The organism is Pradoshia eiseniae (assembly GCF_002946355.1).
Classification (GTDB): Bacteria; Bacillota; Bacilli; order Bacillales; family Pradoshiaceae; genus Pradoshia; species Pradoshia eiseniae.
The window spans coordinates 894,287-1,002,129 of sequence record NZ_PKOZ01000001.1 but is presented as its reverse complement, the minus strand read 5'-3'; the positions used below and the strand labels follow the sequence as shown (position 1 = coordinate 1,002,129).

The following is a 107,843-nucleotide window of genomic DNA, read 5'->3' as shown; positions in this document are numbered from 1 at the left end:
TTAGCTAATTCTGCTATCCTTAGTAGTTTTGTTTCCATTTATTATCCCTACCTCTGTGTGTAGTAAATGTGTCCCTAGTAAGGGCAATAACTGGTAGCTAGCCTTTCCTCCATTGGCATTACCCAACTTCATTGGTACTACGCTGCTATCCGACTCCCTACCCGGCATTTGGCTTCCTTACTTGTTATCGCTTGTACACCATACTCTTCTAATAGACAGAAAAGACCGGTAGGGTCTCCCGAGTTGCCGTATCATATCCATGTATGACGTGCCAAGGTCTCTGACTCCAGAGAGATTTTATCTTTCTCGCCTTTAACAAAAGATAAAATATTGCTTTCTGCACGCAGGTAAGGCATCAGCCCTCTCAGTTTACTAACGTTTATGGAGCTCAATCCCTTCAACCATTTGGCTTTCGGCCCGCCACCTAACTGTCTACGCTTAAAGACCAAAGTTACCTTTGGCCCTCCAAGACTCGCTACGAGCGAATGGCTAGTTCTTACTCGGCGGGAATCCCACCCGCTATATGATACGACCTAGGCTCGGCCGCACACCCGCCAATTAATTCAATTAGACCAACCATCATCGCCATGAAAAAACCTGGTTTAACATCGATTGATTCTAACCACCCTGCCGTCCCGCTTAAGCCTGCTCCGCCAAACCAGCCAAACAGCTTTTGCGCTCCATGCGCCAGGAACAACCCGCCGACAATCAGCCTCACAATAAGGAGCCCTAAGTCTTCCATCCATCATTTCCTCCCCTGCTTCTTTAGCAGATAGGAGCTGTGCCGCAATGAAAACAAGAGATAGCCCTATCGTTTATTCCTATCCTAATTGTCCAAATGAACGGATGTCAATAAGTGCCTGTCCTTGAGAACAACCATGATCAGCGGCAAACATAGTACGCAAGCAATTGCTGTACCTCAGAAATGCTTGCTCCTTTTTTAAAGGTCTTTTCAATCGGGAGGTCTGCTCCAGATAACCAAATTTTCAATTCGGAATCCAGGTCAAACGTTCCCGCTGTCTCTGTGCTGAAATGAGTGATGCTTTTATATGGAATGGAATGGTATTCTACCTTCTTGCCGGTCATTCCTTGGACATCCACGAGAATCAAGCGATGCTCCGTGAACACCATCATATCCCGGATTAATTTATAGGCCTGATTGACTTTCTCCTCCGGAAAAAGAATGTCCTTTAACTTCTCTTCTGCTTCTTCTGTCTTCATATTGGAGGAATTGCCTAAAAACGCATCTAAATAACCCATATCTCTTCACTCCTTTTTCTTTTATTTTACCTCAAGCCATACAAAACTTGTACCAAACCGGCGTCCTCTCATCTTTTTATCCTCATCCTTTACCTTAGCTGTATATGAGCGCAATTGTTGTATAAAATTTCACAAAAGATTAATCTAAACATACTAGTGTATAGGGAGCTGAATATATGGACAACTATTATTTGGCAGTAACATATGATGTATGTGAGCATAATGACTTATGTATCGATATGAACCAATATCGAATAGATCCATCTAAGGATATGGATGAACAAATAAAGCAATGGGCCAAGGTGGATGTTGCTCCCTTAGTGAAAGTTTTCTCATCCGAAACAAGTACTTTTAAAGAGTATACATTGTATAAAGAATACATCTTTAAGGAATTTGAGTGCGGGTGTAATGATAATGACTAGCCAAAACTATGCCTCTATTCTTCATGGGGCTTAAATATTGCAGAAATTCCAAAGAAAAAAGACAGGATGAAATAATCCTGTCTTTTTTCTTTTCCGTTCATTAAACCATCACCTTGCAAATATCGTTCGTAAATTCTACCGGGTCTTCGATGGTCAAACCTTCGATAATCAATGCTTGATTGTATAGCAGCTTTGTATATAAATCAAGCTTTTCCTTGTCATGTTCATACGCATTCACAAGTGATGTGAATACCTCATGGTTGGGGTTGATTTCAAGGATTTTCTCCGCCTTGACGCCAGGATTATCCGGCATCGCATTCAGCACCTTCTCCATCTCAATCGTAATTTCCCCTTCTGTTGACAGGCAAACCGGGTGCGATTTCAGGCGCTTAGATGCGCGTACATCCTTCACGCTTCCGGAAAGCGTTTTGGCCATATGGGCGAATAGGTCTTTATGCTCCGCTAAGTCTGCATCTTTCCCATCATCCTTATTCTCTTCCTCAAAGCCTAGGTCTCCGCTTGAAACGGATTTGAATTCCTTCTCCTTGTAGTTCATGAGCATTTTGATGGCAAATTCATCGATATCTTCTGTCAGATAGAGAATTTCATAGCCTTTATCTGCCACCATTTCCGTCTGCGGCAGCTTATCAATGCGATCATAAGACTCACCAGTCGCATAATAAATATACTTTTGGTCCTCACTCATTCTTTCGATGTACTCATCAAGCGTCACGAGTCTCTTCTCCTTAGATGAGTAGAACATGAGCAGGTCTTGAAGCATGTCCTTATTGGCGCCGAAATCACTGTATACGCCAAACTTGATTTGCCTTCCGAATGACTTGTAGAAGCTTTCGTATTTCTCACGGTCATTTTTCAGCAAGGACACCAATTCATTCTTAATTTTTTTGTTGATATTCTTCGCGATCAGCTTCAATTGGCGGTCATGCTGCAGCATCTCGCGGGAGATATTGAGGGAAAGGTCCTCTGAGTCCACCATCCCTTTCACGAAGCTGAAATAATCAGGCAGGAGGTCCGCACATTTTTCCATAATAAGTACGCCATTGGAGTACAGCTCAAGCCCTTTCTCAAATTCCTTTGAATAATAGTCAAACGGAATGTTTTCTGGAATGTAGAGAATCGCATTGTATCGGATTGTCCCATCAACATTGATGTGAATATGCTTTAATGGCTGATCGAACCCGTAATGCTTTTCATGATAGAAGTTTTGATAATCCTCATCCGTAAGCTCGCTTTTATTCTTTTTCCAAATCGGCACCATGCTATTGATGACCTGTTCCTCGATGATTTGCTCATATTCATCGGTCGAGCCCTCTTTTAGCTTGCTCTCAGTCACATCCATCTTGATTGGATAGCGGATAAAATCAGAGTATTTCTTAATGATCTCTTTCAGACGGTATTCCTCTAAGAATTGGCCGTAATCTTCCTCTTCTGTGTTCTCCTTGATCGTTAAGATGATCTCCGTACCGACCTTTTCCTTCTCGCAAGGGGTGATTGTGTAGCCATCAGCCCCCTTGGATTCCCAGCGATAAGCCTCATTGGAGCCGATTGCCTTACTAGTAACGGTGACAACATCAGCAACCATGAAGGCGGCATAGAAGCCAACACCAAATTGGCCGATGATATCATGGCCGTCTTTGCTTTCGTTCTCCTTCTTGAAGGCTAATGAGCCGCTTTTGGCGATAACCCCAAGATTCGTTTCAAGCTCCTCTTGCGTCATGCCAATACCGGTGTCTGTAATGATTAACTGACGTTTTTCCTTGTCAGCACTCACTTTTATGTAATAGTCTTCCTTATTAAACGTTAAATTCTCATCCGTTAATGCCTTGTAATACAGTTTATCAATGGCGTCGCTCGCATTCGAGAGGAGCTCACGTAAAAAGACTTCACGCTGTGAATAGATGGAGTTAATCATCATTTCGAGCAAACGCTTTGATTCAGCTTTAAATTGCTTCTTCGCCATATTTTTTGCACCCTTTCCGTATTCTTCTAGCACTCTATTCCTACAAGTGCTAACATTTTTTAATTATCACAAATTTATTTGTTTTGTCAATAACACTTGGTCGAATAAACCATACCAGAATACAAATACTATCCACGAATTCTAAATAGGGGGTGCCATATATATGCCTAATCTTAATGAACTTGAGCTACAAAACCTTCGTCATCTCATTGGCGGACATGCAACAATCGCCAATAAATTGGATTATTATGCTCAGCAAGTAACCGACCAGGGGATTGCTGCACAGCTTCGAAATGATGCACAGGATGCGCGCAAAAATAAAGAAAATTTAATGACCTTTCTATAATGGAGGATGATACAGATGCAGGAAAAAGATATCGTCAGTGACTACTTATCATGCTTAAATGGTTCCTTGGCAAGCTATGCAGGAATCATTGCCCAAACCGAAAATGAAGAATTGCGCAAGACTATCCAGCAAATGCGTGACCAGGATGAAGCCCGTCAATATGCCGTGTTTTCCATAGCGAAACAAAAGGGCTATTATATCCCAGCGGAACAAGCTACACAGGAAGAGATCAATACGGTGAAAAATCAATTCGCACAAGGGTAAGATGATAAGGACGGCTTCGTGCTGTCCTTTTTGCATTTATAAAAAAAGAGGCAAAATACTTTGCCCCTCGCACATTAATCACATAATACTTTTACGACTGCTTTTCTTACAGATTCTGGCTGTTCAACACAAACACCCGGCATATGGGCATCCTGCGGCATAAATACGGCAAAACAACCTTCTTTTACAATAAGATGATTGCCATCACCCTTCAAGAACATCACATCATTCTCTTTTTGCTCCTCGACTACCTCTGTTTCTTCTTTATTCGTATAGACCATTCTTTCTGCGCCTTTAATGACATATTGGATATCGGTATATTGGTAATGCGCCTCTAATCGGCAGTCTTCAATGAGCTTTGTATCGTATTCCTGAATCATCACAAAGACCTTATCATCCTCAATCTCATACTTTCCTGTCGGTAAAGCATGCAAGTCGTTTTCCATTAAGAAAGCAAAGCCTTTCTTCAGTCTTGGATGCACTCCATTATATAATGAAGCGTTCGATAATTGATCCATAATCATGTATGTAGCCTCCTAGTTGTCTTTTTATATTTGATGAAAATAGTAACAAAAACAATAATAGTGCTTTAAACACTTGTATACAAGTGTGATTTGTGTGGTGGAACAGAATAGTACTATTTTTAACCTCTTTTTTCTTTTTTGATACTTACCAGTTGATTTTAAATATATTTCTTGTTCAAGTCTAATTCTTAGTAATTTTATCTGATTTATATTATATTCAGCTTATAATGACAATATTGGAGTGAATGAATGATGAACAAGATCCCGCTAATTGTTTCAACTGAATGGCTTGAGGAACACCTAAATGACCCAAAGTTGAGGGTTATTGATGCTACCACTTTTATGAAGCCCTTGCAGGATGGGGGAATCACCCTGTCATCCGGTAAGGATTCATACAACGTGGGACATATCCCTGGCGCTGTTTATGCAGATCTATTGCATGACTTATCTAACCCGGGATCAAATCTTCCTTTCACTTTACCTGAGCGTGATGCTTTCGTTCACCATATGGAGAATCTTGGTATCGGGGATAAAGACACCTATACGGTGATTTATGACCAGGGTGCACTTGTAGGTGTTTCTGTGGAAGCACCGCAATGGGCAGCAAGATTAAGATGGCAGCTAACATATGAGGGCTTTGAAAACATTGCTGTTCTCGAGGGCGGATTACAAAAGTGGAAGGAAGAAGGACGTCCTCTTTCTAATGCCACAGACGTATACCCGAAGGCTGATTTTAAGGGAGAGCGCAAGAAAGAAATGCTTGCAACCATGGAGGATGTCATTAAGGCGATGGATGATGATTCCGTTATTCTCATCAACAGCTTATCTCCTGAGGATTTTAAGGGAGAAACAGATACGTACCCGCGGAAAGGCCATATCCCTGGAAGTGTAAACGTCTTCTTTGGCTGCCATGCCAATCCCGAAACGAAGACTATTCTTCCAAATGAAGAGCTGAAGAAGAATTTTGAGAAAACGGGTCCCCTTGATTCAGATAAAAGGGTCATTACCTATTGCGGAGGCGGCATCGCTGCCACCTGGAATGCCCTCGTTTTAGAACAGATTGGCGTTAAGAACATCGCCGTCTATGACGGGTCATTGAATGAATGGGCCTCAAGAGAGGATCTTCCCCTCGTCACTGGCAGCAAATAAGCTGAACGATAAAAAGAGATGGATGCAAGCAAGGCATTCCATCTCTTTTTAGTTTGTTTACATAATATAATTATAATCAATTTATATCTTATGATAAAAAAGATTCCGTGCAGAACTTCAACTCCTCTGCCATTTGGTCAATATCAGCAGAAAGCGAGCGATCTGAATTTACGTATGCCACCCTCTTGCGCAGATGGTCATAAAGCCTTCTAGTGTTGGGTGCTAATTTATCGACGCCCCTGAAGTCAGCGGCTTGGGCGGCGCATATCCATTCAATCGCGAGAACTTTACGTGCATTTTCGAGGATGCTTAGTGCATGTCTCGCAGCTGTAGCCCCCATGCTGACATGGTCTTCCTGATTAGCCGAGGAGGGAATCGAATCGACGCTTGATGGATGAGAGAGCACTTTATTCTCTGAAACGAGTGATGCAGCGACATATTGTGTAATCATTAACCCGGACTCAAGTCCCGGATTCGGGCTTAAAAAGGGCGGCAAATCATTTAATTGGGGATTTACTAGTCTTTCAACTCGCCTTTCCGATATATTAGCAAGCTCAGAGATGGCAATACCAAGGAAATCCATTGCAAAGGCTAGCGGCTGTCCGTGGAAATTACCGCCTGAGATGACTTGGTCAGTCTCCGGAAAGATTAACGGGTTATCGGTAGCGGAATTGATTTCAGTGGTAAGCTTATCCTCCACATAGGAAAGCACTTGCTGAATCGCCCCATGAACCTGTGGAATACATCTCAATGAATAGGCATCCTGAATTCTAACCTCCCCTTGCCTTGTCATCAGCCCGCTGCCATCTACATAAGCACAAATCCTTTTGGCAACATCCTGCTGCTCCTGAAAAGGACGCACCACATGTGTCATCGGCAAGAATGGATCCAAAACGCCGCGCAATCCTTCAAGGGTCAAGGATGCGATACCATCCGCATATTCAGCCAATCTCTTTCCTTCCAGGTAGGCAAGCACACCAGTCGCTGCCATAGCCTGTGTACCATTTATCAAAGCGAGTCCTTCTTTCGCCTCAAGCCTGATTGGATTAAGCCCAGCCTTCTGTAAGGCAACCAATCCTGGATATCGTCTGCCATGATAATAGGCCTCGCCCTCCCCAACCAAGACGAGTGCCAAATGGGACAATGGAGCGAGATCCCCGCTTGCTCCAAGTGAACCCTTGCTTGGAATTACCGGATGGACACCCTTGTTAAGGCAATCAATCAATAATTGGATGAGTTCCTTTCGTACGCCGGAATACCCCTTAGCCAATGCATTCGCGCGGAGTAAGAGCATTAGTCTTGTAACAGGTTCTGAAACCGGTTCTCCTACCCCACAGGCATGAGAACGAATCAAGTTTACCTGCAAATCTCTTACATGCTCGTTTGAGATGGTCGTCTCACTCAGTTTACCGAAACCAGTATTTAGACCATAAACAATATTGCCTTCTTCAAGCTTTTTTTCTACTAAGTTCCTGGCGTCAAAAATACCTTTGTCCGCCTTTTGTGAAATGCTGACCTGTTCATCTTTATATAAAACTCTTTCAATCTCTTTAAGACTCAAGGTATTTCCATCAATGTAAATCATCTCATGACCCCCTCTGTCTATATCTAGACATATAAAAGGCTATATCAGAGACCAGTCTTGATATAGCCCGTGGTGTGCTTGTTTGTCCATATAATGAGAAGAATGACTCTTGCCTATCCTTTCCCCATACATGCGTATGCAGGAAGAGTGAGAATAGACTATCCTTGTTCAGCCCTTATTCATTATTCTTCCAGTCATGAACTGAAGCCATGCATGTACGCCTATCCGGCAAGTCTCTTCAATTCTTGAATCACGTGAAGGATCTAGGCAGACAAAGTCAATATGCTTCACGGCCGGAGATTTACCGATTGAAAGCAGCCCTTCAAACAGCTCCTCGGTTCGCATCCCCCCAGGTGTTGCGGCCGGTACACCAGGTGCAAAGGATATATCTAAAACGTCCATATCAACCGTGACATAAACCAGATCTGTCTCGGACGAGAGCCGCTTTAGCTCTTGTTCTATTAGCCTGGATACACCTATTTTTCTAGTTTCTTTCATAGAATATGTCTTGATTTGATGCCTCTTCGCATATTCAACAAGCTGTTTAGTATTGTAGTATCCATGCAGACCGATATTGACGATATGCTCTCCTCTTACGACTCCACCCTCGATTAGCTGGCGGATTGGTGTCCCATTAGCAGGCCCGTACTCAGCCGGATCCCGTACATCCAGATGGGTATCAAGCTGCAAGATCCCAATCGTTTGATTTGGCTGACTTCTTTTGAGCCCACGGATAGCACAAGCTGTCGTGGAATGATCGCCTCCAATCATGCAAAGGGTTGACTTCGGGAAAGTCTGATTCAAGGCATACGCGGCGATTTCAATCCTCCGGTGTGATTCAGCCACATCTGTCGTGTGCATGAGTATGTCCCCTGCATCAGCGACTGAATAGGAAGTCAGGTCAATCTCTTCTTCAAAGTTATAAGCGGCAAATTGTTTCCAAAGCCTGCGAAAAACCTCTGGATAAAGGGATGCGCCTGAAACACTAATAGATGATTTTGATAATGGGGCACCATAGAGAATGCACTCAGGCACTGATTCTACCTCGTTTATCCTTTGGACCCAATCATGCACATAACCGGATGGTTCAAGTGAATCATTCCAGGACCAATTCGGCTCACGGAGCCAATTATCTGCCAAATCCATTTATGACAAGCTCCCCTCTTTTCCAAACGGAATGAATATGATTAACGCCAAAGAAATATTGAAGCTCACGGTATGAGCTGACATTCCATAAGGCAAGATCAGCCTGCTTCCCCTCCTCAATACTGCCAATACGGTCTTCTCGATTAATCGCACATGCCGCATTATAAGTTGCGGCAGTCAAGGCTTCAGCCGGTGTCATCTTCATCAGTAAGCAGGCTAGATTCATGACTAGCGGCATGGAAACCGTTGGGGACGAACCAGGGTTACAATCGGTTGAGATTGCAACAGGGACTCCCAAATCAATCATCGTCCTAGCATCCGCTGGTTTTTCACCTAAGAAAAGCGCAGTTGCCGGAAGTAAGCAGGCAATGACGCCTGCCTCTGCCATTGCCTTCATTCCAGCTAACTCCGTCTTTAACAAATGCTCCGCTGAAATGGCTTCAAGCTGGGCTGCAAGTTCCGCTCCCCCTGTGGCGACAATCTCATCCGCATGGATTTTTGCTCTTAATCCGGCTTTTTTCCCTGCCAGCAAAATTCGCCTCGATTGCTCAATCGAAAAGACATCCTTCTCACAAAAAACATCAATGAATTCAGCCAAATCTTCTGCCATGACAGCGGGAATCATTTCATTTATGACTGACTCGACATATCTCTCCTCCCGGCCGGCGAAGGATTTCGGAATGGCATGTGCCCCCATAAAGGTTGATACGATATCGATTGGATGCTGTTCGTTTAATTCCCGCATGATCCTCAATTGCTTCAGTTCTGTATCAAGGGCAGTCCCATAACCACTTTTGCCCTCAATCGTCGTCACCCCATGGTGAAGGAAAAGGTCAAGGCGGTTACTTGATTCTTTTAACAGTTGACTATATGGGGTATCATCCGTTTTCTTGGCTGTAGAATGAATACCGCCGCCTGCATTCATGATTTCCATATAGGTATAGCCTTGCAGGCGCCTCTCAAATTCCTCTTCTCTGCTGCCTCCATAGACAAAATGGGTATGCGGATCAACCAGCCCTGGTGTAATGAGACGACCGCCTGCATCTATGACATCCGCTTCTTCCATTCTAGATTCATACTTCTCTTTGATCTCTATGGTTGTTCCGACAGCCTCTATCCTTCCCTTTTCAACCCACACACTCCCGTTATTTATAAGGCCAAGGTCGTTCATATCTTCCCCTATCCTCGGACCTGTTTGCGCAGACTTTAATGTGGCAAGTTCACCGATATTCTGAATCCATACAGGCCGGTTATTCATACTGTTCAGCTCCAGAATCGAGCATTGGCATGTGAATGCCTTTATCCTTAGCTGTCTTGATAGCGCTTTCATAACCTGCGTCTGCATGCCTTACTACACCAAGACCAGGGTCTGTGGTGAGAACTCGATCAAGCTTTTCAGCCGCCTGCTTTGTTCCATCTGCGACAATGACCATTCCCGCATGAATGGAATAGCCCATACCGACTCCGCCGCCGTGATGAACAGATACCCAGGAAGCACCGCCACTCGCATTTATCAAGGCATTTAGAATAGGCCAATCAGCTATTGCATCAGAGCCATCCTTCATCCCTTCTGTCTCCCGATTAGGGGAGGCTACAGAACCAGCATCCAGATGATCTCGTCCAATAACGATAGGTGCCTTTAATTCACCCTTTTCGACCATTTCATTGATCAGTGCGCCGAATCTAGCCCTTTCACCATAACCAAGCCAGGCAATCCGTGCGGGCAGTCCCTGGAATTTGATATTCTTTCTCGCAAGCCTTATCCATTTGCATAAAGATTCATTCTCTTTAAATTCTCTCAATATCAATTCATCTGTTTTAAAAATATCCTCGGGGTCTCCTGATAAGGCAACCCATCGGAAAGGTCCTTTCCCCTCACAAAATTGCGGACGGATATAGGCCGGAACAAAACCAGGAATGTCAAAAGCCTCTGCAACTCCGGCATCCTTGGCAGCCTGGCGGATATTGTTCCCGTAATCAAAGGCAACTGCCCCCTTTTCTTTCATAGAGAGCATAGCCTTTACATGAACCGCCATAGAGGCGGTAGAGCGATTCTGATATTCTTTCGGATTGTCCCTTCTAAGCTGGGCAGCTCCCTCTAACGTCATCCCGCTTGGGATATACCCATATAAAGGGTCATGTGCCGAGGTTTGATCCGTAATGACATCAGGAATAAATCCGCGTTTGACCATCTCTGGCAGAATGTCTGCCGCATTTCCGTAAAGACCGATGGAAAGAGGCACTTTATCCTGCTTTGCCTTTTTAGCCATCCTTATCGCTTCATCTAGAGAAAATGTTTTCTTATCAGCGTATTTTGTCTCAATTCTGCGGTCAATCCGTTTTTCATCGGTCTCTATGGCTATGCAAACTCCGCCATTCATCGTGACGGCCAACGGCTGAGCTCCTCCCATACCGCCAAGACCAGCTGTTACCGTAATAGTGCCGGCAAGTGTTCCGCCAAAATGCTGTCTGGCGCATTCAGCGAATGTCTCATATGTGCCTTGAACGATTCCTTGGGAACCTATGTATATCCAACTGCCTGCCGTCATCTGTCCGTACATCATGAGACCCTTCCGATCTAGCTCACGGAAGACATCCCAGCTCGCATAAGCAGGAACAAGATTTGAATTAGCGAGCAGCACACGAGGAGCATGCTCATGAGTGCGAAATACAGCGACCGGCTTTCCGGACTGAATCAATAAAGTCTCGTCATTATCAAGAGATTCGAGGGACTTAATAATTGCCTCAAAAGCATGCCAGTTTCTCGCTGCCTTCCCGGTACCTCCATATACAATCAGATTAGTGGGATTCTCAGCAACATCTTCATGCAAATTATTTAAAAGCATGCGAATAGCAGCCTCCTGCTGCCAGCCTTTCGTATGCAGCTCAGGACCGCTATAATGCTCATAAAGATTTATATGCTTGATCAATTTCACTCTGCCTCCTAGTCATTTTTCATAATCTCTATTAATAGTTCTCTCATTAACTATCTATATTCAAGTCCTACAAAAATACATTTCCATCATTTAAATCTTAGAGAAAGATGAAAGAGAGCACTCTTATCCGTCAGATAGGATTCCCAGAATAAGATAAAGAAAAGACCATCGGTATTGTTATAAAAACGATAACTTTATGCATGCGAGATTGGTCTATCCCCTTGAATACAGCCGATCTGTAAGCAATGCTTAGTTAGGCGCAATGATAATGGAATCTGGCAAATGAATATAAAAAGTGGTCCATTCTGGTAAGGATGTGCACACCAAATAGCCGTCATAGCTCTCAATAATCTTTCGGCAAACATACAGACCTATCCCTGTGCCCAATTCCTTGGTTGTATAAAACGGTTCAAAAATAGATTCAATGTTTTCCTTTTCAATCATAGGGCCATTATTGGAAAGACTTATGATAATCTGGTGATTTCTAATAAAAGCCTTCACATTAATGATTCTCTCATAAGCTACATTCTTCAATGCATCTATTGAATTCACAAATACATTTAAAATGACCTGCTTCAAGCCATTTCTGCTCGCTTTTATCATAAGATCATCCGCTACATCAATATTGACCTTAACATTTGTATCCACTATGCTGGCATAGCTTAATTGCTTGATTTCTTCAATCAGTTGCCTAATGGATATATCAACGATTAAGTCCTCATTAAATTCGGCCTTCGAGGTATGCAGGAATTGGGTGATGCGGAAATTCAGCTGATTTAGTTCATAATCCATGATGTCCAAATATTTCATATCCGGATATTCCTTTTTCAAAATCTTATTGAATCCCATCACCGCAGTCAGCGGATTGCGAAACTCATGAACAAAGCTTGAGGATATTTGACCAAGCAGCGCCAGTTTATCTTTGTGATTTTCATTAATGAAAGTATTCTTTTCATCAATCACCTTATTGGCAAGATGAGAATACGTAGAAACAAGCTCGTGACTAAAGATATCAAATTGCCGATTCACATCATTGATGACGAGTTGAAGGTTATCGACTGGTATATCCAGCGTCAAGATGAAATTGGTAATGACGCGCCTGCCTTGATTGATGTTGTATAATACATCACCAATATTAATCCTGTTCATCCGTTCAGTTGCGACCTTTTTGGCCATCTCTCTAACAGCAGTCTCTGACAGCTTGCCGTTGATAGTATCAATCATCTGGCTAAACATGAGGTGACGCGCGTTATCCATCTCATCGATTGATTCATCTGCAGCATTCATTTTGATGGAATTCAGCCATTCCTCATACAGCCTTCCCTCTTCCTTAGTCATCCACCTTTCAACTTGCTCGATATATTCATTGTGTTTTACTAATATGGGCTCCATTTCTTTCTGACCACCATTTCACTTTCTCAATTTATATTGAATTTATAATTCGACATAGTCATTTAATATCCTCTACAAAATTAGAAATATTTAGAAATTGAAATATTGTCATGATAAAGTAAAAATCCTGTTAAGGCATCTATTATGCCAACAAAATAATTGACATATTTATGCAATGGCGTAATATCAATTTATAGCATATAAGGCAGGTGACAACCGTTCTTGGCAATGACTATAAGGGGATATCCTATTCCATTTAGAACAGCCGCAATGAACAATCAAACTATGAAAATGTTCAAGATTTTGATTCAAACCGCTCTTTTATTTATCTTTTACTACATTGGGGTATGGCTCCAAGAAACGCTAAATCTTTTAATTCCAGGCAGTGTAATTGGGATGATTCTTTTGTTTTTACTTCTAGTATTCCGTATCCTTCCTCAAAAATGGGTGGATGAGGGCTCCGCCTTCTTGACAGGAATCCTTCCTCTATTATTTGTACCTGTATGTGTAGGGATTATGAAATATGCGAATCTATTTTCTGTAGAGGGAGGCATCATTGTATTTGTCATTTTGATAAGCACACTGATGACGCTAGCGATTACCGGAGGCGTCAGCCAATTTGCTGCCAGAGTCCTTACGAATAGGAGGCTTGGTGAGTAATGAATCAATTCCTGACAGCTCTAATTGTTATCATTTTCACTGTGGTCGTCTTTCTTTTTATGAAAAAGCTCTATTTATCCTATCCGCTCACCTTGCTTACACCCATCCTGACATCTACGATACTGATTGTGGTTATACTGAACTTATTCGGCATTTCTTATGACACATATATGATTGGCGGCTATTGGATGAATCAATTGCTGGGTCCGGCAATTGTCGGATTAGCCTTTCCACTATATAGCCAAAGAAAGATACTCGCAGATAATAAATACGTGATATTAAGCGGGGTCATATGCGGGGTTATTGCGGGCATGGCAAGCGGAATACTGCTCGCTTTGGCGGCGGGAATTAATGAGCGTGTCCTCTATTCCATATTGCCAAAATCGTTTACGACCCCAATTGCGATTGAGCTCTCCAGCCAAGCTGGCGGCATCCCCAGCATGACGGCGATCTTTGTGATGTTTGCCGGGTTGACCGGAGCTGTCCTTGGCCCTCAATTCCTGCGGCTTATCAGGGTTACAAGCCCTATCAGCATTGGAATTGCGATGGGATGTGCCTCCCATGCAATCGGTACATCCAAGACGTCAGAGCTCGGTCTGACAGCTTTTTCAATGAGCTCTGTGTCGATGACATTAAGCGCAGTTATAGGATCATTTTTAAGTCCTGTCATTTTATTGCTGTATCACTCATTCGCCGGTTAAAAGATGACAGAAAGGCCTAATCCTATCAGATTGGGCCTTTTCTTTACTCTTCTCCTGCAGTCATCCATTCCTTAAAGGCTTTATTTTTCTTCTCTAAAGTGTGCAGCTTTTTCATAACGCCCTTTTGCTGGTTCTCAATATCTGCCAGCTTTCCTCTATAACGCTGCTTTTCTATTAATTCTTTCTTCTTCATTTCTGTGAGTCTCTCTATGGCAGCGTAACACCTTTTAATGTTTTTCTTTTCCTCATTCTTAAAATCATTCTCTGAATTAATGATTTCTTCAACCATTTGATTCAATAATTGATCGCATCTTTTCTTCTCAGACAGAACATCAAGTGAGGCAGTCATATTTAATAGTTTCGTTGAAACCTGTTTTACGACACTGGTCTCTAATCGATCTGAGCGCTTTAAGGCTTCAATTTCCAAGATGGACTTCTGACTTTTTTCATATTGCTTAGAGAGTTCATTGAAATGGTCTGATATATTGAGAGCCTGCGTGTCAATATACATTAACGCTGTCTTGATTTCCTCCTTCTCCTCAAGAATCATCTGGTTTTCCAGTTGGATTCTTTTCTCAATCTCCGTTAATTTCTTCTCGGCTTTCTGCATAGAATAGCTTGTTTCAATATGCTTCATCTCCAGCAGATTTGAATCGAGATGCAAATCCTTATAGGCTGTATAGCGATTCTTCCATAAATCAATCAGCCTTTCGCCATCAGCCGTTTCCTGGATACCCGCCAGGTAAGGATAGGAAATCTGCAAAAGAAAAAATGGCATTAGTCTCTTCTTGATTGAATGATGATGATAATTGACGAGCAAGGCTCTTCCATTCAGAATTAAGGGATTGATCAAAAGAGATGACAAAAGAAAATCAGGATAAGGATCAGGCACCTCCGTCCGATTGGCGGATGCCTCTTCCTGCTTTTTCGATAGAAAATACACCATGGAAGGTATAGCCTCGAAAATCATTGGTCCTGCAATTGGCAGCAGCAGCTCCACACTCCCTTTTGTACCTTTTTCTATCAGCTTCGGCAGCACGCTTTCAGGAGAAGCCTCCTTTAACCTCAAGCTGCTTTTCAGCTTATCTCGCTGATGAATAGATAAGGAGTGCAGGCTTGAATAGAGTAACGTAAAATAGGTCGCCTGCCTATTCCTCGGCTCCTCCTTCACATAAAGATCCATTTCAGTTATCAAGCGATTCATCTGATACTGGAGCATTTGGTTAAGATTAGACTCATCCTTCGCATTTTTGACAAATGCTGCATAGAGCTTATCTTGTTTCACTAATTGCATGTGTACATCCAATACCAATTCCTCACATACTTCCTGTAGATGCTCTATGTTTTTTATATACAAATGATCTCTGCCCATTACTTGGCATAGCTCTTGCAATAGATCAAGCTGCACTTCTTCATCTTTCCGATTGTCTAATGCGGCAGCTTTTGACTTTACTTGTTCGGTCAAATAAGAGCCATCCTCTTTAGAGAGTATGGATTTTGATAACGTAGACAATAAATGGGATAATGACGTTTTTGCTAGAAATGAGTAAATAATACGGAGCTCTCTCCCTTTTAATGAAAGCAGGTTGCTCAATAACCGTTCACCATCCATGTGCATTCCTCCCTAATAGCCATAAATATGGATAAGCGTACCATAGCCCGGATGAAAATCTTGGAGGTTGTTGCTGTTAAACCTGGCGGATGAATGAAAGTTATCGGGTTTTTTTGACATATTTCATCTTTATTATTTTGATATTTTTGTTATTTGATATTTTCTGACGGAAAAGGGCGGATTTTCTCTATCTTGCTTAATTCCTTTGTCATTTTTTTGTTTGTTGTTTGGCTTTTCTGATACTTTCCCCGCCTTTTGACCATCCTATTCCCACTCATCCTACCTGTTGTCTGGGCAAAGGGTGGGCATTGCCTGGCTTCTCCCACTTTTCGGACACCCTATTCCCACCCTTCCTACCTGTAGTCTGGGCAAAGGGTGGGCATTGCCTGGCTTCTCCCACCTTTCGGACACCCTTTCCCCACCTTTCATACCTGTTGCCTGGGCAAAGGGTGGGCATTGCCTGGCTTTTCCCACCTTTCGGACACCCTTTTCCCACCCTTCCTGCCTGTTGCCTGGGAAAAAGGTGGGCATTGCCTGGCTTTTCCCACCTTTCGGACACCCTTCTCCCACCCTTCCTGCCTGTTGCAAAGGTTAAGATTGCCGCATCGTTTAATCCACCATGAGCCCAAACAAAAAAACTGACAGAAACATTGCATAAACAATGTTTCTGTCAGTTTGATTCCAGGTTATCTCTTTATTCCATCTCTTCATTCATTTTCTTTGAATGTCCAGCACATGATTCCATTGCATGGATTACGGCTGAGCGGAAACCGTGTTTTTCAAGCTCTGCCACTGCAGCAATGGTGGCGCCGCCTGGTGAGCATACCATATCTTTTAATTCAGCCGGATGGATACCAGTATCTAGTGCGAGTTTGGCTGAGCCAAGAATGGTTTGTTCGGCCATTCTAATAGCCTGTTTTCTTGGAATCCCCAATTTGACGGCTCCATCCGCCATTGCTTCGATCATCATGAAAATATAGGCAGGAGATGAACCGCATAGGGCGATAAAAGCGTCAAACTGCTTTTCTTCCATTACCTCTACCTCTCCGAACAAACGGAAATAAGCAGTCATCATTTCTAATTCAGATTCAAGCACATGCTCATTCGTACAGATTGCCGTCATGCCCTCCTGTACGAGAACTGGAGTGTTTGGCATGGTTTTGATAATTTTAGATGACTTTCCGAACCAATCATCCATTTGTTCCATATTAATTCCGGCAGCGATGGAAACAATGATTTGGTCAGATGTAATGACTTCTCTTATTTCCTTGATGATGCTCTCATATTGTGCTGGATTGACCGCAAGAATGATAATATCTGAATTCTCGACGACCTCCAGATTATTCAAGGTTACTCGGATAGGCCATTTTTTTCTTAATTCACGCAGTGATGATTCCGTTCGAACCGAGGCCATGATGGACTCCGCATCTATCTGTTCACTATTTACCAGGGCTCCAAGCATTGCTTGCCCCATGTTTCCGCAGCCGATAAATCCTATCTTTTTGTTCATAAATCCACCCAATCACTAAAAAATTTAACCTTATCGTACCATAATTGAGCGGGTACATGCTCATCTAATGTCTTTATGTCCTTTTCCTATCAGCTTCCCATAACGGGAAAGAGCAATAATCGGAAAAATATAATTGTAGCTTTCATAGATGATATAAAAACCTCCAGGCAAGCCGATTCCTGTTGGATATTGCGCGGCTCCTTCATGATGGTTAGTCTCATCCAGCAGGAAACGAGCTGCTTTTGCAGCGGCGGCTGTTTTTCCTCTTCCTCCGGCAATAAAGACGTCAAGCGCCCAGGCTGTTTGAGAAGGTGTAGAAAATTCCAGCTGCACATACTTCTTTTTTTCTGCGCTTATGCATGATTCACCAAAGCCGCCATCGTTTAACTGAATGGACTCTAGCCAGTCGAGCGCTTTTTGAATGGCTGGGTGCTTCGGACTAATGCCTGCTGCACATAATCCAGTCACAGCTGCCCAAGTCCCATAAATATAACAGACACCCCATTTGCCGTACCAGCTGCCATTTAGCTCCTGATGGCGGAAAAGCCAATTTACCGCTGCTTTTACATTCTCATTTTTATGAGTTTGATCGGCATAATTCCCGAGAAACTCTATGACTCTTCCAGTCAGATCAGCAGTTGAATCATCAATAAGGGCATCGGCCGCGTTTTCAATTGGCAGGTGGGCAAAGAGATAGTTATAGGCATCCTTCTCAAAGGCTCCGAATCCGCCATCATTATTTTGCATCTGCTTTAAATAGGCTGTTCCCTTACTCCAGGCTTTCCGATATGGGCCGCCTAGTTCCTTGCTTTTTGTCAGCGCCCTTAGAGCCGCCGAGGTATCATCATTATCCGGATTGAAATGATTGCTATCTGAAAATCCCCATCCCCCTGCAGCAGCATTTGGAGCATTGACTGACCAATCGCCCCTTTTCGTTTGCTGTTTCCGCATAAGATACCCAACACTCTTCTTTACCAAGGAATCATCCATATTTGAACCAGCTGTTTGCAAGGCATAGGACAACAGAGCCGTGTCCCAAACCTCTGAGGGGGAATTTTGAATATGAAGGCCAGACGAGGTTTGAACGGCATAGCTTTTTAGCCCATCAAATGCTTTCAGCAGGATGGGATGATCTTTCGGATATCCACATGCCAGTAATCCATAAATCATATAAAATGTTGCGGAGGCATAGCTGTATAATGTTCCGTTCTCCTCGATGCGGTCAACCATCAGCTTTTCTGCTGCTTGATAGCCCATTTTCCGGTAATGCAAGGGATTTAAATGAAGGGTCTTTATCTGTTGAATCAGGGAATCCGTTAAGCCTCTTTCCTCCCTGAACCACCCCCCTTTCTGATTATGAAAATAACTTTGGTCACCTGCATGCCGCATGGCAAAACGCTTATTCATGCAAATAATCATCGGGGTTAGGTGGACTCTAGCATAATTGCTGCAATGATACATGCTGAACGGGAACTTTGGAGGCAGCAAAAAGTAGGAGGTCGGAAATTTGAAATAGGAAGGGTAGGCATACATACCATTGATGGCCAAAAAGAGTTTTATCATAAAATGCGCCTTCTTCGGACCTCCATGCTGTTCAATGAACTGCTCAGCCCTTTTCATTTCTTCATCTCCACGATTAAATTCACCAGACATTAGCAAGGAGGCATAGGCTTGGACAGTCGCCGATACATTACCATCCAACTCATCTGGATAGAGCTTCCACGATCCATTTTCCTGCTGCGTACGCAATAGTCTATTGACTAAGCTCGCCATCAAATCCGGTTCATTTAACTTTAAGGTACAAATGATGGCAATCATGAAGCAATCTGTCAAGATAGGGCCTTGAAACGGAAAATTCCATTTTCCATCCTTATCTTGCCTTCTTTCCAATTCAGCCCTTTTACGATGGAGATATTCATCTATCTCTTCCGCATTCACGCTTCAACCCCTCCATTCTTATATCCGATGGGCAAAACGGCGAGCTGGTCTTTGATAGAATTGTCTCGATAATATCTCATAAACCCTGCATAGAGGACAGCATCATCCTCATTGTTTTTGATTGCACGAGAATTGAGCGCCTTTTGTGCTTGAGTGATTTCTGCTTGAGCAACGCTGAGCCTTTTTCCATTGGTTAAATCTAGTACCTTCATGATTTGGTCATTCACAACATCAGGCTGCTGCTCTTTTGATGAATCCTCTTTTTCCATAAGGAGAAAAACAGGATAACCCTCCATGCATTCAGATTCGACTAATCGTTTAAATCCAAAGAAGACGCCGAGGATAAAGGAAGGGTCGTTTGCCGGTAATACGAGAAACTCGAGCTTCTTTCCTGAAAGCTGCTCCCATATTTCAAAGGCATACGTTTGAATGCCCGATAAGAAAAATGGATGATAGATAGGTTCAGTGTCCCCTTCCACTCTCTTGTCTGGAACCTCTTTTAGACGAGCTCTGCGCATATAGGTATGCCAAGCCATACGATCATTTGCTTTTGTCGGATCTATCCTTGATTCCTCGATGTCCGAATACTTCAGCATGGCTGCCAATACCGCATATCCCCTATCTCGAATGCCAGACATCGGAGACAAAAACTCTAGCTTCAGCAAAATGGAGGGATTGTCGAGGTCGAGGGTAATTAAGGGAGTAAATCCTTCTCCCATCGTCACTTCTCTCCATTCCACTTTATCTTCAAGGCCCAGGTACTCTTTATACCTCCACAGGCTTGCCATTTCATGCAGGATGTCTGAAGTTACAAGCGGCTTCTTCCATGACGCAGACCAAGAAATCCCCCCGCATGGGCAAAAAACAATGAAGTCTCTCACCTTATAAACCTTGCCGCAATCCATGCATTCGAATTGTTCAACCATCCACTTCCTCCTTACTTTTTATTCCCAAAACATTAATATGAAAAATATGGTATAATAAGTATATGATAGAAAAGAGGAAAACATTAACGGAGGTGATGTAATATTATTGCCTATCACGGAACAACCAAAATGAATCATGAGAGTATCATGGACAATGGCCTTAATCTCGACACGAATTTTAATTTCGGAAAACAAAACGGTGACGCTATTTATGCCACAACGAGAAAGACATTGGCACAAAAATTCGGGAATAGCATTATTACATTCAAGGTAGATACGGATGAATTTTTGGAAGTCACCCATGAGGAATATCAGGATTTATACAATTCTGTAGCGGGCGACCTCATATATCCGCACAAGACGATAAAAGCCTATATGTATGATGTTTTATATGATAAGATTCATAACCTTAGCAACAATAACCGAACATTTATGAAAAAATATATACGTGATTTGGAGTACAATATCGGCAATATGCTTCAAGAATTGTTAATGAACAAGAATTACAAAGGAATTGTCATTAGCCATAATGATCACCACGGTTATTATGAAGAAATCACCATCTATGACCTAAGCTGTATCAAATATTTATCATGATATATGGTCCGCCCAACATTAACTATATCCTTCCATACATCTGCCTCTTCACTATTCAAGCCTGCTCCTTATTGCCTTTCCTCAGGATTTCTAGTTTGAAAACGGCGTTGTTAAAATCATAAAGTTCAACATTACTCTTCTTAATTAGCGCCAAATAGATGCAAACCACGGATAGAATGCTGGTCAGATAGTTTTCCTCCACAATTTCTTTATACCTGTGAATAGGAATGGCCAGGTCCGTGCCCTGACTTTTAAACAGTCCCTCTCTTCGACTCCTCTTGTCTCCTTTATGCCAGCAAAATTCCATGACCTCGAACACCTAGATTCATTCTTTTAAGGAGATCCCATGCGCACTTCCCGCTTTTTTATTCTCTCAATGAAGAATTTTGATTTCCTTCATGTTTACTTCTTATTCATTACAGCGATAAGCCGTCTTTCGCTGTTTAAGCGTTCCTCTGGCTGTCTCCTTTATAGTCACTTTCCTCTCGCGCCGAACTGCCATCCATAGGCTAGTTCAATTTTCTTTTATTAGATGAATGGTATGAAAAGATTAGCGGAAAATAATAAGTAATAAAGGAGGTGAACGGCATGAACGTTTTGCGAGTTTTTGGGATAAAGGTATTTTTGTCTCTGCTTATTATTCTTATTAATCTTTTGGCTTTGCCAATAGCCATTTACCTTCTTTTCGCATATAGTCCTGGAACGGTCATCTCGAACTGGGATATCACATTATCTGTCGCCTTTCTTCTCGTATGCAATATCATCACCCTTCAGCTTATTGTTAGTAAGGGAAATTGGAAAAATAAGAATCGATATGCCGGATTTGCACTTGCATTTTTGCAAATAATAGCTTGCTGTCTATATATGAGTCTTCATACTTTAACTGCTTATATCCTATTTGCAGCCACGATTATTCTTTCACTCATTCTTCTAATTAAAACCGTACGAAAAAAAGACCCAGCTTTCAGATAAAAGCTGGGTCTTTCTGTATGATTATTTTACTGCGTCAATGATTTCGTTGATTTTCTTGGCACCGAAAATAACGTCCTTGTCATTGATGATCATGGCAGGGACACTCATGACCTTGTATTTTGTTTTCAATTCAGGGAACTGGCTGATATCCACCATTTCCGCTTCAACATGCTCATTTAAGATGGCAATTCTTTGCGCACCGACGACCACATCCGGGCAATAATGGCAAGCGAGAGATACCATGACTTTTATGTTCACATTTTTATCAATTGCTTTAATCGACTCAGCGATATCCGCATCTAGCGCTTGGCCAGGGCCAGCCAGATTATAGATTGCGAGGATGAAGGAATTCAGCTCATGACCGCCTGGCACTCCATGGAATTTCACACCGCTATATTCACCGCTTTGGTTCAATAGAGCGACAACCGGATATTTATCAGCATTGATCTTTTCCTCAACCTCGGTGTTTTCACCCTTCTTATGAAGCTCTAAGTGAACCTTATCACCAAGCTCAGCAATTTCTGTTAAGAAATCGCGCAGCTCCACCGATTTCGGCATGCTTTCATCTACGATCGATACTAGGGTTACATCGCTTTCCATCCGTGCGAAAATTCCTGTTAACTGACCGCGAATAGCATCATTTAAGAAAGATTTTGAGCCATTAGCAGCAGCCTGCTTTGTTTCTTCCTTCTTAGCTGGCTTTTCTTCTTCTGGCTCTTCAGTAATACCTAGGCGCTCTTTTTCCTCAGCAACGTACTTTTGAACGTCAGTACCAGCAATCGCTCCATCCGCAACCGCTGTGATGACTTGGCGCAGGGATTTTGGACGAAGATCACCAACTGCATACACACCTTTTACATTTGTGCGCATCTCCTCATCTGTCACAATATAGCCATGCTGGTCCATTTCGACGATTCCTTTAAATAATTCGGTCTTTGGTGCATAGCCAACAAAAACAAATACGCCAAATGTGCCGTCTTTTTCATTTGCTTTGTATTCCCATTCCTCTTTCGTCACATTATTAACGAAACGGGCGCGCTGAATCATGCCTTCTCCTGAAACCTCTAGAAGCTCTGTGTTGAATTTCACTTCAATTTGGTCATGGGCAAGGACTTTATCCGCAATAGATGGCGCACATGTGAACTCAGGCTCACGTGCAATCACCGTTACTTTGCTTGCAAAGCGGGTTAAGTACATGGCTTCTTCTGCAGCTGCATAGCCTGCACCAATAACGAACACCTCTAGGCCTTCAAAGAATTCCCCATCACAAGTGGAGCAATAGGCCACACCGCGCCCTGTAAATTCTGCCTCTCCTGGGAAGCCAAGCTTGCGTGGGCCAGCACCTGTAGCAATAATGACAGCACGAGCCTCATATTCGCCATTTACCGTTTTTACTTTCTTTACATCCCCATTAAAGTCAACGCCGATTACATCGGTTTTGGCAAACTCAGCGCCAAAGTCCTCACATTGCAGCTTCATTTCTTCTGTAAGGGCTGGACCAGTTGTTTTTCTGACACCAGGATAGTTGACGATTTCATTTGTTGTCGCTGCTTGCCCGCCAGTTGTCCCTTTTTCGATAATCAAGGTTTTTAATTTCCCACGGCCAGCATATACCCCTGCTGATAATCCAGCAGGTCCGCCACCTATGATGATTAAGTCATATATTTTTTTTGTCATTTCATTCTCACCCTACTCTTTGTATTGAAAAGAGGCACTTATAATCTCAGCGCCTCTTTCCTTTTTATCTAGCGTATAAAATTAGATTTTGCCGATTAAGTCTAGGCTTGGTTCAAGTGTTTCTTCACCTGGCGTCCATTTTGCTGGGCATACTTTATCTCCGTGTTCTGCCACGAATTGAGCAGCCTGTACTTTACGAACTGTTTCTTCAGCTGTACGGCCAATGCCAAGGTCATGGATTTCATAAGCCTTGATTTCGCCTTCAGGGTTCACGATGAATGTGCCGCGAAGCGCTTGGCCTGCTTCTTCAATTAATACTTCAAATTGGCGAGATAATACGTGCGCCGGGTCAGCCAGCATTGGGTATTTAATTTTGCCGATTGTATCTGTAGCATCCGCCCATGCCTTATGTACGAAATGAGAGTCAGTTGACACAGAGTAAACTTCACAGTTAATTTCTTGAAGCTTCGCATAGTTATCTTGAAGGTCAGCTAATTCTGTCGGGCAAACAAATGTGAAGTCTGCTGGATAGAAGAAGAAGATTGACCATTTACCTTTTACATCTTCAAGTGTAACTTCTTTAAAATCACCATCATGGTAAGCTTGTACGCTGAAATCTTCTAGTTTCTTGTTAATTAATGACATGTGTATTTCCTCCAGTTGAATCTAACGATTGATTCTTATTTGTAACTTAATACTTTTTTATAATAATTATTAGGAAAGAGTTTGTCAATGCTTTTTCTATAATAATTATTGATAAATCAATAAAAAATCCTCAATAGAATACGCTTAATGATAATGCATAAGTTATTTAAATATAATTATAACCTACGTTTATCATTTCTAATCTCCCCAATCATCTGCAGTAATATGTCATATTCTTCATTCGATAACGTTTCGAGCTGATCAATCTTATTCTTCACGAATTCCTTCTCATTATCCTTGTCTTTGCCTTTAAGAAGATAAGTCGCTACTGTACCGGTAATAGTACCGATACAGCCAATGCCAAAAAACATGAGCAAGACAGCAACTATGCGCCCGCCTAGAGTAACAGGCGCTATATCACCATAGCCCACTGTCGTTGTGGTAACAATCGCCCACCAAATTCCCTCTGCAAACGTGGTTATCCCCTTTTCCAGATACGTGATTGGTATGGCTGAAAGCATAATAACGACGCCGGTGATTCTTAACATCTTCCTTAATCCATTTGTTGTCAAAATTCCGGTTAATTCAGGGAAGTATTTTCGAAACATGTTTAGAATGGCAACAAGACGCAAGAATCTTAAGACCATGACCCCTTGAAAAATACCATTGATGGGACAAAAAATAACCACCCTCAGGCGTTAGAATGCCGAAGGATGGCTTAATTTTCTTATAGCTCTTTCTCCATATAAAGGCGATGCTCTTCCTCTCCGAATTCATGTTGACGAAATTCCACTTGTGTAAAACCACATTTCTCATATAGTTTAACAGCTGCTACATTGCTTTCGCTCACCGTAAGTGTGACCTTCTTGAAGCCATCCTTGCGCAACTCATCAAGTACTTCCTTCAAAAATGCGCTTCCGAGGCCTTTTCCGCTTTGGTCGGAACGGACATAATACCCGAAGATATATACTTTCTCAGGTTGGGTGAAATCACGCAGACATTCACAAACCGCAACCGGGCGCTCATCCCCTGTCCTTTTGTACCAAATTAGTTTCCCATATCTGGCGATTGGAACTAATGTTTGTTCATCCACTGCTCCAAGGCCTGGGAAAGCATCCTTCTCTAGTTCAATCATCATTTGCTGCTGCTCTGGTGTTAATTGACGTGGGATTTCTATATAGTATTCTCTATGATTATTAGCCATACGGTCTCCCCTCTTCTATTGAATTTCTTGATTGATCGGCCACAACCCAGGCGGAATCTTCTGAAAAGGCAATTGAACGATTTTGTTTGTCGCAACTCCTGGAGCATCTACATAGATCACTTTGCTGATTAATGGATCAAAGGCTGCGCGAAAGTGATTCTTCGCCTTCAGCACAAGAAACCGGTAATCTGACGGTTCAATTCCAATATGCCGAAATAATGCAGGATCATTTGCAGACAGCGGCCGGCCGATGATGAGAAAATCTCTTTCGCCAGAACGAATAAAGGCGGCCCCCTGTGCATCTACTTTCAAGCCATGGTTAAACGGCCCGCTATTATAGAATATCCCATCGGTAATAGCCAGAACCTCCGCCTCCAAACCGACAGGACGTCCAAATTCAGGATAATGCTTGCCGCCAAGAGACAGTTTTAAGCGTGCTCCTTTCCCGGCTTTGCGGCATTGCTCGAACGTCTCTCGATCGGCGATTGGCCCGATTAATGCTTTTTTTAGATCCGTGTTCAAAAAGGCTTCAATCAGCAAGGTTGTATCTCCGCTTCCACAGCTTAATGGATTATCCGCTATATCTGCAAGTACAATGGGCTTTTCTTCTTCTAGCTCGGAAATCATATCGATGGCCTCATTAATTGAAGGAAGATTGACCAGGAACTCCTGGCGAATCCCCCAATAGTATTCCCCTATGCTACTCGCCACGGTCTGAGCCCGCTCCTTATCCTTGGCGATGACTAAAACCGATGCACCCGCGTCCTTTACATCCCCATAAGGAAACCCGCCAAATACCGAGACAGCTAAGATGTCAGGTTCCCTTTCGTACTGTTCAGCCATTACCATCATTCGCTTCATCGGCCCCTCTTCTGTTCTCATATTAACCGAGGGAAGTAGCATGGGCAGTTTAATGCAAGCGGCTTCGTACAATTTTCTTTGTCCGAGGTGCTTCATAATAGCGGAAGCGGCTCTTCTCCCTTGTTCATACATATCAATATGCGGATATGTTTTAAAGCCAAAATGATAAGGAGAGCATTCTGTCAGCAACGGACTTATATTAGCATGCATATCAAGCGTTGTCGCAAATGGGATGCTTTCTCCAATCTCCTCCCTGATTGCATTAATCAAACTCATCTCTGCGTTTTCAAGTCCTTCAACAACCATCGCTCCATGGAGGGCAAGCAAGAGTCCATCGAGTTGACCGGCAGTCTTTAGCTCCTTAAGAAGCCCTGCCTCGATCTCTTCATAGGTCTCAAATGTGACCACCCCAGAAGGAATGGCTGCAGCACATTGAAGAGGAACAACCGAAAATCGCTCATCCAGCGCTAATTCATCTAGAAAACCGCCAACCTCTGTCTTTGTGCCAGTATACACATCCACAATTTCCTGCCCCTTGAAAAAACCTTCCCTTTTAAAATCTTCGATCGTTGTCTTCTCACGGACGAAGCTATGGGACTCATGATAAAAAAAAGCGACACCAATTCTCCACTGCTTCATTTATCTAAAAAGGCCCCCTTTCTTTAATAAGTTACATAAATGGATTTCCATTCCGTCATGCTATCGAATGCGTGATGGGACACTTCACGCGCGCCATTCCCTGATTGCTTCCATCCGCCAAACGCAACACCAATTTCCGCGTTGGCCGTTCCATTATTGACATATACTAATCCGCTCTCTATTTCACGCGCCCCGCGTTTTGCATAATGAAGACTTTCCGTAAACAAGGAAGTGGATAGCCCATACACCGTTTGATTGTTGATTTTTATGGCATCCTCATAATCCTCAGCCTCAATAAAGGCCAAAACGGGACCGAATATTTCCTCTTTAGCAACTTTATGCTCAGGTTTTACATTGCTCAGAATCGTCGGCTCATAAAAATAGCCGCCTTGGTCTTCGATGGTTTTTCCTCCGCATTCAAGCGTTGCACCCTCTGTCAATGCGGCTTCCACATAGGATTGAACAATATGAAACTGCTGTTCATTCACTAATGGTCCCACTTCAATCCCTGATTTCATGCCATTCCCTATTTTTAAGCCTTTGGTTTTTTGAACGACCAAATCCAAAAGGTCTTGTTTAACATCTCTTTCAACGATGACGCGGCTTGTTGCTGTGCATTTCTGGCCAGTTGTCGAGAAAGCGGCGCGCACAATACAATCCGCTGCCTTTGTCAAATCGGCATCCTGAAGCACTATCGCCGCATTCTTCCCGCCAAGCTCCATCGAGATTTTTTTCATCTGTCTGGCGGCCTCGATTGAAAGGTCTTTCCCAACTTCCGTTGATCCGGTAAAAGATATTGCCGCCACCTGAGGATGGCTCGCCAATTGTTTACCAACCTTGCTTCCTGACCCTGTAATTAAATTGATGACACCATCCGGTAATCCCGCCTGTTGAAAAATTTCCGTTAATATCCCGGCTGAAAGAGCCGTTTCTGATGCAGGTTTCCAAACAACGGCATTTCCGCTTATGATAGCGGCACAAATTTTATATGATGCTAGCGCTACCGGGAAATTCCACGGAGTGATACAAGCAATGACACCGAGAGGTTCACGTACCATCGTGATGTCACAATTCGGCATTCCGGAGGGGACTGTTTCTCCGAACATGCGCCGCCCCTCAGCTGCCATATATTTGCATGTTTCAATGACGACATTCACTTCACCGAGCGTTTCCGCCAGAACCTTGCCCATTTCCTTTGTCATAATCATCGCAAGCTCTTCTTTTCGTCCTGCACAAATTTCCGCTGCTTTGTAGAGGTAGGATGCCCTTACAGGAGCGGGTGTCCTTTTCCATTCAGAATAAGCTGCATGGGCTGACTCAACAGCATGATTAACCTGCACTTCGTCCGCACTCGCATAATACCCGACCACATCTTTATTGGCCGGATTGATGCTTTCTAAGAATCGTTGATCCAATTTGCTCTCCCACTGCCCGTTGATAAATAGCTTTTGCTTGATTGCGCTCAAATCCGCACCTCCTTAAATCAGTTCGCCGATGGCATTTTCAAGAATGGATAAACCAATATCCATATCTTCTTCCTTTATATTCAATGGAAGCATTAGACGAATCGTCTGCCCATTAACCCCGCAGCTCATGATCAGCAAATGCTTCTCAAGGCATCTTGCCTTGATAGCCGGCACAATTTGGGCAGCCACCTCAGGCTGAAATTCAATGCCGATCATCATTCCGACGCCCCGAATATCTTTAATATCCCGATACTTCCGCAAATTTTCCTTAAGCCTTTGTACGATTTTTTTGCCAAGCCACTCACTTCGTTTCACCAAATTCTCCGTCTCAATCACGTTAATACTGGCAAGGGCAGCTGCACAGGATACCGGATTTCCCCCAAATGTAGATCCATGAGCGCCTGTCGGCCATTTCTCATGCAGCTCGCGGCTTGCTACGATTGCCCCTAGAGGCATTCCTCCAGATAATGCTTTAGCAAGAACAAGGATATCTGGGATGACCCCTGAATGCTCGGATGCAAACATCTTCCCTGTTCGGCCAAAGCCTGTTTGCACCTCATCAAATATAAGGAGAATCCCATATTGGTCGGCTATTTTCCTCAGCTCCTGCAAGAATTCATTCGGAGCCGGATAATATCCGCCCTCACCCATCACAGGCTCAATTAATATCGCTGCTACCCGTTCTGGAGCGATTCTAAGCTCAAATAATGATTCAATTTGTGAAAGACTATATCTCATCATGTTTTTAGGGGCATTTTCTTTTAAAAGCCCAGGGTATGGATAAGTCGCATGATAAATCTCCCCTAATAATGGCTCATAGGAGGTCCGATATTTGCTGCTCGATCCGGTCACTGAAGTCGCACCTAATGTTCTTCCATGAAAGGAGCCGTCAAAAGCGATAATACCTGGTCTACCCGTCACGGCACGCGCCATTTTCAATGCCCCATCAATCGCTTCCCCGCCTGAATTGGAGAAAAAAATTGTATCAAGGTTTCCCGGGGCAATTTGGGCAATCTTCTCAGAAAGCTTAACGACTGACTCGTAATAGCCATAATTCAAGCCAAAATGGATGAGGTTCTCTGCCTGTTCCTGGATGGCTTTCACCATGGAGTCATGGGCATGCCCTAATCCATTGGAGGCTACACCTGACACAAAATCAATGTATTCTCTTCCATCAGTTGTCCAGAAACGCGCCCCTTTTGCCCGCTTTATCACTAAATCCGTAACCCTCGTGCTTACTGGAGAAATATGCTTCTTCGCCAACCCCTGCAAATATGCTGTTTCTGCATGTTTCATATCATGTGCCCTCCTTCAAGGAATCCGCCAAATCTTTTAGCGCATCATCAAGCAAGCTAATTAATTCATCTACTTCTCTTTCTGAAATGATAAGTGGAGGAGCGATAATTAAGTGATCTCCGGCATATCCATTAACGGTCCCGTTACCCGGGTAAAACACCGCTCCCAATTCCATCGCTTTCTCATTTAAGCGCTCAGCAATTCGCAGATCGGGTGGAAATGGCTGCCCATCTTGGTTTGAGGCAAGCTCAATGCCAAAAAAGAGACCTTTCCCCCGAATATCATACACAAAGGGATACTTTTTCCTGAGATTGTCGAGACCCTCGAATAAGTGACCCTCAAGCCCCTTCACATTTCTAAGAATATGCTCGCTCTCATATATATCCATAGCCGCAAGCCCGGCCGCAACAGTAACAGGATGACCGCTGTACGTATAGCCATGGACAAATTTCCCATCACCATACTGCAGGAGTGTATCGATAATTTTGTCATGCACAATCATTCCGCCAAGAGCAGAATAGCCGCCTGAAACACCCTTCCCAAATGTGATGATATCAGGCTCAACGCCATAATGCTCAATCGCAAAATGCGCACCAGTCCTGCAGAAGCCTGTCATTACCTCATCTATTATTAAAAGCACATCATATCGATCGCAAAGCGCCCGAACCTCTCGAAAATAAGACTTTGGCGGAGGAACAGCGCCCGCTTGACTTCCAGTGAAAGGTTCCGCGATAAAGGCAGATACTTGGCTCGGGCCAATTTCTAAAATAAGCCGCTCCAATTCCGCCACACACGACCAATCCTTCTTGGTCTCACAATCACTCTCTTCCCTGTTAAACGGGCAGTGGAGACAATGCGGGGCCGACACATGCTGAAAAGGCAGCAAATATCCGTTATATGGCTGCCTTCTCTTGATATCGCCTCCTGCTGATAAAGACCCGATCGTATTGCCATGATAGGATAGCCACCTGCCAATCACCACCTGCTTTTCAGGCTCGCCCCGATTTCGGAAATATTGACGTGAAAGCTTAATCGCACTTTCATTCGCCTCTGAACCCCCGCATGTAAAATACACCCTGTTCAGTGAACCCGGTGCCAGCTTCCCAATTTTCTCCGCCAGCTTATGTAAAACAGGCGTCTCAAAACGCATTGTATGAACAAAAGCCGCCTTTTCTGCCTGCAAGGCCATTGCCTCTGCAATCCTCTTATCGCCATGCCCCAAATTGGCCGCTACCGCACCTGAGCATCCATCCAAATACCGCTTTCCGTCTTCCCCATAAAGATAAACACCTTTGCCATGCGTGATGATTGGGTACGTTTTCGTTAAATCCCGATGAAACACATAATCCTTCACTTGTACACCCCCATCTCCCCATCCTAATTTTATGCAGGAATGGCGGGGGAAAGACCGAGGTTCATGGAGAATGGGTTTGTTTTGTTGGATTGGGGTGCGTGTGGATGTGGAAAGGATGGAGTTCTCTTGGGATGTCCACCCTATGCCCACCCTTCGCCCTTGTTGCCTGGGGAAAGCGTGGGCTTTCTCTGACGATTCCCACCCTATGCCCACCCTTCACCCCTGTTGCCTGGGCATAGGGTGGACTTTCTCTGACGATTCCCATCCTTTGCCCACCCTTCACCCATGTTGCCTGGGCATAGGGTGGGCTTTCTCTGACGATTCCCATCCTTTGCCCACCCTTCACCCATGTTGCCTGGGCATAGGGTGGGCTTTCTCTGACGATTCCCATCCTTTGCCCACCCTTCACCCATGTTGCCTGGGCATAGGGTGGACTTTCTCGGAACACCAAGAACGCATTCAACGCTAAAAAAGATGATTCCGTTTATAGAATCATCTTGTCTTTTCGTATTCACTTATTTACATCTGAACTAGGAAACATGCTATCTATTAAGCCAATACCGGTTTCCTCATAATAAACTCGTCTACTACCTTGGCAATTCCATCATTCATATTCGTATCTGTCACGTAATCAGCGATTGCCTTAATCTCTTCATGTGCATTTCCCATTGCTACCCCGAGTCCTGCGAATTCTATCATCGCCTGATCATTAAAACTATCACCAATGGCGATGACTTCCTCTTGTTTGATGCCGCATACATCAATCAATTGTTTCAAGCTTGTCCCCTTTGTTACTCCCAGCTCAGTGAATTCCAAGAAATAAGGCTTAGAGCGCATAACGCTGAACTGGCCACTCAATTCTTCTTGGAGCTTTGCTTCCACCTCTTGTAATCTGTCTGGTTCATAAACCATCAAGGTCTTCACGACTGGCTCGCTCACAGCATCCTTAAAGCTATCGACAACTCGCACCGGCAATCCTATTAGCCCGGATTCAATTCTCGAAAACTCGTTATCATCCTCAGTAACGATTTCATCGTCGATATACGTATGAATATGAACCCCTTCTCTGCGGCTGATCTCATACAGGCCATGTACCTCATCGCGAGATAGCGTGCTGCTGAAGATTTCCTCACGTGTTTCGCAATTGATGATTTTCCCGCCATTAAAGGATAGAATATAGCTTCCATATTTAGAGAGTTTAAGCTCAGATGCGATAGATTGCATACCAAACGTCGGTCGGCCAGATGCCAATACTACCTTAACTCCCATTTCCTGTGCCTGCATTAAGGCTTCTTTTGTTCGAGGTGATATCGTGTGGTCATCTCGAAGTAAAGTGTCATCTAAATCTAGTACAATCATCTTGTAAGTCATGCTGTCATTCCTTTCTTATAGCACAATATCCTAATGGTACTATATATTTGTCCAAAAAGGATAAGCAAAAGGAAAGTTTTCGAAGCCATACAAACATTTTGTCCTGACCGTGCACGATAATCTTAGCTGCCTAAAATCCATTATTCTTATGAAGTCAATCAATCAGCCTTTCATTATCCTTGACTTGTGTTTCATACGACCCTCTTTTCCGTAATCTTGATCAGCGAAGACCTATTGAGCGGAATTGATGCAACAGTTACAGCGGCAAGCATAGCTGGTATTGCAAAGATTAGAAAGCTCATGGATGCGGGAAATTTCCCTGATAATAAATAACCTCCCAATGAAGGGCCAATAATTGCGCCTATCCTTCCAACACTTAATGCAGACCCTAATCCGGTGGAGCGCATATAAGATGGATAGAAGGATGAAATAAACGCGTTATTTAAATTTTGAGCCCCGATTGATGCTGCTCCCGCAAAGGCTGTCAGCAAATACAACACCCAGACGCCCGGATTGAATCCTAACAGGACTAAGCAAATGCCGCCAACTGAGTATAAAATGACAAGCACTTTTTTTGAACCAATCCTGTCTGCCAAATATCCCCCTGTAACAGACCCGATAATAGCACCAATATTCAAGCTTAATAGAAACAGCAAACTGGAGGTTAGAGCGTAACCGCTCTTTATCATCATTTGCGGCAGCCATGTACTTAATCCATATACGAGCAGCAAACTCATAAAGCATGTGGTCCAAAATAAGAATGTCGGAGTTGAACGCCCTTCCTTAAATAATTGTGATACAGGCGCTCCCTCCTCTTGTTCAACGATAAGGTGATCATCCTCTCGAGGGATGTAGTTCGGATTCAAACGGTGTAATAACTGTTTTGCCTCTTCAGCCTTTTGCATTTTAATCAATGAATAGATAGACTCAGGCATTGTTCTCACCATTAGCGGCAGCAATAAAAATGGAATAGCCCCAATGAAAAACATCCATTGCCAGCCAAGATGAGGAATGACCCAAATTCCACTTATGGCAACAGCAATTCCCCCGATTGAATAACCGCTGAACATAATGCCCACCATCAAATTGCGAATTCGTTTAGGGGAGTATTCGGATGTCAATGTCACAAGAAGCGGCGGCAGACAACCTAGACCTATTCCTGCTAAAAATCTCACAAGCGCAAAAACGAAGATGGAATCTGTCAACCCTGTCCACAGTGTAAAGATACTGAAGAGGAAAACAGCCCCGACCAATACCTTCTTTCTCCCAATCTTATCAGCAGTTATCCCTCCTATGAGCGAACCTATTAAACTGCCAACCAAGGTTAAAGAACCAATCATCCCTAATAGAACCGTACTCGCTCCCCACTCTTCCTTCAATTGCCCGATGACAGATCCAAACACGACTAAATCATAGCCGTCAAATAAAATAAGACATAAGCACCATCCCAACACAGTCGCATGAAGCCTGTTAAAACGGCTGGAGTCTATCACATCCACTACACGAATTTCATTCAAGACGATCATTCCTTTGATAAAATGTTCTAATCGTATCAAGCTCTATGACATTGATATGATTGATTTTTTGCTCACTGCAGACGGCAAAAGTATAGTTCTGATCTAGTGCCAGATGTTCAATTACCGCTTTTGCTTTTCGACCTTCATCAATGACAGACCCGTCACCAAGTACCGTGATTTGCTTCATAGGAGCATACAACCCAATGCCTAAATACTTGATGTAACTCTCCTTTGCCGTCCATAGCCAATAAAAACAGTCCCTATCCTGCAGGTCATACTGATTCTTTTCTATCTCGCTCCAAATACTTGAAAAAAGGTTAAACTCCCTCTTTGTTCGCTCTTCTAAATCAATACCGACAGGACAGTGGCTAATGGCACATGCAACGTAACAGCCGGCATGAGACAAATTAAAGTACAGCTGATTTCCTGCCAATCCATACTTGCCATATTCATTGACGGTATAGTGCAGATCAGCTATGTGCACATTCAACTGTTTCGCTAGCATCATCTGCGCTATGGCATGAACAGCTGCCGACCTGAGCTGGTCTTCCCTTCTTCTCATCCGCCTGATTTTATCCTTTACTCTTCCGTTAAGAAACGGAATAAGCTCAGGCAGCCATCCCGCATCCATTTGCGGAATACGAGTTATATGCACGCTCGTCATGTATTTTCTCCTTGAAGCAAAGTTAATTCCGTTTTCAGCATAAGGGTAAATATCACTGCTGCTCCAAGCAAGCTGACTGTCCCGGATAAAGCCATTTTATAGGCAAGCTGTTCGTCTAGATAATAGGAAGAAAAGGAAAGAATTATAGCGGAAACGGCAATCCCGACAGCGGCTCCGACCCTATTCATCATATTATATAGTGTTGTCGCTTTCCCCATTTGTTCGCTTGTGACATGATTAAACGCACTCACTTGCGACCCAACGACCGCATGGCCCAGAAAAAGTCCTATACCAAACATCAGAAAGCGTAAAACCCATGGATTGGCCGCTGGCCCTAATAGGATTATCAAACTGAAAATGGCAATAGTCCCCACCAAACCTCCTTGGATGGCTGTCTTCATTCCTATCCGCCTTGACGTCTTTGGCAAAAGCCGTGAGGCTGCCATCAATCCAAGTGCTTCCGTGAAGGTTATGAGAGAGCTTTCCAAAGGGGAGGCCGAATAGGTCAACTGATACATTAACGGGAATAGATAAAGCATCCCCATTAAGGCTCCCATAGAGCTCATCGCTACAAAGCTTAATGAGCTAAACAATCGATCTTCCCAAAGACTCATATCAATCAGAGGGGAATTGCAGGTTAATTCATGCCGATAAAACATGAATAGTGAAAGGACTCCTAAAAGACTAAATAAGACAAACTTCCATGTGAACCCCTCTGAGGCTGCCGTGCTTAAAGCGGACATAAGAGTAGGCAATCCAATGGAAATGATTAAATATCCCTTTAAATCAAAGGGGCTTTGAAATCGTTCAAATTCCTTTACAGACCATACACCGATCATGACAATGACGATTCCAATCGGCACATTGATCAAGAAAGCCCAATGCCAAGAAATATATTCTGAAAGCACTCCCCCAACTAAGGGGCCAATCGCCGGGGCAAAGGCGATTGGCAGCACTAAAGAGCGGGCCAGGTTTTTTCTTTCCTCTGGGGGGAAAGTGCGAAATAACAACGCCATGCCAACAGGTGTAATAATGCCTCCTGACAAGCCCTGCAAAATGCGGGCAGCTATGAGTTCAGCTAAAGATGAAGCCAAACCGCACGCAAGAGAAGCCAGCGTAAATAAAGCAATGGCTGAAAGCAGTATTTTCTTGACGCCAAATCGATTTGACAGATAGCCTGCAATCGGCAGGCTGATGGCCACGCTGACCAAATAGGCAATATTGATTCCATTGGTTTCCTTCTCTTGTACGGCGAAATCCTCAGCGATGGCCGGCAGGATGACATTCACAATCGTGCCATCCATCGAAACCATGAACATGGAAACCACGTATAAAGCGATAATCGCTCGTTGCTGTGCTTTCATTTCACATCAGCCGCTTCCATGCTTTCACGCAAACTTTTAGGCCGCATATCAACCCAATTCATCTCAATATAATTTTGGCAATCTGTGAGCTTTTCCGGTCCAAATACACACATCCAACCAGATGGGATATCAAGCAGTTCCGGCCATAAAGAATATTGCTCCTCCTCATTGATTAACACAAGATAGCTTGAATGCTCGTTTTCAAATGGATTATGCATAATGTTTATCCTCCTGTTTTCTTGCGAGTAAACCCTTTATCGTTTGGCCAATCTCAGCGATGGGATCTGGCTGGCACATATCCTTGTGACGGCAGTGAATATCATGGCTGACAATATCACCCGATATATAAGGGAACCAGCTACTAACATCTGCATTAGAAATCCACTCTGGCACAACAGTGGATTTGAAGAACAGGGCATCTCCGCCAAAGTGATTTGCTTTATGTTTCTTGAGCAAGCGAATAGAATTCTTATATACTTCCTTCAAGCGAATCAATGTCTCCTCAGATAAGGATGCCATCGCGCTGCCTTCTTTCTTCAATTGTTGGATAACAAATTCCTGTGTTACATCTGCATCCACTTCTGGTTCATAGCCAGCGAGCGCAAGCAAAGCGACCAATGCCTCCTTTTCCTCACTTATTTCAAATGGGGGTGTGAAATGCAGCGGATATGCATCCATGATTGCCAGCAATTCAATCTCTTCTCCTTCACGCTCCAGCTGGCCGGCCATCTCATGAACAACATTCCCTCCAAGCGACCAGCCTACTAGTCGATATGGTCCCTTAGGCTGTACATCTTTTAATGATTGGATATAGGATGCCGCCATTTCCATTAAGTCCTGTGGGAGCGGCTCTTCTTTCGCTATGCCTTTTGCCTGCAAGCCGTATAAAGCATATTCCGATGGCAATACTTTCAATAACCCTGCATAACACCAGCTCAATCCCCCTGCCGGATGAACGCAGAAAATAGGTTTTTCACCAGTGCGCAATGGCAGCAATCCTTCAAGTGCGGCTGTCTGGCTATGATGATGAAGCTGAACCGCCAGCCCAGCGACTGACGGGTATTCAAAGAGATGACCGACGGTTAGCTCCTTGCCGAACGTTTCTTTGATTCGGCCGACTAGTTGCACTGCCAATAAGGAGTGACCGCCAAGTTCAAAGAAGCTATCATGAATGCCAATCTCAGGCAATTTGAGAACATCTCGAAATAGATCGCATAGAAGCTCCTCCTGCGGCGTATTCGGCAATCCCTCGGTAGTTACCTTGGTTTCTGGCTTCGGCAAATTTTTCACATCCAATTTCCCGTTTGGCGTTAGCGGAAGTGCATCTATGCATGTAAAGGATGTCGGCACCATATAGTCCGGCAGCTCTCTAGCCGCAAAATGGCGTAGATCCTTGCTATCAATTATGTCCCCCTTATATGGCACGATATAGGCTGCCAGACGCATATCACCGGGATTATCCTCCCTGGCAATCACGGCAGTTTGCATCACGGATGAATGTTTAAGAAGCACATGTTCAATCTCTCCTAACTCAATCCTAAAGCCGCGGATCTTCACTTGATGATCAATCCGCCCAATATAATCTAGTCTTCCATCCTTCAGCCATCGTGCAAGGTCTCCTGTGCGGTACATCCTGCTTCCGCCTCCTTCGAATGGGTTAGCGATGAAGCGTTCAGCCGTAAGGGCTTTTCGACCGAGATACCCGCGAGCGAGTCCCGCACCTGCGACATACATTTCCCCAATGACACCAGGCGGGACCGGTCTTAAGTGTCCATCAAGCACATACACAGTTAAATCTGGAATAGCCATTCCGATTAAACTGCTTGCCTGGATTTTCCCGCTGTCACCCCGCAATGGGGCATAGCTCACATGGACGGTGGTTTCGGTGATGCCATACATATTGACTAGTTCTGGGGATTGATCATTATGTCGCCTGTACCAATCCGAAAGCCTGCCCAAATCCAGTGCCTCTCCCCCAAAGATGACATATCGGAGCGATAAGCACTGACCGTACCCAGGATTCTCTCTATCCGCCTGCATCAATTGATAGAAGGCTGAGGGAGTTTGATTTAAGACCGTCACCTTTCTCTCAACTAATAAATCTAGAAAGTCTTTCGGTGAGCGGCTGACCTCATAAGGCACGACGACAAGCTCTCCCCCATAAAGCAGGCCCCCCCATATTTCCCATACCGAGAAATCAAAGGCATAGGAATGGAACAAGGTCCATACATCATTCTCATTGAAATGGAACCAGTGATCCGTCTCATCCAGCAGGCGAATCACATTTTGATGGGGCACAATCACACCCTTTGGCCTGCCTGTTGACCCTGAGGTGTAGATGATATAGGCTGCATTTAACGGGTTTAATGAGGTGCCTCGTTCTTCCTTGCTCACATTTTCCTTCCTATAAAACTCATAGTCATTTTGATTCATCCAGACAACTCTTTCATCATCTATCCCAATAAGAGGCCCCTCTTCTTTTTGGGCAATGATACAAGCGGGCTTGGCATCCTCCAAAATGAATTCAATCCGCTCTTTCGGATAAGCAGGATCGATTGGGACATATGCGGCCCCTGTTTTCAAGACAGCTAAAATACTGACCAGCATTGATGCAGAACGAGGCAGCAGCATTGCCACAAATGATTCTGTACAGACACCCTTCTCCATCAAATGACGAGCTAATTGATTCGCCTTCTCGTTCAGTTCTAAATAGGTGAGTCCCTCCTCATTCGAGAAGACCGCCTGACGATCAGGGAATTCAGACACTCTCTGTTCAAACAAGTCAATAATGGTTGCCTGCGGACTCTTGACAGAAGCAGCGTTCGACCCGGAAACCAGCTGCTCATACTCTTTTTCATTGATGATATTCAGTTCGTCAACCGCAGGATTTTGTTTCAATTGTCCTAGCACCATTTCAAACCGAGCCATCAGGGATTGTATGGTCTCCCTGTCATATAAATCCGTCCGGTACTCAAGCCTCACTTCAATTCCATTTGCCTTTTCATCGAAATATAGCTCACGCATTTCAAAGCTCAGATCAAATTTTGCTGAATCAACCATTCTCAACTCAATCTTGGCCTTATTCCCATCTAGCTCGATCTTAGGCTGTGGCGTATTTTGCAGTGCAAACATGATTTGGAATAGAGGATGACGTGCTCCGTTTCTTGGTGGATTAAGTTCTTCGACAATTTTTTCAAGCGGGATGTGCTGGTGCTCATAAGCTTGTACACTCGTCTCTTTCACCCGATTAATAAGCTCGGAAAATGACGGATTCCCGCTTGTGTCTGTCCTCATGACGACCGTGTTAATAAACATGCCAATCAACCCGAATACCTCTTCCTTCTCCCTTCCCGCAATCGGGCTTCCAACAACAATGTCTTCTCCTGCTCCAAGCTTCGTCGCAAGCGCCGCGAATGCTGCTTGAAGAATCATATAAAGTGTCACCTGATGCTCTTTCGCCAGGTTTTGGAGTTCCTCATGCAGGATTGGATTAAGAACATATGTATACGAATCTCCTTTTACCTGCACGGTATTTTGCCTCTTCCTGTCACGTATGAGCTCTATTTCCTCGGGCAAGCCTTGAAGCTGGTTCTTCCAATAGTCCAGTTCGTCCAGAATACGCTCTTCATGATTGCCCTCATTCATTTGCCACAAGGCATAATCAGCGTATTGATAATTTAGCGGGACTAAGGTTCCTTGATAATAGGCTTTCTCTAAATCCTCCGTTAAGGTCGCTAATGACCATCCATCAGAGCTGATGTGATGCATAGTAATGACGACGATTTGTTCATTAATGATTGTTACCTTGAAGCCTGCTTCTTGCTTAAGGTCAAACGAATAGCCTGCTGCCGTCCGTATAGCTTGTTCCTGATGTTCCTCTGGTACATCTACAAGCTGGATGACAGGTTGTTCATTTTGAATGAGCTGATAGGGCACCCCATCAACCGCCGGGTAGATTGTACGCAAGATTGCATGGCGCCGAACGACTTGGCCGACAGCTTCCTTGAATTTTGGAATATTGATGGGCTCTTTAAATGTATAGACTAACGGGATATTGTACGTTGGGCTTGGTCCCTCCAATTCGTGGATAAACCAAAGGCTGCGCTGGTTGGAAGATAGCGGAAGCCGTTCAGGTTTGATTACCTGTTTCTCCTTTATCACTAGTCGCTCGGCATGCTGAATATGCTCAGCAAGGTCTATGATGGTCGGCTTTTCAAAAATGACCCCGATGGACATCTCGACATCAAATTTCTTCCTGATTTGTATGAGCAATTGTGTCGCAAGTATGGAATGACCCCCAAGTTCAAAGAAATCCTCATCAATGCCAACATATAGTCCTAGCACCTTTTCGAACAGCTCGCATAAATCATGTTCCAATTCGTTGCGAGGTGACTGTTTCCGAGGTGTCTTGCTTCTTGACGGTTTTGGCAGCTGTTTTCGGTCAATTTTCCCATTGTTTGTTAAAGGCAGTTCATTTAGGAAAACAATATGAGCCGGCACCATATAATCTGGAAGCTGCTCTCTGAGATGAGCTATGATAGCTTCTTCTGTTGTCGAGCCAACTATATAGGCTACAATCCGCTTATCCCCTGGGATATCCTCACGAACGATCACAATAGCCTGCTCGACGCCCGCTGCCTCAGCTGTTTTCGCCTCAATTTCACCTATTTCGATCCGGAAGCCGCGAATTTTAATTTGATGATCTGCCCGGCTGTAATAACGCAATGTACCGTCCTTATTCCATTTCACTAAATCTCCCGTCCGGTACATCCTGCTCCCCGCTTCACCAAAGGGATTGGCAACAAACCTTCCCGCAGTGAGGCTGCTGCGCCCATGGTAGCCCCTTGCAAGCCCTTCGCCTGCAATATACAATTCACCGATAGTCCCTACCGGTACCGGCTCTAGCATGGGGTCAAGCACATAGACCTGGGTATTTAGGATGGGCTTTCCGAGTGGCGGCATATCCGATAGCGGCGGCTCAATGGGCATTGACGCAGACCAGATCGTAGTCTCTGTCGGACCGTACATATTGTGGATATGTGCACCAGCCCCCTGTAAGGCGTTAGCAAGCGGGATAGATAGCGTCTCTCCGCCAACTAGGACCTCGAGACCCTTCAATGCTTCCGGTGTGTATTGAGCAAGCAATTGCCAGACAGTGGGTGTCGCCTGCATATGAGTAATTTCACGCTTAACCAACAGTCCTGCCAAATGTTGCGGATCTTGAACCTGCTCTTTAGAGGCCAAGACAAGCTGTGCCCCGTGCAATAATGGCAAATACAATTCCAAGGCTGATATATCAAAGCAGATGGTTGTCACAGCCAGCCAGCGGTGCTCATCTTTTAAGCCGAACTGTTTTTGCATTGCCTCCAAAAAATTGACAAGTGCCGGCATTTCAACGACAACCCCTTTAGGATTGCCAGTAGATCCTGAAGTGTATATCATATAGGCCGCTTGCCCTTTGTTTGGTGCTGTTCGCACATGGGGGCACTCTGTATACTTGATATCTTGAACAATGATTCTATCAACGGAATGGCTGAAAGGCACATCGCTTCGGTCCACAAGCACAATAGCTGGATTCGCATCCACAAGCATATAATCCAATCGTTCTGCAGGATAAGCGGGATCAAGCGGAATATAGGCTGCCCCAATCTTCAACACAGCGAGCATGGAAGCAACCATCTCGATAGAACGGTCCATGCAAATGCCAACATAATGCTCTTCCCCGATTCCTTTTGTTGAAAGCGCACCACTGATTTTTGCTGTTAGCCGTTCTAATTCCAAATATGTAACTGATTTCTTCCCCATTACAACACTGATATGATGAGGCGTACGTTTCACCTGCTGTTCGAAAAGCTCATACACAGAAGATGTCCTGCCACTTGATTCAAACTGATTCCAATCAACGAGTTGCCGGATCCGCTCTCCTTCAGACAAAAGAGGTAATTTGCCTATATTTTTATCCGAATATTCCAATAATTGAGTGAAGAATCGAACAAAGCGTTCCTTATGTTCCTTGATTTCCTCCTTTGTATAGCAAAGACTATTACCGGCAACATCGACACGCATTCCTTCAGATGAAGCGTATATATTAAACGAAATATCCTCCACCGGTCCGGTAGAGATTTTCTCACTTTTGCCTTGGCAATGGCCAAATGAAAGCTCATCATAAAACGGCATGAAATTTACTTGCGGACCATATAATAACTGATTATTGGCAAGTTTCAAGTCGCGCCGCATCTGCTCATGCCGGTAAAATTGATGCTTGCCCGCTTCCCTCATTTTCTTTTTCACTTGCATACACACATCCACAAATGTATCTGTATCCCCGATTGTTATACGTAAAGGAATCATATTTACTTTCGTACAAGGTACATTCATGGCCTTTGTGCCAACACGTCCCATCATCGGTATATTAAGAACAATAGCAGAGGCGAAAGTCAGCCGTTTCGTGTAAACAGCCACAGCCGCCGTTAAGATATGCTGGACATTAACTTTCCACTGACTGGAAAGATCCTTTGCTTTAAGCCAATCGTTTTCGTTAATCATCGATTGCTCTAAGCATACTTCTCCAAAATCCGTTGTTGCACGATCTGTTAAGGAAACAACCTCTACATCCTTAAGCTCCTGAAGCCAATAGACCTTATCGTCTTCATATTGTTTAGATGACTGATAGCGCTTGTCTTCTTCCATGACAGCAGCATAATCCCCGAATGATTTTTGATAGGGCTCATCATGAAGCAAAGCTTCATATCTCTCAGAGATTTGTTGGAAAAGCAGCCTAAAGCTGAACGCATCACTGACGATATGATGAATGCGCAAATAAAGATAATGCTCTTGCTTACTGATTGAAAATAGGATAGCACGTACAAGATGATCTTCTTTTAAGGAAAGAATGGCAGAAGTATCTTGTTCAATCATTTTCTCCATCTCAAACTTTTCTACATTTGATTTATGCTCACATTTGAAGACAACATCTTCTTTTATCCGTTGCTTCACTTCACCTTCTTCTTCAAAGCAATCGATATGAAGACCGCGAGCGGATTGAATGGTGTAATTTACTGCCTCTAGCAACAAAGGAGTATGGAGCTCTCCTTTTATGTGGATATATTCAGCTGTATTGTATAATGCACTATTGGTTTTATGATGGGCATACCATATTCCTGATGAAGCACCTGTTAAGGAATAGGATTTATTAGCCATATCGCTCACTCCTTACTGGGCAGTAGTTTTCTCTTGTATTTTCCGGTGCCAAGCCTCTACTGTCGTTTCTTCCGCTAAATCCATAAACGTGACCATAATGTCTTGTGACCGCAGCTCTTCGGTTATTGACATAAAGGCGATGGAATCCATGCCGCAATCAGTCAAATCATCCTTATCCTCTAGGTTTCTCCATTCTTCATCATCGAGATAATCAGCTAGTAATAATCGTAATTGTTCTAATGACATTCAAAATCTTCCTTTCTATCGGCTAACTCCTGTTATTAATTGATTTCGCAAATCCTTTTTTGATACTTTTCCAAGATGAGTCATCGGGAAATGCTCGACAAAAACGAAATCATCCGGTATTTTGTACGTCGCAAGACCTCGGTTCTTCAAAAATTGTTTCAGCTCTTTTTTCGTTGCCTGATAATCTTCGCGTAAAATTATGAAGGCACAGCTTTTTTCTCCCAAATACTTATCTTCCTTTGCGACTATTGCAGCATCATGCACAGCCGAATGAGCAAGTAGATGGTTCTCCACTTCTTCGGCGGCAATCTTCTCTCCCCCGCGATTAATTTGGTCTTTATCACGTCCTTCAACGGTCAAATAGCCCTCCTCATCGACAGATACAATATCACCCGTTCGATAAAAACCGTCCTTTGTAAACGCCTTGGCATTATGTTCGGGCGACTTATAATATCCTTGAATCGTATAAGGACCTCTAGTCAATAGATGACCAGGTTTTCCGGCAGGAACTTCTCTGTCCTCTTCATCGACGATTTTGATTTCATCATACGGTGACATTGGACGTCCCTGGGTATAAATCCTCTTTTCGTACGGATCGTCCAAACGGGTGTAGTTCACCAAGCCCTCCGCCATGCCAAAAACTTGTTGTAGAGTACAGCCGAAAGAAGGCTCTATTCGTTTTGCAGCTTCTGCACTAAATTTAGACCCTCCCACCAAGATAACTTCTAAGCTTGTTAACTCTTCCTCATATTTCTCCCTCACATCAAGCCAGTGCAAGGCTAGAGGAGGAACTAACGACACCATCGTCACGCCATGTTTCTCGATTAAAGGAAAGGCCTCATCAGGACTTGGCGTTAAACTAAGCACGATTTTTCCGCCCGCATATAAAGTCCCAAGAATCCCAGGCGAGCTCATCGGATAATTATGCGAGACAGGGAGAACAATAAGAAAGACCGTATCCTCAGACACTTTGCAGCATTCAACACTTCGTTTGATTGTGTACATATATTCATCATGCGTGCGCGGAATCAGCTTTGATAATCCGGTACTTCCTCCAGATAGCTGCAAGAATGCGACATCACTTCCTTGCACTACTACTTTTTCAAATGGCTCCTCCTTATAAAGGGATGATAGATTCATGAATTCTTGTTCTTCACCGCAAACAATGACATTTAATAATTGCGGAAGCTCCGCTTTCACTTGGCGCGCTAATTCCCTATAATCAAATCCAGTGAATTTGTCTTTTATGATATAAGCCTTTGCCTCGGTAAAGTCACAGAAATAACTGATTTCGTTATATCGATGAGAAGGAAGGGCGAAAACTGGCAATGCGCCTATTTTAAACAATGCAAAGACCACTTCAACATATTCAATAACATTCGGCAGCTGGACAACCACACGGTCCTCTTTTCCAATGCCCAGCCTCTGCAAACCAGCCGCAAGCTGGTCGACTCGTTCATTCAATTCTTGATAGGTTAGCTGGCCATTATGACCCACTACAGCAATTTGATGAGCATATTCTTTACTCCGCTTTTCTAGCATTTCCCCAAAAGTTAAGCCGCTCCAGCAGCCCGCTTCCCGGTAGAATTCGGCTCTTTCTGCCGGCCATGGCACAAATCCATCGAGCATACAAACCCTCCTGACAGTCTATCTCTATTTGATGAGAATGATTCTCACTCTCATCTGAAAATACATGCTACTACTCTTCCCTTTTCAGGTCAATCTTTTTTATTAATTTTGAAACTTTATAACTATAAATATTGTCTTTGTCCTCTTCCTTACTTTAAGCACATGACAAAAGCTCCAAAGCCCTTTATAAAAAGAGGGATTTGGAGCTTGATATAAACCATATTCGTCATCTCATCCAAAATCAAAATAATTCCTCTTTAGCAGTCTCGGCTTCTCCATCAGCTCCTGATAGGTTAGGCTCTTCTCCAGCTGTTTCGTATCAATAAGAAATAGCTGGTCTTCAATTTCCTTCACCTGTTCATCGGTTTGATAGACAATGCCGCATTCATTGCACTTATATGAGGGCACCTCTGTGATTTCAATCGCATTCGTTCCATCTGGAAGTTCCCAATAAACTTTATCCTTCATTTCGTTTGCGGCCTTTTCTTCGCACCACATACAGATAGATGTCATGATTGGCCGCCTTCCTCAACTTTTGGGGTTGGTTTTTGTTGGGCCATGAATTTCTTTTCCTTCAATTGATCCCTTTTTTCTCGCTTGTCTTTCAAAGAGGAGTGATCTGGGGCTTGTGCATAACCTTCCCGTTTGTGATAACGCGGAAGATCTTTCGGAACCAGATTGAATTGTTTATCATGAAGTAAGCCTAATACGCCATCTCCACGTTCTTCCTGATAGGTTCCATAGATTTGCTGGAAATAACCATCGGCAGTTCCTGCTGTATAGGTTTCCGGCTCAGGATAGGTGGTGATAACCCCTTCATAGTTTCTAAGTACCGTTTTGTCTGGAGATTGAGAGAGGATATAATTTGGCTGAAGCGAAATTTTCCCGCCTCCGCCCGGCGCATCGACAACAAACGTCGGAATAGCATAACCGCTCGTATGTCCCCTTAATCCTTCAATAATTTCAAGTCCCTTGCTGATTGGAGCTCTGAAATGGGAAATTCCCTCTGATAGATCACATTGATAAATATAATACGGACGTACTCTGATTTTGACTAAATCATGCATGAGCTTTTTCATAATAGGCACGCTGTCATTGATTCCAGCAAGGATTACCGCCTGATTGCCAACAGGAACACCGGAATTGACGAGCATTTCACAAGCTTTCTTAGATTCCTCTGTAATTTCGATTGATGTATTAAAATGCGTATTCAGCCATACTGGATGATATTTTTTCAGTATATTGCACAGATTCTCCGTAATCCGCTGCGGAAAGACGACAGGGGCACGTGTTCCAATTCGGATGATTTCCACATGCGGGATGGCTCGTAAATTCTTCAGGATATATTCGAGAATGCTGTCATTGATCAATAATCCGTCACCACCGGAAATAAGGACATCCCTTACAGCCGGTGTTTCCCGAATATAATTGATAGCCTGGTCAAGCTGTTTCTTCGGAACACCCATGCCGATCTGGCCGGAGAATCGTCTCCGGGTGCAATAACGGCAATACATCGAGCATTGGTTTGTCACCAAAAAGAGCACCCTATCAGGATAGCGATGGGTCAGCCCAGGCACTGGGGAATCTTCATCCTCGTGGAGCGGGTCTTCAAGATCGTATGGTGTTTTATATAATTCCTTCCCAATCGGAACCGATTGCATTCGGATTGGGCATCTTTCATCATCCGGATTCATCAATGAAGCATAATAAGGGGTTATATTAAGGGGAATCGTTTTGGTCGAGATGCGGACTCCCTCTTCTTCGTCTGGCGTTAGGTTGATGACTTTCTTCAAGTCTTCCAAGGTCTTTATCGTATGGGTCAGCTGCCAGATCCAGTCATTCCATTGCTCCTCCGTGACATCCTTCCAGAGCTCGATATCCTTCCAATGTCGCGTTGGTTTGTATAATTGATTGTTCATATACGCTCCCTCCCCATATTTGCAGGACAAATAACTTCTCTCTTTCTAATTATCTATATGAAAGATGATGGGCATATGTGTATATTAGATAAAAGAAAGTGGAAAAGCTTTCTTTAGTCCTACTTCACTAAATTGCCTTCATTGGGTATTCACCAGTGACCGGAGATTGATATGAGTTTTTATACACTTGCTCTATCTATGAAGTCCATAGGAAAAAGAAAAGTCCATTTATGACGCCAAACCATGGAAAAAGGCCGCTGTCAGAGGGGCTAACATGATTTTAGACAAAGAAGCTGATTCGAAAAACAGCCTAAAGGTGTTTTGAATCAGCTTCCTGCCTGCAAAAAAAGATTATAGGCGCTTGATCGCCTCGTTGATACTTGCATCGCCTGAGATGAGGTTAAATGCCTTACGGTAGGTTTGCTCGGCCGTAAGTGAGGTCACTGCCACTTTTGCTACATCTTCTCTTGGAATCTTGCCATATTCGAACTCAGTGCCTGCCCAGACACTCCCGGTTCCCGGTTCATTCACAAGTGCGCCCGGACGGATGATTGTATAATTAAGGTTGCTTTTCTCAAGCGCTTTGTCTGCGTAATACTTCGCAACATAATAGGATTTAATTTCCTCGCTCCAGTTCTCTCTCTTATCTGCCCCAAGCGCGCTGATGATCAGGAATCTGTCCACACCAGCCTGCTCAGATGCTTCCATCATTTTAATAGCGCCGTCCAAGTCAATCAGCAATGTTTTGTCGGCACCAGTACTTCCTCCGGAGCCTGCCGTAAAGATGACGGCATCCGCTCCGGAAAGGGCTTTGACCAAATTATCTACGCTATCCTCCAGATTAGCCAATACCGCTTCTATTCCTTCTTTTTCAAGTTGTTCTTTCTGTTCATTCTTTCTCACCATCGCAACGACGGAATGCTCCTCTGAATCCTGAATCTGTTTAACGATCTTTTGACCGATTTGTCCATTTGCTCCAACAACTAAAACCTTCAAGGGCTCAACTCCTGTTCGCTTTTAATTAGCCTTCCTTTATAATCGAGACCTCCTGCTTTTGCAAACAATAATCCAGCACCCACGGCCACGGCCCAAAACCAGAATCAACATTAAGATGGCCTTTGTTCCATACCACCTTTTGTTGGAGGCCGAGATGCTTGAAATAATTGCTATCCTCAATCGAACAATACGGATCATTTGTTGATTGGATTTGCAGGGTGTGTTTGAAAGGCTGATGTTTCTCTATACCCTTAACGTCCAAGGGGAAAAACGCTTGAATGAATTCATTCTCATGATAAGGAGACGGAGGGGCAACTAAAAGGACGCGCTCCACCATTTCTGGGAGCCCTTTTTTCAAGTACTGAAGCCAGAGAATACAGCCCAGACTATGGGCAATAACTGTTAGTTTTTCATCATTGCTGATATTTTTGAATGTATGGTCAAGCTCCTCTATCCATTTAGATAATCGAGGATGCTCATATTGCGGCAGGGTCGGATAATAGACCGGCTTTCCCACTTTAATCAATTCATGATAGAGCCATGTTTGCCAATGTGTTGGCCCGCTTCCGCCTAGACCATGGAGAATTAAGTAGCTTTCAGTCATAATGACCCTCCTTTTTATTTCATACTAAGTTTATCAGATTAATGTAATTTATGTCCATAAAAAATAAAACCCTATTCCAGCTAACTAGACAGGAATAGGGTTTTAGTCGGTCTTAACTATACCATTGGGTAATTTCATCAACTGGTTTTCTCTTTGCAGGTGGTGGTGTCATATCCGGGTAACCAATATAGATAAAACCTGTCACAGACCCCTTTTCGCTTAGGCCGAATGCCTCGGACATCGTCCTCGTATATAAAGGCTTGCCCGTCCGCCATACAGCTCCTAGTCCCAGGGCATGTGCAGCTAGCAGCATATTTTGAACTGCCGCATGCCCTGCCGCAAATTCCTCTTCCCTGATGACTTTGTCATTTTCGGCTGGTTCTATTGCCGTAACAATAATGACAGGCGCACGATAAGGCTGCTTACTGATTTTCTCAAGTCTTTGCTTATTTTCATCAGTCTCGGGATCGTCCATGCTTGTTTTAAGCGATGCAACTAAAGCATCCCGCAGCTTGTCACGCCCATCGCCCGCTAAAACGGTAAAACGCCACGGCTCTGTCCGGTGATGGCACGGAGCCCATGTAGCCGCTTCAATAATTTGACGGATTAACTCTTCCGGAATCGGATCATCCTTAACCTTCCCTATGCTTCTTCGTGTTTTGATTGCTTCAAATAATTCCATCTTTCTTTCTCTCTCCCATCCATTGCTGCCTTTTTATTTGGTATAGCGATAATACAAATATATACATTTAGGAATGAATTATCAAAAACTTCTAACTTTTTGAGTCCCTATTCATTAAAAAAAGCTGGATCAAGCACCACTATGTGGTGTCTCAATCCAGCTTTAATCAAATCTTACAGATTCGTTTTAATATCGTATTTTTCTTTTAATTCTTCAACCCATGAGCTGTATTCAGAAGAGATTTTCTCCGCTAAAGCCGCTTCTTTTGCTTGTTCCTTAGAATCTTCATAAGTGGATTCTTTCGCTTCTTTATAATCAGTCGCTTTAATGATGTGGTATCCGTAGCTGGATTTGACAATATCGCTCGTTTCTCCGACTTTTAAGGCGAAGGCCGCATCTTCAAATTCTTCAACCATTTCACCATGAGTGATGAATCCTAGTTCGCCGCCTTTTTCTGCTGTTGCTGTGTCAGTGGAGTATTCTTTAGCCAAGTCTGCGAAATCCTTGCCTTTTTTCAGCTCGTCTAGCACTTTTTGCGCTGTCTTTTTATCTTCCACTAAGATATGGCTTACTTCGATTGATTCTGGTGTATCAAAGTTTTGTTTGTTTTCCTCATAATAGGCTTTTACTTCATCATCCGTTAACTTAATATCTTTTGCCATTAATTTCTCTATCTTGATATTGGTTTCAATGTCTTCCTTCAAATCAGCTAAAGTCAGCCCGCTTGATTTCAAGGCAGATTTCAGGCCTTCTTCGCCGCCGTAATTTTCTTCGTATACTGCCACTTCAGCGTTAATTTCGCTTGTTTTCACTTTAACGTCACGCTTGTCCGCTTCTTTATTAATCACGATTTTTGTGACCAAATTATCTACAGCAGATGGACCATACACTCCAACCAATGTATCGTATAATTCTTCCTTCGTAATCCGTTCCCCATCTACACTCGCCACTGTTTGTGACTTAACATATGCATATGAGCCACCGGCTACAGCAGCTACCAAAATAACGGCTGAGGTGATGCCAGCAATCATCTTTTTGCTCATTTTCTTTTTGGGCGCTTTTTTCTCTTGACCCGCTTGATCAAGCTGTTCATTTTGTTCATTGTTTCGTTCGTTTGACATGTTTTGATAACTCCTATCATTATGAGTATTCTATGGTGTTACTATAATCATATAATGTGTCAGCTATATGTCAAATAGTATTTTTAAAATTCGAATGATAATTTTTATCTATCTATTTTGTGGAAAATTGCATCTTACTATTCATATCCCAAGCATAATACGCCCCTCCACCTCCAGCATAAGGTAATATAATTTTAAAAGGAGGAGTTTTGATGGCTGAACACTATTTTCACTTAAAAGCGAATTGGCCTGGATTACGGAATGATACAGGAACCATTGATGCCGGGCAATTGAAGACGCAAATATCGATACCGAAAGAAATGGATGGGCCTGGCATAGGGACAAATCCTGATGAGATGCTCTTAGGTGCCGCTTCAACCTGCTATATCATTACACTCGCAGCCATGCTGGAGCGAAGTAAACTTGAGAAAGAGGATCTTACCTTGGAGTCTGTAGGAGTAGTCGATGTTACAAACGGCGTTTTTACATATAAGAAAATCATCCATCGACCAACCATCCAATTAAAAGATTCTGCCACTGAGAAGGAAAAGAATCTCGTCAGGAAGCTGGCCGAGAAGGCAGAAAAATCCTGCATGATCAGCAGGGCAATCATGGGAAATGTGGAACTTGAACTAGAGGTTACCATCCAATAAGTTGCCGCTTTGCTAAAAGGCTGTTTTCACAAAGTTCCTTGCTTCTGTTTACTATTTGGCTGTGAGAAATAATAAAGCTACTTCCTTTCTGGAAGTAGCTCCGGGTACCGAAATAGAAAAGCGATTCGGTATAACAATTGAAGAAGTATTTTTGAAGAAGAAGCACTTGCAACTTGTATGACATTTGCGTTTTTTGAAAACATCTAAAAAGCACAGGATATTGTTAGCGTTTATTCGAAATAATAATATGGTTAAATAATAAAGTAAGGAGGACACTATGCAGCAGAATAAACGAACTAACAAGAATCCAGTGTCTACTAAAGTTTCCGGAACTGATCCACAAAAAGTTAAACAACAAATTCAAAAAGATGTTGCAGCAGGACAGGGAGCGATGACTTCCCGAGAAGCAGGAGCAATGCGTGATTAGTAAACACTTTGAGTGCTTATAGAGTCATTAACAGTGACACAGCGCAAAAATCAGCGACATACTGGCTTCCCTATACGAAAAAAGTGAAATGGACCGGGTCCATTTCACTTTTTCGATGCTACTTTATTATCGTTGTTGTGGTGACAAAATTTTAATAGAAGTGCCCATATTTTTTAAGTAAAAAGGCAAATGGGCTTAGGCTTTTTACTTATATTCTATACATTGGTTTATTTTGCATCCTATTATCATAACTAGTGGAATTTCGCTGAAGCTACTCGACTCTTGCCGGAAATAGAGGAAAGGCGAGAGACCCCGGCGTAGCCGAGGAGGCTCTGCTTCCTCCCCGCGGAAAGGGAGTAGCTGTAGCTCAATGGAACGAACTTGTTTTTCACCGTAATTCATTAATTAAGAAACAAAGTCTATTATGATTTATTTATATTTTGTTCCTCTTTCATGTTATATCCCAGTTATTGATAATACATGGTTCCCGAATATATGGCATTTGTTCTTACCCCAGGTTTTATTTCTCCATTTATGGAATAAATCGTATTACCCATTAAAACTAAACCTTCACCACATGGTGCATCGAACGGGACTTTTCCAATGGATTTCCAAGTGTTCTTTTTCGCATTGTATATTAAAATATCTTTATTCCATTTAAACTCATAAGGATCAGCATTAAAGTATTTTGTTCTAAAGGCTAATAATTCTTCTCCTTGTAAGGTATTTAATTTTTCTGTTGCATCATCATAAATTTCTTTATTAAATCCTCCTATCACCATCATTTCTTCGTTATTTAATTTAACTGAATTAGCTCCTAACAAAGAAATTTCTTTCTCCCCGTTCGTTACTGGTGATACTTTTGACCAAGTGTTTTTTGCAATGTCATATTTGTATCCATCTGTATAAGCAACTGAACCACCACCGCTAAATACATATAAGCTTCCATTTAATAATTGAGCTACACTTTGATTCCGGACACTTTCCCCTGGTATGGAAGCTAATTTTTTTGTTTTGTTTGTTTTCAAATCATATTCATATAGACTATTACTGCCCACTCCGTTTTGTTTACCAAGTCCAATATATAATTTGCCGTTTTTCTCTACCGCAATCCCATCACTTATGGTGAATGGTAAATCACCTATTTTCTTCACTTTTAATCTTTTATCTTTACCGACAGTTAGCAAAATAATATCATTTGCATACTCCTGCTCAGGGCTTCCGCCAATATAATAGACACCTTTATCTGTCGTTATAGAGGTTCCATAGCCGATCTCATAATCAAGATTAGTATGTTGAACCATAGATAGCTTATCCTTCTCTTTCTTTAGTACATATATATCTGAATAATGTTTCTTTACACCACCATTTAGTACCGTTTCATAAGGGAAATTCGCTCCCCCACCAACTATTATATAGTCTTTATAAGAGCCAGATAGCACACCTGCTGTTCCAATATTCTTGTCAAATCCCTTTTGCGCTTCCAATTCACCTGAATGCTCCCAAGTAATTTTTTTTATGGATTTCGCTTTCCCTGATTTGTTTGATGCACTTATATTCGTTCCATTTTGACCTGCAAACACGAGCGCGATTAAAATTACGGCAAAAATCACCTTTTTCACAATAGTTTCTCCCCTCATAATTAAAATAACGTATCTTGATAACAGAACTTTATAGACGATAAGTAAAGTAATAGTAATTGTGACAAAACATTTCAGCTTATTCTTATGTTGGATTTGGTTAGATGTTTTTTATACACCCCCTTACCTTCTTTGTGGTAGAAATTCTATTTATGTTATGGAATTAAGTTAAGAGAACTAGAGTTAGTTGAAGTAAAAACAAAGCGGGTAAAGCGAATCTCATTTTCTGCATAGCCTAATGAACAGAGATTTACAAACTTTAAAAAAGGAGGATCTTGTGATTACAGCAGGAAGTTGTTAAGCAAATGCTTATGACTTAATTTTTCGGAGGAGTAAATATGGATAAAAACAACAAATCGTTGGCCAATACAGTAACTGATCGACCAATTATCAACGAATATTTCAATTTAAGTTGCTTCTTCTTATAAGTAAAAATATACCAGGTATAGGGATTAATGTAAATAATTTTCTCTACATTTTAATATTTAGAAAAAAATTTCTTATTTATATAACTTAATTGCATACTAAATGCCTATCATCAGTTTGATAGGCATTTAGCATCTGTGAGGTATCTACTAGAGATTTCACCCAACAAAAAAATTGACTGAAATGAATATGGTTAATTACCATCTTCACACCAGTCAAATATCATCTACCCCCTGATTTGCCCTTCCCCATAAACATAAAATTTATTGGAGGTTAAGGCTTTCAGCCCCATAGGGCCACGGGCATGCAGCTTTTGTGTGCTGATTCCGATTTCTGCGCCATAGCCAAACTCAAATCCGTCCGTGAATCTTGTAGAAGCATTATGGTACACGGCTGCTGCGTCCACTAAATTCATGAATAGGCGAACATTCTCCTCATCCTCACTGATAATGGCCTCTGAGTGTTTCGTTCCATATTGATTAATATGAGCAATCGCTTCATCCACGTCAGAAACGATCTTTATACTTACCTCAAGACCAAGGTATTCCTTGCCCCAGTCATCTTTATCCGCACAATGAGCTGGCTCATAAGCATGGCATATTTCATCATCACCATAAATCGTCACACCATGCTCATGAAGCTCTTGCAGGAAGGCATGGCCATGACGAGAAAACCATTCGTTCTCTATTAAAATGGACTCAATCGCATTGCAAACACTAGGCCTTTGCGTTTTCGCATTGATGGCTATTTGGCAGGCCATCTCAAAATTGGCGGTTTGGTCGACATACAAATGGCAATTGCCGGCACCGGTCTCTAACACTGGTACCGTTGATTCCTTGACGACTGTTTCAATCAGTTTTTTGCCTCCGCGCGGGATAAGAACATCCAGAAATTCATTGAGTGTGAACAGCTCCTTCGCCGTCTCCCTGCTTGTATCTTCAATCAGCTGTATGCTCTCAGGCGTGATCGCTGATTGGGACAAAGCTTCATGAATGACCTTAACGAGCGCTTCGTTCGAATATTTGGCAGATGAACTGCCGCGAAGCACAACGGCATTCCCGGTCTTTAATGCGAGAGTTGCCGCATCCACCGTCACGTTTGGTCTTGCCTCATAAATCATTCCGATAACGCCGATTGGCACCGTCTTCTTTTGAATGAAGAGACCATTTTCTTTTTTGATGGTTTCAAGAACATCTCCAATCGGGTCCTTCATTTCAATCAAAAGCTTAATCGCAGCAGACATATCTTCAATCCGTTTTTCATTTAGCATAATCCGGTCCAGAACTGATTCTGTCAAACCTGCTTCTTGTCCAGCCCTAAGGTCGCGGGCATTTTCCTGAATCAGATAATCTTTTTCAGACAACAGTTTCTCTGCAATCAAGCTTAGGGCTGCATTCTTCTCTTCTGCTGAAACATTCAATAAGGCAAAGCTGGCTTCTTTGGCGATTCTTCCTTTTTCCCTGACCTCACTCATTGATTATCTTCCTCTCTCTAGGTATCGTCACCCATTGATCACGATGGATGATTTCCATGCTCATATTTGTGCCATAGGCAAGCTCTGTGCTTTGCTTGCCAATCATTCTCTCCAGGATATAGGAGGGATATAGCACCTCTCCCTTTCCAAGAAGTCCTGATTTTCCATGAACCTCTACGACATCTCCTTTTTCGAAGGAACCAGATAGCTTCTGAATACCTGCAGGCAGCAAACTGCTTCCTCTATTAAGCAAAGCCTGCTCGGCTCCCTCATCAACGAAAATTCTGCCTGTGACAGCTGAATGGAAGGCAATCCACTGCTTCGTGTTTTTCAATGAACTCAAATTCTCCCCGCCGACATAAGTTCCATCCCCGCACCCTGCCATAATATTAAGCAATTTATTTTCGCCATGTCCTGAACCAATGAACACTTTAACCCCGAGGGAATTGGCCGTCCTTGCCGCCAACAGCTTAGAAAGCATGCCGCCTGTGCCGATTTTTGTTCCTGAGCCTTCCGCAATGGATAATAATGGACTAGTCACCTCATCAATTTGGTCGAATCTCTTTGCCATCTTATTCTTCGCTGGGTGAGAATCATAGACTCCATTGATATCCGTCAAAATGATTAATTGCTCGGCATGAACCAAACCACTGACCAAGGCAGAAAGCATATCATTATCTCCAAACGTCAACTCTGCAACGGACACCGTATCATTTTCATTGATAATCGGAATGATGCCGCGGCCCAATAATTCCTCCAATGTTGAATAGGCATTTTTGTACCGCTCCTTTATGGAGAAATCGGCCCTCGTGAGGAGAATCTGTGCAGGCGTAATCTTATATTGCCCTAGCTTTAGCATATAGTTTTGTATCAGCAGGCTTTGTCCCACTGCCGCTGCAGCCTGCTTTCCTTTAAGTGTCACCGGTCTCCCGGGGTATCCAAGCGCACGGAAACCGGCAGCCACTGCACCTGATGAAACCAAAACAATCTCGTGGCCAAAGCTGCGCAAGGCTGCGATTGCCTTGATATGATCCATAAATTTTTGTTCGTCTATTTCGCCTTTAGAATTCGTTAGCGAGCTGCTGCCTATTTTTAAGACAATCCTCTTTTTTGACACGTGGTTGACCTCCTTTGTTGCTAAAAATAGAAAAAAGCCCTCTCCAATCCTTATCATGATGTAAGGACGAAAAGGGCATGATTTCCGTGGTACCACCTAACTTGAATGCTGACATAAGCATTCCGCTCAATCTATGTTAACGCTCTAAAAGCGCCCTCGATTAAAGGGACTCGGGAGGCAGGTTCACCGCATATTGCCGAACATGCAGGATATTTCAGCTGTTTATCCTGCTCTCTTTCCATCATTCGGATCATATAAGGGTTACTAGTCCTCCGTTAACGTTCATAATATTTCTTATTATTATGAAAAGTTGGATGAGAAAAGTCAACTGATTCGAAAGATATTTTTTAGCTCAAGTGAAATCTTTTTAAAAAACATTTTTCCAACATGTTCTCTTCCTTCATATTTCTACTAAAACAGGACCTACTTCATATGATGAAAGATAAATCAAGACCATTGGTTTTTTGCTATTTGGAACTTCAAAGGTAAGTTTAAATTGAACATGGCCTCCAGGAGCTAATTGATAACCATTCCAATGCTTTTTCTTTGGTATCTCAATATCAATTGGCATATATTCCTTCCCATCTCCATCAACCATTTTAAACCCAACTGGTTTAATATTCAAATTGCCTCCCTCTGCATCTTCTTCATTTTTCACATCCATTGTAATAGATATATACTCCATATGATTTGCCGGAATCTCTTTAATAGAGACTTCACTTCGTTTAAATGATTGTATCGGAGAGTTTTTTATTGTTTCACCAAGCTGGACTGTTTTCCAGGCTTCATCATAAAAGCTTTGTAAGGATGCTGGGATATCGCCACTTTTCTCGTTAGGAATCGTATGGTTAACAGTTATATCTGCCTTTTTCGTCGTTTCCCCCTCTGTCGTCATCACTTGATTAGTATTTACAGGCACAGCATTTGATTCCTTCATTTCCGGTATCGCATTTGCCAGCAGACCAATAAGACCGATAAAAAGTAGAGCACTTATTCCAAATAGAGCGATTTTCATTTGTTTTTCTGTCTTCCTGGAATACTCAGCCGTTCCACTCATCCCTTGATATGGTTGGATTTTCATCGCCTTTGAAGCAGGAAAGACAGCCCCTAACATCCCAGTTAGAATAGGGATAAATATAGCCAAAAGAAAAAAAACGAGCTGTTCAGCTGGGAAGATTCCATACAATTCCCAAACGAAGAAAATAGCCAATGCTATTCCAATGATGCCGGCAAAAAAACCACTAAAAACTCCCTCAAGTATCACTAGCCAGTAAATCGATTGATTATACCAGCCTACTGATTTCAATATAGCAATTTCAGGCTGCCTTTCCGAGACGTTTTGCCAGATAATCTCAGTAGTTGTTAGAATAGAAATCAGTAAAGCGACTCCCATCGCAATATAATGAAGGGAACTCACTTCCACTGCTACATATTGTCCAAGCCATGTAGCATACATTACTCCTTTTAAACGGAAAGTGACGAATAAAAAGACGATAAATAATGCTGTCGGAAGCGATATCGAGATAATCGATAAAAGACTTCTCTTCCACTTACCCACCAGATAATGTAAACTCATGGTCCAGATGGACCTTGATGGAATCCACCGCTTTCCAACAGAGGAGACTTCACCTGATTTCATTGTTTCATAAGGTTTGATTTTCCTAACCAATAATGCAGGAATAATCGTTCCTAGCCAATAGATCATCAAACCAAATAAACCTATCAGAATAAAACGGAAAAGAGATGGGCTGATTTCACTGGTGAGATAAATGTAGCCAAGAATAAGCCAGCTGGTTAGGGAAACAAAGATACCTAATAATGTAGCTTCCATAAATAAAAGTCTCGATAATTGACCAGGGCGCCAACCAATAGACAACAAGACGGCAAATTCTTTTCTTCGCGTATACATCATGACAAGATTGGAAGAAAACACATACACAATCGCTACGAGGATTACACTGGCTATAACCCCACTTAATCCAATCTTAGCTTCCTGAAATATAGATACAGAAGAACCTAACTTTATCCAGGGCTGCTCAATCCAGCCAAGGGAATCTTTAGTTTTAGTACCCGGAATGTAGGTTAATGCCGGTTGCGGAGAAGAACCCAGCGTGATATCTGTTATTAATCCTGTCTCGTCTTCGATTTGCTTAGCTACTTTTTTTAAAAGTTCAGCACTGGCATCATCCATCTTTTCAACATCATGGACCTTAATTCGAATGGAGGAAATCGGCTTTTCACCAAGAATACCAGCAGCAGCTTCAATTGTTGTCAGCATGGATGGCGGTTTTGTTAAAAAACCATAGGGATTATCCAGCGGAATCATATCAGATGAAGGGTTAACCGGATTCCCGTTCTTATCCAATACCCACTTGGCCTTTGCAGGAAAATAGGTTTCCATTGGAAGTTCAGTCAAAGGATCCTTTGATAATTTCAATTTAGATGGGTCGTAAACTCCTTTAACATCCAGTGTAACTCGTGGCCATTTTAAAGAGTCTTCATTGAACATATTGACGGAACGGTACGCTATCTTTTCTTTAAGACCGAGGTTTTCAGGAATGATGTAAGGCTTAACCTCATAGGCATAAGGCCATTGCTCTTTAAAAGGGCTGGTAACAGGCTCATATTCTACATCAGAAGATTTAAAGGCAATGATATTTTGACTGTCATATATGGCTTCGGATGTCGGATTCATAATAGCATTAAGTAATTTTTTGTGGGTTTCCTTCGTGGTAAACTCATATAACTTCACTACTGTTGTCTCTTGCTTATCTAAGTATGCTTTCCCGCCTTTATCCTTAATCGATTCCATAATAGAGACTTGTTGATCAGAAGGATATGGAATGTCTACCTTAGATAATGTATAAGTCATGGTCGAATCAGTGTATTCTTGATTGCTTAAAAGAATGGGGATTTGATGCTGAGTAAATTCACCATCATCATAGAAAGATGGGGTATCTTCGTTTGTAAAATACCGACTGTTCTTATTCTCGATGATAGATTCGTCCAACCCTACTAAGGCAGCTTCAGCTTCAGGGTCTATTCCGGCCAGCATCACATACGAACCATGACCAATGGTAAAATTCTCATAAACCGGGTAGACGCCATATTCTGTTCCAAGACCTGATTTAGGCTGCCAAATGCCGTTTGACCAATAATCCGAATTAGAATATGTTTCTACATCAGCACCTGAGTTGGCTTTTTCCGTTATTTCTAACCGGTATATACCCTGTTCCTTGAATGATAATTTCTCCAATTGAACAGAGTTTGAAATAAAACCAAGCATGGCGATAGGGGCAGCAATCTCAATATCCTGGATTTCTTTGATTTTTTTATATTGAACAAGACTAATCCCTCCTGATAATCCGCTTTGATAATTAGGCTCGAGAAGGTTTAAATCCTCTGTGACACTACGTGCTTCAGGAGGACGAACAACGATATGGTAGGAAGATTTCCAGCGATTTTGCAATTCTTTCACAATCGTGCCGTTATTCGTTTGGGACACACCGACTAAATAGCTAAGACCTGTGCTGACAATGAGGGCGCCTGCCAGCAAAAGCAGAAACCTTCCTTTATTTCGCCACCAGTTATTCCAGATGAATCGAATCATAACGTATCATCCTTCCAATCTGTGAGAATGCGACCATCCTTCATTTTTATCATTCTACCAGTTTTTTGTGCTAAAACCGGATCGTGAGTAACAAAGATTACTCCGCATCCTTTTTCCTCATTTAAGGAAGAAAGTAAGTCAAAGATAATCTCGCTATTCTCTGTATCCAGATTTCCGGTAGGCTCATCTGCAAGCAGCCAATTAGGTTCATGTATAAGAGCCCGCGCGATAGCAACCCGTTGTTGCTGTCCCCCAGATAATTGGGATGGAAGAGAGCTTGATTTATCGATTAAACCAACTTTGGTTAATACTTCTTCTGCGCGTTGTTTTTTGTTATAGGGAACTTTTCTAGCAAACAGTGGTGACATGACGTTTTCTAAAGCAGTTAACGTAGGGAGCAGGTGAAATTGTTGGAAGATAAAGCCAATGTGTTCAAAGCGGAAATCGGAGAGCTGTTTTGGTGATAGGTGTTGTGCGTCTTTTCCATTGAAAAGTAGTTTTCCATCCGTCGGTGAATCTAATGTACCTATGATACTCAGCAAGGTCGATTTCCCAGAGCCTGATGTTCCGACAATCGAAATAAATTCTCCTTCCTGAAAATCTGCACTCACATGATCCAAAGCAAGTGTTTTAAAGCCATCTCCTTTGAATTCTTTCGTTATAGATTGAACAGAAATTGAAAGCCCCATTATCACACCCCACTCAAACTGGTAATATTACCCTTACGTATAATATAGTATAAAAAACTTAAAATAAATATTAATTTATCGAAATTTCGTCCAAAATAAAGGTGAAATACCCCGTAATCTATTTAGTTATAACATTATTATTCTTGGCATCTTATTCATTAAGTCACGTTATTATTAATGTTTTTCCAGCTCTCTGCTTAAACTGATGCTTAAAAGGTTTGCACTGTTCGAGCCCTATCTTTCGAAGAGAGAACTCAAGTTAGAAGCCGGTTGCTAATATCACTATAATTTGATTAGCTTACATGGGTTAATAGACCAATAGCCAAGCTATTTACAAACACATAAAAAGTATCTCACAGGATAGCTATCTGTAATGTGTCGATTCTATAAGGCACTCTTGTTTGTCTTCTTCGATTATGTTAGATACCCTTCCTCTCAGATTAAATGAAAAGAGTGTGGACCAGTTTTTACCTGGTCCACCCATAATTATAACGGTCTCAATCCAGCCCCTTCACCTCAGGCAAATCACCCTTTAGAAGCTCCTCTTCCAGATTGACTCTTGGAGTCATGCCTGTGCTCTTTCCTGCGAAGCTTTCAAGCAATTCCTTTACATCAATTCCAGATGACGCTTTCAGTGATTCCTGCAGGGTGGTCATTAAATTCGTTGCATAGCCAGTGACCTTATTCGCGCCGCTGTTTGCACCGCTGCCGCTTCCCGTGTCGACGATTGTGATTTTGTCAATGCTTGAGAGCGGTTTTGCCACTTCCTTCGCATATTCAGGAAGCATTTTCAAGATCATGTCCATGACGGCTGCCTGACCGAATTGTTCAAAGGCCTCGGCAATCTTCTGTTTCGCTTCCGCCTCGGCAACCCCTTTAAGACGGATGATTTCTGCTTCACTGACCCCTTGTGCTCTTTGGGCATCGGCTTTCGCTAATCCATCTAAACGAATGCGTTCAGCGTCAGCTTTCGCCATCGCTTCAATACGGTATTGATTTGCGTCTGCTTCAGTCAGCTGCTTCGTTTTTTCAGCGGAGGCCGCCTGCTCAACAGCATAGCGATCCGCATCAGCTTTTTTCTTCACCTCAGAATCATACTGCTTCTCACGGCGCAGGATTTCCTTTTCCTCAAGCTCAATTAGCTTTTGGCGTTCAACAATTTTAATTTGCATTTGCTGTTCCGTAACCTCTTGCTTGGACCGGGCGGTTTCCAGATCATACGCTTGGTCAGCCTTGGCCTTCGCGCTATCCTGCTCGCGGCGGAACTCGGCAATCTTCAATTGATTGACCTTTTCTGCCTCAGCAATTTCTGTTGCCCTTTCAAGCTCTGCCTTGGTTGCTTCCTTAGCCGCTTCGGCACGTTTAATACGAGTTTCTTTGTCTGCTTCCGCTGTTGCGATATCTGCATCTCTCTTTACCTGGGCGATTCGGGGCTTTCCGAGTGATTCTAAGTACCCATTCTTATCGCGCACATCTTTAATCGTGAAGGAAACAATGACAAGCCCCATCTTAGCAAGGTCCTGTGATGCGACTCGCTGCACTTCCTGAGAGAATTTCTCACGGTTCTTATAAATCTCCTCAACCGTCATCGAACCAAGGATGGAGCGCAAATGTCCTTCTAATACTTCCCTAGCTTCAAGCTCCCTGTCTTCCTTTGTTTTGCCGAGGAATTGTTCCGCAGCCGTTGCGATTTCTGAGATGGTATTGCCAATCTTGATAATAGATACCCCATCAGCCATAACCGGCACACCCTGTTCGGTATATACTTCAGGTGTCGATACTTCAAGCTTGCTCGATAATAGACTTAAAGGTTCAGATTGCTGGAAGACTGGAAGGACGAATGTACCGCCGCCGCGGACAATCTTGATTCGATTCCCCGATTCATCAATATGTACATTTTTGCTGCCAAGGAAGCTTCCTGTGACAATCAATGCTTCGTCCGGACCGGCCGTTTTATATTTTGTCACGAATACGCCTAGAAAACTTAAGAGTAATACTGCAATAATTCCTATACCTATATAAATTAATGTCATTCTCAAATCCCCTATCCTAATTTAGATTTTTCATATGGACTTACATATAGGACTCCATTTTTCACATCAATAATCAGTACTTCTGCCTCTGCTGGTATGGCTTCCTTATCAAAGCTAACAGCCGGTTTCGCGAATGAGCCGCTGTTGCTCGTAATAAGGACTTCTCCGAATCCGTCCTCTGGCACAGTGATAATCACTTTACCTAACCGCCCCTTTAAATCCTCCTCCGTGATCGTCAACGATTCCTGGGCAGTTGACACAGGAACCAGGATGAATACGTGAATAAATGCGACGATGATAAATGAGATAATAGCAGAAAAAAGAGTGGCAAGAATCGGAGACAAAGAAGTAAAAGTCACGAATAAATAACCGATGCCACATAGGATGGTAAAGAACGAAAGAACAAGAACGGGATTTAAAAATGGAGGCAGTAAAAGTCCGTCAAATAAATCATTGAAGAGAACTAATATAAAGGTTAAAACGGTACTAATGATGACGCCGTATAAGAAAAATTCCTGTAAAGAGTTGACCATGGACTCTCACCTCTCAACCAGTTCCATATTTTATTGAAAGCCTTATGTCAATGTATCACGCAAGGCCTTCAATTCCGCTTCAACCAACCGGTCAGATTCCATTTTCTTGAATTCACGGTCGATATCTAATTGATTGCTTTTTAATTCTTCGCTTACCTCAGCCAATGCTTCATATTCCAATACCTTCTCCTCCATGCGCAAGAATCCTTCTTTTGCTGGTGATCGTGTATCTGTTTGGAGAGAACGGTTAATTGCCGTTTGCGCCTTAGCCGTCAAAGCTCTTGTTTTCAATGCATCTCGTTTAATGAGTAATTCGCGGTAATCTGCGGACATTTCACGAAGCTTTTCTTGCAGCATCTGCACATTCTGGGAAGCCTGATTCAGGAGATTTTGCATAGAAGCTAATTCAGCTCCAAGATCGAGTTTATGCTGAATGGCTTGTTTAGCAAGCTCCTCCTTCCCTTCCTTCAACGCCTCAAGAGCCTGTGTATTGCGTTTCTCGATTAACGCCTTCAGTTCCGCTACCTTTCTCTTAGCCAATTTCTCCTCAGCCATTACTTTGGCAGTAGTTCTTTCCGCCTCATCAATCTCTGCTTTCATTTCCCTTAAATATTGATCGGCCATTTTTATTGGGTCTTCCGCCTTCTCAATCAGGGCATATAGCTCTGAATTGACAATTGTCTTCATTCGCTTAAAAAATTCAAACATCTCATCATCCTCCCTTTTATAATCTTACCTTATTTTACGGTCAAATTTTTAAAAAGTTTCAAATTTTGAGATTTTATTCCAAGCAAAAAAAAGCCCCTTCATAAGAAAGGGCCTCAGATGTAGACAAAATGGACTAAGATGCTTTTATTCTCAGTCCATACTTTGATATATACTCCGTTGGCAGACTTCTCCTGCTCTCTATAACAGTCGTAATATTCATCGTAGATAAACTCGGTCTTTTTCAAGAAGCTATCTTTAGTTTTAGACCTTGTACAAGGGAGTATACCAAAATGAGGAAACATCTGTTTTGTAAATGCTAATTTTTATGAAGAGCAGACCTCTATTTTCGGTAGAATGGGCGAGACTCTCGGTACGGAGAAGGAGGCATGCTGATGACAGCTCTTGCCGTAGGCGAGCTGGCGAAAGCAGCTCCCCCACGGTTCGCTGAGTCCATTCTGCCGTAAATAGCTTTCACTTTTCAAATAGGGTGCGAGAGTATAAAAAAACTGTAGAGCAAACCCTTACCGGGATTTACTCTACAACCTGAAGCCCTTCATAAGAAAGGGCCTCGAATAGTCTATTTCGTCTGTTTGACCTTCAAGGTGTATGGTGTGATGGAAGCAACGCCATAGGAGTCAGTTATCTTAATATAGTAGGTTCCTTTTTTCAGTTTAATTGGCAAGGTTTCTGTGTCATTTTGCCCATAGCGGTCTGAGGATGCGACTTTCTTGCCCTTTTGATACACTTCGATTTTGCCATCAAGCTCCTTGCCGCCTTGCAAGAGAATCTGACCTTCAAAATCTTTTTTGAAGCTTACTTTATACCAGTCTTGATCGGCTTTTTTCTGATTGTAAATATTGATTCGCCCTGATTTTTCCCATCTGCCTGAAGAAGTGTTTTTCATGCTGATTGGCTTTGATGGCACATTGTTTTTGATGACAGAGCCGGCATCCTCATCCTTATGATTGGCCAGCTTCATTTCAAAGGTATATTGCATCAAGCTGAATGGCATATAGAAGTAATCGGCCGCAATTTGGATAATATAAGATTTATTCTTATCAAGATATTGGGATCCCATGCCAAGTCCGATAAGATTAGGTGACTCCTGTTCTTTGTAATCGAGTACTTTATTCTTGTTTTTATCCTCGTATACCAACATATACGAATCCACTGGACGTTTGATGTCCTTTGGCAGCCCCTTTGTCTTAGGTGCTGATTGGTCAAGTGTCATTGTGTAAGCTCCTGATGTTTTCGGCTGATAATAAAAGAATTCTGTGTCAAAGTTTTTGCCAAAATCCCCTTGGAATTTCATAGATGGCAATTTTTTTATTTTTAGGTAGTCATCATTGTTCTCATATTTATCAGCAGGAGCCGAAAGAAACTTTGATTTAAATGTATATGGCTTCTCGGTGTATTTCTCGCTTAATAGATTTGTATAAAAGTTTAAATAATACGTTTTTCCTTTTTCTATAGAGAGGTACATCGTATTCGTAAGCGCGGTAAAGGAAGAGTTAACGTTATAGCCGATTGTGTTAAGGAATTTCAATCGCTCTCCTGTAAGCTGCTCTGTATAATCTGTGACCTGGTAGGCGTCTACCATATGATTGGCTTTGCCCAGGTCAAAAGCATAAATGCCTGTTTTAGTTGCCGTGAAGCGGTACCAATCCGTATCTTGCGCTGATTGGAGATAGCCTTTTTGCTGACTGGTCAGAATATAGGGCTTTGCCATTTCGTCGAGCAAATCAATCAAAAGGTCATCAGAAGGGGAGTTCCAATATTCTTCCTCGGAAATGAATTCGAAAATATCGGTGATCCCATCCTCATCAGCGGGCAAGGATATCCTTGTTGCTTTAAATTCATATGGGTCAGCATTCTGAGGAATGGTTCCCTGAATTAACGAAGATAATCCTCCATACTCCTCCGAGTCTGAAAAAACGATGAAAAAGAAATCTTCGTCAAATGATTCAAAACGATTTGATACCTGAATCGTATAGGTGGTGTTCGGCTCTGCTTCCAGCACATCTGATTCGGCCTCACCAATTCCGCTGCTATTGATGTCTAGAATTAATTCTTTGCCCGCTCCCTCTTCAAAATCTCCATCTTCTTCTATTTCTTGTTCAGTATCCGCTGGATCGATATCATCATCTTCTTCTTGGTAATCAGCAAATACTTGCAGGCTGACATTGCTGCCCGGCTGTGCGGCCATCTCGAGCTTAATTTTCTCAGGCTTATTCCCTGTAGTGATTTGATAGAAATCATCGTCCCCGTTCTTTCCAAGGAGATGCATTCCTTTATTCTTTGTGCTGTATGGAAGGCTGCCAATGACGATTGGTGTTTCTTCCGCTGATTCATCTGCCTTTGCGACCGTTTTATTCACTGTCAATTCATATTCTGATAGCTTGCTGCCTTTTACATCATAGTTGCCTGTAATGTCTTTGACGCCAATAGCCAATGTCCCATCAAATGGGGCGGTGAAATAATAACCCTCTGTCTTTCCTTCCTTCACATCATCAATGAGCATCGTTTTTTGCTTTTTCCCATCCTTGGAATACACATTAACATATAGCTTAGAATCAAATACCTTCGATTCCTTTAAGTTGATTTGGTAGGTTTCCCCTTTTTTGACAGTCTTTTTGACCCAGTGCTGATCTAATGGCTTTGTGAATACCCGTTTTGATGTATATTTTGTTCCGCTGAAAGTTTTAGCCTTTTTTAAGATTGTATCTTTATTCCAAGCTTCTACAGAAAGGGAAGGTATCTCTTTCTTATTAAACTTTAAAGCAGCAGCAGGATTGACCATTCCATATCCGTACTTAGTATCAAATCCTTTCGTACCAAGATCGGTTGCTGTCTTTTTGAGAATATACTCTACTTGCGCTGCATTTAAACCAGGATGCTTGGACAGCAATAAGGATACAGTCCCTGTAACCATCGGTGTGGCCATGGAGGTACCGCTTAAAACCTCAAAGGTAGACTTTTTCTCCATTCCATATGTCGGTGCATAAATGCTGTCTCCAGGAGCAACAAGATCGGTCGATACCCCATAGGAGGAATATTCTGTGAGAGATTTGTTTTTATCCACAGCACCTACACTGATAACGCCCTCATAGGATGCCGGAAATTCAGCAGAATCAGCTCCTTCATTGCCGGCGGCTGCTACCATGATAATGCCTGCTTTTCTTGCTTTTTCAACAGCTGCTTCCATAATTGGCGAGCTAAAATAGGAGGTGAAGCTCATATTTATGACTTTTACTTTCTTCTTGATGGCCTGCAGGATTCCCTCTGCAACAGTATAATCAGTTGCATAAATATCACGATTAAAGATATCGATGGAGTAGATATCGGCTTGGGGGTTTATTCCATATCCCCCTATTCCATTATTTTTCTCCCCGGCAATGATGCCCGCTACATGAGTTCCATGATTATCAGCTTTCGGAGCATTGATTGGATTGATTGCATTATAGCTTCCTTTAATCCTATTTTTTAATTCGGGATGGTTCGCATCTAGCCCTGTATCGATGACGGCCACCGATACCTTATTCTTGCCTGCAAGCTTTTGCGCTTCCGGAAGCTTCAATAGCTGATTAAAATATTGTTTACTTACCTTCGGGTCTGTTTTAACCGAGGACAACTTGACCTTCACACCTGGACTGACCGACTGAACATTTTTGGCCTTGCTCAATTTTGCGAGAGCTTCTTGTGCCGCACTCGCTTTCTTGAATTTAATGATGCTGTAGCCGAGCGAGGAGTAATCCTTTTTGAAGGAAACATCCTTGGCACGATAGAGATGACTTATTGTGCCGGAGTATTTGATGACAAGCGTTTCCTCCTGCAAATACTCACCATGCTTCTGTCCAGTTGTCTTCTCTGGCATCTTGAAGTTTTCTTTGACAGAGCGGTCAAATGATGTTGGACCAAACCCTGCCGCCGCTGCTCCCCCTGTTGCAGACACGGCCAAAAGGCCAGCCGCGATAACAGCCATTAATTTTTTCATTGTAACTCCCTTCCCCTACTTTATTTGATGACTATTACAAATTCGTTACATAATGTCTAAATCCTTTCAAATATTTCCGTTTTTTTACGACATTTTATTACAAAAAGAATGATGAATGAATGGTTTTCGCGCTTACAAAAGAAACCCCCTCGCCTCGATACCGGCAAGGGGGTTGAACGCCTAAATTAGGCTTTTATGATTTTGATTTCATTCTCTTCAAGTACGGCTTGGAAGGCTTTTACCTCCGGTTGATCAAAGATGGAATCTGCGATGGCATCTTCCAGTTTTTCTTGGATGACTCTGCGCAGCGGACGGGCACCGAACGCTGGGTTATACCCTAATTCAGCCAATTTCTCTTTCACTTCATCTGTTACCATAAGAGACAATCCTTCTGCTTTGAGCATCCCATGAAGCTCCTCAAGCATAATATCAACAATTTTAAGCAAATCTTCTTTACTTAAAGATTCGAATTGAATGATGTTATCAAACCTGTTCAGGAACTCCGGTTTGAAATACGGGCTTAGCTGCTGAAGAATATTTACTTCTTCCTCTACAGAATCTGCCGCGAATCCTACTTTATTGACTCTGTCCATCACACCCGCATTGCTGGTCATGATAATAACAGTATCTTTAAAGTTGACGGTATGTCCCTGACTATCCGTTAAGCGCCCATCTTCAAGGATTTGCAAGAACATATGCATTACGTCAGGATGTGCTTTCTCAATTTCATCCAAAAGGATAATGCTATATGGTTTACGGCGTACCTTCTCAGTTAATTGGCCGGCCTCTTCATGGCCGACATAGCCTGGAGGAGAACCAATCAATTTGGATACACTATGTTTTTCCATATATTCACTCATATCCAAGCGTATCATGGAATCCTTAGTCCCAAATAGCTCTTCAGCCAACGCCTTTGAAAGCTCGGTTTTCCCGACACCAGTTGGCCCCACGAAGAGGAAGGATCCAATCGGTCTATTTTTCGCTTTCAAACCGGCACGGCTTCGGCGCACAGCTTTTGCCACTTTCTCGACAGCTTCTTTTTGTCCGATGACTTTCTTTTTAAGCTCGCCTTCGAGATTATTCATGCGTTTCGCTTCATCCTCCTGAAGCTTACCAACCGGAATGCCTGTTTTCTCTTCGATGATGCTTTGAATATGATCAACCGTTACGACTGGTGTTTCTCCAGTGCCCTCTTGAAGCATTTTTTCTAGTTTTTCTTCTTCATCACGAAGTTTTGCTGCTTGTTCATAAGCTTCATTTCGTAATGATTCTTCTTTTTCTTTGTGAATTTCAGCTAAGCGTTTTTGAGCGGTTTCTTCCTCGATTCCCTCAATCGTCAAGTTTAATCTTGAACCTGCCTCATCCATTAAGTCGATTGCCTTATCGGGAAGGAAACGATCTTGGATATAGCGGTGTGAAAGCTCGACCGCTGCTGACAACGCTTCATCCTTGTATTCCACATTATGATAGGATTCATAACGTTCCTTTAATCCTTTTAGAATACGGAGTGCTTCCTCAGTGGTAGGCTCATCGACCTGAACAGGCTGGAAGCGTCGTTCTAATGCGCCATCCTTTTCAATTTGACGATATTCATTCAAGGTTGTCGCACCAACAAGCTGCAACTCACCACGTGCCAATGCCGGCTTCAAGATATTCCCTGCATCCATGGATCCTTCAGCAGAACCAGCGCCGACAAGCTGATGGATTTCATCAATGAACAGGATAATATTTTTGCGTGTTTGAAGCTCTGATATTAATTGTTTCATTCTCTCTTCAAATTGTCCGCGGATTCCTGTGTTAGATACAAGCGATGCAACATCCAATAAATAGACTTCCTTCGTTTTTAGCTTTGCCGGTACATTTCCATCAGCAATCTTCTGTGCCAATCCTTCCGCAATCGCTGTCTTTCCTACACCTGGCTCACCGATTAGCACTGGGTTATTCTTGGTGCGTCTATTCAAGATTTCAATGACACGCTTCACTTCTTTATCACGGCCAATGACCGGATCAATCAGTCCAGCCCTAGCGTTATGAGTAAGATTGCGGCCATACTGGTCCAGCAATCCCCCGCCGGCTCCAGATTGTCCTGTTTGTCTAGATTCTTGTTCCCTTTTCTCTTGACCAGGCATTTGGAAGCCGCTCTGACCAAACTCATTGGAGAATGGGTTAAAGGAAAATGGATTCATGGAATTCATGTTGAGCCCATTCATCTTTGTTCCAAGCTTTTGTCGCTCTTCTCTATAGCATGAAGAGCACAAATGGTGATTTTCCTGATGACCATTGATGCGGAGTTGCATTTGAACTGTCGCTTGATTTTTTTGGCATTTTTCACATAACATATGTGACTCCTCCTCTATTTTTCATTTATCTTTATCATAATTGGTTAACGATTATAAATAAGGTCAAGTTTGACTTTGACTATCTTTGACCTATGAGCTTATTATACTCTGACCTTTTTTGACTTTCAAGTATTTTGATTTATATTTATCAAAACAGCCTGTACTAGCCTATTTTTAAACATAAAAAGCCCCTCAGGGAATTCATTTTCCCTAAGAGGCTCTAGGTTTAGATTTATCTATTTATTAATTCGTCACTGTTGCAAATTTTTCTTTCCTCCACACCGTTCCGAATACAACTTTATTTCAAGGTGATTTTCTTCTTTGATTATGCACTTTGGATCAGAATTTTATTTTGTGTGGTAGTCAGTTCCAGAAGTACTTAATTTACAAGGTTGCTCGGCTTTATATTTGAAATTCTAGTCAAAAAAAGATCTTGCCAAGTTTTCTTCTTACAGCATAATTTTTAAATATTAATTATAATCTACCCATCTTTTTTGCAACACAATTTCATATCTTCTACACATTGTTTACCTTGTCCATAAATCTTTTAACGTCTCATTAGGCAAAATAGCTACTAAAAAATTTAAGACAACGATTATTGTTTTTGTCTTATCGTTTCTATCCATAAAGATTCACTTATATTGTGTATTTTATTGGCTATTGTCTTATATAAACTGTACTGTATTCTGATTCTTCTTCCTCTTCCTCTGCACCATACTCAAATGATGAGGTACGTGCTTTAGTATGCAATATTAAATTATCTCCCTCTTGCTTTAAATCGATTCTTATAGTAGAGTAGCCACCTCCATATCCTTTTGATCCACCCGTATCTTCATATACTGATTTATCTTCTTGGAATTGGTGCGTAGATTCTTCTATCCAATGACCACCGTTATTTTCTTCGTTATAATCATTGAATTCATCTACGAGAATCATAGTTCCATCAGCTTCTACCACTAGATTGGTAGAATAATCTTCCCATATACTAGATTGCCGATAAACTTCATATGTATATGTCAAATCTTCATTCACTGAACAAACTATTTGCATCCATTCAGAATCATCCTCGTCATTCCTATATATACCTATCCATTTTTCCTGTTTAATTTTTTCGATTATCTGCAGTGCTTCTTTTGAATCCCCATATTCTGTCTTATTCAAATACTCTTCTGCTATTGAAAACTCACCATTTCTCAACGCATCCAATCCTAAATAATAGTATCCTTCGAGTATTTCTTTTTCGGCATCATTTTTAAAATCACTATCATTTCCTAGCTCTTCATAAAGTTCAATTGCTTGCTTGTAGCTTTCTATTTCGAAGTAGCATTTGCCCCTATAATATGTGACATCAGGATATTCATATACTTTTTCAAATAGTCTTAATGCATCTAAGTACTGTCCAGCATTAAATAAAGATAAGGCACTACTATATGCTTGATCTTTATCATTTAAATCTATAGCAGAGGCTAATTTTTGAACAGAATCCTTGTATTCGCCTAATTCTTTATATATTACAATCGCATTGTCATAATCCCCCTTTTCATAATACGATTCCGCTTTAGAATATTGTATAGAAGGATTAATAATTTTTGTCCATGCAAAGGCAATTATAGATAATACTATAACAATAACAACCGTAACTCTTGTAATACGTACTATCTGTTTCCTTTTTTTTCTTTTTTGCTGTTCTGCTTCTTGACGTGATATTTCAGCTATTCTCTCTTGTCTTTCACGCTCAACTTCTTCTGCATCGAGACGAACTTTAAGTTGTTCTTCCAAAAGAACAGGATTATAAGCATTAAAAATTTTTTCTTTACTTACTCTACAACTAGTACAAGTATTTGTATTGTTCAGCTTTCCGCAAGTACACAACCACAAATCTTGAATGGTTGTAGGAATATATTTGCTTTGTGTAGAAGTCTCAATTTGATATTGCTTGATTAATTCAGGGTCATCCAAAACGGACTCCAGACTTTGCGGGGGTTCTAAAGGTAATAATTCAGCACCACAAATCTCGCTATTATCCCTTCCTTCAAAAACCACTAATATCTTTCCTATTTCGATAGAACGGGTTACATTATCCGGCATTACAATCGCCTTATTAGAACCGAAATACTCTCCATTATTTATGTTCAAATCAAGATATTGATACTCCTCAATTCCTTCAACAATTTTATCTGAAACATCATATGCTTTGAGTGAAATTTTTAATGCCTTAATTTTATATTCAGATATACTTTGAAATTTTAACTGGGCAACAATATTATCGGTTTCTCTATCTTTTAATAAAACTCCCCCCGATACAATAATAGAAGTACCCTTTTTATATAAATTATCATGTAACTTATATAACGTTTCAAATCTTCCACCCACAAAAAACACCTCACATTTCTGGTAAATTAGATTCAATATCCTGTATCATCGACTTAGTCTTGTCATTTACAGTTGTTTTTTTATCTTTCATCATACGTAACATTTCATTTTGGTTATCCACATTGTCTTGAAGGAGATTAATTATTTCTGAAAATCCTACAAATATAATTCCAAAAATAATTCCCATAATAAGAAATGGTAATCCAATCAAAAAGTTATCATCCGATAATACTAAAAATATAAAAATGCCACAAACAAATTCAATAATACCTACACTAAATAGTATTTTAGAAATAATATTCTTTCCCATCATTAGACCTCCTGATAAAAAATAAAAATATTCCTATAATTATTTTTCGCTTTTTCAGCCTAAAAATCAATAGGCTTTTGAAGCGTATACTATAATAAAATCAAAAAGAATTACGGATAGACAAAGATATGTATCCAACATTATTTCAAAGTGTAAATTTCACAGCGAATCAAAGGACGATTAGTAGGTATTAGACTGACGAACACGAAATCCCCCTATCTGCTCTATGTCTAATTACTAATTTCATGGAATTAGAGTTGATTATCTTTTAGATCGAACAGATGTAAAAAACATATCTACCATCTCAAAGAATGAGCTTGTTATTTATAAAAATTTCATTATATCTCTTAGCAGCATTCTTTATCGACATTTTTTTAAATTTTCTATCCTCCTCAACATTCCCAAAACAACCCTCCTTCAAGGCCTTTTTCCTCTTTGATTATGTTAAAATCAGATTTTTGATGTGACGAAAAGCTCTAAAAGCGCTAATTTTTACAAGCTTTCTCAAACCAACGTTTAAACCCGGTCAAAAAAAGACCTTACAAAGATTTCTCTTTATAAGGTCTAATTATTATTATGATTTTGATTCATTTAGAATGAGTATCAAAGAAATCGTTAGATATATGAATTTACTTAATAAACAGGTTCCTTTGACTTTTTGTTGCGGATTGTTGCCTGGGCAGCCGCTAATCTTGCTAAAGGCACACGGTACGGCGAGCAGCTTACATAATCAAGTCCTGTTTTGTAGCAGAATTCAATCGAAAATTTCTCTCCTCCATGCTCCCCGCAAATACCTGTTTTAAGTTCTGGCTTAGTCTTTCTGCCTAATTGGACACCCATTTCCACCAATTTGCCGACACCGCCTTGGTCAAGGACCGCAAATGGGTTTTCAGGCAATACCTTTTCTTCTATATAGGTTTGCAGGAACTTCCCTTCTGCATCATCACGGCTGTAGCCGAAGGTGGTCTGGGTTAAATCATTTGTGCCGAAGGAGAAGAAATCTGCTTCCTCGGCAATTTCATCCGCTGTGATCGCCGCACGAGGGATTTCAATCATCGTTCCAACTGTATAGGTGAACGTAAGTCCTGTTTCTTGCTCGACCTCTTTAGCTGTATCAATCACTAGCTGTCTCATCTGTCTTAGCTCATTCACATGACCCACAAGCGGAATCATGATTTCCGGTTTCACAGGAAGCCCCTTGTTCATAATGGCAGCAACGGCGTAAAAGATGGCTTTCGCTTGCATGCCATAGATTTCAGGATGAATCATGCCTAGACGGCAGCCCCTATGACCAAGCATTGGATTGAATTCATCCAATTGGCGGACCTTCTTCAATAGTGCCTCTTTTTCAGCCAATTCTGTGCTATCAGGATGCAGGATTTGCAGCTTCGTCACATCAACAAGCAATTCTTCCTTGTCAGGCAGGAACTCATGAAGCGGCGGGTCCAGAAGACGAATCGTTACTGGATGACCTTCCATTGCTTCAAAAATCCCTTCAAAATCCTCCTGCTGCATTGGAAGGAGGTGACTTAACGCTTCTTCCCGCTCTGTGAGAGTTTCAGCCAAAATCATTCTTTGTACAAAAGGAACACGCTTCGCATCCATGAACATATGCTCAGTTCGGCAAAGACCGATCCCGCCTGCGCCAAATTCCATTGCCTTCTTCGCGTCTTCCGGGTTATCGGCATTTGCTCGAACCCCAAGGTCTCTCAATTCATCAGCCCATTGCAGCAATGTTTTGAATTCTGCCGATAATTCAGGTTCAATCATTGGAATCTCGCCAAGCATGATTTCTCCAGTAGAGCCATCAATCGTGATTATTTCACGATGCTTCACGATTACCTCGCCAACCTTGAATTGCTTCTCCTTCAGATCGATCTTCAAGGCATCACATCCGCAAATGCAGGCTTTTCCCATACCACGCGCAACAACGGCGGCATGGCTCGTCATGCCACCCCTGCTCGTAACGATTGCTTGTGAAGCGACGATTCCGTGAATATCATCCGGGGTGGTTTCCGGACGGACTAAAATGACCTTCACGCCCTCTGAAGCAAGCTGTTCGGCTTCATCGGCATCAAAGACGACTTCTCCAGTCGCAGCACCAGGTGAGGCAGGAAGACCTTTTGCGAGCTGCTTTCGAACATGAGTATCATCAATACGGCGATGAAGAAGCTGATCAAGCTGTTCAGGATCGACACGCAATAACGCTGTTTGCTTATCAATGATTCCCTCTTCCTCCATTTCTACCGCAATCCGAATCGCTGCCTGAGCCGTCCGTTTCCCATTCCTAGTTTGCAAAATATATAATTTCCCGCGTTCAACGGTAAATTCAATATCCTGCATATCTAAATAATGACTTTCCAGCTTTTTGCAAGTATCCGTGAATTGTTTAAATACGGCAGGCATATCCTTCTCTAATGCTTGAATCGGTTCTGGCGTACGGATTCCCGCCACAACATCTTCCCCTTGTGCATTAATTAAATATTCGCCATACAATATATGCTCACCCGTCGATGGGTTACGGGTAAATGCCACGCCTGTACCGGAATCTTCTCCCATATTCCCAAACACCATACTCTGGATATTGACCGCTGTTCCTAAATGATCTGGAATTCTGTTCAAGCGTCTGTATACTTTTGCGCGCTGATTATTCCATGAATCAAAAACGGCATTAACAGCGAGGAATAATTGCTCCTCTGGGTCTTCTGGGAAAGCTTGTTTTGTATGTTTTTGTACGATTTTTTTGTATCCTTCAATGACTTCCATCCAATCCTCGGCTTTCATTTCCGGATCATGGGTATAGCCTTTCGCTTCCCTGGTTTCCTCCAAATATTGTTCAAAATAAAAAGTGTCCACCCCTAAAACAACATCAGAGAACATTTGGATGAAGCGGCGGTAGGAATCATAAGCAAAGCGGGCATTATTTGTCAGCTTTGCCATCCCGACGACTGTCTCAGCATTCATCCCCAAGTTCAGAATGGTATCCATCATACCTGGCATTGAAAAAACAGCGCCAGAGCGTACGGAAACGAGAAGAGGGTTTGAAGGGTCGCCCAATTTCTTTCCTGTTTTGCTTTCTAGTTCAGAAAGAGCTCTTAAAATTTGCTCCCTCAACTCAGAAGAAATTGCTTTATTATTATCATAATAAGAGTTACAAGCCTCCGTGCTGATTGTAAACCCAAAAGGAACAGGCAAGCCAATGTTCGTCATTTCAGCCAGGTTGGCACCCTTGCCCCCCAGCAATTCCTTCATAGTTGTATTTCCTTCATTAAAAAGATAGACGAATTTGGTCATTATTTGTAACTCCTCTCATTTTTTAAAATATCGAGTATAACGCTGGCTGTTTCTTCTACAGCCTTGTCGGAAACGTTTATAACCGGGCAGCCGACCCTCTTCATAATTTTCTCGGCATAATCCAACTCCTCCAGAATCCTTTCATAGCTCGCATAGCTTGCCTTTGAGGTAAGTCCCAATGATTTGAGCCGCTCTTTGCGAATAGCGTTAAGCTTATCCGGCGTGATGATGAGACCAAAGCATTTGCTCTTCTTGATTTTAAACAGTTCATCTGGGGGGGATACCTCAGGAACTAACGGAACATTCGCCACCTTGTATCCTTTATGGGCAAGGTACATCGAAAGCGGTGTTTTCGATGTCCTTGAGACACCAATCAAAACAACATCTGCAATGAGCATGCCTCTAGGGTCTTGTCCATCATCATATTTGACGGCAAACTCCACTGCTTCCACTTTACGAAAATAATCATCATCAAGCTGTCTCATCAAGCCCGATCGATGATTGGCTTCCTTATGAAACTTTTCTTCAAAGGCGTTCATTAACGGATGAAGAAGATCAATCGCTTGAATATTTGCTAATGCTGCTTGCCGGTCAAGATACTCCTTCAAGGATGGGATGACAATCGTATAGGCAATTATGGAGGAATTCTCACTGGCCATATTGATTATTTCATCAATATCCTCTTCGCTTTGGACGAATGAGTTTCTCCTTATATCGACGTGCCCGCCGTTAAACTGTGTTGAAACGGCTTTCACAACAAATTCCGCTGTTTCTCCCACGGAATCAGAGACAACATAAACCACTTCTCTCCTGTCCAATTTATGCTCATCTCCTTTCTGACTTTTCAATATATCTTATGTATCAACCTTGTTCATTTAAAGGGGTAAACGTACAATTAATCACCCCTTCGTTCAATTGTGTCATACTATTCAAATTTAGTATATAACATTAACCATGAAATTGCCTACTATTTTGTATAGATAAAATTATCAGAAAATATATTTTTTTATCAGACAAGCGAATGGCCGCATAGTAAAATAAAGACAATAGATTTATTTTCCATATACGGAGGTGTTTATGAAACGTTTGACTGCACGCATGCTTGTTATATCCTTTGATTGTTTATCAGCCTTGGACTATCCGCTTATTCGTGACCTTCCTCATTTTAGGGAGGTGCTCTCAAAGGGATCATTAGCTCCAAGGGTAAAGACCATCTATCCCTCACTTACATATCCATGCCACACAACCATAGTGACTGGCAGATACCCGAAGAATCACGGAATTATCCATAATACGCTTATCCAGCCAGGACGCCATTCTCCTGACTGGAATTGGTACCGGAGTAAAATCAGCGGCACGACCCTTTATGATGAGGCAAATAAAGCAAAGATGAAGACAGCCGCCCTGCTTTGGCCTGTTACAGGGCGGGCCCAAATCAATTATAATCTGCCGGAGATCTTTCCGAATCGCTGGTGGCAAACTCAACTGCTTGTATCTTTGTTCAGCGGCACGCCCGCCTATCAATGGGAGTTGAATAAACGGTTCGGACATTTACGTAATGGGATAAAACAGCCGGAGCTAGATGATTTTGTTCTTGCCTCTTCGGTCCACACAATCGAAGCATACCAGCCAGACTTGATGATGGTTCATTTCACGGATTTGGACTCCATGCGTCACTATCACGGCTTTTCCTCACCAGAGGCGACGGCTGCGATAAAGCGGCTTGATGAGCGGCTTGGAGCGATATTAGGTGCTTTGAAGAGAAAGAAGCTTTATGATGAGACGACCATTATTGTGCTCGGAGACCACAGTGCTTTAGACGAGAATAAAGCCATCCATATGAACGTCCTATTAAAAGAAAACAGCTGGCTTTCTGTCAATCATCGCAGCCAGATTTCGAAATGGCGGGTTTACTGCAAATCATGTGATGGCTCGGCATATATTTATATAAAAGATAAAAAGGATAAAACCTTAAAAACCCAAGTTAAAGCCTTTTTATATTCACTGCAGCAAAACCCAGCCAACGGAATAGAAGATGTTTTAAGCGGCAACGAGGCCGCCAGGATGGGGGCTGACCCAGAGTGCTCCTTTATGCTCGAGGCCAGACGGGGATTTTATTTTCTAGATGATGTTTCAGAAGATTTTATTGAACCAATTCAAGAGCATGATGAGCAAAAAAAGCATATATTAGCAACTCATGGTTATTCGCCTAATAAAGCTGATTATCATACTATTTTCATGGCATCTGGAAAAGGAATCAAGAAAGATGTAACGGTTTCTCACATAGATTTAGTCGATATCGGTCCGACATTAGCTGCCTTGCTTGGCTTAGATTTAGGTAAAACAGATGGACATGTAGTTAAAGAGTTTCTGACCATTGAATGAGGGAGTGTATTCCATGAAGAAATTAACCAAGCAGGAGAAGAGCTGGGCCATGTATGACTGGGCTAATTCTGCCTACTCTATCGTTGTCGTGACGGCAATCTTCCCGCTCTATTTCAAGGCTTCAGCCAACGAGGCTGGTCTGGCCGCTTCAACTTCAACCGCTTATTGGGGCTATGCTAATTCAATAGCGACCTTACTTGTTTCAATTTTAGCCCCCATGCTCGGAACAATCGCTGACTTTAAAGGTTTCAAGAAACGGTTCTTTACGTTTTTCTTTCTATTAGGTATCCTCTTCACAATGCTTCTCGCAGTCGTTCCATTTGAACAATGGTTTTTCTTGCTCGCCTGTTTTATCTTGACGTCCATTGGCTTTGCAGGAGCCAATATCTTTTATGATGCATTTCTCGTGGATGTCACGACAGAGGAGCGCATGAGCAAGACATCGGCATACGGATATGCGACCGGATATATCGGAAGCACCATTCCCTTTGTGATAGGGATTGGCCTAATCATGTCCGCTCAAATGGAGCTGATTCCCCTTTCATTGACGGTTGCAATGCAGGCCGCTTTCTTCATTACGGCCTTATGGTGGGGGTTGTTTACCATCCCTTTTTTAAAGAATATCGAGCAGGTATACTATATCAGCCCAGTTCCAAATCCAGTTAGAGCGAGCTTCAAACGGTTGTACCAAACATTCAAAAACATACAATCCTATAAAAGCTTATTCCTTTTCCTGCTGGCTTACTTCTTCTACATAGATGGCGTCCATACAATCCTCACGATGTCGACGGCTTACGGCACGGATATGGGATTGAGCTCGACTACGCTGCTTATTGTTTTATTTGTTACCCAAGTAGTGGCCGCCCCCTTTTCCCTCCTATATGGGAAACTAGCAGGGAAGTACAATGAAAAGAATATGATCCTATTTGGCATCATCATCTATACGCTCATCTGCATCTATGCTTTTTTTATGGATTCAGCTATCGACTTCTGGATTTTAGCCATGCTAGTCGGCTCCTCCCAAGGGGGGATACAAGCGCTAAGCCGCTCCTATTTTGCGAAACTTGTACCAAAGGAATCCTCCAATGAGTTTTTCGGATTCTATAATATTTTTGGTAAATTCGCCGCCATTACAGGTCCCTTCTTAATGGGGGTGACTACACAGATAACTGGCCAATCAAATATGGGCGTATTCAGCCTTATCATCCTCTTTGTCATCGGGGCAGTGATTCTCATAAAGGTTCCAGCTCAACAGAAAGCACCCGCTGTACCAGCGACGGATTTCTCACCGCCCAATCAGCCGTAAAATAGAGCGCCCTTTCCATGGATCAGTGGATTGGGCGTTTGTTATGGAGCCAAATTGTCACCTCATCTCTTTTTAGTGAATAACTGTTTTTGTAAGGATTGTTGCTATTGATTAATACTTCTTATAGATATGAAAATAGCCACTCCCTTAAAGGAAGTGGCTATACTTGTTATTGAACTAAAGCCCATAATAGTTTAAGTACATTCCTTCGTAAACTTACTTCTTTATTACAGGAATGCCGCTCTGTTTGTAGCATAAAAACCGTTAATTTAACAACCTTTATCTTCTGTTTTTGCTCACATTAGCTAAAAAAACGGACTTTCTTTTTTATTCTTTTAACCTTATTGGGTGAATTAGAATCATCGTCCATTTAAATTTCATCTGGATGCTCATCAAGAACCCAAGGGATTTCAGCATCAAAATCTAACTGAAGGACAGGATCAGGAAAATCTTCTGGAACAAATGCTAAGTCGTCCGAAAAGTCAAACATAAAACTTTTGATTTCGAAAGCATTTTCAAATGTATTAAATTCTCCTTTTAACACTTTGCCTACAAAATGATAATTCCCGATGTATTGTTTTATCATAGTCTCTTTGGTTGGAAATATAGAAAGATTTGCTGGCATAGCAGGATTAATTCCTAAATTATTGAAAAAAATAGCTACGGAAGTATCTAAATGCTTACAAGCCTCTACAAAATTCTTACAGTCCAAACAATCACATACACTAATACCTTTATTATAAAATTCACGTGTCTTAGAGATATCAGCTTCTACTAACCAATTTGCTATTTTAATCTGTTGAAGCATTACAGACACCTACTCTCTTTTTTAAAAACTCAATACTATAAGCATTCTTACAATACCTTCCTCAACTAAACTCCCTGTTACTTCCATCAGGACTTCGATAGAAAGGACATTTATCCTTCTATGAATAGTTATTCAACCAATTAAACAAAAAGGGTATTAATTTGAGAGGGATACGATTCCTTAATTACCCCGTAAAAACCACCTTCTATTTCATCCCCAACTTGGAACGTTGCGGCCCGATTTACTGCAAGGTCACAAAGGTTCTGCCCTTTCCCAATCAACAATGACCGTATCACCATTAATTTCAATAATGCTCCTTTAAATGTAGATTTTCCTCTACTATAAATAACCCAATGATTTTCTTTTTCAATATTCATCCTCATTCCTTCTTCCATTAAACTGACCTTTTTGTTGAATATAATATCTACTTTGAATCAATCAACAAAATGAATATCCCACTTTTAAAAGATGTCGATATTTTATAAGAAGATAGCCAAATGAAATGGAAAAAGATTAAATTAATACCATTATAGTTACAACTAATCCAACTACTCCAAAAAGCAAATATAGATAACCGATAATAAAACTGTTTCTATTCTTATTTTTCTTAAATTCTAAAAAATACAGGCCATACCCTACTACTAAAATCGTCAATAAGACAAATAACAGGTTAAAAAGTATCAATAATGTCCTCCGTTCTAACTACACAATAAAAGAATACATTCGTGCTTATTGATTAAGCATTTTAATTCTCCTTCTTAATATGATCCTTAAATTATATATTCGGTAAAGTAAAAATAAATCCTTCAACCGTTTACCCTGCCACGTCTGTTCCATAAGAAATTCAACACAAAAAGGCATTAATCCTTCTTAAATCAATGCACCCGTTAGTTACTTTCAAAAAAGAGACCTTATTAAAATCCTTGAAATTGATTTGCTTCTGTTAGTTAAAGGAAATCGGGATAGAGTTTTGCCTAAATTGACTTTTGTTATGGAAAGCAAACTTTACGTGGTGAAGGTTTTCAAATATAATGAACTTGATGGAAAGTTAACTTTCCATCAAATAAGGAGGCTAGGGGATGAAAAATAGACTTGCTGAGTTGAGAAAGAAGCACGGCATCAAACAGGAGGAGTTAGCAGATCGCTTAGAAGTCTCTCGCCAAACCATTGGCTCACTTGAAAACGGTCGTTATAATCCCTCTATCATTTTAGCTTTTAAAATCGCTCGACTGTTTGAGGTCAGTATTGAAGACATTTTTATTTATGAGGAGAGTGAAGAAAATGAAAAATAAAAAGATAAAAATATATTTAGCCCTAACAGTTTTGGCAGCAATCTTTGTTGCTATTGGAAAGTTTGTAATTACAGGAAATACGATACCTGGACTTCTTATTGGGATTGGAGCTGGACTATTTGGTCTTAGTTTGGCTCAAATAATTGTAATTGCGATTGCTGAAAAAAATCCAGAATATAAACGAAAAGCTTCAATTGAAGAAAAAGATGAAAGAAATATCGCTATTAATAATAACGCAAAGGCAAAAGGTTTTGATGCAATGGGTTATATTTTAACCATACTAATGCTGATTTTTGTTTTCCTGAATGCAGACTTATCAATTATCCTTTTACTTGTCTTTGCTTACTTACTTGTGTACGGTGTGTTCATCTTTTATTTATATAAATATTCTAAGGAAATGTAAAACGACAATAACAACTAATCCATATAACAGTCCTTAATAAACTTATTCCTCAGTTCACTTTAATATTGTTCTTTATGTTATTCATCAAAACCTTATTAAACTAAACTACCCTTTTTGTTCAAGAAGGTGCTCTCTTCTCGATTGCACCATAATATGAATAGCAGTTTCCCTTTTTATTCAATAGCAACAATCTTTACGAAAACAGCCTTGAATAATAAAAACACCATTCCGTTTGTTCCTGGAATGGTGTTGTTTCTTCCTTATAAATCTATCTCCACCGAAATCGGGCAATGATCACTACCCATAATTTCCGAATGGATGCTGGCTGCCTTTATTTTGTCAGCAATTGAGCTTTGCACGATGAAGTAGTCAATTCTCCAGCCGATATTACGTTCGCGAACGCGGCTCATATACGACCACCATGTATAATGATCAGTCAATTCCGGGTGCAAATGACGGAATGAATCAACAAATCCTGATTCAAGGAGCTCCGTCATCTTTTGCCTTTCCTCATCGGTGAATCCTGAATTGCCCCGATTGGATTTTGCATTTTTTAAATCAATTTCAGAGTGGGCCACATTCAAGTCTCCAGTAAGAATAACTGGCTTCTTCTCGCCAAGCTCCAGTAAATAATCCTTCAATAAATCTTCCCAAACGAGGCGATATCCAAGTCTCGCCAAATCCCGCTGTGAATTAGGCGTATAGACATTTACGAGGTAGTAGCTTTCGAACTCAAGGGTTATGGCCCTGCCTTCAACATCATATTCATCCTTGCCGATTCCATAAGAAACTGACTTTGGCTTTTCCTTAGTAAATACGGCTGTTCCGGAATACCCTTTCTTAACCGCATAGTTCCAGTATTGGTGATATCCTTCTAGCTCGAGGGCAATTTGACCTTCCTGAAGCTTTGTTTCCTGAACACAGAACACATCTGCATCAAGGTTTTGAAAGACCTCCAAGAAGCCTTTCCCCACACATGCTCTTAAGCCGTTGACATTCCATGACACTAATCTCATCTAAATTCTAATCCCCCTATAACTCTCTCATGTTCTATTAGTGAACGTTATTTCCATTATACCAGACAAGACTAATTTGACTCCCCTCTGGATACTTTAATGAAAAAGGAGGAAGAAAAATGGCAAGAAGAACAAAAATCATGATTCCAGAATCAAGGCAAGCTCTCGACCGCTTAAAAGCACAAATCGCCCATACGGATGATCCAGAAAAAGCAAAGTATGAAATTGCTAAAGAAAAAAACATTCCGCTTGCACATGGCTATAATGGCAAAATCACCGCGGAAGACGCCGGGAAAATTGGCGGAGCGTTAGGCGGAGGCATGGTAAAGGAATTAACGAGAATGGCTATGGAGCAATTAAGAATTAACCCGCCAAAAAACTGATTTATAACCTTTTCACGTATTCACGAATCATATCATTCATGTTCATGGCCAGAAGCAGATAGTTTTCAGCAACAACCTTTTCACGATTCTCTCTGCCATCCATGTTTTTGATAATAGACAACTGGATGGCTCGTCCATAATTAAACGAGTCATCCGCCTCTTTCAATTTCTTGTGGGCTAGCTCGATTTCTCCTGCATTTGCGGCTGCAAAGGCTTCAATGGCCGTACTGCTGCAGTCCTCTCCGCATAAGTATAAGGCCTGAATTAATTCATTTCCTCCTTGCATAGGTAAGCCCCCTCATCATCTATTACTAACTAGTATGACGAAGGGGCTTATAATAGAAGCAGGCTTGTCTATTTTGTTTGTTTTTTTCGATCAAAGTAGCGTTCTTCGGCGCGTTTATACAGGCTGATTTCAAGCTCTGTCTCCGGAATGATAGCCGGTACCGGTGATGGCCTGCCCGCTTCATCGACAGCAATCATCGTTAGATAGGCCTCAGAGGTCAAGCGGCGCTCACCTGTCATAAGATTTTCTCCTTCCACCTTCACATAGACAACCATGGATGTTTTATGAGCCCATGTGACAAATGCCTCAAGATTAATGGCTTCCCCTGACTTGATAGGGGCATGGAAATCTAATGAATCTCCTGAAGCAGTCACGACAGGTTTGCGGCAATGACGCATCGCAGCAATGCCGGCAATTTTATCGACATACGCCATTACCTTTCCGCCAAATACCGTCCCATAATGGTTTGTGTCAGCAGGCAGGATCAAATCGGTTAAATACGTTAACGAATCTTTGACTTTCTTCGCTTCATTATGCATAAAATTCTAGTCTCCTGTTTGATAGTATCTTCCTTCTTAATGTACTATATTTTCAGGGAGACTTCCATTTGCTGCTATTGCTTTAAAAGATAATATGGTTGAAGGGGAGAGATACTTTGTATAAATACACCTTATGTTTTCTAAAAAGAAAGGACGAAATCCTTATGCTGAACAGGGATTTTGCCCCTGTTCAAGGATTGTGGAACGGTATCGGCGGAAAGATGAAAGAAGGCGAAACTCCTCTGGACTGCATCATAAGAGAGATTGATGAAGAAACAGGTATTTCGATAAAGCCGGAAGAAGTCACCTTCAAAGGAATCATCACATGGGAAACAGATCTTGGTTATCAAGACGGCCTTTATGTTTTCTTAGCTGATATCCCTAGTGCCACTCACTATGAAACACCCCAAAAGACAGCTGAAGGGATACTGGATTGGAAAAAGATTTCATGGCTGCTAGCCCCCGGCCAGTTAGGTGCCGGAGAAATGATTCCTCACTATTTGCTGAATGTATTAAACTGCCGTGAACCATTAAAGCATGTCTGCATCCTTCAAGACAAAAAATTAATAAGCTATGAATTCACCCATCTGAGTTAACCGATAGGCATATTCCCTACATCAAAACGAATTATTTACACATGCTCACGAAATACTTCAGCAATCTCTCCATACTGAAGTCATGCTCGCTCAATTCCTCAGGGTGAAATTGCGTCCCAATGATTGGCTCAGCTTTTCCCTCGAAGGCCTCGATTAAGCCGTCTTCCGCCTTAGCAGCGCATCTCAAGCCACCGCCCAGTTTCTTTACCCCTTGATGATGGAAGCTGTTCACCTTCGCCTTATCCTTTTTCAAGATTTCGTGGAATCGGGTATCCTTTTCTACGGTTATTTCATGAACCGTCTCAGGCCTCTCAACATCGGTTAAGTGATCAAGATTACGGATAGGATCTTCATCATCAAGATGCTGATGGAGAGTTCCGCCAAGAGCAACATTAATTAAGTGGGAGCCCCTGCAAATCCCAAAGAGGGGTTTCTTCTGCTTCCTTGCCTCTTTAATAACGGCTAAATCCGATTTATCCAGCCTTTCATCTGTTACACCGAGATTTTCACTAGGCTCCTCTCCATAAAACTTCGGATGAACGTCAATGCCGCCCGTTAGCAATACACCATCGACCATGGAAATCCATACCTTAGCGATATCCTCATCACCGAGCGGGAAAATAATTGGAATTCCTCCCGCCTTCTTTACAGCCTCTGAATATTGTAAGTAGATGATTGTACTTTCAATACCTTCTACCTCATATAAATTACTTGTTAATCCGATAATTGGTTTATCTTTCATGGTTATTACCTCCCTAATAGACGACTATTCCCGTATCTGAGTAAAGATAATCTTCCCATGAAAAAAGATTCATAAAAAGGCCAAGCACCCTTTTATGAATCTTTTTATACAATCTTCTATTCTTAATGATTAATGGATGTTCTTCTTCTCGAAATTACCGCCCATGACATCTGCTACATTTTCAATGGCTATAAAAGCATTCTCATCAATATCATGCACGATATCCTTCAGCTTGGTCAATTCCAGCCTCGTCAGAACGCAATAAATCATTTGTGTATCTTCTTGCAAATAACCGCCCTTTGCATAAAGGAAGGTGGTGGATCGGCCCAAACGGTCTTGGATGGCTTGAGAGATTTCTTCATACTCTTTCGAAATAATTGTGGCAGAACGGGATTCATTCAGACCTTCAACAACGATATCCATCACTTTAGCAGCTATATAATACGTAAACATGGAGTACATAGCAGAATCCCATCCATACACAAACCCAGCGATGATAAAGATGAAGAAGTTGATGAACATGATAATCTGTCCGACTGGCAAACGCATTTTCTTCGAAAAGAGAATGGCGACTATTTCCGTCCCATCAAGCGATCCGCCGGCACGAATGACTGTACCAACCCCAAGACCTAAAATTAATCCGCCAAACAGAACAGCCAGAATTCTGTCATCCGTAAACGGTTCGGCATGGTGGAAAAGAGCGGTACTCAAAGAAAGAATGACAATTCCGTATGCGGTAGACAAGGCAAAGGTCTTACCAATCTGTTTATACCCTAAATAGAGGAATGGAAGGTTTATCACGAAGATAAAGATCCCTAATTGTACTTTAGTTACTTCAGATAAGATAATCGATATACCTGTTATCCCTCCGTCCACCACGCTGTTCGGCACTAAAAAGTACTCTAGTGATACCGCCATGAGGACGGCACCAATCGTTATGAACAGGAATCTTAATAACAGCTTCCAAAACGGAGCTTTTTTATGTTTCTTTACCACTATTCTCCCTCTTTTCTTCTCTATTTTTCTTAGTTATTGCTACTGTGACTCTTTTTGACGGATTGATAATCCGCAAATTTCTTGATTACTCTTTGAATGATGACTTGTTCATCCTCATCCAATAATCTCGCATAATTCATCAGAATGTCCCTTGAGTAATTCTTAGCCTTAACCAATACTTCTTCCCCTGCGTCGGTTAAGGTCACTAGCACCGAACGGCGATCACTCTCATCTTGAACACGAGATACAAGTCCACTCTGTACCAGTCTCTCAAGCATAACGGTAATCGCACTAGACTTTACATCCAACTCTTCTGCCAAACGTTTCACGTTGGACACTTTTTCCTTATGAATCGTATTGAGAAGATGGAATTGCGAACCAGTAATCCCTAAATCCTTCAACTCATATAGTTCAGAAATCAGCCCTCTAATAACTGGTACAAGCCATTCTTCCAACTGGTCTAAAATAACCTCTTGATTAGTCAAATCACTGAACCTCGCTTCAAGTATTTTCTGATTGAATAAATATATTATACCATTCAATATTTAATCTTGTTAATAATTAAATCATTTAACTAATTGAGTAAAAAAAGGAAGGGAGAATAGCCATTGCCTATTCTCCCTTCCCTGTATTCCTTATTTAGATGGCATGTGATTTAGATGATGATGATGTACCAACTTCTGATACCCAGTTAAACGGATCCTCAACTTTCCCCGTTTGAATGCCTGTTAATGTATCATATAATTTTTGAGAGATTTCTCCAATCTGGCCGCCATTAATCTCAAGCACATTGTCTTCCCATAACAGTTCGCCCACCGGGGAAACAACGGCAGCTGTACCCGTTCCAAAAGCCTCCTCAAGCTTTCCATCATGATGAGCCTGAATGAGTTCTTCCATCGAAACTCTTCTCTCAATCACTGGTATATCCCAATGCTTCAAGAGCTGAATGATTGAATTTCTTGTCACCCCATCAAGGATGCTCCCATTTAATTCAGGAGTAACAATCTCCCCATTGATTTTGAAAAAGACATTCATGCTGCCAACTTCTTCAATATATTTCTTCTCAATGCCATCCAGCCATAGCACCTGTGAACAGCCGAGTGCTTCGGCCACTTCCTGTGCTTTCAGGGAGGCAGAATAATTGCCGCCTGTTTTAGCCATTCCCGTCCCGCCTTTAACAGAACGGACAAATTCCTTTTCAACCCCGATGCGTACTGGATTAATCCCATCCTTATAATAGGCTCCGACCGGCGAGAGAATAATCATGAACCGGTAATGCTTAGATGGAGAAACGCCTAAATAAGTCTCCGTTGAGATGATGAATGGACGGATATAAAGGGACGTGCCCTCTGCATCCGGAACCCAGTCCCGGTCAACTTCAACCAATGTCTTAAGTGCCTCTAACATAAAGGACTCATCAATAGAAGGAATACACAGTCGATCATTTGATTTATTCATTCGCTCAAAGTTCTTCTCCGGTCTAAACAAAAGAATCCGTCCTTCTTTTGTCCGGTATGCCTTTAGACCTTCGAACACGGTTTGCCCATAATGGAAGGTCATGCAGGAAGGATCAAGCGTGATGGGTTGGTAAGGAATGATGCGCGGATCATGCCAGCCCCCCAGCTCTTCATCATAATCCATGATAAACATGTGATCTGTGAAGATTCTTCCAAACCCAAGGCTGTCTGGGTCAGGTTTTTGTTTTTTAGTTCTTGTATGAATAATAGTGATTTGTGTATCCATATGATGTCTCCTTCAAATTGTCAGAATAGTTAATAAAAATAATTGTACTCTTGTATCCCCTACTCTGCAAGTAGTAAAACCGATAAAATAGGTTTTTTCATAAAAAAAAGATGAATTACCCTAGCGGAAATTCATCTTTCTTAACTATTTTATGATTCATCACCCTTACGCATGACAATATAGGGAAGCAATTTGTCAGTCGAATCACGGCCAAGCTTTTCAATTTGCCAATTCTTGCATTGGAGATGGCTTGCATCCATCATCTGAAATGCTTCCTCCTGTGAAGGAGAAGAAATGACATATTCCTGATTCTCAGCATGCTTATTTTTGAAATGGTATAAATACAAGGGTTGCTTTATCAGGTTTTTCAATCCGGCTATTTGCTCGATGTCTCGCTCAAATTTTCCAAGCTGCTTCAGTGTATGGTTTTTATTCTCAATAACCCCGTCTACATCACCCATATCATGCACGACGGTTTTTGTCTCTCCATGCTTAAAAACGACTCGCGTGACACATGTGGGGCTGTCCGGGATAATCTCCCGGGAAGAATGATAGATAAAATTCTTATAATCAAATGATAGCAATAAATCCTCTAGCTTTTTTAACCGTTGGCTGCTGATCGTATAAACATGTGCTCCTAAAAATGAGACATTTTTCTCGCCATTCCAAAATACCTTGCCGTCTGAATGAATGGTTGACTGATAAACCGGGGAGCTTCCTTTACACGAAGTGCGGGAAATGGAAATCTCTTTAAACAACTTGATTGCAGCCTCCTATAAAGAAATCATGCCGAAGAATCGGCATTAATATAAATTCTATTTTAAATAATATGTCTGTAACACCAATAACATAATTGTAACATTTTCCAACTTCCTTATCATAAGGCAATCTCTCTATTAATTAAAGCAACTTATTCCCTAAAAAGGACAAAAAAACCCCTGTTTTTGTCAAATTAGTGCCAATGGAGGATGAAGGTATAAGAAAAGAGAATCAGCGTATACTAAAAAGGCTGCTCCATGACAAATGGATCAGCGAGAACGTATCCAACAGACGAGGTGATTAGACTTGAGTTACAAAAACGAATTAGATTCGCACTCTTCCCTCTTCCATCATAACTGGACAAGAAGGAAGCGCTCAAAGTCACAGGTCAACGGACATACGATGATGTCACAGACCAATATCATTTTGAGAAGTAACGCAAAGGCTCACCGCTGGTAAAGGATGCTTTCACGAAAAAAGACACCCAATGACAGGTGTCTTTTTTCGCATGATAGTTTAAGGCTGAGGGCAGGCAACTCCCGCATTTCAGCCTGGTTTTCTATTTAGCCATACTTGATGGTTATATTTTTGTATTTAGTGCCTAACATCGATTTTCTCTTAAGCACGTGGTAATTGTTGCAGGATATAGTTAATGGTTTCCTCTGACTCCAATCGAACCGCGACATAAGGCGGATCGATGTTTCGGTTTGCCTCAATCGGAATGCCAATCCACATGTATCGCCGGTCAATGCAAATCATGCTAAATGGCGGCCCCTCCTTCAAATGTTGATCTGGGTCTAAATATGGATGCTCCTCATTTGAATAGAGCGCCAATTTTGCTCTGGCCGGTCTCATTTGCAGCCCTCGTGCCAGTTCTTTAGACAGAATGCAGCGATTTGGGAGGGATAGGATGATCTGACTTCGTGCCTGTGTGATATCATTTAGCACATCATCAAGCTTACGTGCATAAAGCCATCTAAGCTTTGGATGAGGATGCTTAATCCATTTCCCAATCTGGTCCATCCCGATCGTTCTGTTATGCTGAAGCTGGAAATCGATGAATTGATGCAATGTCTTATATCTCGGAATAGAGTTCTTCAGAAAATCAACATCACTGACATGAATCAGCTTACCCTTCGTTCGTGTGATGGCTACATTCAAGAGCCGCTCGCTCTCATTTCCTGTCAGGAGCATTCCTGCCCTCTTCTGTGGATAGGAATCAACCGTATCAAAGATCATAAGCTCCCTCTCGCTTCCCTGGAAGCGATGAACGGTCGCAGCGATAAAAGCTCCAGCTGCATATTGCTCTGGATATAAATCCTGCAGGAGCTTCTCCATTAAGATAGCCTGAGCCCTGTATGGGGTCACATATCCAATTGACGTACTCCCGCCTTCGTATGCCTCATGAATCAGCTGCAAAGAGAGCAAAGCATGCATTAAATTCATTCTTGAGCCGGAGCTGCCCCCCGAGAAGCAATGCTCGCCGGTAAAGCTCGCATCCAGCAGAATGGAAGCCGCTTGTTCAAACGGTGCCCTAGCAACGATTTCCTGCCTGCTCGTCCGCACACTTGGATGGTCACCGACAAGTGAATTGTATACGTATTGATTGGTAAACGCGGAAATGTCGGGATGCATCCGCCGCTGTTCCTTCAATAGAAATAAATGCGGATGAAGCACTCCGCCTCTTGCGATATCTGCAACCCCAGCACGATGGAAAATATCCTCTCGCAGCCATGTATCAACAAGCTCACCTCTCGATGCCGCAATCGGCGGCAGCTGCTTGAAGTCCCCGCAAATAATGGCCCTTTTTGCCAAGCTAGCGGCAAAGGCGATTTGCGGGATAAAGGCCATACTCGCCTCGTCTACAATCACAAGGTCAAATTCCTGCTCATATATGACCGGATCATTCGCTGCCTTTGCAAGCGTCGTCCCTATAATGGCTGCCTCTTTGACAAGCTTCATCTCCTGCTTCCGGATTCGGTCAAGAATGCGGCCAAGCTTTTGTTCAAGCTCAAGCAGCTGCCTGGAATCGCGCACACTAAAGGACTGGGAGAGATCCTTCTTCAAGAGGCGTTTCTCCTCAGTGATTCGCTCTTTATCGCTTAACAATCCCGTATCCTGGTCCGCAAGTAATTGGGACGGCAGGATGTCACCATGCATTAAAAGTCCATCCCCCGCCTGATTACCATAACGTAATAGATCTCCCGCCTTGAATTTTTCCGCTTTTTTGATGAAAGCAGCTGTCTCGCCGAGGAGAACATCTACAGCCTGGTTGCTGTGAGAAAGCACAAGCACTCTTTTATCCTTGAAGTATTTATTGGCGGCGGTCCGGGCTAATGTATACGTCTTCCCGGTTCCCGGAGGTCCCCACACAAATGTTACCGGATTATATTTAGACCGCTGGAATAACTCCTGCACAGCTGTTTTGCTCTCTAAGCTCGGGCGTTTATCCGGGAAATCCGGAGCCATCAGCCTTTTCACACGGCTACGCTTTCGCTTGCTTTTCTTAATTTCATCCAGCCGTTCTATTAATTGTTCTAGAAGCTCCCAAGGGTCATGCGAAATGAATGCCTCATCTATTAAATCCCCAATCGACTGCTCCAAGGAAACCAAAAGCGTATTCCCTTCAGCCGACAGGACGCGCGCATCATATTTGCTTCCATCTCGCTCGAGGCGAGCTACCGTCCCAATAGGAATCTTCAAGGGTGAGACCGTTTCAAAGTAATACGTATACGTCTCACCCGATTCAATCTGATTCCCGTTCATAAGTACATATTTATGACTTCCGTATTTTTTCAGATGGCCGATTTCCTGTGAAAGGGCTTCTTGCCATTGTTCGATATATTGCTTTGTTGAAATAGAAGTTAACGTGATCACTAATCCTAACCTCTTATCTGCTTCGTATTTATTCTCAATTTGATTACTATAACATACAAATATATGTTCTGGAAACAAGCTAAAAATGGATTCACCCTTGCTTTCACCCCTAAAATTTACCTTGCTTTACAAGATATACAATCATATACTTTTACTATACCTTGTTATACAAGATAAGAAATGCGGTGATTATTCGTATGTCCCAGACACAGATGATGAAAGGAATATTGGATGGCTGCCTCCTCGCTATTATCAAGGAGAAGGAATGCTACGGGTATGAAATGGCCGAGGAATTGAGCCAATATGGCTTTGATGCGATCAGTGAAGGTACCATCTATCCCCTATTGCTCCGGATGCAGCGGGAGGGGTTGGTCACCTCAGTTCGTAAGGATTCCACCGCTGGCCCGAAACGGAAGTATTATTCCTTAACAAACGAAGGAGAACAAGCTTTGGATAATTTTCTAAAAAGATGGACTCAGCTTGAGAAAAGCGTAAACGCCATTATTAAGAAAGGATGAGGTGATTTTAATGGAGGAGAAACTATCTGCTAAAAGCACGCGATTTGTGGAAGATTTAAGAGTGTATTTATTTTCAAGCGGGAAAAAGAATGAAGAGATTGATGATATCATCCGTGAGCTCGAGGATCATTTATATGAGGCAGAATCCAAGGGGAAATCTATTGAAAAGATCATTGGTTCCTCTCCAAAAGATTACATGTTAAGCCTTTCAGATGAGATGAAAACCGATTATAAAGGCTGGGCGAAGTATATCCCGTTACTCATTGTCGGACCCATGTCATATTTGGTGTTCAAAGACCTTCTATCCGGGACATTAAGCTATGGTATTTTAACCATTATCGGCAGTATTATCTTCAGCATCCTTTTCTTTGCCGGAGTGATGGCAGCCTTACGTTATACGGCGAGCCGCCAAGTATCAAGGAAAAAAGAATTTTTCATATTCTTATTGCCTGCCGTTCTATGCATGTTATTCATCAGCGGTATATTATTAATTGATTTACTTTATCCAAGTCCCATCATTCACTTTGGTGTATTAGGGAGCAGTCTAATAGGCATTCTGTTCCTAATAACCATCATTATTTTCTCCATTTGGACAAAGACCGCCATCCTTCCAGTCACTCTGCTTGCCCTGTACCTGCCTGAACTAGCTTTGTCAAAAACCTCTATGAGTGAAATGGTACAAATGGTCATCAGTATGGTGATAACCTATATGATTATTGGCACATACTTATTGATTATTTTGAGAAGAGAGAAGGTAAAAAATTCGGTAAAGCTTCATCGATGATTCGAAGTTCTTCCTTTCAATAGATAAAAGACCCTGTGCCGCAGAATTCTTCATGCAGCACAGGGTTCCAGTTAGAATTGAGGGTTTATTTTCATCTCCCCATATACCTTTAATATATTCTTAGGTGTATACATATAATCTTTCAACTGGAGGTGTTATATGAATAATAAGAAACTGTTTAAATCTAGAGTAGATAAGCCGATAAGTGGAGTGTTTGGCGGTTTGGCGATTTATTTAGATATGGATGCCAATATACTCCGATTAATCTTTGTATTCTTTTCATTGGTTACTGCACTCATCCCTTTCTTCCTCCTATATCTAATTGCTGCGTTCATAATTCCCTACGAAGATAACCATGAACCTCCTGACTTAGTTAATACAGAAGAAAAGTCTTAAATAACATCTAAAAACAAAGACAAAAATTTAATGGACCTCCAGCCAACGCCGAAGGTCCATTTTGTACTTAATCTTTTTTAAATAACTTCTTAAAGAATGAAAAGCCTCCACCAGTCGGTTCCTTTTCATTCTTTTTTTCTGTATTCTTTGTTGGATCAGGCAAGCTAATATCTTCTTTGTTAATCGCATATCCATATGCCAGTACGGCTCCGTGCGGAGAATTATAGTCCTTGTTCAAAACAATCTTGAACTGGATCTTGTGTGATTCCGCCAATTTCACGTATTTCGATAAATACGAATAGTCGATATGGCCATTGAGATAAAGAACAGCTCCCGTATTATTTTTCAATATATCTTCAAATGCTGATGGTATTTTATTTTCGAAGACGGTTTTCTGCCCTAGGGCAACGACAACCCGTTCACGCAAGGAACCAAGAAATTCCCTGCGTTCCTCTGTTTTGATTTCCTTTGCCCCATGGATTCCCTCTTGCAGATAGTCATCCACTGTTTTTTTCGACATCCCGTTCGCCTCCTCCATTCTTTCTTATCCTATGTATCGGTTGTGTTGTTGGGTCCTTATTATTAGGTTGTAATGAATGTCATTTTTTATGCAAAAGAAAAGACACCTGCATATAGCAAGTGTCTTCTTTCGAAAATTGAGGCGAGGTCACAGCACTCCACATTGTGCTTGCCATTTAAGGCATGTGCTCGTCTTACACAATTCAGCTCATCGCGTAGATAACTATAGCATATTCTTTTGAATAAGGCAACAGTTATTAGGATAGAGCTTCTGTCAAGGCTGGTACGACTTGTTTCTTGCGTGAAACGACACCTTTTAATACAGCCGTTTTATTCACTAACGTCACTCCGAAGGCTTGCTCTACTGCAGCTGATTTCTCGCCGACAGCAAGGGCAACGGAATCATTGGTCAGGATGTCAGTTACGACAAGCAAGAAAAGGTCCAAGCCTTTCTCATCAATTGAAGCTTGCATAGCTGCTTCAAGCTCAGCTTGCTTAGCCATGACTTCATTTGTATCTACTGCGTTCACTTGCGCGATTTCTACTTTAGATGTTCCCATGCTGAATTCTTTCGCATCAAGGGAGATCAATTCTTCGATTGTTTTCTTGCTTAAGTCCGCTCCAGCTTTAAGCATGTCAAGACCATACACTTCAGCATCCACGCCAGCGATCGCAGCCAATTCCTTCGCTGCTTGAACATCTTGCTCTGTGCATGTTGGGGATTTGAACAATAAGGAATCAGAAATGATCGCAGAAAGCATAAGGCCAGCGATTTCCTTCTTGATTTCTACTCCGTTCTCTTTGTAAAGCTTGTTCAAGATTGTCGCTGTGCAGCCAACAGGCTCAGCGCGGTAGTATAACGGGTCAGCTGTTTCAAAGTTCGCGATGCGGTGGTGATCGATTACTTCAAGCACGCGTACTTGTTCGATATCATCCGCACTTTGCTGACGTTCATTATGGTCAACGAGAATAACCTCGTTCACTTCTTCAGCAACCTTCTCCACTAAACGAGGAGCTTCAATTTTGAATGTATCCAAAGCAAATTGAGTTTCTCCGTTCACGGAACCCAGTCTTACTGGCTCGGCATTCATTCCTAGTGCTTTCTTTAATTCCGCATAAGCGATAGCTGAACAGATTGTATCTGTATCAGGGTTTTTATGTCCAAAGATCAATACTTTTTCCATCGACATTCATACTCCTTTAATTAAATATGTAATTCTTCGACATTCACAAAGAATTGTTTCGTAAACCATTTTTCATTATACCTGAATTAGGCTCATTTTTTAAGATTTCCCGGCATTTTCAGTCGAAAATATAAAATTTATTTTCCCGTCCTTCCACTCAAGCGTGGCATCAAACGTATTGTCTCCCTTTTTGAAGCCTTTAATAAGGCCTGTCCTGCCCTCTTTCAAAAGCTTTTGCATATTGGCCTGGCTGATTTTCTTCCCTAGTATGGTCTTAGAGAAAGTGTATTTACATTCCTTCTCTCGGTAATTCACACATCCATAGAATTGACCTTTATCCACGATGTCACCTTGGCATAATGGGCATTGGCCCATTTTTTTCGGTTTTGGGAATTTAGACCCTTTCCGCTGGATGCTCTCCACATTGTATCCGGAGAAATCCCATGTTTCGAATCCCTTTACCGCATCCTCAATGATTTTTGCCGTCAATTTCTTCGTTTGTTCCATGAATTGGGCGGCAGATGCTTTCCCTTCTCCAATCTCCGCGAGACGCTGCTCCCATTTAGCCGTCATCTCTGGGGAAGCGAGGATTTCCTCCCCAATCGCTTTAATTAGCACCTTTCCCTTATCTGTTGCAAAGACCTGATTCTTTTTGACGTCTATATACTTCCGGTCCTTCAGGCTGGTGATAATTCCAGCCCTCGTCGCTTCCGTTCCAAGACCTTCAGACTTCATCAGCACCTTCTCTAGCTCCTCATTATCCAAATGCTTGCCCGCTGTTTTCATCAAGGTAATAAGCTGGCCCTCTGTATATCGTTTCGGCGGTTGGGTTTTCCCCTCCTTGACCTTCACCTTCTTCACGATACCGGTGTCATCCTGCTTTACATTCGGCAGGATGGTATCCTCATCCTTGTCATCGAGAAAAACGACCTTGCGCCAGCCTTCACGAATTTGCTGCTTGCCCTTTGATATAAATTCAGCCCGTCCATTCACAAGGGTTGTGATCGTCGTATAATCGAAGACAGCCGATTCATAATGAGCAGCAATCAAACGGCGTACGACCAAATCATAGATATTCTTCTCCTCACCAGATAACCGGTTTGGGTTCGTTACCTGTTCAGTCGGGATGATGGCATAGTGATCGGACACCTTCTTCTCATTCACGAAGCGCTTGTTATGAAGGATCGACGGGTTTGGAACAGGCATAAGTGATTTATAGTCTTCAAACTGGCCAAGTTTCGCCAGAATATCCGGAAACAGCTCTGCCTCTCCCTCCGTTACATAGTTTGAATCACTCCGCGGGTAGGAGACAATCCCTTTTTGGTAAAGCTTCTGCAGTATATCGAGTGTTTTCTTTGGTGAGTATTTAAAGGCTTTATTGGCCGTCGCCTGCAAGGAAGACAGATTAAACAATAATGGAGGCTGGAATTCCTTCCGCTCTGTTTTCATTTCCTTAATGACCGCTTCCTTGGATTTGCAGAAGGCAGCTATTTTCTCAGCCATCTCTTTCTGGTCAAGCCTTGACTCTCCATCCTTTTCCCATTTCCCCTCATATGTATGGCCATCCATCTGGAAGGTGGCAATGACTTCCCAAAAAGGCTTTGAAACAAATGATTCAATCTCATGCTCCCTTTTCACAATCAAGGCAAGTGTCGGTGTCTGCACACGCCCGGCCGAGAAGACATCATTCATTCCCTTTTGTTTCAGCAGGAGGGAATAAGCCCGCGAAGCATTCATGCCGACGAGCCAATCTGCACATGCCCTCGTGTAAGCCTCATGAAATAAATAAATCGTTTCCTGTCCATCCTTCAGCGACTTAAATCCATCCATGATGGACTTTTTCGTCAGGGAAGAAATCCAAAGCCTCTTCATTGGCTTCTTCACGCCGCTTAAGGAAATGATATTACGGACAATCAATTCCCCTTCGCGCCCAGCATCCCCTGCATGAATGATCGTTGAAACCTCTGGCCTTTTTAATAATTGCTTAACGATATTAAATTGCTTATATTTCGATTTCGTTACTTGATATGTAAATCGTTCGGGTATGATTGGCAATGAGCCCATGGACCATTTCTTCCATTCCGGCTTATATGTCTCCGGTGCCGATAATTCAGTTAAATGGCCAATCGCCCACGTGCAAAACGCCCCGTCAGGAAAAATATCATTAGGCGAAATTTCCACATACCCATCATGCCGCTTAAAGGTAAATGGCGATGCCAATGTCAATCCTTGATCCGGTTTCTCCGCGATGATTAATTCCATAACAGACTCCTTCTTTGAAGCGTAATCTCTCAAATATCTATTATAAAACATGAATTGGTCTTTTGGGATAGGTTCCTGCAAAAACGATGATTTAACGGACCCACCTATCCCATTGTCCCCAAAACATAGAAAAAAGCCCCACCTAAGGGGAGCCTATTCGAGAACATAACGTGGGAAACGGGAAAAGTCTAAGCTTCAAGATTCTTCTTTTTTCTAATCGCTATAACGATTAATACGAGCGAAACAATCCCTAATACCATCTTCCCCTTCCAATGCCATTCAAGAATGGCATAGACAGAGTATGCTTCTATAAAAAGCGCTGGGATTTTCCCAATCGTACTGGCTACGGAAAAATTAAGAAGGCCCATCCTGCTGCCAGCGCTCACTAATGTGATTAAACCTGATGGCATAAAAGGGGCTAACCGAAGTCCCAACACTAAAAAGAAAGCAGATAAGCCATCTGTTTCCGATAATCTTTTTAAATACTTATTTTCGATGGTTACTTTGCCGGAAAATTTTCTGATACCCTTTCTATATAGAAAGAAGCTGACGATTGCTCCTAATGCCTCACCAATAATCGAGAGCATTAAACCGTAACCAAATCCAAAAAAACTAATGTTAGCTATTGTTATAAAAAAACTCGGGACTACACCTAAAATACTGATGGTGATATTAAAAAGGAGGCTGATCACGATTGCGAAGTATCCCGCATTTTCAAACAACTGAAGGACATATGTATCCATTGTTTCTCCCTATGCGTTTAATTAGTATGTTTACTCTTGTAGGTAAGATTATCATTTTTTGATTGATACCGTAAATGCATATTCAATATGATTCAGCGGGCTCCATCCCTATATTTAAGAGGACAAACAATGTTTAAAACAAATTATATGGTTGTTGTTACAACTTACCCTCTTCCATTTATCACAAGAAAACAATAGTGTATCAATTACTTCCACAACCATTGTCCCCTATATATCAGAAAAGCTCACCTAATCCATGGTGAGCTTTTCTCTAGTTAACATAATATTATTATAGTTCTCGTTTAGCCATAAGCTAATTGTTGCACTCATTTTTTCCGCAGCTGGTGACATAGCAGAAAACATTAAGCTGACGATATGTACTGGTAGCTGAATCAATTCGGGGCTTATCGGCACGGTGTATATGCCCTCCGGCAAGTCATGCAGGCACATCCTCGGCAAAATGCTGATTCCCAATCCATTCTTCACCAGCTCGGTAATCGCCCTTTCATCGGATAGCTCAAGTAGGACATTCGGTTTGAAGGCTTTTTGCTGCTGGATAATGTCTTTATAGCTCTTCGGCATGATAAAGGGCATTTCCTTCATTAAGCGAAAGATATCCTTCTCCCGGTTCTCCTCCTGCACGAGAAGGAAGAACGGTTCATGAGCAAGCAATAATCGATCAATGCGCCGCCTATCCTTTATCGAATACGCAAACCCAATATCCGCTTCCCCATTCTCGACCCAATCAGCTATCTCTTGGCTCGTCCCTTCCCTGATGTTTACATGAATGGAAGGGTACTGTTCATGGAATCTCATTAAAATACCAGGCAGCCATTCAGAGGTAAGCGGCGTGACGGTACCAATAGTCAATGATCCCAATTCCAACCCTCTAATTTCCGCTAATTCCTGATTCATTTTTTCTTCCAAATAGAGTATTTTCTCGATATATTGTAAAATCCGCTGTCCGCTATCGGTCAACTGTATGCCAGAACGGCTTCTTGCCAGAAGCTTCACCTTATATTCCTTCTCTAAGCTTGTCACCGAATGACTTACGGCTGATTGTGAGATTCCAAGACGTTCCCCGGCGAGCGAAAAGCTGCCCGTATCCACTACTTCACGAAAAATGGCATATTTCTGAATCGACATATTAATCTCTCGTTTCTATCAAATTATTCATTCTTCTTCTTTTTTCCATTATTATACCATATGTCTTCTGCTTATCATTTTAAGCAACATTTCTACTGTCCTGATTTCGCCTATCTAAACATTAAATAAAGCTATCATTCTTTACGGAAATGTTAAATAAAGGAAATTCAGTTTCCACTTTGGAAATAGAGGTATATCTAGTACTGTAACATCAAAATTTCTATTTGATTGAAAGGAGTAATCGACAATGGCAGACGACAAAATGTCCAGAGAAGAAGCAGGCCGCAAAGGCGGAGAAGCTACATCCAAGAATCATGATAAGGAATTTTATCAAGAGATTGGCCAAAAAGGTGGAGAAGCTACTTCCGACAATCATGATAAGGAATTTTACCGTGAAATCGGTAAAAAAGGCGGAGAAGCACGAGACAACGACTAAATTATTACTTGATAACCAATAAAACCAAACTATTTTAAAAGGAGAGATTATCAATGGCAGACGATAAAATGAGCAGAGAAGAAGCAGGACGTAAAGGCGGAGAAGCTACATCTAAGAATCATGATAAGGAATTCTATCAAGAAATCGGTCAAAAAGGCGGAGAAGCCACTTCCGACAACCATGACAAAGAATTCTACCAAGAAATCGGCCAAAAAGGCGGAGAAACAACAGCTGACAATCATGACAAAGAGTTCTACCAAGAAATCGGCCAAAAAGGCGGAGAAGCCACTTCTGACAATCATGACAAAGAATTCTACCAAGAAATCGGTAAAAAAGGCGGAGAAGCCACTTCCGACAACCATGACAAAGAATTTTACCGTGAAATCGGTAAAAAAGGCGGAGAAGCCCGCGATAACGATTAATAAAGAAAATTCGATTACGCTTCTATCCATTTACGGGATAGGTCTTCCGATAAGAGTCCCTCATCAAAGGGGCTCTTTTTGCTATCCTCATTTCTTTATTCTTTCAGTTTCATAGCAACGAACAATAAAAAAACGCTGATATAAACATATATCCATAGCTGGAATATGTTTATATCAGCGTTTCCTTTTAGTTACGTCCCAGAGAGGATTCGAACCTCCGACCTACAGTTTAGGAAACTGTTGCTCTATCCTGCTGAGCTACTGGGACACTTATGTATGACACTTAATAAGTATAAAAGGATTAGATAAAATGGTCAAGTCGAAATGTTACCAAGAGTAATAAAAAATGATTTTCTTCCAATTACTAACCCCCTATAAGGGTTTATTACTGCTTCTCATTCCTCCACTCCTCAATTTCAGACCTTTCGAAATCTGCTACTGCGAGGCCAATCCGAATTAACAGCATTAGCATCACACCCATACCAGCAATAAGATAGATCATCGTAAACCATTTACTTAAAACGGTTTGTGGGATTTGACCTGTGTCTACACCTGTTGGTATTAAACTAACAAAGGCAAAGTAAAACGAGTCCAGCAAAGACCATCCTTCCACTCCTTTATAAAACAATGTTCCTGACAAAAGAATAATGGCTAAGGTTCCAAGCAAAGATTTAAATACGGACTCTTTTCGGATTCGAAAGACAGCAGTTAACAATCTTTTTAAGGTCAAGATAAATGAGACCATTTAATGTCACTCCCAATGTGTAATGGCTAGAATTTATGTTCATACTTTGAGATTAATTATAATTCAAAATATAAAATATTACATTAAACAAGACTTTATTACATTTTTTATAACTATAATTCTCATTTATGGGAGATTCAAGCCAGCCTATCTCGTTCAGAAACCACTAGCAATATTAGCTTTGGTCACAAGAAAAAAGCTGCCCGCATAAAAGGCAGCTTATCCTTTAACCCTTCATCAATTGCTCCTGTACAATATCCCGAAGCTTTAGCTTCAAGAACTTCCCGACGGATGTCTTCGGGATTTCATCGAGAAAGAGGATATGATCCGGCAGCCACCACTTCGCGAATTGCGGAGCGATGAAGGCTTTGATTTCTTCTTCCGTGACTTTACCCTTATATTCAGGCTTTAATACGACACAGCCAACGGGCCTTTCCTGCCATTGTGCATGCGGAACGGCAACGACACTTGCCTCAAAGACAGCTTCATGGGCCATCAAGGCATTTTCAAGATCAACGGATGAAATCCATTCTCCCCCGCTCTTGATTAAATCCTTTGTGCGGTCGACTAATTTGACATTTCCTTCTTCGTCAATGGTAGCAATATCGCCTGTAAGCAGCCAGCCCTCCTTGAAAGCGTCATTTGTGCGTTCGTCCTTATAATAGGAATCGGTGATCCAATTGCCCTTAAGCATTAATTCTCCCATATCACGGCCATTCCATTCGACATCTCCTTCTGATCCGACGATTTTCATTTCAAGACCAGGCACAATGATTCCTTGCTTAGAGCGAATGTCGAGAATTTCCTCCTCCGAGAGGCCGGTTTGATAGCTTTTCAAATTAGACAATAGCGCCAGCGGCGTTGTTTCCGTCATTCCATATAGATGTCTGAATGGTATCTTGTATGTGTATTCATAGGTTTTAATCAATGATCTCGGAGCTGCAGAACCCCCGCATAGGATCGTCACTAATGAGCTTGTATCATAATTCCCTGCCTCGAGCTCCTGCAGGAGGCCAAGCCAAATGGTCGGAACGCCGGCTGTTTTCGTGACTCTGTATTCATCAATGAATTCGGCGATCAGTTTAGAGTTGAACTGCGGACCTGGAAGCACTTGCGTAGCTCCAAACCAAGTGGCCGCAAAGGGCAGTCCCCATGCATTAACATGAAACATTGGCACAACCGGCATGATGACATCGCTCTCTGACACACCTACCGTATCCGCAAGTCCAAGGGCAAAGCTATGAAGAACAAGTCCCCTATGGCTATATTGAACACCTTTCGGATTTCCGGTCGTGGCTGAGGTGTAGCACATGCCAGCCGTTTCATTCTCATCAATATCCTGCAAGAACTGCGTATCGGGGGTACCTGCTTTCAGCAATTCTTCATAGGAATACAGCGGCGAAAAATCTACCTCTGGTAACGTCTCCTGGTCAGTCATTATGACGAAGGCTTTGACGGATATAAGCTCATGAGCAATTTCCGATACGATTGGCAGCAAATCTTCGTCAAAAAGCAGCACATCATCTTCGGCATGATTGATTATGTAGGAAATATGCTCCTTTGACAGTCGAATATTGATCGTATGATTAATGGCACCTATGCCAGGAGCCGCAAAATAGGCCTCTAGGTGGCGGTGATGATTCCATGCGAGCGTACCAACTCTTCCCCCTCGTTTCACCCCTAAATCAGTCAGCGCGGCTGCCAGTCTTCTCGTTCGTTCCCCGATTTCTCGATACGTCAATCGCTGTACCTTTGTATGCGTTCGCGAGATTACTTCTTTCTTTGGAAAAAATCTTTCTGCCCTTTCCAGTAAGGATTGGACAGTTAACGGTACATTCATCATTAGCGATTACCCCCTTATACAAAAATTTTGCCGCTATGCTGCTAAAAAATGTTCTAAGGTGTAAATCAACTGATGCAAGCAGTCCTATAGTCCGATATTTTTTGCAATGATTGTTTTCATAATCTCATTTGTTCCTGCATAAATGCTTGCGACAGGCGTATCACGGAAACGCCTTGCAATCTTGTATTCTTCCATATAGCCATATCCGCCGAAAAGCTGCATGCATTCAGCCGAGAAGCGCTTCGCCATATCGGTCAGCTTCCATTTGGCCATGGATACTTTTGTGACCACTTCCTCCCCCGCCATATGGCTGGCGATTAGCTGATCAAGAAATGTGCGCCCCATCTCTAATTCAGTTGCCATTTCGGCAAGCTTGAATTTGGTGTTCTGGAAGTCGCTGATGGCCTTTCCAAACGCCTGCCTTGATTTCACGTATTCCAAAGTCATTTCAAACATATCCTCAGCGGCCACTTGTGCAGCGATGGCGACAACGAGCCTCTCTTGCTGCAGCTTATCCATCATATATAAGAAGCCATTGCCCGCTTCTCCAAGCAGGTTTTCCTTTGGCACGATGCAGTCCTCGAAGATCAATTCAGCTGTATCCTGACAATGAAGACCTACCTTATCCAGCTTCCTGCCCCGAGAAAAACCAGGTGATTCCCTCTCTATGACAAGCAAGCTGATTCCTTTGTGCCTAGGCTTTGCATGAAGGTCTGTCTTACAGGCGACAACGATCAGATCGGCCTGGATACCGTTTGTAATGAAGGTCTTCTGTCCATTCACGACATAATGGTCGCCCTTATCTTCTGCGGTTGTCGCGATGGAAGCAAGGTCTGAACCAGCGCCGGGCTCTGTCATGGCAATTGCGGTAATTGTTTCTCCGCTTACGCATTTCGGCAGCCAGCGCTCCTTTTGTTCCTCAGTTCCATAGGCAGATATGTAAGGGACGACAATATCATTATGCAAGGAAATCCCTACTGTCCCAGACCCTACTCGCTCCAATTCCTCATTTATGATGACGGAAATCCCCCAATCCGTCCCAAGCCCGCCATATTCCTCTGCTAAGTCTGGGCATAGATAGCCTGATTGGCCGAGCCTGTCCCAGAATGTCCGTGGTATGATACGGTCTTTTTCCCACTTTTCATAATATGGATAGGCTTCCAGTTCAAGAAATTTGCGAAACGCTTTGCGAAATATCTTATGTTCCTCCTGTATGTACGGATGCTTCACCTGTCTATCCCCCTCGCGCTTGTAAACGCTTTAATTGTTAGTATATGTATATATTAATCTTTTAGGGGGATGAAGTCACGGAATATTCTGTTAAAATTTAACATAAAATTTCTTGTGATATACTTTAACGCTTAATTAACGATTGTAATCCTTAAACGTCTTGATAAGTGCTAAAATTGCAACAATGATGATGACACCAACGACAACAAAGATATTCATTAGCCACTCCATCAAATCCCTCCGCCTCCTTATCATGTATTCTTCCCAAAAGAAAAAGAGGCTACTATCTATAGCCTCTTTTTCCTCCATTAACGCACGTATGCGATAATCCCTTCGTCATCATCCAGCTCAAGCTCAATGGCTGCTGCAAAAGGATCCATGTTTAATTGGTGCTCAATATAGAAACGCAAAGCCTCAATCATATTCGCCGTAATCAAAATTTGTGAACGGCCATTGACGTGTGACTCGGCTGAAAAGCCATAATCATCATCATACATCAATTCGATTTCTACATTCTCCGGACTGACCTGTCTTTTTGCAGCGATATACATGCAAAGCGAGTTGATGATTTCTTGTTCTGATAGCTTTAGCGATCCCATGGCCCATTAACCTCTTTGCGCGGACGGTTTTGATTGTTATTGCGTGTGAAGATTTTCTTGATCAAACCGATAATTAAGACGATAACCAAAACATTGATTAACAATCCTAAAACAGAACCCATCATGCCCATATTAGCAAGAAGGCTGCCGAACAATAAACCTGCGACTCCGCCCATTAGCATGCTTTTCGCGAAGCTTCCTTTATTGAAGGAATTAGGCTTTGTGGTTTGCGCATTGTTTGTAGTAGATTTCTTTTGGTTAAACATGGTTGGGTTATTTGAATTTGTACCTGTATTTGAATTAAATGATTTTTTCCCTGAACGATACGATTTCGCACTAACCTCATGAGAAGTGTTTACAAATGTGCTCTCGGCAATCGGAGCAAACACAAATGTCAGCAACATAAAGGATGCCAAGATTTTTGTTGCAAAACTTTTTTTACGCAAAATGATTCCCCCTGTAAATTCTTCGAAAATTTGGTTGTTTTTCTGTTACTATATTGTTTACGATTGATTCATGAAAAGGTTTCATAAAAATATCAAAATTATTTCTTGCATCTCGAAACGTTCTAGTTTGGCAGAAATGATGAAAGAAGGAGATTGCTCTCATGTACGAATCAATGGCAACCATTGCCCTGACCATCACGATTTTGACCATTGTACTTACCTATCTAATCAATAGGAAAAATCCTTTCCGGGTATTTTCCACTCTCAAAAACCAGAAGCAACTCTATTTTCACCTTGCCCTTTTGGCCATCATCCTATTCCTTAACAAGCTTGAGCTCCAACTGGAAAGCACCTTCACAAATCCGGCCGACTTCTCGGGACTGTTTTTTTCCTATGAATATACCATTCTGCCTGTCATTCAGTCTACATTCCGCTATCATCTGCTAACAGAGATTACAACCTTTTTCTATATTATCATGTTCGTTACCTTAATTGCCATTTCCCTAGTCACCTATCTTCTCAACGGGGAGTGGAAATTACTCTATACTTTTTTATATGCAATCGGACTTAATTATATCATTGCCATCCCATTCTATTTATTTTTCCCTATTAATGAGGCGTGGGTCAATCATCCTGATATAACATTCTTGATTCCCGCTGTTTATCCGGGTTTTGAATCACAATACCGAAATATATCTGGTCTAAACAATTGCTTTCCAAGTCTTCATAATTCTATATCACTCACTGTTTTACTCATCAGCACTAGGTCTAGCAGCTTCCTCTTTAGGTCTGTATTTTATATCAGCGTGCCCATCATCATGTTTTCGACCATCTATCTCGGTATTCATTGGCTGACTGATATGGCAGCCGGCATCTTGCTTGCTATGTTTGCTACATGGACGGCTAGCCAGATTACTGAGAAGATAATCCTCCGTGAAAAGAGAAAAAAGGTCCCATTGATAAACAGCTATGAGTCGCCGCTAGAATAACAGATTACTGTTTATGAATCAGCCGGATTTGTTTGGAAATAACGAGTTTATGACAGGCATCCCTCTTTTAACGATGCTTGAAGCATGTGATGCCAATCATTTCATGATGATATATGGGCTGGCTAAAAAAAGGAGAACAGACCATTTTCAGTCTGTTCTCCTCTTCTTTGACTTCAATTTAGATTCCCTTCGCCTTCCCGCCATCAATTACATACACTTGACCTGTCACATAAGAGTTCACAGACGAAAGCAGGAACACAGCATAATTAGCGAATTCCTCTGGCTTCCCATAGCGGCCGAGCGGAATTTGCTTTTCTGCATTTTCCTTCACCTTCTCGACCGTGATGCCCTGTCTGTCTGCGGTCACCTGATCAAGATAGTCGATTCGGTCCGTTCCGATTACACCAGGAGCAATTGTATTAATCAAAATATCACGTTCTGCAAATTCGGCAGCAAGCGTCTTCGTTAAGCCGACGATGCCAAGGCGGAAGGTATTAGAGAGCAGCAAGCCTTGAATGGGCTCCTTAACAGAAATAGACGCCATATTTAAGATTCTTCCGCCACTCTTCATATGAGGCAATACCTCACGGATCATACGAATATAGCTTAGCAGGTTAAGCTCAAATCCCTTCTGCCAATCTTCATCGGATAAATCCATGAACCCGCCGGCCGGCGGACCTCCCGCATTATTGAGAAGTACATCAATAGTACCGAACTTTTCAGCAGCTTCCTTAACGAGCTGCTGAATATCTTCCGCCTTTGTGATATCTGCCTCCTGCCAATGATAGCTTCCATTTGGATTAACCTTTTTCAATTCTTCCACGACGGCTTTTAATTTCTCGCCGCTTCGGCTCGTCACCATGACATTAGCCCCTTCTTCGGCCAGCTTCAACGCAATTGCCTTTCCGAGTCCTTGACTAGATGCCACGACTAACGCATTCTTCCCTGTTAAACCAAGCTCCATGCTTACTCCCTCCATTCATAATCTTAATCCTATCATGTCATCTTCTATATTTAATTGTCAAAACATTCTTTTTATGGGTATAGGATGAGTATGCACCAAAGACTATTTCCATACTAAGACAATAGAAGAATTGGGAGGAGTTTTGTTAAATGTATCCGAATGAATGGGATTGCATCATTATAGGAGGAGGAATTGCCGGTTTACAGGCAGCGATTCAAATGGGAAGGAGTCAGCATAAATGCCTGGTGATTGACTCGAAGGAAGACGGGCGCTCTACCCTTTGCAAGGATTATCGCAATATCCTTGGCTGGCCTGACGGTATCAGCGGAATAGACATACGTGCTCTTGGACGTGAACATGCCGAACAGACAGGCAATCAATTTCTGAAAGACCATGTTACGAAACTGAAAAAGGTCGGCAGCCGCTTACATGTCCATACGGATGAACATGAATTCACGACACATACCTTGCTGCTTGCTACAGGAATAAC

General features: G+C 42.1%; 94 protein-coding genes, 1 tRNA gene and 1 pseudogene (1 of these 96 cut by a window edge). 24 read left to right on the top strand and 72 right to left on the bottom strand.

Translation table 11 applies throughout. The features are described from left to right. Positions 1-550: 550 nt before the first annotated feature. Together CYL18_RS04895 and CYL18_RS04890 are read right to left on the bottom strand one after the other, a co-directional pair. Positions 551-742: pseudogene (locus tag CYL18_RS04895) on the bottom strand (DoxX family protein); the annotation flags it as partial. Positions 743-882: 140 nt separating this feature from the next. Beyond that, positions 883-1,260, bottom strand: coding sequence for a PH domain-containing protein (locus CYL18_RS04890; RefSeq protein WP_104848303.1), 378 nt, complete (start codon positions 1,258-1,260; stop codon positions 883-885). A 176-nt stretch (positions 1,261-1,436) separates the two neighbouring features. On the opposite strand from CYL18_RS04890, the gene CYL18_RS04885 reads away from it, so the two are divergent. Continuing rightward, on the top strand, positions 1,437-1,682 hold the full coding sequence (locus CYL18_RS04885; RefSeq protein WP_104848302.1) for a hypothetical protein: 246 nt from the start codon (positions 1,437-1,439) through the stop codon (positions 1,680-1,682). 100 nt (positions 1,683-1,782) lie between these two features. Here the strand turns inward: CYL18_RS04885 and htpG are convergent, their stop codons facing one another. Beyond that, complete coding sequence (gene htpG / locus CYL18_RS04880; protein ID WP_104848301.1) at positions 1,783-3,663, bottom strand: molecular chaperone HtpG; 1,881 nt, start codon at positions 3,661-3,663, stop codon at positions 1,783-1,785. Positions 3,664-3,826: 163 nt separating this feature from the next. Between htpG and CYL18_RS04875 the strand changes: the two genes are divergently transcribed. Beyond that, a complete protein-coding gene (locus tag CYL18_RS04875) occupies positions 3,827-4,009 on the top strand; it encodes a hypothetical protein (protein WP_104848300.1) in 183 nt (60 codons plus the stop codon). A gap of 15 nt (positions 4,010-4,024) precedes the next feature. Then, complete coding sequence (locus CYL18_RS04870) at positions 4,025-4,273, top strand: spore coat protein (protein WP_104848299.1); 249 nt, start codon at positions 4,025-4,027, stop codon at positions 4,271-4,273. A gap of 74 nt (positions 4,274-4,347) precedes the next feature. Here CYL18_RS04870 and CYL18_RS04865 read toward each other — a convergent pair whose 3' ends face one another. After that, positions 4,348-4,797, bottom strand: a complete 450-nt coding sequence (locus CYL18_RS04865; protein WP_104848298.1) for a YhcH/YjgK/YiaL family protein — start codon at positions 4,795-4,797, stop codon at positions 4,348-4,350. A gap of 249 nt (positions 4,798-5,046) precedes the next feature. Here CYL18_RS04865 and CYL18_RS04860 point away from each other — a divergent pair, with 249 nt between their 5' ends. Continuing rightward, positions 5,047-5,946, top strand: a complete 900-nt coding sequence (locus tag CYL18_RS04860) for a sulfurtransferase (protein WP_330847567.1) — start codon at positions 5,047-5,049, stop codon at positions 5,944-5,946. 88 nt (positions 5,947-6,034) lie between these two features. On the opposite strand, the gene hutH is transcribed toward CYL18_RS04860, so the two are convergent. The 5 genes from hutH to CYL18_RS04835 form a co-directional block, all read right to left on the bottom strand. Next, entirely contained in the window at positions 6,035-7,531 is a 1,497-nt protein-coding gene (hutH, locus tag CYL18_RS04855; protein ID WP_104848297.1) for a histidine ammonia-lyase, read from the bottom strand. 168 nt (positions 7,532-7,699) lie between these two features. After that, positions 7,700-8,677, bottom strand: coding sequence for an agmatinase family protein (locus CYL18_RS04850; protein ID WP_330847566.1), 978 nt, complete (start codon positions 8,675-8,677; stop codon positions 7,700-7,702). Next, positions 8,661-9,935, bottom strand: a complete 1,275-nt coding sequence (hutI, locus tag CYL18_RS04845; protein ID WP_104848296.1) for an imidazolonepropionase — start codon at positions 9,933-9,935, stop codon at positions 8,661-8,663. Before hutI ends, CYL18_RS04850 begins: the two co-directional genes overlap by 17 nt. Next, positions 9,928-11,604 (bottom strand): urocanate hydratase, encoded by a 1,677-nt coding sequence (gene hutU / locus CYL18_RS04840; protein ID WP_104848372.1) that lies wholly within the window; start codon positions 11,602-11,604, stop codon positions 9,928-9,930. Before hutU ends, hutI begins: the two co-directional genes overlap by 8 nt. Before the next feature lie 258 nt (positions 11,605-11,862). Next, positions 11,863-13,005, bottom strand: a complete 1,143-nt coding sequence (locus tag CYL18_RS04835) for a sensor histidine kinase (RefSeq protein WP_104848295.1) — start codon at positions 13,003-13,005, stop codon at positions 11,863-11,865. A gap of 228 nt (positions 13,006-13,233) precedes the next feature. Here CYL18_RS04835 and CYL18_RS04830 point away from each other — a divergent pair, with 228 nt between their 5' ends. Both CYL18_RS04830 and CYL18_RS04825 read left to right on the top strand, forming a co-directional pair. Then, positions 13,234-13,665 (top strand): CidA/LrgA family protein, encoded by a 432-nt coding sequence (locus CYL18_RS04830; protein ID WP_236636251.1) that lies wholly within the window; start codon positions 13,234-13,236, stop codon positions 13,663-13,665. After that, positions 13,665-14,366 carry an LrgB family protein gene (locus CYL18_RS04825; protein ID WP_104848293.1) on the top strand — a complete coding sequence of 234 codons (702 nt, stop codon included), beginning with the start codon at positions 13,665-13,667 and terminating at the stop codon, positions 14,364-14,366. The genes CYL18_RS04830 and CYL18_RS04825 overlap by 1 nt, the downstream gene beginning before the upstream one ends. 43 nt (positions 14,367-14,409) lie before the next feature. On the opposite strand, the gene CYL18_RS04820 is transcribed toward CYL18_RS04825, so the two are convergent. The 4 genes from CYL18_RS04820 to CYL18_RS04800 form a co-directional block, all read right to left on the bottom strand. Next, complete coding sequence (locus CYL18_RS04820) at positions 14,410-15,978, bottom strand: hypothetical protein (protein WP_104848292.1); 1,569 nt, start codon at positions 15,976-15,978, stop codon at positions 14,410-14,412. A 694-nt stretch (positions 15,979-16,672) separates the two neighbouring features. After that, positions 16,673-17,488 carry a pyrroline-5-carboxylate reductase gene (gene proC, locus CYL18_RS04810; protein WP_104848290.1) on the bottom strand — a complete coding sequence of 272 codons (816 nt, stop codon included), beginning with the start codon at positions 17,486-17,488 and terminating at the stop codon, positions 16,673-16,675. 60 nt (positions 17,489-17,548) lie between these two features. Continuing rightward, positions 17,549-19,426 carry a terpene cyclase/mutase family protein gene (locus CYL18_RS04805; RefSeq protein ID WP_104848289.1) on the bottom strand — a complete coding sequence of 626 codons (1,878 nt, stop codon included), beginning with the start codon at positions 19,424-19,426 and terminating at the stop codon, positions 17,549-17,551. Beyond that, positions 19,423-20,352, bottom strand: a complete 930-nt coding sequence (locus CYL18_RS04800) for a PALP domain-containing protein (RefSeq protein WP_104848288.1) — start codon at positions 20,350-20,352, stop codon at positions 19,423-19,425. The genes CYL18_RS04805 and CYL18_RS04800 overlap by 4 nt, the downstream gene beginning before the upstream one ends. Positions 20,353-20,481: 129 nt before the next feature. Between CYL18_RS04800 and CYL18_RS04795 the strand changes: the two genes are divergently transcribed. Next, complete coding sequence (locus tag CYL18_RS04795) at positions 20,482-20,949, top strand: hypothetical protein (RefSeq protein ID WP_104848287.1); 468 nt, start codon at positions 20,482-20,484, stop codon at positions 20,947-20,949. 588 nt (positions 20,950-21,537) lie between these two features. Continuing rightward, positions 21,538-21,921 (top strand): hypothetical protein, encoded by a 384-nt coding sequence (locus CYL18_RS04785; RefSeq protein ID WP_104848285.1) that lies wholly within the window; start codon positions 21,538-21,540, stop codon positions 21,919-21,921. Between the two features lie 21 nt (positions 21,922-21,942). Here CYL18_RS04785 and CYL18_RS04780 read toward each other — a convergent pair whose 3' ends face one another. The 22 genes from CYL18_RS04780 to CYL18_RS04670 form a co-directional block, all read right to left on the bottom strand. Next, positions 21,943-23,598: an FAD-dependent oxidoreductase gene (locus tag CYL18_RS04780; protein WP_104848284.1), complete on the bottom strand. Its 1,656-nt coding sequence runs from the start codon at positions 23,596-23,598 to the stop codon at positions 21,943-21,945. Between the two features lie 81 nt (positions 23,599-23,679). Continuing rightward, on the bottom strand, positions 23,680-24,243 hold the full coding sequence (gene ahpC, locus CYL18_RS04775; RefSeq protein WP_104848283.1) for an alkyl hydroperoxide reductase subunit C: 564 nt from the start codon (positions 24,241-24,243) through the stop codon (positions 23,680-23,682). Between the two features lie 176 nt (positions 24,244-24,419). Then, a complete protein-coding gene (locus CYL18_RS04770) occupies positions 24,420-24,890 on the bottom strand; it encodes a potassium channel family protein (protein ID WP_104848282.1) in 471 nt (156 codons plus the stop codon). Positions 24,891-24,970: 80 nt separating this feature from the next. Continuing rightward, the gene (locus CYL18_RS04765) at positions 24,971-25,447 is read right to left on the bottom strand and encodes a GNAT family N-acetyltransferase (RefSeq protein WP_104848281.1); all 477 of its coding nucleotides are present in this window, start codon (positions 25,445-25,447) and stop codon (positions 24,971-24,973) included. Between the two features lie 15 nt (positions 25,448-25,462). Next, positions 25,463-26,947 (bottom strand): M81 family metallopeptidase, encoded by a 1,485-nt coding sequence (locus tag CYL18_RS04760; RefSeq protein WP_104848280.1) that lies wholly within the window; start codon positions 26,945-26,947, stop codon positions 25,463-25,465. Positions 26,948-26,970: 23 nt separating this feature from the next. Then, positions 26,971-28,413, bottom strand: coding sequence for an aldehyde dehydrogenase family protein (locus tag CYL18_RS04755; protein WP_104848279.1), 1,443 nt, complete (start codon positions 28,411-28,413; stop codon positions 26,971-26,973). Positions 28,414-28,425: 12 nt separating this feature from the next. Next, a complete protein-coding gene (locus tag CYL18_RS04750; RefSeq protein WP_104848278.1) occupies positions 28,426-29,709 on the bottom strand; it encodes an aspartate aminotransferase family protein in 1,284 nt (427 codons plus the stop codon). A 1-nt stretch (position 29,710) separates the two neighbouring features. Then, the gene (locus tag CYL18_RS04745; RefSeq protein WP_236636236.1) at positions 29,711-31,063 is read right to left on the bottom strand and encodes an aminotransferase family protein; all 1,353 of its coding nucleotides are present in this window, start codon (positions 31,061-31,063) and stop codon (positions 29,711-29,713) included. A gap of 549 nt (positions 31,064-31,612) precedes the next feature. Beyond that, on the bottom strand, positions 31,613-32,434 hold the full coding sequence (locus tag CYL18_RS04735; RefSeq protein WP_104848276.1) for a Cof-type HAD-IIB family hydrolase: 822 nt from the start codon (positions 32,432-32,434) through the stop codon (positions 31,613-31,615). A 191-nt stretch (positions 32,435-32,625) separates the two neighbouring features. After that, on the bottom strand, positions 32,626-33,951 hold the full coding sequence (locus CYL18_RS04730) for an MFS transporter (protein ID WP_236636235.1): 1,326 nt from the start codon (positions 33,949-33,951) through the stop codon (positions 32,626-32,628). Beyond that, positions 33,944-34,615: a 4'-phosphopantetheinyl transferase family protein gene (locus CYL18_RS04725; protein ID WP_104848274.1), complete on the bottom strand. Its 672-nt coding sequence runs from the start codon at positions 34,613-34,615 to the stop codon at positions 33,944-33,946. The genes CYL18_RS04730 and CYL18_RS04725 overlap by 8 nt, the downstream gene beginning before the upstream one ends. After that, positions 34,612-35,979 (bottom strand): DHA2 family efflux MFS transporter permease subunit, encoded by a 1,368-nt coding sequence (locus CYL18_RS04720; RefSeq protein WP_104848273.1) that lies wholly within the window; start codon positions 35,977-35,979, stop codon positions 34,612-34,614. Before CYL18_RS04720 ends, CYL18_RS04725 begins: the two co-directional genes overlap by 4 nt. Continuing rightward, positions 35,976-36,197: an MbtH family protein gene (locus CYL18_RS04715; RefSeq protein ID WP_104848272.1), complete on the bottom strand. Its 222-nt coding sequence runs from the start codon at positions 36,195-36,197 to the stop codon at positions 35,976-35,978. The genes CYL18_RS04720 and CYL18_RS04715 overlap by 4 nt, the downstream gene beginning before the upstream one ends. Then, complete coding sequence (locus CYL18_RS04710; protein WP_104848271.1) at positions 36,190-43,179, bottom strand: amino acid adenylation domain-containing protein; 6,990 nt, start codon at positions 43,177-43,179, stop codon at positions 36,190-36,192. The genes CYL18_RS04715 and CYL18_RS04710 overlap by 8 nt, the downstream gene beginning before the upstream one ends. A 12-nt stretch (positions 43,180-43,191) precedes the next feature. Beyond that, entirely contained in the window at positions 43,192-43,425 is a 234-nt protein-coding gene (locus tag CYL18_RS04705; RefSeq protein ID WP_104848270.1) for a phosphopantetheine-binding protein, read from the bottom strand. A gap of 15 nt (positions 43,426-43,440) precedes the next feature. Continuing rightward, on the bottom strand, positions 43,441-45,054 hold the full coding sequence (locus CYL18_RS04700) for a (2,3-dihydroxybenzoyl)adenylate synthase (protein WP_104848269.1): 1,614 nt from the start codon (positions 45,052-45,054) through the stop codon (positions 43,441-43,443). A 231-nt stretch (positions 45,055-45,285) separates the two neighbouring features. Next, positions 45,286-45,552: a YokU family protein gene (locus CYL18_RS04695; RefSeq protein ID WP_104848370.1), complete on the bottom strand. Its 267-nt coding sequence runs from the start codon at positions 45,550-45,552 to the stop codon at positions 45,286-45,288. An 11-nt stretch (positions 45,553-45,563) separates the two neighbouring features. Then, entirely contained in the window at positions 45,564-46,973 is a 1,410-nt protein-coding gene (gene kamA, locus CYL18_RS04690) for a lysine 2,3-aminomutase (RefSeq protein WP_104848268.1), read from the bottom strand. Between the two features lie 351 nt (positions 46,974-47,324). Then, a complete protein-coding gene (locus tag CYL18_RS04685) occupies positions 47,325-47,969 on the bottom strand; it encodes an SDR family oxidoreductase (protein WP_104848267.1) in 645 nt (214 codons plus the stop codon). A 25-nt stretch (positions 47,970-47,994) separates the two neighbouring features. Then, positions 47,995-48,573, bottom strand: coding sequence for an RBBP9/YdeN family alpha/beta hydrolase (locus CYL18_RS04680; RefSeq protein ID WP_104848266.1), 579 nt, complete (start codon positions 48,571-48,573; stop codon positions 47,995-47,997). A gap of 112 nt (positions 48,574-48,685) precedes the next feature. Then, on the bottom strand, positions 48,686-49,255 hold the full coding sequence (locus CYL18_RS04675) for a nitroreductase family protein (protein WP_104848265.1): 570 nt from the start codon (positions 49,253-49,255) through the stop codon (positions 48,686-48,688). Positions 49,256-49,428: 173 nt separating this feature from the next. After that, positions 49,429-50,376: a peptidylprolyl isomerase gene (locus CYL18_RS04670; RefSeq protein WP_236636233.1), complete on the bottom strand. Its 948-nt coding sequence runs from the start codon at positions 50,374-50,376 to the stop codon at positions 49,429-49,431. 212 nt (positions 50,377-50,588) lie between these two features. Between CYL18_RS04670 and CYL18_RS04665 the strand changes: the two genes are divergently transcribed. Together CYL18_RS04665 and CYL18_RS19360 are read left to right on the top strand one after the other, a co-directional pair. Then, a complete protein-coding gene (locus CYL18_RS04665) occupies positions 50,589-51,029 on the top strand; it encodes an OsmC family protein (RefSeq protein ID WP_104848264.1) in 441 nt (146 codons plus the stop codon). Positions 51,030-51,306: 277 nt separating this feature from the next. Further along, positions 51,307-51,456: a hypothetical protein gene (locus CYL18_RS19360; protein ID WP_201741232.1), complete on the top strand. Its 150-nt coding sequence runs from the start codon at positions 51,307-51,309 to the stop codon at positions 51,454-51,456. Positions 51,457-51,923: 467 nt separating this feature from the next. Here the strand turns inward: CYL18_RS19360 and CYL18_RS04660 are convergent, their stop codons facing one another. The 14 genes from CYL18_RS04660 to CYL18_RS04590 all read right to left on the bottom strand — a co-directional run bounded on the left by CYL18_RS04660 (position 51,924) and on the right by CYL18_RS04590 (position 76,814). Then, on the bottom strand, positions 51,924-53,078 hold the full coding sequence (locus CYL18_RS04660) for a cyclically-permuted mutarotase family protein (RefSeq protein ID WP_104848263.1): 1,155 nt from the start codon (positions 53,076-53,078) through the stop codon (positions 51,924-51,926). 670 nt (positions 53,079-53,748) lie between these two features. Next, the gene (locus tag CYL18_RS04655; RefSeq protein WP_104848262.1) at positions 53,749-54,996 is read right to left on the bottom strand and encodes a glutamate-5-semialdehyde dehydrogenase; all 1,248 of its coding nucleotides are present in this window, start codon (positions 54,994-54,996) and stop codon (positions 53,749-53,751) included. Next, complete coding sequence (gene proB, locus CYL18_RS04650) at positions 54,989-56,113, bottom strand: glutamate 5-kinase (protein WP_104848261.1); 1,125 nt, start codon at positions 56,111-56,113, stop codon at positions 54,989-54,991. Before proB ends, CYL18_RS04655 begins: the two co-directional genes overlap by 8 nt. A gap of 400 nt (positions 56,114-56,513) precedes the next feature. Further along, entirely contained in the window at positions 56,514-59,723 is a 3,210-nt protein-coding gene (locus tag CYL18_RS04645) for an FtsX-like permease family protein (protein WP_104848260.1), read from the bottom strand. Continuing rightward, entirely contained in the window at positions 59,720-60,412 is a 693-nt protein-coding gene (locus tag CYL18_RS04640; RefSeq protein WP_104848259.1) for an ABC transporter ATP-binding protein, read from the bottom strand. Before CYL18_RS04640 ends, CYL18_RS04645 begins: the two co-directional genes overlap by 4 nt. Before the next feature lie 497 nt (positions 60,413-60,909). Then, complete coding sequence (locus tag CYL18_RS04635; protein ID WP_104848258.1) at positions 60,910-62,445, bottom strand: flotillin family protein; 1,536 nt, start codon at positions 62,443-62,445, stop codon at positions 60,910-60,912. Positions 62,446-62,456: 11 nt separating this feature from the next. Continuing rightward, the gene (locus tag CYL18_RS04630; RefSeq protein WP_104848257.1) at positions 62,457-62,978 is read right to left on the bottom strand and encodes an NfeD family protein; all 522 of its coding nucleotides are present in this window, start codon (positions 62,976-62,978) and stop codon (positions 62,457-62,459) included. Positions 62,979-63,020: 42 nt separating this feature from the next. After that, complete coding sequence (locus CYL18_RS04625; RefSeq protein WP_104848256.1) at positions 63,021-63,686, bottom strand: PspA/IM30 family protein; 666 nt, start codon at positions 63,684-63,686, stop codon at positions 63,021-63,023. Between the two features lie 577 nt (positions 63,687-64,263). Beyond that, a complete protein-coding gene (locus tag CYL18_RS04615) occupies positions 64,264-67,680 on the bottom strand; it encodes a S8 family peptidase (protein WP_104848254.1) in 3,417 nt (1,138 codons plus the stop codon). 185 nt (positions 67,681-67,865) lie between these two features. Then, positions 67,866-70,019 (bottom strand): ATP-dependent Clp protease ATP-binding subunit, encoded by a 2,154-nt coding sequence (locus CYL18_RS04610; RefSeq protein ID WP_104848253.1) that lies wholly within the window; start codon positions 70,017-70,019, stop codon positions 67,866-67,868. Positions 70,020-70,676: 657 nt separating this feature from the next. Continuing rightward, positions 70,677-72,392 (bottom strand): CDC27 family protein, encoded by a 1,716-nt coding sequence (locus CYL18_RS04605; RefSeq protein ID WP_104848252.1) that lies wholly within the window; start codon positions 72,390-72,392, stop codon positions 70,677-70,679. Positions 72,393-72,402: 10 nt separating this feature from the next. After that, positions 72,403-72,705 (bottom strand): hypothetical protein, encoded by a 303-nt coding sequence (locus CYL18_RS04600; protein WP_146102812.1) that lies wholly within the window; start codon positions 72,703-72,705, stop codon positions 72,403-72,405. A 630-nt stretch (positions 72,706-73,335) separates the two neighbouring features. After that, on the bottom strand, positions 73,336-75,996 hold the full coding sequence (gene ppdK, locus CYL18_RS04595) for a pyruvate, phosphate dikinase (RefSeq protein ID WP_104848250.1): 2,661 nt from the start codon (positions 75,994-75,996) through the stop codon (positions 73,336-73,338). Further along, the gene (locus tag CYL18_RS04590; RefSeq protein WP_104848249.1) at positions 75,996-76,814 is read right to left on the bottom strand and encodes a pyruvate, water dikinase regulatory protein; all 819 of its coding nucleotides are present in this window, start codon (positions 76,812-76,814) and stop codon (positions 75,996-75,998) included. The genes ppdK and CYL18_RS04590 overlap by 1 nt, the downstream gene beginning before the upstream one ends. A gap of 259 nt (positions 76,815-77,073) precedes the next feature. Between CYL18_RS04590 and CYL18_RS04585 the strand changes: the two genes are divergently transcribed. Then, positions 77,074-78,381, top strand: coding sequence for an alkaline phosphatase family protein (locus CYL18_RS04585; protein ID WP_104848248.1), 1,308 nt, complete (start codon positions 77,074-77,076; stop codon positions 78,379-78,381). A gap of 13 nt (positions 78,382-78,394) precedes the next feature. After that, positions 78,395-79,687, top strand: a complete 1,293-nt coding sequence (locus CYL18_RS04580) for an MFS transporter (RefSeq protein ID WP_104848368.1) — start codon at positions 78,395-78,397, stop codon at positions 79,685-79,687. Positions 79,688-80,057: 370 nt separating this feature from the next. On the opposite strand, the gene CYL18_RS04575 is transcribed toward CYL18_RS04580, so the two are convergent. Then, positions 80,058-80,495 carry a hypothetical protein gene (locus CYL18_RS04575; RefSeq protein WP_104848247.1) on the bottom strand — a complete coding sequence of 146 codons (438 nt, stop codon included), beginning with the start codon at positions 80,493-80,495 and terminating at the stop codon, positions 80,058-80,060. A gap of 140 nt (positions 80,496-80,635) precedes the next feature. Beyond that, the gene (locus CYL18_RS04570; RefSeq protein WP_146102811.1) at positions 80,636-80,872 is read right to left on the bottom strand and encodes a hypothetical protein; all 237 of its coding nucleotides are present in this window, start codon (positions 80,870-80,872) and stop codon (positions 80,636-80,638) included. Positions 80,873-81,574: 702 nt separating this feature from the next. Here CYL18_RS04570 and CYL18_RS04565 point away from each other — a divergent pair. Continuing rightward, positions 81,575-81,787, top strand: a complete 213-nt coding sequence (locus CYL18_RS04565; protein WP_104848245.1) for a helix-turn-helix transcriptional regulator — start codon at positions 81,575-81,577, stop codon at positions 81,785-81,787. After that, complete coding sequence (locus CYL18_RS04560) at positions 81,777-82,190, top strand: DUF6442 family protein (RefSeq protein WP_104848244.1); 414 nt, start codon at positions 81,777-81,779, stop codon at positions 82,188-82,190. The genes CYL18_RS04565 and CYL18_RS04560 overlap by 11 nt, the downstream gene beginning before the upstream one ends. Positions 82,191-82,450: 260 nt before the next feature. On the opposite strand, the gene CYL18_RS04555 is transcribed toward CYL18_RS04560, so the two are convergent. After that, positions 82,451-83,206, bottom strand: coding sequence for an exodeoxyribonuclease III (locus CYL18_RS04555; protein WP_104848243.1), 756 nt, complete (start codon positions 83,204-83,206; stop codon positions 82,451-82,453). A 119-nt stretch (positions 83,207-83,325) separates the two neighbouring features. Here CYL18_RS04555 and CYL18_RS04550 point away from each other — a divergent pair, with 119 nt between their 5' ends. After that, complete coding sequence (locus CYL18_RS04550) at positions 83,326-83,589, top strand: small, acid-soluble spore protein, alpha/beta type (protein WP_104848242.1); 264 nt, start codon at positions 83,326-83,328, stop codon at positions 83,587-83,589. A 1-nt stretch (position 83,590) separates the two neighbouring features. Here CYL18_RS04550 and CYL18_RS04545 read toward each other — a convergent pair whose 3' ends face one another. Both CYL18_RS04545 and CYL18_RS04540 read right to left on the bottom strand, forming a co-directional pair. Continuing rightward, positions 83,591-83,875 carry a PTS lactose/cellobiose transporter subunit IIA gene (locus CYL18_RS04545; RefSeq protein WP_104848241.1) on the bottom strand — a complete coding sequence of 95 codons (285 nt, stop codon included), beginning with the start codon at positions 83,873-83,875 and terminating at the stop codon, positions 83,591-83,593. 68 nt (positions 83,876-83,943) lie between these two features. Next, a complete protein-coding gene (locus CYL18_RS04540) occupies positions 83,944-84,414 on the bottom strand; it encodes an acyl-CoA thioesterase (RefSeq protein WP_104848240.1) in 471 nt (156 codons plus the stop codon). Between the two features lie 98 nt (positions 84,415-84,512). Here CYL18_RS04540 and CYL18_RS04535 point away from each other — a divergent pair, with 98 nt between their 5' ends. Next, positions 84,513-85,010, top strand: coding sequence for an NUDIX hydrolase (locus CYL18_RS04535; RefSeq protein ID WP_330847565.1), 498 nt, complete (start codon positions 84,513-84,515; stop codon positions 85,008-85,010). A gap of 31 nt (positions 85,011-85,041) precedes the next feature. On the opposite strand, the gene CYL18_RS04530 is transcribed toward CYL18_RS04535, so the two are convergent. The 5 genes from CYL18_RS04530 to CYL18_RS04510 all read right to left on the bottom strand — a co-directional run bounded on the left by CYL18_RS04530 (position 85,042) and on the right by CYL18_RS04510 (position 89,249). Continuing rightward, a complete protein-coding gene (locus CYL18_RS04530; RefSeq protein ID WP_104848238.1) occupies positions 85,042-85,752 on the bottom strand; it encodes a gamma-glutamyl-gamma-aminobutyrate hydrolase family protein in 711 nt (236 codons plus the stop codon). A 129-nt stretch (positions 85,753-85,881) separates the two neighbouring features. Next, positions 85,882-86,748, bottom strand: a complete 867-nt coding sequence (locus CYL18_RS04525) for a YitT family protein (protein ID WP_104848237.1) — start codon at positions 86,746-86,748, stop codon at positions 85,882-85,884. Between the two features lie 29 nt (positions 86,749-86,777). Continuing rightward, on the bottom strand, positions 86,778-87,233 hold the full coding sequence (locus CYL18_RS04520) for a MarR family winged helix-turn-helix transcriptional regulator (protein WP_161497077.1): 456 nt from the start codon (positions 87,231-87,233) through the stop codon (positions 86,778-86,780). A gap of 154 nt (positions 87,234-87,387) precedes the next feature. Next, positions 87,388-88,491 (bottom strand): branched-chain amino acid aminotransferase, encoded by a 1,104-nt coding sequence (locus tag CYL18_RS04515; protein ID WP_104848235.1) that lies wholly within the window; start codon positions 88,489-88,491, stop codon positions 87,388-87,390. A 149-nt stretch (positions 88,492-88,640) separates the two neighbouring features. Next, entirely contained in the window at positions 88,641-89,249 is a 609-nt protein-coding gene (locus tag CYL18_RS04510) for a DUF6438 domain-containing protein (RefSeq protein ID WP_104848234.1), read from the bottom strand. Between the two features lie 307 nt (positions 89,250-89,556). On the opposite strand from CYL18_RS04510, the gene CYL18_RS04505 reads away from it, so the two are divergent. After that, positions 89,557-89,709 (top strand): YpzG family protein, encoded by a 153-nt coding sequence (locus CYL18_RS04505; RefSeq protein ID WP_104848233.1) that lies wholly within the window; start codon positions 89,557-89,559, stop codon positions 89,707-89,709. A 159-nt stretch (positions 89,710-89,868) separates the two neighbouring features. Here the strand turns inward: CYL18_RS04505 and CYL18_RS04500 are convergent, their stop codons facing one another. Then, positions 89,869-92,127, bottom strand: a complete 2,259-nt coding sequence (locus tag CYL18_RS04500) for a DEAD/DEAH box helicase (protein ID WP_330847564.1) — start codon at positions 92,125-92,127, stop codon at positions 89,869-89,871. A gap of 197 nt (positions 92,128-92,324) precedes the next feature. Here CYL18_RS04500 and CYL18_RS04495 point away from each other — a divergent pair, with 197 nt between their 5' ends. From CYL18_RS04495 to CYL18_RS04485, 3 genes are all read left to right on the top strand, one after another. After that, positions 92,325-92,645, top strand: a complete 321-nt coding sequence (locus CYL18_RS04495) for a PadR family transcriptional regulator (protein WP_104848232.1) — start codon at positions 92,325-92,327, stop codon at positions 92,643-92,645. 10 nt (positions 92,646-92,655) lie between these two features. Beyond that, positions 92,656-93,429, top strand: a complete 774-nt coding sequence (locus tag CYL18_RS04490; RefSeq protein WP_104848231.1) for an HAAS domain-containing protein — start codon at positions 92,656-92,658, stop codon at positions 93,427-93,429. Between the two features lie 159 nt (positions 93,430-93,588). Further along, positions 93,589-93,825, top strand: a complete 237-nt coding sequence (locus tag CYL18_RS04485) for a PspC domain-containing protein (RefSeq protein ID WP_104848230.1) — start codon at positions 93,589-93,591, stop codon at positions 93,823-93,825. 67 nt (positions 93,826-93,892) lie between these two features. Here the strand turns inward: CYL18_RS04485 and CYL18_RS04480 are convergent, their stop codons facing one another. The 5 genes from CYL18_RS04480 to CYL18_RS04460 all read right to left on the bottom strand — a co-directional run bounded on the left by CYL18_RS04480 (position 93,893) and on the right by CYL18_RS04460 (position 99,679). Then, positions 93,893-94,345 carry a YueI family protein gene (locus CYL18_RS04480; RefSeq protein ID WP_104848229.1) on the bottom strand — a complete coding sequence of 151 codons (453 nt, stop codon included), beginning with the start codon at positions 94,343-94,345 and terminating at the stop codon, positions 93,893-93,895. A 256-nt stretch (positions 94,346-94,601) separates the two neighbouring features. Then, positions 94,602-95,528 carry a manganese-dependent inorganic pyrophosphatase gene (locus tag CYL18_RS04475; RefSeq protein ID WP_104848228.1) on the bottom strand — a complete coding sequence of 309 codons (927 nt, stop codon included), beginning with the start codon at positions 95,526-95,528 and terminating at the stop codon, positions 94,602-94,604. Between the two features lie 99 nt (positions 95,529-95,627). After that, the gene (locus CYL18_RS04470) at positions 95,628-97,790 is read right to left on the bottom strand and encodes a DNA topoisomerase III (RefSeq protein ID WP_104848227.1); all 2,163 of its coding nucleotides are present in this window, start codon (positions 97,788-97,790) and stop codon (positions 95,628-95,630) included. 188 nt (positions 97,791-97,978) lie between these two features. Next, entirely contained in the window at positions 97,979-98,533 is a 555-nt protein-coding gene (locus CYL18_RS04465) for a TVP38/TMEM64 family protein (protein WP_104848226.1), read from the bottom strand. 249 nt (positions 98,534-98,782) lie between these two features. Then, positions 98,783-99,679 (bottom strand): LysR family transcriptional regulator, encoded by an 897-nt coding sequence (locus CYL18_RS04460; RefSeq protein ID WP_104848225.1) that lies wholly within the window; start codon positions 99,677-99,679, stop codon positions 98,783-98,785. Positions 99,680-99,926: 247 nt separating this feature from the next. Between CYL18_RS04460 and CYL18_RS04455 the strand changes: the two genes are divergently transcribed. Next, positions 99,927-100,115, top strand: coding sequence for a KGG domain-containing protein (locus CYL18_RS04455; protein ID WP_104848224.1), 189 nt, complete (start codon positions 99,927-99,929; stop codon positions 100,113-100,115). A gap of 53 nt (positions 100,116-100,168) precedes the next feature. Further along, a complete protein-coding gene (gene gsiB, locus CYL18_RS04450; protein WP_104848223.1) occupies positions 100,169-100,537 on the top strand; it encodes a glucose starvation-inducible protein GsiB in 369 nt (122 codons plus the stop codon). A gap of 194 nt (positions 100,538-100,731) precedes the next feature. Here the strand turns inward: gsiB and CYL18_RS04445 are convergent. The 6 genes from CYL18_RS04445 to CYL18_RS04420 form a co-directional block, all read right to left on the bottom strand. After that, positions 100,732-100,805, bottom strand: a tRNA-Arg gene (locus CYL18_RS04445). A gap of 117 nt (positions 100,806-100,922) precedes the next feature. Further along, positions 100,923-101,282, bottom strand: coding sequence for a potassium channel family protein (locus CYL18_RS04440; protein WP_104848222.1), 360 nt, complete (start codon positions 101,280-101,282; stop codon positions 100,923-100,925). A 226-nt stretch (positions 101,283-101,508) separates the two neighbouring features. Beyond that, on the bottom strand, positions 101,509-103,125 hold the full coding sequence (locus tag CYL18_RS04435; RefSeq protein ID WP_104848221.1) for a long-chain fatty acid--CoA ligase: 1,617 nt from the start codon (positions 103,123-103,125) through the stop codon (positions 101,509-101,511). Positions 103,126-103,209: 84 nt separating this feature from the next. Further along, positions 103,210-104,355, bottom strand: a complete 1,146-nt coding sequence (locus tag CYL18_RS04430) for an acyl-CoA dehydrogenase family protein (protein ID WP_104848220.1) — start codon at positions 104,353-104,355, stop codon at positions 103,210-103,212. Positions 104,356-104,663: 308 nt separating this feature from the next. Next, the gene (locus CYL18_RS04425; RefSeq protein WP_104848219.1) at positions 104,664-104,954 is read right to left on the bottom strand and encodes a YxcD family protein; all 291 of its coding nucleotides are present in this window, start codon (positions 104,952-104,954) and stop codon (positions 104,664-104,666) included. Next, a complete protein-coding gene (locus CYL18_RS04420; RefSeq protein WP_236636230.1) occupies positions 104,942-105,400 on the bottom strand; it encodes a hypothetical protein in 459 nt (152 codons plus the stop codon). The genes CYL18_RS04425 and CYL18_RS04420 overlap by 13 nt, the downstream gene beginning before the upstream one ends. 161 nt (positions 105,401-105,561) lie before the next feature. Between CYL18_RS04420 and CYL18_RS04415 the strand changes: the two genes are divergently transcribed. Then, entirely contained in the window at positions 105,562-106,389 is an 828-nt protein-coding gene (locus tag CYL18_RS04415; RefSeq protein WP_104848218.1) for a phosphatase PAP2 family protein, read from the top strand. A 178-nt stretch (positions 106,390-106,567) separates the two neighbouring features. Here the strand turns inward: CYL18_RS04415 and CYL18_RS04410 are convergent, their stop codons facing one another. Continuing rightward, complete coding sequence (locus CYL18_RS04410) at positions 106,568-107,353, bottom strand: SDR family oxidoreductase (protein ID WP_104848217.1); 786 nt, start codon at positions 107,351-107,353, stop codon at positions 106,568-106,570. A 149-nt stretch (positions 107,354-107,502) separates the two neighbouring features. On the opposite strand from CYL18_RS04410, the gene CYL18_RS04405 reads away from it, so the two are divergent. After that, positions 107,503-107,843, top strand: the start of a protein-coding gene (locus tag CYL18_RS04405; protein WP_104848216.1) for an NAD(P)/FAD-dependent oxidoreductase. It continues 577 nt past the right edge of the window; the window shows 341 of its 918 coding nt (coding positions 1-341); it begins with the start codon at positions 107,503-107,505; its stop codon lies off the right edge, out of view.

Excerpts from the sequence above, each read along its gene's own strand:
- CYL18_RS04765 (WP_104848281.1), bottom strand. The coding sequence starts at position 25,447 with ATGGCTAATAATCATAGAGAATACTATATAGAAATCCCACGTCAATTA.
- CYL18_RS04410 (WP_104848217.1), bottom strand. The coding sequence starts at position 107,353 with ATGGAGCTTGGTTTAACAGGGAAGAATGCGTTAGTCGTGGCATCTAGT.
- CYL18_RS04565 (WP_104848245.1), top strand. The coding sequence starts at position 81,575 with ATGAAAAATAGACTTGCTGAGTTGAGAAAGAAGCACGGCATCAAACAG.
- CYL18_RS04735 (WP_104848276.1), bottom strand. The coding sequence starts at position 32,434 with ATGACTTACAAGATGATTGTACTAGATTTAGATGACACTTTACTTCGA.
- kamA (WP_104848268.1), bottom strand. The coding sequence starts at position 46,973 with ATGAACAATCAATTATACAAACCAACGCGACATTGGAAGGATATCGAG.
- gsiB (WP_104848223.1), top strand. The coding sequence starts at position 100,169 with ATGGCAGACGATAAAATGAGCAGAGAAGAAGCAGGACGTAAAGGCGGA.
- CYL18_RS04720 (WP_104848273.1), bottom strand. The coding sequence starts at position 35,979 with ATGAAAGCACAGCAACGAGCGATTATCGCTTTATACGTGGTTTCCATG.
- CYL18_RS04540 (WP_104848240.1), bottom strand. The coding sequence starts at position 84,414 with ATGCATAATGAAGCGAAGAAAGTCAAAGATTCGTTAACGTATTTAACC.
- CYL18_RS04635 (WP_104848258.1), bottom strand. The coding sequence starts at position 62,445 with ATGACATTAATTTATATAGGTATAGGAATTATTGCAGTATTACTCTTA.
- CYL18_RS04600 (WP_146102812.1), bottom strand. The coding sequence starts at position 72,705 with ATGATGGGAAAGAATATTATTTCTAAAATACTATTTAGTGTAGGTATT.
- CYL18_RS04455 (WP_104848224.1), top strand. The coding sequence starts at position 99,927 with ATGGCAGACGACAAAATGTCCAGAGAAGAAGCAGGCCGCAAAGGCGGA.
- CYL18_RS04705 (WP_104848270.1), bottom strand. The coding sequence starts at position 43,425 with ATGTCATTAGAACAATTACGATTATTACTAGCTGATTATCTCGATGAT.
- CYL18_RS04440 (WP_104848222.1), bottom strand. The coding sequence starts at position 101,282 with ATGGTCTCATTTATCTTGACCTTAAAAAGATTGTTAACTGCTGTCTTT.
- CYL18_RS04800 (WP_104848288.1), bottom strand. The coding sequence starts at position 20,352 with ATGGTTGAACAATTCGAATGCATGGATTGCGGCAAGGTTTATAAGGTG.
- CYL18_RS04825 (WP_104848293.1), top strand. The coding sequence starts at position 13,665 with ATGAATCAATTCCTGACAGCTCTAATTGTTATCATTTTCACTGTGGTC.
- CYL18_RS04865 (WP_104848298.1), bottom strand. The coding sequence starts at position 4,797 with ATGATTATGGATCAATTATCGAACGCTTCATTATATAATGGAGTGCAT.
- CYL18_RS04545 (WP_104848241.1), bottom strand. The coding sequence starts at position 83,875 with ATGCAAGGAGGAAATGAATTAATTCAGGCCTTATACTTATGCGGAGAG.
- CYL18_RS04695 (WP_104848370.1), bottom strand. The coding sequence starts at position 45,552 with ATGTGGTGCGAAGAAAAGGCCGCAAACGAAATGAAGGATAAAGTTTAT.
- CYL18_RS04835 (WP_104848295.1), bottom strand. The coding sequence starts at position 13,005 with ATGGAGCCCATATTAGTAAAACACAATGAATATATCGAGCAAGTTGAA.
- CYL18_RS04715 (WP_104848272.1), bottom strand. The coding sequence starts at position 36,197 with ATGCATAATCCATTTGAAAACGAGCATTCAAGCTATCTTGTGTTAATC.
- CYL18_RS04655 (WP_104848262.1), bottom strand. The coding sequence starts at position 54,996 with ATGAGTGAGGTCAGGGAAAAAGGAAGAATCGCCAAAGAAGCCAGCTTT.
- CYL18_RS04475 (WP_104848228.1), bottom strand. The coding sequence starts at position 95,528 with ATGGAAAAAGTATTGATCTTTGGACATAAAAACCCTGATACAGATACA.
- CYL18_RS04460 (WP_104848225.1), bottom strand. The coding sequence starts at position 99,679 with ATGTCGATTCAGAAATATGCCATTTTTCGTGAAGTAGTGGATACGGGC.
- CYL18_RS04575 (WP_104848247.1), bottom strand. The coding sequence starts at position 80,495 with ATGCTTCAACAGATTAAAATAGCAAATTGGTTAGTAGAAGCTGATATC.
- CYL18_RS04820 (WP_104848292.1), bottom strand. The coding sequence starts at position 15,978 with ATGGATGGTGAACGGTTATTGAGCAACCTGCTTTCATTAAAAGGGAGA.
- CYL18_RS04515 (WP_104848235.1), bottom strand. The coding sequence starts at position 88,491 with ATGGATACACAAATCACTATTATTCATACAAGAACTAAAAAACAAAAA.
- CYL18_RS04425 (WP_104848219.1), bottom strand. The coding sequence starts at position 104,954 with ATGGGATCGCTAAAGCTATCAGAACAAGAAATCATCAACTCGCTTTGC.
- CYL18_RS04860 (WP_330847567.1), top strand. The coding sequence starts at position 5,047 with ATGATGAACAAGATCCCGCTAATTGTTTCAACTGAATGGCTTGAGGAA.
- CYL18_RS04610 (WP_104848253.1), bottom strand. The coding sequence starts at position 70,019 with ATGTTATGTGAAAAATGCCAAAAAAATCAAGCGACAGTTCAAATGCAA.
- CYL18_RS04640 (WP_104848259.1), bottom strand. The coding sequence starts at position 60,412 with ATGGGGCTTTCAATTTCTGTTCAATCTATAACGAAAGAATTCAAAGGA.
- CYL18_RS04875 (WP_104848300.1), top strand. The coding sequence starts at position 3,827 with ATGCCTAATCTTAATGAACTTGAGCTACAAAACCTTCGTCATCTCATT.
- CYL18_RS04560 (WP_104848244.1), top strand. The coding sequence starts at position 81,777 with ATGAAAAATAAAAAGATAAAAATATATTTAGCCCTAACAGTTTTGGCA.
- CYL18_RS04885 (WP_104848302.1), top strand. The coding sequence starts at position 1,437 with ATGGACAACTATTATTTGGCAGTAACATATGATGTATGTGAGCATAAT.
- CYL18_RS04680 (WP_104848266.1), bottom strand. The coding sequence starts at position 48,573 with ATGACTGAAAGCTACTTAATTCTCCATGGTCTAGGCGGAAGCGGGCCA.
- CYL18_RS04710 (WP_104848271.1), bottom strand. The coding sequence starts at position 43,179 with ATGGCTAATAAATCCTATTCCTTAACAGGTGCTTCATCAGGAATATGG.
- CYL18_RS04760 (WP_104848280.1), bottom strand. The coding sequence starts at position 26,947 with ATGAAGCAGTGGAGAATTGGTGTCGCTTTTTTTTATCATGAGTCCCAT.
- CYL18_RS04490 (WP_104848231.1), top strand. The coding sequence starts at position 92,656 with ATGGAGGAGAAACTATCTGCTAAAAGCACGCGATTTGTGGAAGATTTA.
- CYL18_RS04585 (WP_104848248.1), top strand. The coding sequence starts at position 77,074 with ATGAAACGTTTGACTGCACGCATGCTTGTTATATCCTTTGATTGTTTA.
- CYL18_RS04725 (WP_104848274.1), bottom strand. The coding sequence starts at position 34,615 with ATGACGAGCGTGCATATAACTCGTATTCCGCAAATGGATGCGGGATGG.
- CYL18_RS04485 (WP_104848230.1), top strand. The coding sequence starts at position 93,589 with ATGAATAATAAGAAACTGTTTAAATCTAGAGTAGATAAGCCGATAAGT.
- hutH (WP_104848297.1), bottom strand. The coding sequence starts at position 7,531 with ATGATTTACATTGATGGAAATACCTTGAGTCTTAAAGAGATTGAAAGA.
- CYL18_RS04550 (WP_104848242.1), top strand. The coding sequence starts at position 83,326 with ATGGCAAGAAGAACAAAAATCATGATTCCAGAATCAAGGCAAGCTCTC.
- CYL18_RS04625 (WP_104848256.1), bottom strand. The coding sequence starts at position 63,686 with ATGTTTGAATTTTTTAAGCGAATGAAGACAATTGTCAATTCAGAGCTA.
- CYL18_RS04415 (WP_104848218.1), top strand. The coding sequence starts at position 105,562 with ATGTACGAATCAATGGCAACCATTGCCCTGACCATCACGATTTTGACC.
- CYL18_RS04770 (WP_104848282.1), bottom strand. The coding sequence starts at position 24,890 with ATGGTCTTAAGATTCTTGCGTCTTGTTGCCATTCTAAACATGTTTCGA.
- CYL18_RS04570 (WP_146102811.1), bottom strand. The coding sequence starts at position 80,872 with ATGAATATTGAAAAAGAAAATCATTGGGTTATTTATAGTAGAGGAAAA.
- CYL18_RS04830 (WP_236636251.1), top strand. The coding sequence starts at position 13,234 with ATGACTATAAGGGGATATCCTATTCCATTTAGAACAGCCGCAATGAAC.
- htpG (WP_104848301.1), bottom strand. The coding sequence starts at position 3,663 with ATGGCGAAGAAGCAATTTAAAGCTGAATCAAAGCGTTTGCTCGAAATG.
- CYL18_RS04630 (WP_104848257.1), bottom strand. The coding sequence starts at position 62,978 with ATGGTCAACTCTTTACAGGAATTTTTCTTATACGGCGTCATCATTAGT.
- CYL18_RS04665 (WP_104848264.1), top strand. The coding sequence starts at position 50,589 with ATGGCTGAACACTATTTTCACTTAAAAGCGAATTGGCCTGGATTACGG.
- CYL18_RS04530 (WP_104848238.1), bottom strand. The coding sequence starts at position 85,752 with ATGAAAGATAAACCAATTATCGGATTAACAAGTAATTTATATGAGGTA.
- CYL18_RS04675 (WP_104848265.1), bottom strand. The coding sequence starts at position 49,255 with ATGGAATTATTTGAAGCAATCAAAACACGAAGAAGCATAGGGAAGGTT.
- CYL18_RS04795 (WP_104848287.1), top strand. The coding sequence starts at position 20,482 with ATGAATCATGAGAGTATCATGGACAATGGCCTTAATCTCGACACGAAT.
- ppdK (WP_104848250.1), bottom strand. The coding sequence starts at position 75,996 with ATGACCAAATTCGTCTATCTTTTTAATGAAGGAAATACAACTATGAAG.
- CYL18_RS04465 (WP_104848226.1), bottom strand. The coding sequence starts at position 98,533 with ATGGATACATATGTCCTTCAGTTGTTTGAAAATGCGGGATACTTCGCA.
- hutI (WP_104848296.1), bottom strand. The coding sequence starts at position 9,935 with ATGAATAACCGGCCTGTATGGATTCAGAATATCGGTGAACTTGCCACA.
- CYL18_RS04580 (WP_104848368.1), top strand. The coding sequence starts at position 78,395 with ATGAAGAAATTAACCAAGCAGGAGAAGAGCTGGGCCATGTATGACTGG.
- CYL18_RS04555 (WP_104848243.1), bottom strand. The coding sequence starts at position 83,206 with ATGAGATTAGTGTCATGGAATGTCAACGGCTTAAGAGCATGTGTGGGG.
- CYL18_RS04615 (WP_104848254.1), bottom strand. The coding sequence starts at position 67,680 with ATGAAAAAATTAATGGCTGTTATCGCGGCTGGCCTTTTGGCCGTGTCT.
- CYL18_RS04470 (WP_104848227.1), bottom strand. The coding sequence starts at position 97,790 with ATGGAATTAATCATCGCGGAGAAACCGGATCAAGGATTGACATTGGCA.
- CYL18_RS04670 (WP_236636233.1), bottom strand. The coding sequence starts at position 50,376 with ATGTCAAACGAACGAAACAATGAACAAAATGAACAGCTTGATCAAGCG.
- CYL18_RS04645 (WP_104848260.1), bottom strand. The coding sequence starts at position 59,723 with ATGATTCGATTCATCTGGAATAACTGGTGGCGAAATAAAGGAAGGTTT.
- CYL18_RS04780 (WP_104848284.1), bottom strand. The coding sequence starts at position 23,598 with ATGACAAAAAAAATATATGACTTAATCATCATAGGTGGCGGACCTGCT.
- CYL18_RS04870 (WP_104848299.1), top strand. The coding sequence starts at position 4,025 with ATGCAGGAAAAAGATATCGTCAGTGACTACTTATCATGCTTAAATGGT.
- CYL18_RS04480 (WP_104848229.1), bottom strand. The coding sequence starts at position 94,345 with ATGTCGAAAAAAACAGTGGATGACTATCTGCAAGAGGGAATCCATGGG.
- CYL18_RS04750 (WP_104848278.1), bottom strand. The coding sequence starts at position 29,709 with ATGAAACATGCAGAAACAGCATATTTGCAGGGGTTGGCGAAGAAGCAT.
- CYL18_RS04700 (WP_104848269.1), bottom strand. The coding sequence starts at position 45,054 with ATGCTCGATGGATTTGTGCCATGGCCGGCAGAAAGAGCCGAATTCTAC.
- CYL18_RS04785 (WP_104848285.1), top strand. The coding sequence starts at position 21,538 with ATGAACGTTTTGCGAGTTTTTGGGATAAAGGTATTTTTGTCTCTGCTT.
- CYL18_RS04495 (WP_104848232.1), top strand. The coding sequence starts at position 92,325 with ATGTCCCAGACACAGATGATGAAAGGAATATTGGATGGCTGCCTCCTC.
- ahpC (WP_104848283.1), bottom strand. The coding sequence starts at position 24,243 with ATGTCATTAATTAACAAGAAACTAGAAGATTTCAGCGTACAAGCTTAC.
- CYL18_RS19360 (WP_201741232.1), top strand. The coding sequence starts at position 51,307 with ATGCAGCAGAATAAACGAACTAACAAGAATCCAGTGTCTACTAAAGTT.
- CYL18_RS04890 (WP_104848303.1), bottom strand. The coding sequence starts at position 1,260 with ATGGGTTATTTAGATGCGTTTTTAGGCAATTCCTCCAATATGAAGACA.
- proC (WP_104848290.1), bottom strand. The coding sequence starts at position 17,488 with ATGAACAAAAAGATAGGATTTATCGGCTGCGGAAACATGGGGCAAGCA.
- CYL18_RS04850 (WP_330847566.1), bottom strand. The coding sequence starts at position 8,677 with ATGGATTTGGCAGATAATTGGCTCCGTGAGCCGAATTGGTCCTGGAAT.
- CYL18_RS04435 (WP_104848221.1), bottom strand. The coding sequence starts at position 103,125 with ATGATGAATGTACCGTTAACTGTCCAATCCTTACTGGAAAGGGCAGAA.